This is a genomic window from Jiangella gansuensis DSM 44835, from assembly GCF_000515395.1.
GTDB lineage: Bacteria > Actinomycetota > Actinomycetes > Jiangellales > Jiangellaceae > Jiangella > Jiangella gansuensis.
Window position 1 is genome coordinate 1985927 of sequence record NZ_KI911782.1, and the last position, 113671, is coordinate 2099597.

The following is a 113671-nucleotide window of genomic DNA, read 5'->3' on the forward strand; positions in this document are numbered from 1 at the left end:
GGCTGCCGCGCGTGTCGGCGTGGCTGGTGCCGCAGCTGTCGCTGGTGCCAGCGTGATTGCCGCCGGTGCCGGTGCCGTCGCGGGGGCTTGTGCAGGTGGGGTGGCAGCAGCCGAGGTGGCCGAGGGTGAGGGCGGTCCAGCCCAGGCCGGTGAGGGTGTCGAAGCGGAGTTGGTCCAGGGTGCGCCGGTCGCCGTGTTTGCGGGCGCGGGTGCGGGCGTGGTGGGCGGCGGCGTCGATGGCGGTCCAGAGGGCGGTGAGGTCTTCGGCGGGCCCGTAGAGGTAGAGCTGGGCCATGCCGTCGTCTCCGCCCGGCGATGCGGGCTCGGGTCGCTGGACCCGGCGCCGGTCGGTGGCGTCGCGGTGGCGTTGTTCGGCGCCGGTGGGGTCGGCGGCGATGACCGCGCGGCGTAGGGCGGTGTCGAGGGCGGTGCGGGTTTTGTGTTCGGCGACGGGGAGGACGGCGGCTTCGACGCTGCGGCGGGTGTCGGGGTTGGGCAGGCAGCGGGTGCGCTCGGTGATCAGTCGCGCCTTGTCCGCGTCGATCCGTCCGGCGGTCAGCGCGTCCAGGGTGGCGGGCAGTTCCTCGGTCAGCTCGACCGCGGTGGCGACGCGGTGGGCAGCGCGTCCGGGGGACCAGGCCAGGGTGAGGGAGACCTCGCTGCCGGCGGCTTGCACGGCGCGGTGCTCGTGCGTTCCCCCGGCGGTGTCGGGGTAGGTGCAGTGCTGGTATTCGGGTTGGGCGGCCAGCGCGGCGAACACGGCGAGCTGGCGGGCCTCGGTGTGGGCTTTGAGGCGTTCCCAGGCTTGCGCGAGCAGGATCAGGTCGCGCGCGGACAGCTTGGCGGGATCGATGCCGGCCAGCGCCACGGCCAGCTCTGGCCCGGGCGACAGACACGCCAGCCGGGCCACCTCGTCGCCGTCGCCGAGGTTGCTGTCGTCGCCATGGTTGTCTTCGTGGCTCGCGGGTGTTTGGACGGACACGGCGGCTCACCCCACTCGTTGCGGATCGGTCGTGGAAGCGCTCGACGTGTGAGCGCGCCACCCGCATTGACCGACCGGCTGGGGCGGACGACCACCTCACCACCCGGTGGGTGACCGTGAAAAGACCTGACATCCCGCGAGGGACGCCCGTCTCAAACAGCTGACGCCAATATATCGAACCTCCGTTCGAAGCGCAATGCGACGGTCATCGACCTGAAACTGCTGGCGCCGGCCACCAGGCATCAGGCGGACGATGGCCATCAGTGCCGCTGGTCGGGCGGCGAAACTGGATCGATACGTCGGACGAGGGTCATCGGGCCCAACCGTCAATCGGCGCGGCCACCGTCCACCAGGTGAGCGACGGCCGTCAGCACCGCCGGCCAGGCGGCCGAGGCCGGATCGATGAGCGCGAAGTGCTCGACGCCGGGAAGCTCCACCAGCCGGGTGCGGGGCCCAGCCGCCGTGGCGTACCGGCGGCTGAACGCGTGCGGGACCTGGCGGTCGGCGGTGCCGTGCACGAGCACCGTCGGCACGCCGACCGGGGTGAGGCGCAGCGGGTCGGCGACGGCGTAGCGTTCCGGCTGGTCGACGGGCCCGCCACCGATCAGCGTGCGGGCGGCGCCGTCGTCGAGGTCGAGCTCGGCCGCTGTGGTGAGGTCGAGCACCCCGGCCAGCGACACCACCCCCGCCACCGCCGGTGCCGGCGCCGGCAGCCGCCACGGCGAGCCCGCGGGCAGCCGGTGCCGCGAGGCGGCCCACACCGCAAGGTGCCCACCCGCCGAATGCCCCACCAGCACCGCCCGCGGCGGCGCCGAACCAGCCGGGCGGCCGGAGCGCCGCGCGGCCGCACCGACCTGCCCCGGCACGGTGTCGACCGCCAGCGCCACGTCGTCGAAGGTGGCCGGCCAGCCGCCGCCCGCACCGACCCGCCGGTACTCGATGGACACCACCACGTACCCAGCCGCCGCCAGCGCGGCACACTGCGGCCGGGCATGGCGGCGGTCGTACTCCGCGCGCCAGAAGCCACCGTGCATGACGAGCAGCATCGCGGTGCGCGGCCGGGCGTCGTCGCCCACGGGAAGCCACACGTCGGCCACGTGGTCGGGCAGTGGCCCGTAGGTGACGGTGAGATCGGGCGAATGCGCCGCCCGGCTGTGGACGTCGCGACCGGACATGCCGCTGCTCATTCGCTCAGCGACCGGCGCATGATCCAGCGTGGCCGCTTGCCGCTGGTGGCGTCGGTGGGTGCGAACCGTTCGAACCCGGAGCGCTCGAACATGGCGGTGGTGCCCACATAGGCCAGCGACGTGCTGATGCGCGTGCCGCCGGACTCGACCGGGTAGCCCTCGATCGCGGGTGCGCCATGCCCGCGCGCGAAGGCCACGGTCTCGTCCAGCAGCTCCTGCGCGATGCCCCGGCCCCGGTGTCCGCTGCGCACGACGAAGCACACGACGGACCAGACCGGGACGTCGTCGACCGGGCGGATGGTGGTGGAACGCAGCAGCCGGCCCATGGAGGCACGGGGCCCGACGTTGCACCAGCCGACCGGATCGTCGTCGAGGTAGGCGAGCAGCCCCGGCGGCGGGCCGTCGGCCACCAGGGCGTGCAGCCGGGCCTCGCGCTCGGCACCCGCCGTCCGGCCGAACTCGCCGGACGGCAGCCGCCAGGCCAGGCACCAGCACGCCTCGGAGCCACCGCTGCGCGGTACCAGGATGGAGCGCAGATCCTCCCAACGTTCCGGCGTGGCGGGGTGCACGGCGAGCTGCGGCGCCGGCGTCGATGGCGAGCTCGTGACCATGCCAGCAGTCTGGCTCATGTCACCGACAATGTCGGCGCGTTACCCTTGCCATGAACCCCGAACTCCGCCGACGACCTCCGAGGACTCCTGCCGACGTGTTCGCCACCCTCACCGACCGCCTCACCGCGACGTTCAAGACCCTGCGCGGCAAGGGGCGCCTCTCCGACGCCGACATCGATGCCACCGCACGCGAGATCCGTGTTGCGCTGCTGGAGGCCGACGTCGCGCTGCCGGTGGTCAAGGACTTCATCGCGGCGGTGAAGGAACGCGCCCGCGCTGCCGAGGTCTCCCAGGCGCTCAACCCCGCGCAGCAGGTCATCAAGATCGTCAACGACGAGCTGGTACGCATCCTGGGCGGGGAGACCCGCCGGCTGCGCTTCGCCAAGCAACCGCCGACGGTCATCATGCTGGCCGGTCTGCAAGGTGCCGGTAAGACGACGCTCGCCGGCAAGCTCGCGCTCTGGCTGAAGAACCAGGGCAAGCAGCCGCTGCTGGTCGCCGCCGACCTGCAGCGCCCCAACGCCGTCACCCAGCTGCAGGTGGTGGCCGAGCGGGCTGGTGTGGGTGTCTGGGCGCCGGAGCCGGGCAACGGCGTGGGCGACCCGGTGGCCGTCGCGAAGTCCAGCATCGAGCACGCCGCCAGCAAGCTGTACGACGTCGTCGTCGTCGACACCGCCGGCCGGCTGGGCGTCGACGAGGAGATGATGCGGCAGGCCGCCGACATCCGCGACGTCGTCAAACCGGACGAGACGCTGTTCGTCGTCGACGCCATGATCGGCCAGGACGCCGTCAACACCGCCACCGCGTTCCTCGACGGGGTCGGGTTCGACGGCGTCGTACTCACCAAGCTCGACGGCGACGCCCGCGGTGGCGCCGCGCTGTCGGTCGCCTCCGTCACCGGTCGGCCGGTCATGTTCGCCTCGTCGGGGGAGAAGCTGACCGACTTCGACGTCTTCCATCCCGAGCGGATGGCCTCGCGCATCCTCGACCTCGGCGACATGCTGACCCTGATCGAGTCGGCCGAGCAGGCATTCGACGCCGAACAGGCCGAGCAGATGGCCCGCAAGCTGCAGGCCAAGGGCGGCAAGGACTTCACCTTCGACGACTTCCTGCAGCAGATGCAGGCGATCAAGAAGATGGGCTCGTTCAAGAGCCTGCTCGGCATGCTGCCCGGCGCCGGCCAGATGCGGGAGGCCCTGGACGCCTTCGACGAGCGGGAGCTCGACCGCGTCCAGGCGATCATCCACTCGATGACGCCGGCCGAGCGGGAGAACCCGAAGATCATCAACGGGTCGCGCCGGGCTCGCATCGCCCGCGGTTCGGGTCGCGAGGTCAGCGAGATCAACCAGCTCGTCGAGCGGTTCTTCATGGCCCGCGACATGATGAGCCAGGCCGCCCGGGGCAAGCTCGGCGGGCTCGGTGGCATGCCCGGAATGCCTGGCATGGCCGGCGGCGTGCCCGGGATGCCGGGGATGCCAGGTATGGGGGGCAAGAAGAGCAAGGGCCGGCAGCCCAAGCAGGGCAAGAAGGGCAAGCGTGGCGCACGCTCGGGCAACCCGGCCAAGCGCGCCGCCCAGCTCGCCGCTGCCGACGAACGCCGTGCCCAGGAGCCTCAGGCGGGTCAGTTGCCGTCCGCGTTCGGCGGCGATGCGCCGTCGCCCGACGGCAACTTCGAGTTGCCCGACGACGTCGCCGAGTTCCTGAAGAAGCGGTGACGGCGACGACGATGTCGCTGCATGTCCGTGGCGTGGTGTTGCCCGACGGGGAGTACCGCGACCTGTGGGTGCGCGACGGCGTCGTGACCTACGAGTCGGTGCCCGGCGCCGAGACCGTCGCCACCGGGTGGGTCCTGCCCGGCCTGGTCGACCTGCACTGTCACGTCGGCATCGCGGCGGGCGGCGCCGTACCCGACGACGTCGCCGAGGAACAGGCGCTCACTGACCGCGACACCGGCGTGCTGCTGCTCCGCGACGCCGGGTCGGCCGCCGACACCCGCTGGATCGACCAGCGCGACGACCTCCCGCGGATCATCCGCGCCGGCCGCCACATCGCCCGCACCAAACGCTACCTGCGCAACTACGGCTGGGAGATCGAGCCGGACGAGCTGGTTGCCTACGTGGAGCAGGAGGCCCGCCGCGGCGACGGCTGGGTGAAGCTGGTCGGCGACTGGATCGACCGTGAGACGGGTGATCTCGGCCCCTGCTGGCCGCGCGAGGCACTGGACGCCGCGATCGCCCGCGCGCACCAGCTGGGCGCCCGCGTTACCGCGCACGTGTTCGGCGAGGACGCGCTACCGGACCTCCTCGACGCCGGGATCGACGGCATCGAGCACGGCACGGGGCTGTCCCCGGACCTCATCGCGCAGATGGCAGCGCGTGGGGTGTCGCTGGTCCCGACGCTGGTCTGCATCGGGAAGTTCCCCGAGTTCGCCGACCAGGGTGCACCGAAATTCCCCGCCTACGCTGCCCACATGCGCGCCCTGCACGAGCGGCGCCACCAGAACGTCCGCGACGCCTACGACGCCGGCGTCCCGGTGTTCGCCGGCACCGACGCCGGTGGGCAACTGCCGCACGGCCTCATCGCGCACGAGGTCCTGGAGCTGGTGGCGGCCGGCATCCCGGCAGCGGACGCGGTGGCCGCCGCGTCCTGGAAGGCCCGGGCCTATCTGCTCGGCGGCAGCGGACTGCTGCGCGAGGGCGCTGCCGCCGACCTGTGCGTCTACGCCGCGGATCCCCGCGTCGAGCCGGAGACCCTGCTGGATCCGGTCCGCATCGTGCTGCGCGGCCGCGTGGTGCGCTGAGCGGCTGCGCGCGCGTTCGGGTCTCGCGGCCACGTGGCGGCTGACCGCCCGGTCGGGGCATGCGCGCAAGGAATTCGAGTACGAGCCCATCCTGCGGCTCGGGCGGTCGATTCCTGTCCGTGTGCTGGCCCGCGCCTACTCAGCCCGCTGGTCGCCGCCGGGAAAAGATCCTCAAGAACTCTTGCTAAAGACATCTTTAGCAAGATAGCTTTATCGTCATGGTGGACGGTGACCCGAGGATCAGCGACCCGCAGCGCGTGCGTGCGATGGCCCACCCCCTGCGGCTGCGGCTGCTCGACCTGCTCGGCATGGAGCCTGAGCTCACCGCGACCGAGTGCGCCGAGCGCACCGGCGAAAGTGTCGCCAGCTGCTCCTTCCACCTGCGCATGCTCGCCAAGTACAGGTACATCGAGCCGGGAGAGCCACGCGGTCGCGAGAAGCCGTGGCGGCTGCTGAGCCGGGAGCGCACCATCGTGCCCGACTTCGACGATCCGGACTCGGTCCGCGAGGTGTCGGCGTTCGCTGAGCTCGTCGTCGATCGGGAGGCCGACCGGCTGCGGCGCTGGCTTGCGGCGGGAGCGTCCGAGCCGGAGGAGTGGGCCAGCGCGGGTACCGTCAACACGTCGTCGTTCTGGCTGACCGCGGCCGAGATGAGAGAGGTGAGCGACACGCTCACCGAGCTGAACAGCCGGCTGGCCGAGCGTTTCGCCGCGCGCCGCGACCACCCCGCACGTCGCCCCGACGGCGCGCGCTTCGTCCACGTCTTCTCCGCCACCAGTGCCGAGTCCATCGACAGCGAGGAAGCATGAGCGCGCTACGGCGGCCGGCCTTCCGTCGCCTCACCGTCGCCTGGACCTTCAGCAATGCCGGCGACAGCGCGCTGTTCCTCACCGCAGCCATGTGGGCGAAGGACCTGACCGGCAGCAACGCCGCAGCTGGCATGGTGTTCCTCGCGCTCGGGCTGCCGGTGTTCCTGGCGCCGCTGGCCGGTCAGTTGGCTGACCGGATGTCTCGCCGCCGGCTGGTCGTGATCGTGAACCTGGTCGCCGCACTGGGTGTGCTGAGCCTGCTCGCCGTCGAATCCGCCGACGAGATGTGGCTGCTCTACGTCGTCATCTTCGGTTACGGGTGTGTCGGGTACGTCACCAGCGCGGCACAGTCCGGGCTGCTGCGGGACCTGCTCGACGACGGCGAGCTGGCCGGCGCGAACGGGCTGCTCAGCAGTATCGACCAAGGGCTCCGGCTACTGACGCCGCTGGCCGGGGCCGGCCTCTATGCGTGGTTCGGCGGAGGAGCGGTGGCCGTGCTGACGTCGGCGATGCTGCTGCTCGCCGCGTTGATGCTGCTGACCGTCCGGGTGCGTGAAACGCCACCGGCCGGGCGCAGCGAGCGGGACGGCTTCGTACGAGAGCTGACCGCAGGGGTGCGGCACATCCGGACCGTCCCGGCGCTCGGGCAGCTGGTCGTGGTCGTGAGCATCGCCTTCGCCCTGACCGGCCTGGCCAACTCGACGATGTTCGCCGTCGTCGACGAGGGTCTCGGCCTGGGCAGCGAGTTCTTCGGCGTGTTCGCCAGCATCCAGGGCGGTGGGTCGATCATCGCGGGACTGACCGTGGCGGTCCTCATCCGGCGGCTCGGGGAGCGCGCCACCACCGGAATCGGGCTCGGCTGCCTCGCGGCCGGCATGGCTGGTGGGCTGACCACGTCGGTCGCCGTCGTCAGCGCCGGGTCGGCCGTGGCCGGGCTGGGTGTGGTCTGGATGGTCGTCGGCCTGGTGACGCTGCGCCAGCGGCTCACCCCGGCCCGGCTGCAGGGGCGGGTCTCCGCGGCGACGAATCTCGCGCTCAACGGTCCGCAGGTGGCCGGCACCGCGGCCGGTGCCGCTCTGATCGCCGCGGTCGACTACCGCGTCCTGGTGGCCGTGATGGTCGGCACCATCCTCCTCTGCGCCGTGCTGGCGCTGCTGCGCCGCACTGCCGAACTGCCCGAACCGTCCGACCAGGCCGCGGCGGCCGACGCCGACGACCAGGCCGCCGAGACCGTCAACAGCTGAGACCGCAGGAGGTCGCATCATGCACCCGATCAACGACGCCGATCGCTTCCACCGCGAGCGCTCGGCCCGATTGCGGCACGAGTTCCTGGTCGCCCGGATGCGCCGGGCGCGCCGCTCGAAGCGGTGGGCCGAGCGCTCGGCGCGGCTGGCCTCGGTGCTGGCCCGGCGCGCTCAGACGCAGCGCGTCCGGGCGTGCTGACCGCGCGCTGGTCGCACGACTTGGGTCCGGCGGCCGCAATCTGGCACAATGGCCTGCTGAACCGGCGATCGCGTGGCCCTCTCACCCGCGAGCACCGGATCCATCGAACCGTCGTGACCGGCGCCCCACCCGGGTGACGGCGGCTCACCCGTGCGTCACCACTCCAAGGAGACTCCACCCCAGTGGCTGTCAAGATCAAGCTGAAGCGAATGGGCAAGATCCGTTCGCCGCACTATCGCATCATCGTCGCCGACGCGCGTACCAAGCGCGACGGCCGGGCCATCGAGGAGATCGGCCTGTACAACCCGAAGCTCGAGCCGAGCCTCATCCAGGTCGACTCCGAGCGGGCGCAGTACTGGCTGGGCGTCGGCGCCCAGCCGACCGAGCCGGTCCTGGCCATCCTCAAGGTCACCGGCGACTGGCAGAAGCACAAGGGCCTGCCCGGTGCCGAGGGCACGCTGAAGGTCGCCGAGCCGAAGGCCGAGAAGCGCGCCGCCTTCGACGCCGCTCTGGCAGAGGTGCACGGCGAGCCCAAGTCCGAGGCCACCACGGCGAAGAAGAAGCCGGCCAAGAAGTCCGCCGCCAAGGCTGACGACAAGAAGGCCGACGACAAGAAGGCCGACGACAAGAAGGCCGACGAGGCCGTCGAGGAGACCCCGGCGGCTGAGTCGACCGAGGCCAAGGCGGACGAGGCGGTGGAGGCCAAGGCCGACGACGCCAAGGCCGACGAGGCGAGCACGGACGCGTCCTGATGCTCGCCGAGGCACTGGAGCACCTGGTCGCTGGCGTCGTCGATCACCCCGACGACGTCAGCGTCCGCACCCGCCAGCTGCGGCGCGGCCGGCTGCTCGAGGTGCGTGTCCATCCTGACGATCTCGGCAAGGTCATCGGCCGCGGTGGTCGCACGGCCACGTCGTTCCGCACCGTTGTCTCGGCGCTGTCCGACAGCGGTGTGCGCATCGACTTCGTCGACATCGACGGACGCTGACCGCCCGATTCGCGATGATCGTCACGGTCGGGCGGATCGGGCGCGCGCACGGCGTCCGCGGCGAGGTGACCGTCGAGGTGCGTACCGACAGCCCTGACGAGCGCTTCGCCGACGGCGCCGTGCTGACCACCGAGCCGGCCGCAGCCGGTCCACTGACCGTGGTGGCGTCGCGGTGGCACAGCGGGCGGTTGTTGGTGCGCTTCGACGCCGTCACCGACCGAACCGCCGCCGAGCGGATGCGCGGCACGGTGTTACAGGCGGACGTCGCCGACGACGAACAGACCGGTGACCCCGACGAGTTCTTCGACCGTCAGCTCGTCGGGCTGACCGTGGTCACCGTCGGCGGCGACGACGTCGGCACCGTCCGCGAGGTCCTCCACGCGCCCGGCCACGACCTCCTCGCCGTCACCCGGCCCGGGGGCGGCGAGGCGCTGATCCCGTTCGTCACCGAGATCGTGCCCGAGGTCGAGCTCAGCGCGTCGCGGCTCGTGGTCGACCCACCGCCCGGCCTGCTCGAGTGAGGGGCGCGACCACATGAGGATCGACGTCGTCACGATCTTCCCGGACTACCTGACCCCGCTGGACCTCTCGCTGGTCGGCAAGGCCCGGGAAGCCGGCGTCCTCGACGTCCGAGTCCACGATCTGCGTGACTGGACCACCGACCGGCATCGCACCGTCGACGACACCCCGTACGGCGGCGGCGCCGGCATGGTCATGAAGCCCGACGTGTGGGGTGCCGCGCTGGACGCCGTCATCGGTGAAGCGGGAACGGACGCGTCCGAGCGGCCGGCGCGGCTGATCGTGCCGACGCCGTCCGGCCGGCAGTTCACCCAGGAGTTGGCCAACGAGCTGGCCGGTGAATCGCGGCTGGTGTTCGCCTGCGGCCGCTACGAGGGCATCGACGCGCGGTTCGTCGACGACGCCCGTGGCCGCATGCCGGTCACCGAGCTGTCCATCGGCGACTACGTCCTCAACGGGGGCGAGGTCGCCGTGCTCGTCGTCGTCGAGGCCGTCGCGCGGCTGCTGCCCGGCGTCGTGGGCAACCCGGAGTCACTGGTGGAGGAGTCGCACGGGGCCGATGGCCTGCTCGAATACCCCGTCTACACCAAGCCGCCGACGTGGCGCGGGCTCGACGTCCCCGAGGTGCTGCTGTCCGGGCACCACGGCAAGGTCGCCCGGTGGCGGCGCGACGAGGCGCTGCGCCGGACCGCTGAGCGGCGGCCGGACCTCCTCGACCGGCTCGACCCCGACCGGCTCGACCGGCACGACCGCGAGGTCCTCGACGCCGCCGGGTTTCGTGTCCGGCCCCCATCTGTGGCAGACTGATCAGCCGTTGCCCGGTTCGCGGACGCCCCTGCCACAGGGGGAGCGCCGACGCGAAAGCCGGGACCACACCGAAACCCCGATCGCCGTAGGCGACCTGTGGCGCCTGCGAGGAAGCGAACACGACATGCACACGCTCGATGCAGTCGACGCCGCACAGCTGCGCGACAACATCCCGGCCTTTCGCGCCGGTGACAACCTGAAGGTCCACGTCCGGGTCGTCGAGGGCAACCGCTCCCGCGTCCAGATCTTCCAGGGCGTGGTCATCCGCCGCCAGGGCTCGGGCGTGCGTGAGTCCTTCACCGTCCGCAAGGTCAGCTTCGGCGTCGGCGTCGAGCGCACCTTCCCGGTGCACACCCCTGTCATCGAGAAGATCGAGCGGGTCAGCCGCGGCGACGTCCGCCGCGCGAAGCTCTACTACCTGCGCAATCTGCGGGGCAAGGCCGCCAAGATCCGCGAGAAGCGCGAGACGGCCTGACGGTTTTTCGGCAGTACCCGGCGGCGGGCGTGAGCACCGCCGCCGGGTACCGTGCTGCTGGCACGTATTGTTCTCTACGTGCCAGCCGACGCGTTCGACTCTTCTCCGGGCCGGTCCCGGACACCCCAGGGAGATGCCGTGACCGAGGAGAGCCGACCTCGGGGAAGCGACGGCGAACGGCCGCACGGTGACGGCGCCGTACCCGGTTCGGGATCCGCTTCCGACACCGGATCCGCCGGCGCGGCGCGGCGTGGCCTGAGCGCCTTCGTCAAGGAGACCGCCATCGTGGTGGCGCTCTCCCTGATCATCGCCACTGTCGTGCGCATCTTTCTCGTGCAGGCGTTCCTCATTCCCTCCGGGTCGATGGAGGACACCCTGCTCGTCGGCGACCGCGTCCTGGTGTCCAAGATCAGCCTGCACTTCGGCGACATCCACCGCGGCGACGTCGTGGTCTTCGAGGACCCCAACCGCTGGCTGGGCGCGCAGGCGCCGGACGGCGACGGTGGCATCGGTGAAGCGGTCAAGGACGTCTTCGAGTTCGTCGGCGTGCTGCCCGACGACTCCGAGGAACACCTGATCAAGCGCGTGATCGGCCTCGGCGGCGACACCGTGACCTGTTGCGACGACGCGGGGAGCATCACCGTCAACGGGCAGGCCATCGAAGAGTCCGCCTACCTGTACCCGGGCGACTCCCCGTCGCTCAACGAGTTCGAGGTCACCGTGCCCGACGGCGAACTGTTCGTCATGGGCGATCACCGGTCCAACTCCGGCGACTCCCGCATCCACGGCTCGTTCTCCGAGGACCTCGTGGTGGGGCGCGCGTTCGCGGTCGCGTGGCCGCTGTCGCGGTGGGGAGGCGTCGGCAGTGACGGTGCGTTCGACGCTGTCCCCGAGCCCTGAGCCCCACCCCGTCCCGACCGCTCTAGGCTGAGACGTGAGATGACCATTTCCCTCACCCGTCGCCGCATCCCGGTCCGGCGCGACGCCGGGATCTACGCCTACGAGCGCACGCTCGCCCGGTCCGGGTTCACCACGGTCGCCGGCGCGGACGAAGCCGGGCGCGGCGCCTGCGCCGGCCCGCTGGTGGTGGGCGCGGCGGTGCTCAAGCCCGGCAAGCGCGGCGAGATCCCCGGGCTGGCCGATTCCAAGCTGCTGACGCCGGCGGCCCGCGAGCGCGCGTACGACGAGGTGGTCGCCCGTGCGCTCGCCTGGTCGGTCGTCATCGTCCCGCCCGACGAGGTCGACCGCGTCGGCCTGCACCGCTCCAACATCGTGGCGATGCGCCGGGCCCTCGCGCGGCTGGAGCTCACCCCCAGCTACGTGCTCACCGACGGCTTCCCGGTCAGCGGTCTGGGCGTGCCGGGCCTGGCGATGTGGAAAGGCGACCAAGTGGCCGCCTGCATCGCCGCGGCATCGGTGATCGCCAAGGTCACCCGCGACCGCATCATGTGCGAGTTGCACGAACGCTGGCCGCACTACGGCTTCGACGCCCACAAGGGCTATGTCACCGACGACCATCAGCAGGCCCTCGCCACGCACGGCCCGAGCCCGGTTCACCGTCGCTCGTACGCCAACGTCGCGCGCGTGGTATCCCTGGGAGACGAAGGCTTGAGAGGGGACCCCGACCTATGAGTGCTGAGGATCTCGAGAAGTACGAGACCGAGATGGAGCTCTCGCTGTACCGCGAGTACCGCGACGTGGTCGGCCTGTTCTCGTACGTGGTGGAGACGGAGCGACGTTTCTACCTGACCAACAACGTCGACTTCCAGGTCCGCGGCGAGGGCGGCGACGTCTACTTCGAGGTCACCATGAGCGACGCCTGGGTGTGGGACATGTACCGCCCGGCCCGCTTCGTCAAGAACGTGAAGGTCGTGACCTTCAAGGACGTCAACGTCGAAGAGCTCGCCAAGAGCGACTTGGAGATCCCCAAGCCCTGACCCGGGCACGACGGCGACACCGGCGACGAGGCGGCCGGCCCGGTCCTGACCAGGGCCGTCCACAGGCCGCACGGCATCCGGGAGTTGTCCACATTTCGCCGAACCGGCCTTGGATCGGCCCCGCGACCGCGTGAAGCTCGGTCCGGGAGGTGAGGCCGGTGCGGGTCAAGGACAGCATCGGGGCCTACGGCGAGCAGGTCGCCGCCGAGCATCTGGTGCGGGCCGGGTTCGTCGTGGTCGAGCGCAACTGGCGCTGCGACATCGGCGAGGTCGACATCGTCGCCATGGACGGCCCGACGGTCGTGGTCTGCGAGGTGAAGACGCGCAGCGGCCTGGGATTCGGGTCCGGGCTGGAGGCGGTCACCAGGCAGAAGCTGGCGCGTTTGCACCGGCTGGCGGCGCGCTGGCTGGCCGAGAACGGCGCGCGCGGCACGGCGGTGCGCGTCGACGTGGTCGCCGTTCATCGCCGCCGGGTCGGGCCGCCGGTCGTCGTCCATGTGCGGGGTGCGCAGTGACGCGGCTCGCACGGTGCCGCAGCGTGGTGTTGATCGGCGTCCAGGGCACGGTCATCGACATCGACGTGCACATCGGCGGCATGCCCGGGTTCACGTTGGTCGGGCTGCCCGACGCCTCGCTGTACGAGGCGCGGGACCGGGTCCGTGCCGCCGTCATGTCCAGCCAGGAGCCCTGGCCGTTGCAGCGCATCACGGTCAGCCTGTCACCGGCCTCGCTGCCCAAGCGGGGAAGTCACTTCGACCTCGGCGTCGCGGTGGCCATCCTGGCGGCGGCCGAGGAGGTCCCGCTCGGCGGGCTCGACGGCGTGCTGTTCCTCGGCGAGCTGGCGCTGGACGGCCGGCTGCGTGAGGTCCGCGGCGTGCTCCCGGCGGTCCTCGCGGCCGAACGGGCCGGGCTGACCCGGGCCGTCGTGCCGGAGCCGAATGCGGCCGAGGCTCGGCTCATTCCGGGCATGCGGGTGTTCGGCGCCAGGTCGTTGCGTCAGGTGCTGGCGTTCTTGCGCGGCGAGCCCGTGCCCGACGAAGAGCCCGACGACATACAACCGGACGCCTGGGAGGCCATGGACGCGGCCGGCCTCGACCTGGCCGACGTCGCGGGGCAGCACAACGCGAAGCTGGCGGTCGAGATCGCGGCTGCCGGCCACCACCATCTCATGCTCAGCGGACCACCGGGCGCGGGTAAGACCATGCTGGCGCGCCGGCTCCCGTCCCTGCTCCCCGACCTCTCGGTCGACGAGTCGTTGCAGGTCACCTCCATCCATTCGGTGGCCGGCTCGCTTCCGGCGGGGCGGCCGCTGATCGTGCGCCCGCCGTTCGCCGACCCGCACCACACGTCGTCGGCGGCGGCCGTGGTGGGAGGCGGCAGCCGGATCCCCAAACCCGGAGCGGCCAGCCTGGCCCATCGCGGGGTGCTGTTCCTGGACGAGGCACCGGAGTTCTCGCCGCGGGTGCTGGATTCCCTGCGCCAGCCGCTGGAGAGCGGTGAGATCGTGCTGGCCCGCACCGGCGCCACCGCGGTCTTCCCGGCGCGGTTCCTGCTGGTGCTGGCGCAGAACCCGTGCTCGTGCGGCAACTTCGGCAGCACCGCGCAGGAGTGCACGTGTAGTCCCGAGTCGGTGCGCCGTTACGGCCAGCGGCTCTCCGGTCCGGTGCGCGACCGCGTCGACATGCAGGTTCGTGTCGACGCGCCGAGCATCGCCGACCTCGATGCCGCGGTCGAGTCGGCCGAGCCCAGCAAAGCCGTCGCGGACCGGGTGGCCGAGGCGCGGGCACGGCAGGAACGGCGATTGCGCGACACCCCGTGGCGGTGCAACGGAGAGCTTCCTGGTCCGTATCTGCGCCGCGAGCTGAAGCTCCCGGCCGCCGCGACGGCACCGGTGTACGACGAGCTGCGCCGCGGGCGGGTCACCATTCGTGGCGCGGACCGTATCCTGCGCGTCGGCTGGACGGTCGGTGACCTGGCCGGACACGACCAACCCACCGCCGAGGACATGAAGACCGCGGTCGACCTGCGGCTGGGGCAGCTGACATGAGCGCGGAGCGGGAGGCGCGAGCGGCGTTGTCGGCCGTGGTGGAACCCGGTGACGAGCGGGTCGCCGAACGGCTCGAGAAGGCCGGTGCGGAAGCGGCCTGGCACGCCGTCAGGGGCGGTGACGACGGCGTCGACCCCACCGGGCTGTTGCGGCGGCGGTCCGAGCACGCCGACGGCGCCGAGATCCTCGAGCGGGCCGAGGGCCTCGGGGTCCGCTACCTCTGCCCGGGCGAGCCCGGCTGGCCGGAGCCCCTGCTGGCGACGGCGGCCACCATGGCGTTCGGCACCGATCGCGTACCGCCACCGTTCGGCCTGTACCTGCGCGGGGAAGCCGACCTGGCCGCGTCGGTGCGCAGCGCGGTCGCCGTGGTCGGCGCCCGCAGCGCCACCCGGTACGGCGAACGGGTCGGGTCGGATCTGGCCGCCGATCTCGCTCTCGCCGGGTGGACGGTGGTGTCCGGCGCGGCGTACGGCATCGACGCGGTCGCACACCGGGGCGCACTGGCCCTGGGCGGCATCACGATCGCGGTTCTGGCCAGCGGCGTCGACGTTCCCTATCCACGTGCGCACGCCGACCTCCTGGATCGGATCGCCGCGAACGGCCTAGTCGTGAGCGAGGTGCCGCCGGGCAGCCGGCCGATGCGCTCGTGGTTCATCGCCCGCAACCGCATCATCGCGGCGCTGACGGCGGGCACGGTGGTCGTCGAGGCTGCCGCCAGGTCCGGAGCGCTGAACACGGCCCGGTGGGCGGACAAGCTGAGCCGCGAGGTGCTGGCCGTGCCGGGGCCGGTCACGTCGTCGCAGTCGGCCGGCTGCCACACGCTGATCCGCGACCGCGGTGCCCGGCTGGTCGCCGACGCCACCGACGTGCTGGACGCGGTCGGCCGGCTCGGTGGGGACGCGGCGCCGCTCCGGCAGAGCGAGACCCGGCCGATCGATCTGCTGCGGCCGGTGCAGCGGCTGGTTCGGGAACGGATGGTGGCCGACGGTCCGTCCAGCGTGGAGATGCTCACACAGGCGACCGGCCTCGACGCCGTCTCGCTCCGGCGAGTGCTGCGGGAGCTGACCATCGCCGGTTGGGTCAGCGAAGTGCCGGGAGGATGGCGGCTCGGTTCCCCCGGCCCATGACGGCAGTCACCTCGTCCGGGCGGTGGCTGGATGACGAAAGACGCCACACGATCCGGCCAGCAGCGGTATCTATGGACGCGACGGCATCGGCCGTCGCGCTTCGGAGAAGGGAACCGCCATGGGTTCGGTGGCACGCATCACCAACATCAGCGCACGGTCGGAAACGAGCTTCGACGACGCGGTTCGGGTGGGAATCGACCGCGCCAACCAGACGCTGCGCAACGTCTCCGGTGCCTGGATCAAGGACCAGAAGATCGAGGTCCGGGACGGTGCGATCGTCGCCTACCAGGTCGCCATGGAGGTGACCTTCGTCCTCGAGGACTAGCCGACCAGCCGGCCGGACGCTCAGCCGGCCAGCGTGGCGCGCCGCGCCGGGTGGCCCGGTGGGCGATGCTGGGATGCATGGACGCGGTGGAGGAGCTGCCCGAGCCGCTCGCGGTGGCCGTGGCGGAATTCGCCCGGCACCTCGAGTCCGAGCGGGACCGGTCCGAACACACCGTGCGCGCCTACCTGGGCGACGTCAGCGGCCTGCTCACACACCTGGCGCGCCACGGCCGCACGGAGGTTCGTCAGCTCGACCTCGCCGTGTTGCGCAGCTGGCTGGCCAGTCTGAGCACCCGCGGCCGTTCCCGCGCGACGCTGGCCCGGCGCGCCTCGGCGGCCCGTACCTTCACCGCATGGGCACACCGGACCGGCCGGCTGGATCAGGACGTCGGCGCGGCACTGGCCTCGCCCAAGGCTCGCCGGGCGCTGCCGGATGTACTGCGCGAGGGGGAGGCCGCGACCCTTCTGGACGCGGCGGCGGACGACGCCGGGGCCGGTGAGCCGGTGGACCTGCGCGATCACGCGCTGTTGGAGTTGCTGTACGCCAGCGGGATCCGGGTCGGTGAGCTGGTCGGGCTCGATGTCGACGATCTCGACGCCGGACGTCGCGTCGTACGCGTCCTGGGCAAGGGCCGCAAGGAACGCACCGTCCCGTACGGCGCACCCGCGGCCGACGCCCTGGACCGGTGGCTGCGCGTCGGGCGGCCACAGCTGGTGAAGCCCGCCGCCGGGCCGGCGCTGTTCGTCGGCGTCCGCGGTGGCCGGCTCGATCAGCGCGCCGCTCGCAGCGTGGTGCACAAGCGCCTGCGAGCGGTACCGGGTGCGCCCGACGTCGGGCCGCACGGCCTGCGGCACACCGCCGCCACTCATCTCCTCGAGGGCGGGGCGGACCTGCGCAGCGTCCAGGAGCTGCTGGGGCACGCCTCGCTGGGTACGACGCAGATCTACACGCACGTGTCGGTCGACCGTCTGCGGAAGGCCTACAAGCAGGCGCACCCACGCGCCTGAGGCACGACCTAGGTGAGCGGACGCCGGCCGGCGGGCAGCCACGGCATCGGGTCGGTGACCCGGCCGCCGGCGTAGACCATGAAATGCAGGTGGCAGCCGGTGGACATGCCGGTGTCGCCGGCCCGGCCGACGGGCCGCCCCGTCGCAAGTGTCTGCCCGGGCGTCACCGACAACGCCGACAGGTGGCTGTACGACGTGCTGACCGGAGTGCCGCGGATGGTTCCGTGGTCCACCGTGACCTGCAGGCCGTACGCGCCGCGGGTGCCGGCATCGGTGACCCGGCCGGCCGCCGCGGCGCGGACAGGTGTCCCGCATGCGGTACCGAAGTCGGTGCCGTCGTGCAGCTTGTAGATGCCGGTGACGGGGTGAACGCGCATGCCGAACGGTGAGGTGACCCGCGGCGACGCCACCGGCCAGCCGAGCCCGGCCGGCGCGGGCGGCCGCGGCGGTGGCGCACCCGACAGCGTCCGATCGTCGAGCGGGAGGAGCCGAACGTCGCCCCCGGCGGCGCCGACCAGGGCGAGCGGGTCGACGTAGCGGTCGCCCTCCCGTGCGCCCCAGTGCAGGCAGATGTCCGGGGCGCAGTGGCTACCCGCTGCCGCGAGGGTCCCGACGGCCTGTCCGGCGATGACCGCATCACCGACCGTGACCGACGCCGTCACGGGCTCGTACGTGGTGCGCACCGTCCCGTGGTCGATCACGACGACGCCGCGCCCGGCGAGTGGGCCCGCGTAGGTGACCCGGCCCGGCCCGGCGGCTCTGACCTCGGCGCCGGCGGTCCCCGCCAGGTCGGTGCCGCGGTGGCCGGCGAGCCACGGACTGTCGGGCGGGTCGAAACCGTGCACGACGGGGGCCGGCCCGGCCGGCGGGCCGATCGGATAGACCCAGCCGGCGGCCGACGCCAGAGCGGTGACGGCAGCGATGAGGGATGCGACGCTGGTGGCGAGGATCGGGTTCATGCCACCGAGGCTCGCCGCCCGTGGCCTCCGGCGCAGCCGCCCGAACCGGATTTGGGGACAACCGGCCATCGCACCGAGGCCTGTGGACAACCACCCCCATCGCCGACACGCCCACGAGCTTGCTCACAGGTAGGTCACGAAATGACAACGAACCCGTGGTCGACCCCGGATCGATTGGACGCACCCACGGGTGAACCCGAAAGGCTCGATGGCGAGACTGCCTGCACAGAACTGACGTGAATCCACGGTGACCGAGGGTATGGGTGACGATATGACGCGAGGACGACGGCGAATGGCGGCCCGGGCCGGTGCGGCCGCTCTCGGTGTGGCGCTGCTGGTCGGTGCGTGTGGCGGCGGCGACGAGGTGGATGTCGACAACCCGGAGGGTGACGGCGCCACCGACGATCCCGGTACCGGCGGCGCAGAGGCCCCTGAAGGCACGCTCGTCGCGGCCATCTCCGCCCAGCCCGACCAGTTCGACCCGCACCGGACGCAGGCGTACGCCAGTTTCCAGGTGCTCGAGAACGTCTACGACACCCTCGTGGTGCCCGACGCCGAGGGCGAGTTCCAGCCCAGCCTGGCCACGGAGTGGACCACGAGCGAGGACGGTCTGACCTGGACCTTCACCCTCCGCGAGGGCGTCACCTTCCACGACGGCAGCCCCTTCGACTCCGCCGACGTCGTCTACTCGTACCGGCGCATCATCGACGAGCAGCTGGCCAACGCCTACCGGTTCGCCAGCGTGGCGGACATCCAGGCACCGGATGCGCAGACCGTCGTCATCACGCTCAGCACCCCGACGCCGGCCCTGCTGGACAACATCGGCGGCTTCAAGGGCATGTCGATCATTCCCGAGGGCGTGGCCGAGACCACCGATCTCGCCACCGCGGCCGTCGGCACCGGGCCGTTCACGCTCGAGGAGACCGGGGCCGGCGGCGTCACGCTTGCCCGTTACGACGGCTACTGGGGTGACCCTGCCACCGTCGACGGCGTCGAATTCCGCTTCGTGAGCGAGCCTGCGGCAGCCCTGACGGCGCTACGCTCCGGCGACATCCACTGGACCGACAACGTCCCGCCGCAGGAGATCGAGGGTCTGGAGGACGACGAGGACGTGGAGCTCGGCGTCACCCCGAGCGTCGACTACTGGTACCTGGCGATGAACCAGACCCGCCCGCCGTTCGACAACCGCGACTTCCGCCGCGGCGTCGCCTACGGCATCGACCGCGACGAGGTCACCGAGGCCGCCTGGTTCGGCGCGGCCACCACCAACCAGACCGCGATCCCGGAGCAGAGCGTCTGGTACCACGAGTACGCGCCGTTCGAGCACGACCCGGACCAGGCCGGCGAACTCATCGAGGCCAACGCCGCCGCCAGCCCGCAGCCGATGGGCCTCATGGTCACCGACGAGTACCCCGAGACCATCCAGGCCGCTCAGGTGATCCAGGCTCAGCTCGCCGAGGTCGGCGTCGAGATCGGCATCGAGCAGGAGGCCTTCGCGACCTGGCTGGACCGGCAGGCGGCCGGGGACTACGACGCGTTCCTGCTCGGCTGGCTGGGCAACCTGGACCCGTTCGGCTTCTACCACGCCCAGCACGTGTGCGAGGGAACGTCGAACTTCCAGGGCTACTGCAACCCGGAGGTCGACGAGCTGCTGAACCAGGCCGCGGCCGAGACCGACCAGGACGCCCGTAAGGCGCTCTACGACCAGGCGGCGGAGCTCATCGTCGACGACGTCAGCTACCTCTACCTGTACAACCCGGACGTCGTGCAGGCCTGGGCGCCGGACCTCGAGGGCTACGAGATCCGTCCGGACAAGGCGATCAACTTCGAGACGGTGAGGCTGCCGGAGTGACCCGGTACGTCCTGCGCCGGCTGCTGCAGTCCGTCGCGGTGCTGTTCGGCGTCAGCGTGCTGGTCTTCGCGATCATGCAGCTGGTGCCGGGCGACCCGATCCAGCTGGCGCTGGGGCAGCAGGCCGACCCGGAGACGTACGCGGCGCTGCGTGAGCGCGCCGGGCTGGACGACCCCGTCGTCGTGCAGTACTTCACCTGGATCGGCGGCGCCCTCACCGGCGATCTCGGGGTCAGCTTCCGCACCGGAGAGACCGTGCTGTCGCTGATCATGGAGCGGGTGCCGGCGACGTTGTCGCTGGCGGGTGCGGCCATCCTGGTCGCGCTGCTCATCGCGATCCCGCTGGGCACAATCTCCGCGCTGCGGCCGCGCAGCCCGGTGGACTGGTTCGCCAGCCTGTCCAGCCAGGCCGGGCTGAGCGTGCCGGACTTCTGGCTCGGCATCCTGCTCATCCTGCTGTTCGCCGGCACGCTGGGCTGGCTGCCGTCGGCGGGCTACACGCCGCTGACGGAGGACCCGGTGGAGTGGGCCCGGCACCTGATCCTGCCGGCCATCACCGCGGGCGTCTCCAGCGGGTCGATTCTCACGCGATTCGTCCGCTCGTCGGTACTGGAGTCGATGGGCCAGGACCACGTCCGCACCGCGCGGGCCAAAGGCATGCGCGCCCGCGACGTGTTGACGTGGCACGTGTTGCGCAACGCGCTCGTGCCGCTGGTGACGGTGGGCGGCGTGCAACTGGCGTACCTGCTGTCCGGCGTGGTGGTCGTGGAGTTCGTCTTCGCCTGGCCCGGCCTCGGCCAACTGGCGTTCCAGGCCGTGCAGTCACGCGACTACCCGGTGCTCCAGGGCGCGGTGCTGCTGTTCGCCGTCATCTTCTTGGTCGTGAACCTCGTGGTGGACCTCGCCTACGCGAGGCTGGATCCGCGCATCACCTACCGGAGCGCACGATGAGGGCCCGCGAGACGCTGTCGCTGCTGTTCCGCAGCCCGATGGCGGTGGCGGCCGGCGTGGTCCTGCTGGTGCTGATCGTCACCGCCCTGCTCGGCGACGTCCTGGCTCCGCACGACGCCCGCGCCACCGACGTGTCCGCCCGGCTGCAGAGCCCGAACGCCGAGCACTGGTTCGGCACCGACGAGCTGGGACGCGACGTGTTCTCACGTGTGCTGCTCGGCGCGGAGGTGTCGCTGCGCGTCGGCGCCGTCGCCGTCGGCATCTCGCTGCTGGCCGGTGTGCTCATCGGCCTGACCGCCGGGTACTACGGCCGCTGGGTCGACGACGTGTTGATGCGGCTGTCGGACGTGCTGTTCGCGTTCCCGGCGATGCTCATGGCCATCGCGGTGCTGGCGATCCTCGGTCCCGGCTCAACCAACGCGATGATCGCGATCGGCATCGTCTACATCCCGATCTTCGCCCGCATCACCAGGGCCAGTGTGCTCAGTGTCCGTGAGGAGGTGTACGTGCGCGCGGCCCGTTCCGCCGGCGCCGGCGACCTTCGCATCATCGGCCGGCACGTGCTGCCGAACGTGACCGCGCCGATCATCGTCCAGACGTCCATCAGCCTCGCCTTCGCGATCCTGTCCGAGGCCGCGCTGAGCTTCGTCGGTCTCGGCACCCAGCCACCGGACCCCTCGTGGGGCCGGATGCTCTCCGAGGGACGCGGCTTCATCGAACAAGCCTGGTGGATGGCCGTCTTCCCGGGGTTGGCGATTTTCCTGACGGTGCTGGCGTTCAACGTCCTCGGCGACGCCCTGCGCGACGTGCTCGACCCGCGGCAGCGATCGGCCATGAGCGGAACGGGGGTGACGCCGTGAGCGAGCCCCTGCTCAGCGTCCGCGACCTGAACGTGACGTTCCGGACCCGCCGCGGCCCGGCCCATGTCGTCAACGGCATCTCGTACGACGTGCACGCCGGCCGCACGCTCGCCGTCGTCGGCGAGTCCGGTTCGGGCAAGAGCGTCAGCTCGCTGGCCCTGCTCGGCCTGCTGCCGGCCGCCGTCGCCGACGTCCGCGGCAGCGCGGTCTTCGCCGGCCGCGAGCTGATCGGCCGCGGCGAGGAGGAGCTGCGTGGTGTGCGCGGCGCCGGCATCGGTGTCGTCTTCCAGGACCCGATGACGTCCCTCAACCCGGTCCTCACCGTGGAGCGGCAGATCGGCGAGGCACTGCGGGCGCACGAGAAGGTGTCGAACGACGGTGTCAGGTCGCGCGCCGCGGAGCTGCTCACCGAGGTGGGCATCCCGGACGCGACGGCCCGGTTGAAGGCCTACCCGCACCAGCTCTCCGGCGGCATGCGCCAGCGCGTCATGATCGCGATCGCGCTGGCCGGCAACCCGCGGGTGCTCATCGCCGACGAGGCGACCACCGCTCTCGATGTCACCGTCCAGGCGCAGATCCTCGAGCTGATCGCCCGGCTGCAGGAGGACCACGGCATGGGCGTCGTCTGGATCACCCACGACCTCGGCGTCGTCGCCGGCATCGCCGACCACGTGGTGGTCATGTACGCGGGCCGGTGCGTCGAGGAAGGCGCCGTCGACGAACTGTTCGACCGGCCCGAGCACCCGTACACGCGCGGCCTGCTCGGCGCGCTGCCGGTGGTCGACGACCCGCGGCCGGCGCGCGAACGCGACGACCTGGTGACCATGCCCGGACTGCCGCCGGACCCCGTCGACCTGCCGCCGGGTTGCGCCTTCCATCCGCGTTGCCCGGTGCGCGCGGACGCCCGATGCGCCACCGAGGTGCCGCCGCTGCTCCAGGTTGAGGGCAGCGCCGCCGCGCACCGCGCCGCGACGTTCTACGCGGGCGTCGGAGGTGACCACGCATGAGCGACGTGCTGGTGCGGGCGTCCGGCCTGCGGGTTCACTTCGGCGACGTCCGTGCCGTCGACGGCGTCGACCTCGAGGTGCGGCGCGGGGAGACCCTCGGCCTGGTGGGGGAGTCCGGGTGCGGGAAGTCCACCCTCGGCAACGCGTTGTTGCGCCTCGTCGAGCCGACCGGCGGGACGGTGGAGTTCGACGGCACCGACGTCACCGCCGCCGGACGGCGGGAGCTGCGGGCGCTGCGCCGGCGGACCGCGATGATCTTCCAGGACCCGTTCGCCTCGCTCGACCCGCGCCGAACGGTCGCGGAGTCGATCGGGGAGCCGCTGGCCATTCACAAGCTGCACCGCGGCCGGGACGCTCGGCGGGCCCGCGTCGGCGAACTGATGGAGCTGGTCGGGCTCGACCCGCGCAACGGGCACCGGTACCCGCACGAGTTCTCCGGCGGCCAGCGGCAGCGGGTGGGCATCGCCCGGGCGCTGGCCGGTGAGCCGGACTTCGTCGTCTGCGACGAGCCGATCGCGTCGCTGGATGTGTCGGTGCAGGCGCAAGTGGTCAACCTGCTGGTGCGGCTGCAACGCGAACTCGGGCTGACCTACCTCTTCGTGTCGCACGACCTCGCCGCCGTACGGCAGGTGGCCGACCGCGTGGCCGTCATGTACCTGGGCCGCGTCGTGGAGATCGGCGACGGCGCCGCCGTGGCGGAGACCCCCGGGCACCCGTACACCGAGGCGCTGGTGTCGGCCGTTCCGGTTCCGGTGCCGTCGCGGGAACGGGGCCGGCAACGCATCGTGCTGCGCGGCGACGTGCCCAGCCCGGCCGACCCGCCGTCGGGCTGCCGGTTCCGGACCCGCTGCCCGAAGGTGTTCGAGCCGTGCCCGGACCACGACCCCGTCCTCCAGCCGACCGGGCCGGCCCAGGAGGCAGCCTGCCACCTGCACGGCGTCACCGACCACTGACCTGGAAATGATCACGTAGAGCATGGGTGCTCCCGCTTCACCAGGAATGCTTGCCCGGTGAAGCGGGAGGACGCCTGGTGGGCGGCCCAGCGCCGGATCGCCGGTGTGGCCTGCACTCGGGTCTCTCCCGTACACTGATCCTTGGCCCAGGTATGCCTGGGTCAAATTCGCGTGCCCTGAGCGCGGACTTCGCCATCGGTCCCGGCGTCCCCACGGACGGCGGGTGGCGCAGTGCCCATGGGCACCAGGCGCGGCGGCCGACCACCGTCGCGATGAACCGGAACAACGCGCCGGGCGGTCACCACGACCGGCGCGAGAGGAGGAGACGAGGCCATGGCCGTCGTCACCATGCGTCAGCTGCTCGAGAGCGGCGTGCACTTCGGGCACCAGACCCGGCGCTGGAACCCGAAGATGAAGAGGTTCATCTTCACCGAGCGCAACGGCATCTACATCATCGACCTGCAGCAGTCGCTGTCCTACATCGACCGCGCCTACGAGTTCGTCAAGGAGACCGTGGCGCACGGCGGGACGGTTCTGTTCGTCGGCACGAAGAAGCAGGCTCAGGAGGCCGTGCGCGAGCAGGCCACCCGGGTGAACATGCCGTTCGTCACCGAGCGCTGGCTCGGCGGCATGCTGACCAACTTCCAGACCGTGAACAAGCGGCTGCAGCGTCTCAAGGAGCTCGAGGAGCTCGACTTCGACGACGTCGCCGGCTCCGGTCTGACGAAGAAGGAGCTTCTCATGCGCAAGCGTGAGAAGGACAAGCTGGAGCGCACCCTCGGTGGTGTGCGCAACATGGCCAAGGTGCCCAGCGCGGTGTGGATCGTCGACACCAAGAAGGAGCACCTGGCCGTCGACGAGGCGCGCAAGCTCGGCATCCCGATCGTCGCCATCCTCGACACCAACTGCGACCCGGACGAGGTCGACTTCCCGATCCCGGGCAACGACGACGCCATCCGCGCGGTCAGCCTGCTGACCCGGGTCGTGGCCGACTCCGTGGCCGACGGTCTGCTCGGCCGTCAGGGTGGGCGTGCCGACGCCGGCGCCGGTGCCGAGCTGGGCTCGGACGAGCCGCTGGCCGAGTGGGAGAAGGAGCTGCTGCAGCAGTCGCAGTCCGAGGTCGCCGAGGCTCCGGCCGAAGCGCCCGCCGCTGCTGAGGCTCCGGCCGCTGAAGCTTCCGCTACCGAGGCTCCGGCCGCTGAAGCTCCCGCTACCGAGGCTCCGGCCGCTGAAGCTCCCGCTACGGAGGCTCCGGCCGCTGAGGCCCCGGCCGAGGCCGAGGCCGACGCCGCCGTCCAGGGCGCGGACGAGCCCGCCACGCAGCAGGCCTGATCCGACGAACGACGCGGTCCCGGCTCGCCGGTGACCGCACCCGGCCGGGCGGGCGGTCCTGAGCCGCACCGCCCGGTACGTGAACGACCACGAGACCACACAGCTGATACAGAGAGAGTGTGAGGATGCCGAACGTCACTGCAGCCGACGTCAAGCGGCTGCGCGATGCCACGGGCGCGGGCATGATGGACGCGAAGAAGGCGCTGGACGAAGCCGGCGGCGACTTCGACCAGGCCATCGAGGTTCTGCGGATCAAGGGTGCGGCCAAGGCCGCCAAGCGCAGCGCCGAGCGCACCACTGCCAACGGCCTGGTGGCCGCTGAGGGCCCGGCCATGATCGTGCTGGCCTGTGAGACCGACTTCGTCGCGAAGAACGCCGACTTCCAGAAGCTCGCCGCCGACATCGTCGGTGTCGCCGCCACCGCGAAGCCGGCCGACGTCGAGGCGCTGCTGGGCGCGGCGCTGGCCGACGGACGTACGGTCGGCCAGGCCGTCGAGGCCGCGGCCGCCGTCATCGGCGAGAAGATCGAGATCACCAATGTGGCCGTCGTCGACGGCCAGGTGGCCACGTACCTGCACAGGCGGTCGGCCGACCTGCCGCCGCAGGTGGGTGTGCTCGTCGAGTACGCCGCCGACGGCTCCGAGACCGCCGCGCAGGCTGCTCGCGACGCCGCCATGCAGGTGGCCGCGCTGCGTCCGACGTACGCCGTCCGCGACGACGTGCCGGCTGACGTGGTCGAGAACGAGCGGCGCATCGCCGAGGCGACCGCCCGCGAGGAAGGCAAGCCCGAGCAGGCGCTGCCGAAGATCATCGAGGGTCGGGTCAACGGCTTCTTCAAGGAGACCGTGCTGGTCGACCAGCCGTCGGTCAAGGAGTCCAAGAAGACCGTCGGCGCGGTGCTCGAGGCAGCGGGCGTGACGGTGAAGCGGTTCGTCCGTTTCGAGGTCTGACCAGACCCGCCCAGGACGAGCGCAGACACGACCTCAGGAGGCCGGCACCGTGACGGAGACGAATGGAACCCAGACGGTGCCGGCCTCGGCTGTGCCGGGCCCGGCCGAGGGAATGCCCGCCGGAGGCCCGGTCACCCCGTCCGGCCGGCGGGTGCTGCTGAAGCTGTCCGGCGAGGTGTTCGGCGGCGGCGCGGTCGGTGTCGACCCCGAGGTCGTCAAGCGGATCGCCGGGCAGATCGCCGCTGTCGTCCAGGACGGCGTGCAGGTCGCCATCGTCGTCGGCGGGGGCAACTTCTTCCGCGGCGCCGAACTACAGCACCACGGTATGGACCGCGCCCGCGGCGACTACATGGGCATGCTGGGCACGGTCATGAACTGCCTGGCCCTGCAGGACTTCCTCGAACACCGCGGCGTCGACACCCGGGTGCAGACGGCCATCACCATGGGCCAGGTGGCCGAGCCGTACATTCCGCGGCGGGCCGCGCGGCACCTGGAGAAGGGGCGCGTCGTCATCTTCGGCGCCGGCGCAGGCATGCCGTACTTCACCACCGACACCGTCGCAGCCCAGCGGGCGCTCGAGATCAGTTGTGATCGGCTCCTGATGGGCAAGAACGGCGTCGACGGTGTCTATGACGCCGACCCGCGGACCAACCCGCAGGCGCGCAAGTACCGGAGCATCACCTACGCCGACGTGCTGCGGCAGCGGCTGAACGTCGCCGACCCGGCCGCGTTCAGCTTGTGCATGGACAATCAGCTGCCCATCGTGGTCTTCGGGTTGGGCGAGGACAATGGCATCGCCCGGGCCATCCGGGGGGAGCGGATCGGTACCTTGGTCGCCTCGAACGTCGAGACCGTCGTCGAGGCCTGAAGCCCACCCCGGGCGGACCGCCGGCAATCCGCGGCCCGGACGGGGGCACTGAGGGCTTCCGGAACCCCTAGGATCGACCGCACACGCAACGCGAAGGAGTAGTGGTGATCGACGAGACCCTCCTCGAAGCCGAGGAGAAGATGGAGAAGGCCGTGTCGGTCGGCAAGGAGGACTTCGCCTCGATCCGGACCGGGCGAGCCCATCCGTCGCTGTTCAACAAGATCGTGGTCGACTACTACGGTGCGCTGACCCCGGTCAACCAGCTCGCGTCGTTCCACGTCAGCGACGCTCGCATGATCACCGTGCAGCCGTACGACAAGGGTTCGCTCGCTGCCATCGAGCGTGCCATCCGCGACTCCGACCTCGGGGTCAACCCCACCAACGACGGCAACATCGTGCGCGTCGTGCTGCCCACCCTCACCGAGGAGCGTCGCCGCGAGTACATCAAGCTCGCGCGCGAGAAGGCCGAGGGCGCGAAGGTGTCCATCCGCAGCGTGCGCCGGCACGCCAAGGAGACGCTGGACAAGTTGGCCCGTGACGGCGAGGTGGGCGAGGACGACGTGGCCAGGGCCGAGAAGCACCTCGAGTCCGTCACGAAGTCGTACGTGGAGCAGATCGACGAGTTGCTGAAGCACAAGGAAGCCGAGCTGCTCGAGGTCTGATAAGACGTGGTGATGACTGACGGGGCCGCGGACGCTGCCGCTTCGGGTAGCCGGACTCGCCGGCATGGCCGGGCCGGTCGCGACCTGCGCGCCGCCACGCTGGTGGGTGTGGGGCTCGCGGCCGTCGTGCTCAGCACGCTGTTCCTGCTCCGGCCGGCCTTCGTCGCGCTGGTCGTGCTGGTCATGGTGGTCGCCGTCTGGGAGCTGGCCACGGCGTTGGGCACCCGGTCGGTGGCGGTGCCCATCGTCCCGGTGGTCCTGGGCGCCGTGCTCATGCTCGCCGGTGCCTACGCCGGCGGCGGATCGCCGCTCATGGTGGGGCTCGGCCTGACCGCCGCGGCGGTCTGTGCCTGGCGTCTCGGCGACCCCGCGCCCGGGTATCTGCGCGATATCTCCGCCGGCATCCTGACCAGCGTCTATGTCCCGTTCCTGGCCGGTTTCGCCGTCCTCATGGTCCGGGCCGACGACGGCGACTGGCGCGTGTTCGCGTTGCTCGCCGTCGTCGTCGCGTCCGACACCGGTGGCTACGCGGCCGGGGTGCTGTTCGGCCGCCATCCGATGGCACCGAGCGTCAGCCCCAAGAAGTCCTGGGAGGGCTTCTGCGGCTCCCTGCTGCTCGGCACCGGCGCCGGGGTGGCGGTCGCGGTCCTCGCGTTCGACGGGCCCTGGTGGAGCGGCGTCGTCCTGGGCCTGGTCGGCGTCGTCGGCGCCACCCTCGGCGATCTCGGCGAGTCGCTGATCAAACGCGACATCGGCGTGAAGGACATGAGTTCGCTGCTGCCGGGGCACGGCGGGCTGATGGACCGCCTCGACTCCCTGCTGCCGTCCGCGCCGCTGGTCTGGCTGGTGCTGGAGTACGTCGTCACCGCCTGAGCCCGCACGCTTGTGGGACAATCGGTGCCATCATGCCCAGACCCGGTGAGCTCACGCTCGTTCCCGCCCGCCGTGGCAAACCGCCGCGCCACCTTGCCGATCTCGACGTCCAGGGCCGCCGCCAGGCGGTCACTGAGCTGGGGGAGAAGCCCTTCCGGGCGGACCAGCTGTCGCGGCACTACTTCGCCCGGTTCGTGTCCGACCCGCAGCACATGACCGACGTTCCCGCCGGAGCGCGTGAGGCCCTGGCCGGACAGCTGTTGCCGACGCTGGCCACCCCGGTGCGGCACCTGGAGACCGACGCCGGCGACACCCGCAAGACGCTGTGGCGGCTGTTCGACGGCGCCTTGGTCGAGAGCGTGCTCATGCGCTACCGGGGGTCGCGCCCCCGGGTGACGCTGTGCGTGTCCAGCCAGGCCGGCTGTGGCATGAACTGTCCGTTCTGCGCGACCGGTCAACAGGGCCTCACTCGGAACATGTCGGCGGCCGAAATCGTCGAACAGGTCGTGGCGGCGGAACGGATGCTGGCGAACGGCGAGGTCGCCGGCGGCCCCGGCCGGGTGACCAACGTGGTCTTCATGGGCATGGGCGAGCCGCTGGCCAACTACAAGGCCGTGCTCACTGCGGTGCACCGGCTGGTCGAGCCGGCACCGGCGGGCCTCGGCATCGGCCGTCGCGGTGTCACCGTCTCCACCGTCGGCCTGGTGCCGGCCATCGACAAGCTGGCGGCCGAGGGCCTCGGCGTCACCCTGGCGCTGTCGCTGCACGCGCCCGACGACGAGCTGCGCGACGAGCTGGTGCCCATCAACACCCGCTGGAAGGTGGGCGAGGCCATCGACGCCGCGTACCGATATTTCCAGAAGACCGGCCGGCGCGTCTCCATCGAGTACGCTCTGATCCGCGACATCAACGACCACGCCTGGCGCGGCGACCTGCTGGGTAAGCTGCTCAATCAGCGTGGCCGGGGGTGGGTGCACGTGAACCCGATCCCGCTGAACCCCACACCCGGTTCGAAGTGGACCGCGTCGCGTCCGGAAGCGCAGGACGCGTTCGTGGCGGCACTGCAGGACCGTGGGGTTCCGGTGACGATCCGGGATACCAGAGGTAGTGACATCGACGGGGCGTGTGGTCAGTTGGCTACCGTTGGCGATTAGTATGCATTGCGCTTGGCTCGGCCGGTCTCGGGGGATATCGGCGTCCTGGCGACAGAGTTGGCTGGACTCGTCGTCGCCTGGACTCCGCCGCCCGGAGGCCGGCCGTTTGCTGTTCGGGAGGAGAGTGACACCTGGTGGCCGTCAGTCGCGAGCCTGAGTTCCGCACCACCCGTATGCGTGAGGGATATGACCTGGATGCGGTCGACGACTTCGTCGATGTGGTGATCGACGCCTTGGAGGGTCGGCCCGCTGGCCGTTCGGTGACTCCGGAGCAGATCGAAGCCGAGGAGTTCAAGGTCGTCCGCATGCGTGAGGGTTACGTCATGGACGACGTCGACGACTGGCTCGATGCCGCCGCCGCCGAGCTGCGACGGCAGCGCAAGGCCGCGCAGGCGTCGCAGCAGGTCTCGGCCCAGGCGTACAACCCGCAGACCACGACCATGGGCACCGCGCCGGTCGGTCCGCCGCCCGCCGCGCAACCACCGGTCGCGCAACCACCGGTTGCACCGCCGCCGGTCGCGCCCCCGGTGCTGCCGCCGCCGGCCGGGTACGCGGCCGCGCCGAGCGCACCGGCCGGCCCGGGCGGTCCCGGGCCGACGGCGCCGAACCCTACGTACCCCGCGTACTACGAGACGTCCCACGGGACCACGCACGGCTCCACCGCGAACTACGACACCCAGGCGTACGACCCGCTCACCGATTCCGCGGTGAACGAGCTCGACCCGGTGTTGCGGGCGCTGGACCCCTCATTCGGCGCGTCGCAGGAGCAGTACGCACACACGCCGGTGCCCCGCACGCCGGAGCCGGCCGTCGACGACGCCTCGCTGGCCCCGTCGACCACGCCGTCCACCGGGCTGCACCACGTCGAGATCTGGGTGCGCGACCTCGACTCCGCCACTCGCTCCTTCGGGTGGCTGTTCGAGCGGCTGGGGTGGACCCTGTTCCAGGCATGGGAGAACGGCCGCTCCTGGCAGGCGCCGGGCGGCGGGCCGTACGTGGTGCTGGAGTGCTCCCCGGACCTCAGCTGGGTGGCCTACGACCGCAAGGCTCCCGGCCTGAACCATCTAGCGCTGGCGGTGCCGGAGCAGTGGATGGTCGACCGCATCGTCTCCGAGGCGCCGGCCTACGGCTGGCGGCTCATGTTCGCCGACCGGCACCCGCACGCCGGCGGGCCGCATCACTACGCGGCCTACATGGAGAACGAGGACGGCTTCGAGGTCGAGGTCGTCGCGCCCTGAGCGTGAGGTGACGCCGCAGCGGCTCACCGGCCGAGGTAGGCGCCGCCGTTGACGTGCAGCACCTGGCCGGTGACGTGCCCGGCGCCCGATGAGGCCAGGTATCGCACCGCGGCCGTGACGTCGTCGGTGGTGCCTTCGCGCTTGGTCATCGTGGCGTCCACCAGCCGTTGCCGCCTGGCCTCGGTGAGCCTGCCGCGGAAGAACTCGGTGCCCGCGGTCAGTCCCGGTGCCACCACGTTGGCGGTGATGCCCCGTGGCCCGACCTCAGCCGCCAGCGACGCCGTCCACGTCTCGACGGCGGCCTTGGCGGCGCCGTAGTCGCCTGCACCCTGCCTGGCGGCGATGGACCCGATGGTGATGACGCGCCCGCCGGACGGCATCCGTGGCAGCAGGCCCGTGGTCACGAGCACCGCCGTGAGCACGTTCGCCTCGAAGTTCGCCCCCCACAGTGCCGCCAGGGCGGCAAGGTCGCCCGGCGCCGGTGTCGGCAGGTCGAAACCGGTGTTGCCGCCGGCCGCGTTGACCAGAACGTCCACGGTGGGTGGCAGCGTGTCCAGGGCCGCCGTGACCGCGGCCGGGTCGGAGGCGTCGAAGTCCACGGCGCGCACGCCGGCGGAGCCCAGCGAGGCGACGGCGTCGTCGAGCACCTCGCGGCGCCGCCCGGTGATGACGACGGTGTCGCCATCGGCCGCGAACGACGCCGCGACGGCCCGCCCGATGCCGGTGCCGCCGCCGGTGACCACGATCGTGCGTCCAGTCATCCCAAACTCCTTTAGTGCTAAAGTAATTGCCGTGACGGAGCGTAGCGCGGGATGAGCGGCCAGGCCAGCGACGACGGTGCCGACCGCATCCAGGCTGCCTGGCGGCGCGAGTTGCCCGGCGTGCCGGTCGGCTCCATTGGCGTCATCACCCGGATCTGGCGCCTCGGGCAGCTGCTGGCCGAGGACCGCCGCCGCACGCTGGAGCGGCTGGGCATCGACAACCCCACCCTCGACCTGCTCAGCACGCTGCGTCGCGGCGGCCCGCCGTACCGGCTCACCGCGGGTGAGATCGCCGCCAACAGCTTCGTCACGCCCGGCGCGGTGTCGCAGCGGGTGGCCCGGGCCGAGGCCGCCGGGCTGGTGCGGCGTGAGCGCTCCGGCCAGGGTGGACGTCACGGCCACGACGGCCGCACGGTCGTCGTCGCGCTCACCGACGCGGGACGGGAGCTGAACGAGCGCGTCGTCACCGAGCTGCTGCGGCACGAGGAGACGTTGCTGGACGGGCTCGGCGACGCCGAGCGCGAGACCTTGGCCGGGCTGCTGAAGACGATGCTGGGCCAGCTGACCGAACGGTTCGGTGCGCAGGACCGGCCGCCGCCCGCCGGCGGCAACCCGTTACGGTAGCCCGCTATGAAGGTGCTCATCTCGGCCGATATGGAAGGCGCCACCGGCGTCACCTGGCCGGCGGACGTCGAGCCGGGAACCGAGCAGTGGCAGCGCTGCCGGTCGATGTTCACGTCCGACGTCAACGGTGCCATCGCCGGGTTGTTCGACGGCGGAGCCGACGAGGTCCTCGTCAACGAGGCCCACGCCACCATGCGCAACCTGCTGCTCGAGCAGCTGGACGAGCGCGCCACCATGATCACCGGCCGGCACAAGGCGCTGACCATGGTCGAGGGCCTGCAGGCCGGCGACGTCGACGGCGTCGTCTTCCTCGGGTACCACGCCGGTGCCGGAGCCGAAGGCGTCCTCGCCCACACGTACCTGCCCAACTCCATCACCGGTGTCTGGGTTGACGGCGAACCGGCGAGCGAGGGCCGCCTCAACGCCTTCGTCGCCGCGGAGTACGGCACGCCGGTCGTCCTGGTCACCGGCGACGACAAGGCCTGCGTCGACGCCGCCACCTACGCGCCGCACGCCCGCACCGTCGCCGTCAAGGACTACGTCTCCCGCTACGCCGCCCGCTGCCGCCCACCGGCGCGGACGTTCGGCGACATCCGAGCCGAGGCGAAGGCCGCCGCGGCGCTCGCGGTCCGGTCCGCACCCCGTACCCGGACGGAGTCGTACACCGTCGAGGTTGAGGTCGACGCCACCCAGCTGGCGGACTTCGCCGGCATGGTTCCGACGGTGGAGCGGGTGGCCGAGCGCCGGGTCCGCTACGTCGTACTCACCGCGTACGAGATGATCCGCTGTTTCAAGGCCGTGACCACCCTCATCTCCAACGGCATCGAGAAGAACTATGGCTGAGCCGGACGTCGTCACCCTCACCTCCGACCTCATCCGCATCGACACCACGAACCCCGGCGACGGCACCGGCCGGGAGCTGCCGGCCGCCGAGTACGTCGCCGAGAAGCTCGCCGATGTGGGCGTCGACGCCGACGTCCTGGTGTCCGCGCCGAACCGGGCGAACGTCGTCGCCCGCATCCCCGGCACCGAGCCGGACCTTCCGGGGCTGCTGGTGCACGGCCACCTGGACGTCGTCCCGGCCGAGGCGGCCGACTGGTCGGTCCCGCCGTTCTCCGGCGAGGTCCGCGACGGCGTCGTCTGGGGCCGCGGCGCCGTGGACATGAAGGGCATGGACGCGATGATGCTCGCCGTCGTCCGGGCCTGGATGCGTGAGGGACGGCGGCCGCGCCGCGACGTCGTGCTGGCGTTCACCGCCGACGAGGAAGGCAGCGCCCGGCACGGCTCGGGCTGGCTCGCTGCCGAGCACCCGGAGCTGTTCGAGGGGTGCACCGAAGGCATCAGCGAGTCCGGCGGCTACACATTCCATGTGGGCGACCAGCGGTTGTATCCCGTCGCCGCCGGCGAACGCGGCACCGCCTGGATGAAGCTGACCGCCACCGGCCGGGCCGGGCACGGGTCGAAGGTCAACGCCGAGAACGCCGTCGCCGCCCTGGCCGGCGCCATGCACCGGCTGTACGAATACGAGTGGCCGGTCCGGCTGACCCCGACCGTCCAGGCGTCGGTCGAGGCGATCGGGGCTGCCCTCGGTGTCCCGGTCGATCTGACCGACCTGGACGGGACCGTCGCGAAGTTCGGGGAGGCCCGCGCGCTGGTCGAGGCGGTGCTGCGCAACAGCACGAACCCGACCATGCTCAACGCCGGCTACAAGGTCAACGTCATCCCGGAGACCGCCGTCGGCATGGTCGACGGCCGGATCGTGCCCGGCGCCCGCGACGAGTTCGAAGCCACCGTCGCCGAGCTCGTCGGGCCGGACGTGCGGTGGGAGTACGAGCACGCCGAGATCCCGCTGTCCGCGGACCCGGCCTCGCCGACCTTCGCGGCGATGGCGGCGGCGCTGACCGCCGAAGACCCGGGCGGGCACGTCGTCCCGATGTGCATGGCCGGCGGCACCGACGCCAAACAGTTCTCGCGGCTGGGCATCGTCGGTTACGGCTTCGCTCCGCTGCGGATGCCGCCGGATCTCGACTACGGTGCCTTGTTCCACGGTGTCGACGAGCGGGTGCCCGTCGACGCGCTGGAGTTCGGTACCCGCGTACTCGACCGTTTCCTCACCACCGTCGGCTGACGCAAGGAGTTTGTGCCGTGCCGCAGATCGCACCGTACGGAAGTTGGCCCTCGCCGGTGGCAGCGGACCTGGTCGCCGAGCACGACGGCCGGCCGGGCTGGGTCAGCCACGACGGCGAGCGCGCCTGGTGGTTGCGGCCGCAGCCGGCCGAGGGCGGCCGCATCGCGTTGCTGCGCTCGGGGGCCGACGGTGAGCCCGAGGTGGTGCTGCCGGCGCCGTGGAACGTCCGCACCCGGGTGCACGAGTACGGCGGCATGGCGTACCTGCTGGTTCCGGAGTCTTCGGGCGGCGGGCCGTCGGTGGTGTTCGCCGAGTTCTCCGACCAGCGGCTGTACCGGTACTGGCCGGACGACGCGCGGCGCGAGGCGGTGGCGCTGACACCGGAGCCGCCGCTGCCGTCGGGGCTGCGCTACGCCGAGCCGGTGCTGTCGCCGGACCGCCGCGAGGTGTGGTGCATCCGCGAGGAGCACACCGGGCCGCAGTCCACGGACGTGCGGCGGGCCATCGTCGCGGTGCCTCTGGACGGCTCGGCCGACGTCCGGGTGCTGGTCGAGGACACCCACTTCCTCGCCTGCCCGCGCACGTCGCCCGACGGCAGCCGGTTGTCCTGGATCGGCTGGGAACACCCGAGCATGCCCTGGGACGGAACGCTGCTGCGCGTCGCGCCGGTCAGCGTCGGCGCGGGCGGCGTCGCCGACGTGGGTGAGCCGGTCACCGTCGCCGGCGGTCCGGACGAGGCCATCGCGCAGGCGGAATGGGAGTCCGCGGAGTCACTGCTGGTGGCCACGGACCGCACCGGCTGGTGGAACCTGCACCGGGTGACCCTGGACGGCGGCGAGCCGGTCAACCTGTGCGAGCGGGACGAGGAGTTCGCCGGCCCGCTGTGGCAGCTCGGCATGCGCTGGTTCGCGCTCCTGCCCGACGGCCGGGTCGCCACCATCCACGGGCGCGCCGCCACCACGCTGAGCCTCCTCGACCCCGCCACCGGCCTGCTGCACGACCTCGCCGAGGACGACCGCACCGAGTGGGCGCCGACGCTCGCGGTCGCCGGTGACGCCGTGGCCGGTGTCGCGGCCTCTCCGGACACTCCGTTCGAGGTGGTCACGGCAGCGGGTGGTCAGACGCGGGTCACGGCGCCGGCGTCGTCCACGGTGCCGGCGACGGCGCTGCCCCGGCCGGAGGCGCGTACGTTCGCCGGGCCGGAGGGCCGCGACGTGCACGCCATCGTGTATCCGCCCACCGGGGACGGGTTCGCCGCGCCCGACGGTGAGCTGCCGCCGTACGTCGTGTTCGTGCACGGCGGGCCGACCAGCCGGGTGCCGATGGTGCAGGACCTGGAGATCGCGTACTTCACCAGCCGAGGGATCGGCGTCGTCGAGGTGAACTACGGCGGATCCACCGGCTTCGGCCGCGACTACCGCAACCGGCTGCGGCACAACTGGGGTGTCGTCGACGTCGAGGACGCCGTCGCGGCGGCCCGCGCGCTGGTCGCGGAAGGCGCCGCCGACCCGGACCGGCTGGCCATCCGCGGCGGCAGCGCCGGCGGCTGGACGTCGGCCGCCGCCCTGGCATTCACCGACGCCTTCGCCTGCGCGACGATCATGTACCCGGTGCTCGACCTCGTCGCCTTCCGCAGCGGTGAGACGCACGACTTCGAATCGCAGTACCTGGAGTCGCTGGTCGGTCCGTGGCCCGAGACGGCCGAGCGGTACCGGTCGCGGTCGCCGATCAACGTGCCCGAGCGGTTCACCGTCCCGTTCCTGCTGCTGCAGGGCCTCGAGGACGAGGTCTGCCCGCCGGGGCCGACGGCGCGGTTCGTCGAACGAGTGGCAGAGCTCGGCTCGCCGCACGAATACATCACGTTCGAGGGTGAGCAGCACGGCTTCCGCCGCAAGGAGACCATCGTGGCCGCGCTGGAGGCAGAGCTGGCGCTCTACGCCCGCGTCTTCGGGTTCACGGCCGCATGACGGCGCGCGCTGTGGCGGCGGGGATGCGGCCGCGCCGGCTGGTGCCGGGGGACCGGGTCGCCGTCGTCGCGCCGAGCGGCCCGGTGCCGAAGGACCGTCTCGACCGAGGCTGCGACATCTTGCGCGGCTGGGGCCTGGACGTCGTCGTCATGCCGCACGTCCTGGACACGCATGCGTCGTTCGGGTACCTGGCCGGCGCCGACGCCGACCGGGCCGCCGACCTCGAAGCCGCCTGGTGCGACCCTGACGTGGCCGCCGTGTTGTGCGCGCGGGGCGGGTACGGCGTCCAACGGCTGTCCGAGCTGCTCGACTGGTCGCGGATGGCGGCGGCGGTGCGGGACAACGGCCCGAAGGCGTTCGTCGGCTACAGCGACATCACCGCACTGCACGCCGCGTTCGCCACCAAGCTCGGGGTGGCCACGGTGCACGGCCCGATGGTCGCCACCGAGGCGTTCGTGACCGACGGGCGGACGTCGTCGTCCCTGCGGGAGCAGCTGTTCGCGCCGGAGTCGGACACCGCCCGGGTGCTGACGTCGCCGGGGGCTCGGTGCCTGGTGCCGGGGCTCGCATCCGGTGTGACCGCGGGAGGCTGTCTCGCACTGGTGGCCGCCGAGCTCGGGACGCCGACCGGCCTGCCGTCGGCGGCCGGCGCGATCGTGCTGCTGGAGGACGTGGACGAGAAGGCCTACCGGATCGACGGTTTCCTCACCCACCTGCTGCGGGCCGGCTGGTTCGACGGCGTAGCCGGGATCGCCCTGGGCTCCTGGCACGAGTGCGAACCCGTGGAGGACCTGGTCCTGGACCGCCTCGGCGGGCTCGGAGTCCCCATCGTGACGGAGCTCGGCTTCGGCCACGGCCCGTCCACCATCAGCGTCCCGCTCGGCGTTCCCGCGGTGCTCGACGCCGACGCCGCCACCCTGACGCTGGCCATCCCCGCATCGACCTGAAAATGATCACGTGCACCATGGGTGTACCCGCTCCACCAGGAATGCTTGCCCGCTGCAGCGGGAGAAACCCTGGTGACGCGGCCCGGCGCGATTTCCGGTCAGACGGCTTCGGCGACCGCTATCGTCCAATGCCGTGAGCGCGCTGCTGTGGGGCCTGCTGGCCAGTTCCTCACTGGTGATCGGCGCGCTCATCGTGCTGGTGCGCCCGCCCGGTCAGCGCACCGTGGCGCTGGTCATGGCGTTCGGTGCCGGCGTCCTGATCAGCGCCGTCGCCTATGACCTGGTCGAAGACGCCTTCGAGCATGCCGACGCGTGGACGCTGCTGCTCGGCCTCGGCGCGGGCGCCGTCACCTTCTACGCCGGCGACCTGCTCATCGACCGGCTCGGCGGTGCCGACCGGAAGCGCTCTACCGGCGCGCAGGCTGCCGGCGGGGGAGCGGCCATCGCGTTCGGCACCGTCCTGGACGGCGTGCCGGAGTCCGTCGTCCTCGGGACCACGCTGGTCGGCGGCTCGGGCGTCAGCGTCGCCATGCTCGCCGCGGTGTTCCTGTCCAACCTGCCCGAGGCGATGTCGGCGACGTCCGGGCTGGTGAAGTCGGGGACGCCGCGCCGTTCGATCATGCTCCTCTGGTTGGCGACGACGGCGGTGTCCGGCGTGGCCGCGTGGCTGGGCTGGTACGTCCTCGGCGGCGCGGACGCGGGTGCGGTCGGGTTCGTGCAGGCGTTCGCCGCCGGCGCTCTGCTGACCATGCTCGCCGACACCATGATCCCTGAGGCCTACGAGTTCGGCGGCCCGTCCACCGGCCTCATGACGGTGCTCGGCTTCAGCGTCGCGTTCGGCCTGAGCACCCTGGCGTAGACGGGGGCCAGTCACTGCATCCGTGGATCGCGGGTGGGGTCGGCATACATGGCCGGGCAGTCGTCGTCGACGGCTTGACGACGCAGTTCGTAGTGCCAGGGCTCGTTGCCGTAGATCTGGCACAGCCCGTACTCGGCGCCGTGTTCGGACAGCCACGCCGTCGCATCGGAGGGGCCGATGTCGACCGCGTCCCCCGACACGTGAAGTGACGTGTCCGCGCTGGAAACCCATCGGGCCGCTTCCTCCTCCGACCCATACTCGGAGATCGCCTCGCGAAGCAGCTGATCCTGGTACTCCGGGGAACGCCAGCCACTGTTGACGTAGAACGTGACGCCGTCGTCCGCGGCATCCGTCGCCGCTTCGCGCAGGGCTCGGAGCAGCTCGGAGTCGAGGTTGGCGACGCCGGGATACTCGTCGTCGAACACCGTCACGCCGTCGGGAACGGCGCCGTCCGCCACATCGCGATCGTCACCTGCACCGTGGGGGCCGCCCGCAGGACGAGGTGGCCTCAGGTGACGATCTGTGGCCGCCGACGGGGCGTCGGGAGTCACCGCGGGGGTGTCGGTGACCGCCGTGTCGACGGCGGGCGATGCGCCCGACGACGACGAGGATTCCTGCGGCCGGAGAACGAGGACCCCGACAAGCGTCGCGCTGACGGCCAGGGCGGCAACGAGAGCAGCGAGGACGGTCGACAGGGTACGGCGGGTTCGTGCTGGGTGGTTGTCGGACATGCATCCCAGTCAAGGCGGCGCGGTGTTGCCAGGGCGTATGCGGTTTTCGATATGCCGGCGATATGCGCCGGTCCGTAGCATCGAGGCATGCGTGTGTTGGTCGTCGAGGACGAGCCCTACATGGCAGAAGCCATCCGCGACGGGCTGCGTCTGGAAGCGATCACGGCCGACATCGCCGGTGGCGGAGACACCGCTCTGGAGCTGCTGAGCGTCAACGCCTACGACCTGGCCGTCCTCGACCGCGACATCCCTGGGCCCTCCGGCGACGAGATCGCCACACGCATCGTCGCCTCCGGCAGCGGCATGCCGATTCTCATGCTCACCGCCGCCGACCGGCTCGACGACAAGGCCTCCGGGTTCGAGCTCGGCGCCGACGACTACCTGACGAAGCCCTTCGCACTCCGAGAACTCGTACTGCGTCTCAGAGCACTCGACCGCAGGCGCGCCCACAACAGGCCACCCGTGCGAGAGCTCGCGGGCCTACAGGTGGACCCGTTCCGCCGCGAGGTCTACCGCGACGGCCGCTACGTCGCGCTCACCCGCAAGCAGTTCGCCGTGCTCGAGGTTCTCGTCGCCGCCGAAGGCGGTGTCGTCAGCGCCGAAGAGTTGCTGGCGCGGGCGTGGGACGAGAACGCCGACCCGTTCACCAACGCCGTGCGCATCACGGTCTCGGCCCTGCGCAAACGCCTCGGCGAACCCTGGGTCGTCGCCACTGTGCCCGGTGTCGGGTACCGCATCGATACCGGACCGGACGCCGGAGGCGCGGCAGGTGAGCGTGGCTAGAGCACGCGGCCTGAGCGTCCGCCTCAAGCTCACCCTCAGCTACGCCGGCTTCCTCATGCTCGCGGGCGCCCTGCTGCTCGCGACCGTGTGGAGGTTCCTCCTGCACTACGTGCCCGACCGCGTGCGCTTCAGCCCCGGCCCCTTCAGCCCTACCCGCTCCGATCTCCTGGATGCTTTCGCGCCGAGGGCGGCCCAGGCGCTGGCGTTCCTACTGGTGTTCGGCCTGGTGGGAGGGTGGATTCTCGCCGGGCGGATGCTCGCCCCACTGACGCGCATCACCGACGCCACCCGTCTGGCGGCGGACGGATCGCTCGCCCACCGGATCCAGTTGGAGGGCCGCAAGGACGAGTTCCGTGAACTCGCGGACGCCTTCGACACCATGCTCGCCCAGCTCGAGGCACACGTCGCCGAACAGCAGAGATTCGCCGCCAACGCCTCCCACGAACTGCGCACCCCACTGGCTATCACGCAGGCACTCCTCGACGTCGCCCGCAACGATCGGCAGCGCGACACCGACGAGCTCCTCGAACGCCTGCACCTCGTCAACACCCGAGCGATCGACCTCACCGAGGCACTGCTCCTGCTCAGCCGCGCCGACCAACGCTCCTTCACCCGAGAACACGTCGACCTGTCCCTCATTGCGGAAGAAGCCACGGAAGCACTCCTCCCCCTCGCGGAGAAGCGCGGCCTGACCCTCGAGACCTCCGGCGCGATGGCCCCCACCATCGGCTCGCAAGCGCTCCTGCTGCAGATGACGACGAACCTCGTGCACAACGCGATCGTCCACAACCGGCCTGAACAGGGCGCCGTGTGGGTGACGACCAGCGTGCACCCCGAGGCCGTGGCACTCACTGTCGAGAATACCGGCGAGAAGCTCGCGCCGCAGTTGGTCTCGACCCTCACCGAACCGTTCCAGCGCGGCGCCACACGCACCCGCGCCGACCACGCAGGCGTCGGCCTCGGCCTGGCGATCGTCAAGAGCATCGCCCGAGCACACGACGGAACGCTCACCATCGTTCCCCGCCCCGGCGGCGGACTCCGCGTCACGGTGCGGCTCACTTCCGCGCGCGTCCGAGGAGACGCCGCACCGGTGTGATCGTCTTCTGGGCTGCGGTTTCGACGGCGTGAAGCTCCGGCCCGGGCGGCGGGTGGGTGCGTAGGCACGCGGCCAGCCCCGGCTCGACCGCTACTCGGTGTTACCGTATAGTGGTACTCGGTACTACCGGGTACCGGAAGACCGAAAGGGTCCGCGATGGACGACCTGACGGAAATGCTGAAGGGCACGCTCGAGGGCTGCGTGCTCGAGATCATCGGCAGCGAGGAGACCTACGGGTACGCCATCACACGTCGGCTCAACGAGCTCGGCTTCGCCGACGTCATCGAGGGGACGATTTACACCATCCTGCTCCGACTGGAGAAGAACGGGCTCGTCCAGGTGACGAAACGACCGTCCGACCTGGGCCCGCCGCGCAAGTTCTATGCGCTCAACGACGCGGGACGCGAAGAACTCGCAAGATTCTGGGCGAAATGGGAGTACATCACATCTCGGATCGACAAGCTCAAGGAGGGCGGGCGATGAAGTTCTGGGAGACCATCACAGGCAGCGATCTCACCAGGGACTGGAAGGCCTTCGAAGCCCGGGCCGACGCATTGCCGGCCGACTACCGGGCGGCGTGGGACCAGATCAAAGGTCATCTCTTTCCCTACGCGGACTTCACAGGTCGCAACCTGACGCCGATTCTCGACGGTGCTCTGGGGCTGCTCGAAGAGACAGCGGCCGATGGGCAGAGCGTCGAGGAAGTGCTGGGTGACGACATCGAGGGCTTCTGCGCTGCTCTGGCCGGTGAAGAAGGCGCCCGCAGCTACCGCGACCGGTGGCGCGAGCAGTTGAACCGGAACGTCGCGAGGAAACTGGGCCAGCTAGGAGGCTGACGTGGGCATCCAGGACATCATCGAGGGAAAGAAGCAATGGCGGTCGCACCTGGCGCGGGTCAAGGCGCTCCCACCGGACTACCAGATCGTCTACAAGGAGATTCAGCGGTACTTCTTCAAGATCGGGCCGGTCGGGTTGGCTGACGGGTCCCTGCTCACGGGGATCGTGGACTTCTTCGAGGAGGGCGTCGCGGCCGGCAAGGGGGTTCTGGAGCTCATCGGCACCGACGTCGCGGCCTTCTGCGACGACCTGGTGAAAGACTCGCCTACCTATGCGGACATCTATCAGGAATCCATCAGCGCGAGGCGCCCGGTCGAGGAGTAGCGTCAACTGACTACCCCGGTTAGCCCGGACCTTTCAGGGGGCCGGCGGGTGCGACGGTTGCTGCCGGCCTCCCTTTCGTCCGTCCTCATGTGACCATCGGAACCGCTGTAGATGGGGAAGGATGAGTGTGCGCATCGGGGGCGCTTCGAGGACGCCATCGAGGAAGCCAGGCTGGCGCAAGGGGACCGCAGCCAACCGCCGTGGGCTGAGAGGCCCAGGCCGTTCACGTGCCGGGTGTCGGCTATTCGTCGCGGGGCTCCCGATCGGCCAGGATCTTGTCGATGCCTGCCGCCTGCTCGGTGTGTCCGGTGGCCAGGTAGCTCTCCTTGGCGTCGAGCAGGTCGGCGCGGGCCGAGTCGGCGTGCTCACCCTCGACCGGTCCGGAACGCCGGCCGGCCGCCGTCAGCTCGGCCAGACGCTGGCGGTAACCGGGCGGCTCCGGCCGCGAGTACTCCCGCTCTGCGCCCGGCTCCCGGTACGCGGCGAGGTCGTCAAAAGTGAGGCCACGTGCAGCGAGCCATTGCCTCGTCGCTTCCGGTACGCGTGTGGTGTCCTTGGTGGGGATGTCGCGCATGTAGGTGGTCATGCGATGCCGGCCCCAACGGTCGCGGGGGACAGGATACGGGTCACCAGGTGGCGGTTCAGCCCCGAAGACGTCGAACCACAGATCACGCAGGATCTCGTCGGTGTTCCATTGGGTCTCGGAGGGCAGCGGACCAAACGACGAGTCTCGGATGTGAGCGGCCAGTTCGTCGCGGAAGCCGCGGATATCGTGGAAATTCGTCTCCAGCCTCGCGGGGACGTTGTTGCAGGCCTCCTGGTAGAAGTCCAGCAACTCGCCGCCGCCGTCGCTGAAGGTCTGTCGCCACCACCGAAAGTTTGCACTGATCTCCATCACATCTCCACGTACTCGAACTGATGGCCGCTGTCGTCGAGGAAGTAGCTGGTGATCAGCCGCCACGACTGGTCGGGCCGCTTCGCGAACATCACCAGGCTGCCGGGGCGCTGTCCTCGGCTCACGATGTCGTACTCGCGGACAGCAGGTGCCTCGCCATGACCCTTGTTGGCGGAGGCGCGGCTGTCCAGCCACATTCTCATGCCTGGGTCGGTGTCAGTGCCCGGCGCCCGAAGCGAATAGACATCCTCGGATCTGATGCTGGCGGTCTCCGGCCGGAGGAACAGTCCGACGAATGTCTCGCCCTCCGCCTTGGCATCGAGGTAGGCGTCCAACTCGGCCTGGGTGCGGCCGGCGGCGTTGAACACAGCGATCAACGGCTTGGCGACGGCATCTGGCGAGGTGTAGTGACCGCAGGTGGTGCCGACCTGATGCGCTTGGCCGTTCCAGCGGTGCGACTCGGTCGAACCGTCCGGGTTGAGCTGCCAGTCGTCATCGCCCGCCGGGTCAAGGCGCCACTGGACGCGTGCGAGTTGGTGCTCGCGCCGCAGGTGGTGCCCGTGCCGCTGGACCGCATGCGACGACTGCCCGAACAGGAGCGTACGGGCCAGTGCTTGGAGCTTCGGTGGAAAGCGGGCCACCACCTGGTTGATCGCCCGACGTTTCGACGCGGCATCCGGTAGGCGCCGTGCAATGGCGTCGGCGTCGTGGGCGGTGCTGACAAGGTCGGGGAGGGGCGCGGGCGGTTCGGCCAGGTCGGCTGGCTCGCCGGGCCCGGTGGCGTGTGGCGGCGCCAGCGGGGCGGTGTCGCCGTCGGGCGGTCGCAGGAGCGCCTCGATCTGGCTCGCTTCGGTGGCCATGGCGTGGCCGATGGCGTCGGTGGCGTCCTCGCGGATGGCGGTCATCTGGGTGCCGAGGAGCCTGATCTCGTGCGCGGTCTCGTGCAGTACCTGTCTGAGCTCAGGCGTCGTCGGCCGTTCGATGAGCTCGACGATGGCGTCGATAGCCGTCTTGATCGAGTCGTCGACGGGTTCGGCGTCGGCGGACAGGCCGGCCCGTACCGCGCGCAGCCTCCGGGCAGCCGAAGCCACGTCGGGGTCGTCGTCCGCGCTCATACCTGCCCGCCCCTGCATCGCGCCGATCTATCGCACCACCGTAATGCACACACCAGGCGTGTTACCGCTGCACCAGGCAAGCATTCCTGGTGAAGCGGTAACACGCATGGGGGACGTGATCATTTCCGGGCGGGGGAGAGAGGGGCAGGTCAGCGGGGGCGGCCGTGGATCAGGGGGTTGGTGATCTCGAGGCGGCGGACGACCTCGTTGACGTCGTTGTCGCCGGAAGCGTCGGGGAGGCCGAAGTCGCGGGCCTCGATGACGACGCGGTCGGCATAGACGTCGAGGGTGAGGCCGCGGTTGATGTCGCGGGTGACCACTTCGGAGATGCCACTGGTGTTCTCGCCGCGGGCGTCCCATTCGACGTGCATGGCGCCGGTGTTGACGGCGGTGAACCCGTCGGGGTGGCCGCCGGGGACGCGCCGCTGGACGGCCCAGTCGCCGAGTTCGAACGGATAGTGGGTGTGCCCGGTGAGCAGGATGGCGTTGGGGTGGTCGCCCAGGATCGCGGTCAGTTCGGCGTTGCGTTCGTGGTGGTCGTGGTACCAGGGGATCCACGACGCGGAGACGGTGTCGCCGAGCGGGAAGTGCGTGATGACGACGACCTGCTTGCGCTGCCGGGTCCAGTGGTCCAGGCGCGACTCGAACCAGGCGACCTGCTCGTCGGACATCCCGACCTCCGGCGGCCGGGGGTACTCCTGGCCGAGCACCAGGACGGGGACGTCCCCGCCGGCGCCGGAAATGACGTACTCGTCCCACACCCGGTCGCGCGAAGCGAACTGGAGGAAGCGGTCGCGCAGCGTCTCCCAGGTCTCGCCGGCGTAGCTCTCGTGGTTGCCGATCGCGGCCACCACCTCGTCCGGGACGATGTCCTGCGCACCGTCCATGACGTCGTAGATCTCCTGCCACTCCCGGGTGGTGCCGGAGTTCACGATGTCGCCGACCATCAGCATGCCGGCGGCGTCGGGCCGGACGGCGGACAGGTCGCGCAAGCCGTGCGCGAGGTCGCCGGGGTGGCCCTGGATGTCGCTGACCACCCACAGCGAGGTGGCCTCGTCGACGGGCGGGGTGGGTGTCGCGGTGGTGCGGACGGAGACGCTGTCGACGGCCCAGTACCAGGAGTTGCGCGGCGCATCGAGCCGCCAGCGGAACACCGCCTGTCGCACGCCCTGGGGTACGTCCACCCGCAGCGCTTCGGTGCTGTTGGCGAGGGTGCCGTCGTAGTTGTTCACCGTGTTGGTGCTGTCGTAGCGCAGTAGTTCGGTCTGGATGCCGCTGCCGTCGAACTCGACCGTGACGGTGGCGGTCTGGCCGGTCCATGGCCGCAGGTGGGAGTCGAAGGTCAGCTCGACGGCGTCGTGGCCCCAGACCCGCACCGGTGCCGACACGAGCGTGGTGTCGTAGCGGTCGGCCGCACCCGGTGCGTCGTCGTACTCGTCGGAGTCGGCGACGGCGATGACGTCGTCGGCGCGGCCGAACCGGTGGCGCATCTGGTCCTCGGCGGCGACCCAGTGCTCGCGCGTGGTGAACGTCCAGCCGCGCCAGTCGTCGACGCCGCCGGCGCTCATCTCGGGCGCGATCTCGACCGACCAGCCCTTCGGCCCGGAGTGGGTGTAGCCGGAGGCGGCGACCTCGCCGGCCAGGCCGTTGAAGCTCTCCCGCCACAGGGTCTGGTGGCCGAGCCGCTGGGACGCGCGCTCAGCTCGCTCGTCGTCCGTTGCGGCACCGGCCGACAGCCCGGCGAACAGGCCGGCGACCACCGACGTCGCCGTCGCCGCCGCCAACAGGGCCACACTCGCGCGACCGCGCGCTCGGATCGTCATGAGCCGGACGGTAGGGGCGCAAGGTGACGAAACGTCGGGAAGCGGGCGACGCGCAGGTGACCAGCTGGGGGCGCCTGCCCTTCCCGCTGTGATGACCGACACAGTGTGCAACTTTTCAGGCATAGAAGAATTGCGCACAGCGCAAGATGTGAGTTAGTGTCAGATCACGCGAACCGTCGCGTGACCGCAGTCTCACACCGAAGTGACGCGGCGCTCACCTGGCTCTCAGCCCGTTCACAGGTTCGTCGTGGTGTCCTGACGCCGCTCTTCTCAACTTGACTTGGAGTCCTCGGTGGCGACTTTCCTCTACCGGCTCGGCCGGTTCTCGTATCGACGCCGCAGGCTGGTCGGAGCGATCTGGCTGGCCCTGCTCGCGCTGTTCGGCGTGGGTGCCGCGACGCTGTCCGGCCCCACGTCGGACACGTTCTCCATTCCCGGCACCGAGTCCCAGCAGGCCTTCGACCTGCTCGAGGAGCGGTTCCCCGGCGGCAACACCGACGGTGCGACGGCGCGCGTCGTGTTCGCCGCCCCTGACGGTGAGACGCTCACCGATCCGCAGAACCAGGCGGTCGTCTCGGACGTGCTCGCCGAGCTGACGACGGCCCCGCAGGTCGCCGACGTGCCCGACCCGTTCCAGGTCGGTACCGTCTCCGAGGATGGGCGCATCGCGTTCTCGCAGGTGACGTACTCGGTTCCGTTCTTCGACCTCACCGACGAAGCTCGTGAGGCGCTGACCGAGGCGGCCGACGTCGGGCGCGACGCCGGGCTGACGGTCGAGCTCGGTGGCGAGGCGGCCATGAGCAACGAGGAGCCGGCCGGCACGGAGATCATCGGCATCGGCGTCGCCGCGGTGGTGCTGATCATCACCTTCGGTTCGCTCATCGCGGCCGGGCTGCCGCTGCTCACGGCCATCCTCGGCATCGCCGTCGGCATGTCGGCCATCACCGCCGCCAGCGGGTTCATGGACATCGGGTCCAGCACGCCGACGCTGGCGCTGATGCTCGGTCTGGCGGTCGGCATCGACTACGCCCTGTTCATCGTCTCGCGGTACCGGCACGAGCTGGCCGAAGGCCGAGCGGGGGAGGAGGCGGCCGGCCGGGCCGTCGGAACCGCGGGTTCGGCGGTCGTGTTCGCCGGTCTGACTGTCATGATCGCGCTGGCCGGACTGTTCGTGGTCGACATCCCGATGCTGACCGAGATGGGTCTGGCGGCCGCGCTCACCGTCGGCATCGCCGTCATCATCGCGCTCAGCCTGCTGCCGGCACTGCTCGGTTTCGCCAAGCACCGCGTCCTGGGCGGGCGTATCCCCGGACTGCGGCGCACCCGCGACCCGGAGGCGAGCGACGGGCGCCGGACGCTGGGCCGCCGGTGGGCCGAGCTCATCACCCGCCGGCCAATCCCGGTGCTGGTGATCGCCGGAGCGGCCATGCTCGCGCTGGCGGCTCCGCTGACCGACCTGCGACTGGGGCTGCCGGACGAGGGCAGCTCCCCGCCGGACAGCACTCAGCGCCAGGCCTACGACCTCACTGTCGAGGGCTTCGGCGCGGGGTTCAACGGCCCGCTCACGGTCGTGGTCGACGCGGCCGGCAGCTCCGACCCGCAGGCCGCGGCCGATGAGGTCGTGACGTCGCTGCAGGGCCTGGACGGTGTCGTCAACGTCACGCCGCCGGCGTTCAACGAGGCCGGCGACACCGCGATCGTCAACGTCGTGCCGCAGTACGGGCCCGGCAGTGCCGAGACCGAGGACCTGGTCGGTGACATCCGTGACCAGGTCGGCGACGTCGGCGAGGTGACGGGGGCGGAGGTCTCCGTCACCGGCAACACCGCCATCAACATCGACTTCTCCGAGCGGATGGCCGAGGCGCTGCTGCCGTACCTGGCATTGGTGGTCGGTCTGTCGTTCGTGCTGCTGATGCTGGTGTTCCGGTCGCTGCTGGTGCCGCTGAAGGCGGCGCTGGGCTTCCTGCTCACCATGGGTGCCACGTTCGGCGCCATCGTGGCGGTGTTCCAGTGGGGTTGGTTCAACGGGCTGCTGGGTATCGAGCAGACCGGGCCGATCATCAGCATGCTGCCGATCTTCCTGATCGGTGTGGTGTTCGGCCTCGCGATGGACTACCAGGTGTTCCTGGTCACGCGGATGCGCGAGGAGCACGTGCACGGTGCGTCGCCCACGGACGCGGTGGTGGTCGGCTTCCAGCACGGCGCGCGGGTGGTGGCCGCGGCCGCGGTCATCATGATCAGCGTGTTCGCCGCCTTCATCTTCGGTGGCGAGGACGTGATCATGCAGGTGGGCCTGGCGCTGGCGGCCGCCGTGGCGTTCGACGCCTTCGTGGTCCGCATGACCATCGTCCCGGCGGTCATGACGCTGCTGGGCAGCCGGGCCTGGTTCCTGCCGAGGTGGCTGGACCGCATCCTGCCCAACGTGGACGTCGAGGGGGAGAAGCTGACCCAGTACCTCGAGGACCCGCCGGAGCGGGAGCCGCGGCTGGAGCCGGCCAAGAGCTGAGTCTCCCAGTGGCGCCTGAGCGGGCGGCCCGGACCGTGGTCCGGCCGCCCGCTCTTTCGTGCAGTGTGAGAAAGACTGCATCTCAAGAAAAGTTGCGCAAGGTGAAAAGATCCGGGGTAGAGTGAAGAACCATGGCAACGCTTCTCTACCGGCTCGGCCGGTTCTCGTACCGGCGCCGCCGCCTCGTCGCGCTGATCTGGGTGGTGCTGCTCGGCGTCTTCGGCGCCGGCGCCGCCACCCTGTCCGGGCAGACGTCCGACTCGTTCTCCATTCCGGGCACCGAATCCCAGGAAGCCCTGGACCTGCTGGCCGACCGGTTCCCCGAGGCCGCCGCCGACGGCGCCCAGGGCCGGGTGGTCTTCGCCGCCCCGGACGGTGAAACGCTCGCCGACCCGGCCAACCAGCAGATCGTGCAGAGCGTCGTCGCCGAGCTGGCCGAGGCGCCGCAGGTCGCCAGCGTCGCCGACCCGTACCAGTCGCAGGCGGTGTCCCCGGACGGCGCCATCGCGTACGCGCAGGTCAACTACGACGTCATGTTCGGTGACCTGTCCGACGAGGCGAGGGAAGGGCTGGACGATGCCGTGCAGGCGGGCCGCGACGCCGGGCTGACCGTAGAGGTCGGCGGCGACGTCGTCGAGGAGGTGCCGGCCACCGGCGCCACCGAGCTGGTGGGTGTGGCGGTCGCCGCGCTGGTCCTGATCATCACGTTCGGCTCGTTCGTTGCCGCCGGGCTACCGCTGCTGACCGCCGTCCTGGGCGTGAGCATCGGCGTCGCCGGCATCACCGCGCTCACCGGGTTCATCGACATGGGGTCCACCACGCCGATCCTGGCGATGATGCTGGGCCTCGCCGTCGCCATCGACTACGCGTTGTTCATCGTGTCCCGATACCGCCACGAGCTGGAGGTCCGCGGCGACGGCGAGGAAGCGGTCGGCCGGGCGCTCGGCACGGCCGGGTCGGCGGTGGCCTTCGCCGGCCTGACCGTCGTGATCGCGCTGTCCGGGCTCGCGGTGGTCGGCGTGCCGTTGCTGACCGAGATGGGCCTCGCGGCCGCGGCCACCGTGCTCGTCGCGGTGCTCATCGCGCTGACCCTGCTGCCGGCGCTGCTCGGCTTCGCCGGCCAGCGGGTGCTCTCCGGGCGCATCCCCGGGCTGAAGGCGCGTGACCCGGAGTCCGACGAAGGAAGGCCCGGCCTGGGTCAGCGGTGGGGCCGGATGGTCACCCGCCGTCCCATCCCGGTGCTCCTGGTGGCCGTGGCCGGCATTCTCGCGCTGGCCGTCCCCGCCCTCGACATGCGCCTCGGCCTGCCCGATCAGGGCACGGCCGGCGCCGAAACCACCCAGCGCAAGGCCTACGACATGCTCGCCGACGGGTTCGGGCCCGGCTTCAACGGTCCGCTGCTGGTGGTGGTCGACACCACCGGCGCCGCCGATCCGCAGCAGACCGCCGGACAGGTGGCGGGCGCCGTCGGCGAGCTCGACGACGTCGCGGCCGTCGTGCCGCCGATGCTCAACCAGTCCGGCGACACCGCGTTGATGACGGTGATCCCGCAGAGCTCGCCGTCCAGCGCGGCGACCGAGGACCTGGTCGGCGACATCCGTGCCGCCGCCGGCGACTTCGAGAGTGCGACGGGCGCCGCCGTCATGGTCACCGGCACCACCGCGATCACCATCGACTTCTCCGAGACGATGAACGACGCGCTGGTGCCCTACCTGGCGCTGGTTGTCGGGCTGTCCTTCGTCCTGCTGGCCATGGTGTTCCGGTCCGTGCTGGTGCCGCTGAAGGCCGCCCTGGGGTTCCTGTTGTCCATGCTGGCGACGTTCGGCGTCACCGTCGCGGTGTTCCAGGAGGGCTTCCTCGCCGACGTCATCGGCGTGGAGCAGACCGGACCGATCGTCAGCCTGCTGCCGATCCTGCTGATCGGCGTGGTGTTCGGGCTCGCCATGGACTACGAGGTCTTCCTCGTGACCCGGATGCGCGAGGAGTACGTCCACGGCGCCTCGCCGAAGCAGGCCATCGTGACCGGCTTCCAGCACGGAGGCAGGGTGGTGGGCGCTGCGGCCATCATCATGATCAGCGTCTTCGCGGGCTTCGTCTTCGCCCACGATCCGATGATCAAGCAGATCGGGTTCGCGCTGGCGGTCGCGGTGGCGCTGGACGCCTTCGTGGTCCGCATGACCATCGTGCCGGCGGTCATGTCGCTGCTGGGCCGGGCGGCCTGGTGGCTTCCGCGCTGGCTCGACCGGATCCTGCCGGACGTCGACGTCGAAGGGGAGCGGCTGACCCGGCGGCTGGAGGCCGGCGCGGAGGCTCAGCAACCTGTTCACACGACGTAGGAATATGCGACAGTGAGCCCCGCCGCGCCACGGTGGCGGGGCCCGCCCGGAGAGGAAACACCGATATGTCTGGTCCAGTGGGTCTACGCGAGCGCAAGAAGGCGGCCACCCGTGCGGCGCTGAGCGCCGCGGCCAACCGGCTGGCCATCGAGCACGGTGTCGAGAACGTGACGGTCGAGGCCATCGCCGCCGCTGCCGACGTGTCGCCGCGGACGTTCCACAACTACTTCTCCAGCCGCGAAGAGGCCATCGTCGCCTCCATCGTCGACTGGGCCGTCGCGCTCACAGACAAGCTGCGCGACCGTCCGGCCGACGAGCCGATCTGGGACTCGCTGCTGGCCGTGCTCCTGGACGGGCTGGAGGACAGCCCCGAGGCCAAGGCCCGGTGGAAGGCCCAGTCCGACATGATCATGGCCAACCCGTCGGTGGTGGCCAGCCAGCTCGCGGCCCTGGACGGCATGCGCCGCCGGGTCACCGCCGCGGTCGCCGAGCGCACCGGCACCGACCCGGCGGTCGATCTCTACCCGCACCTGGCGGGCGGCGTCGCGGCCATGGCGCTCAAGAGCGCGATGGACCTGTGGCTCACCGGCGACTCCGGCCGCGGCATCAAGGACCTCGTCACCGAGGCCTTCGCGATGCTGCGGGCCGGGTTGCCGCAGCCACCGCGGACGCCGTAGCCGGCTCAGTCGCGCTGAGCCAGCGCGTAGTGGCAGGCCACCTGCGTGTCCGTGCCGCCGTCGAGGATCGCCAGGTCGGTGCCGCGGCAGCGGTCGCCGACGCCGATCTCGTCCGGCGCGCCGGATGCCAGCACCTGGCAGCGCACGTGGAAGCGGCAGCCGCCCGGAATGCGCGTGGGGTCCGGCGGCTCGCCCTGCAGCACGACCGGTTCCCCGGGCGCCTCCGGCAGTACCGACAGCAGCGCCTGGGTGTAGGGGTGCTCCGGCGCGGTGAGGATCTTCTCCACCGGCCCGGTCTCGACGATCCGGCCCAGGTACATGACGGCGACCCGGTCGGCAATGTTCCAGGCCAGCCCGAGGTCGTGGGTGACCACCAGCGCGGCCAGCCCGAGGTCGTCGCGCAGCCGCAGCATCAGCGCCAGGATCTCGCCGCGCACGGACGCGTCCAGCGACGCCACCGGTTCGTCGGCGACGATGACCTTCGGATCGAGGACCAGCGCGCCGGCGATGACCACCCGCTGCCGCTGACCGCCGGACAGTTCGTGCGGGAAGCGCAGGAAGAACCGCTCCGGGGGCCGTAGCCCGGCCCGGGACAGCGCGTCGGCCACCCGGTCGCGCTCGTCGGCCACGTCGCCGTGGATGCGCAGCCCTTCGGCGACGGCGTCGTAGACGGTGTGCCGGGGGTTCAGGGAGCCGCTGGGGTCCTGCAGCACCAGCTGGATGTCGCGCCGGTAGGCCTTGAGCGCCCGGCTCGAGTACTCCAGGGGAGTGCCGCGGTGCAGCACGCGCCCGGCCGTCGGCCGCTCCAGCCCGAGCAGCGTGCGGGCCAGCGTCGTCTTGCCGCAGCCGGACTCGCCGACCAGGGCGACGATCTCGCCCTCGCCGACGTCGAGGTTGACGCCGTCGACGGCGCGCGCCCGGCCGCCGCCCCGGCGGGCCTCGAACTCCACGCGCACGTCCTGTGCGGCCAGGATCGGAGTCGTCACGCGTGCTCCTTCGACGCCACGGGCACGAGCGAGCGGCCCTGGTCCGGCAGGACGTGGACGCAGGCGGCGTGGGCTCCGCCGCCGGCCGGCCACAGCTGCGGGTCGATGCGGTCGCAATGCTCCAGCCGGGCCGGACAGCGCGGGTGGAACGTGCACCCCGGGGGTAGATCGGCCGGGTCGGGCGGGTCGCCGGCCAGGCCGCGCGGGTTGCGCCGCGACGACGGGTCGCCGATCGTCGGGAACGCCGCGGCCAGCGCGGCTCCGTAGGGGTGCCGCGCCGCCGCGAACACCTCCGCGGCGGGTCCCTCCTCGACGATGCGTCCCGCGTACATGATGGCCAGCCGGTCGCAGGTGTCGGCCAGCACTGACAGGTCGTGGCTGATCATGAGCAGGCTGATGCCGTTCTCGGCCACCAGCGACTCGATGAGCTTGAGGATCTGCGCCTGGATCATGACGTCCAGCGCCGTCGTCGGCTCGTCAGCGATGATCAGCGACGGGTCGCAGGCCAGCGCCATCGCGATCATGACCCGTTGGCGCTGCCCGCCGGACAGCTCGTGCGGGTAGGCGTCGGCGCGCCGGGCCGGCAGCCCGACATGTTCCAGCAACTCGCCGACCCGCCGCTTCACCTCGGCGTCGCCGGTCTTCTTCGAGTGCAGCTGGATCGGCTCGGCGATCTGGGTGCCGATGCGCTGCACGGCGTTGAGCGAGTGCATCGCGCCCTGGAAGACGATGGAGGCGCCGGCCCAGCGCACCGCGCGCAGCCGCCCCCAGGACATCGTCAGGATGTCCTCGCCGTCGAACATGACCGACCCGGTCATCCGGGCCGACTTCGGCAGCAGCCGCAGCAGCGCCAGCGCCATGGTCGACTTCCCGCAGCCGGACTCGCCGGCCAGGCCGAGCTTCTGCCCGGCGCCGAGGCTGAGGTTCACGCCCCGGACGGCGGGCACGCTGGTGCCAGCCGTCCGGTACGTGACCGTCAGGTCCGAGATCTCCAGCACGCTCACGACTGACGCTCCCTCAGCTTCGGGTTCAGCACGCCCTCGATGGCCCGTCCGCACAGTGTGAACGCCAGCACCACCAGGACGATCGCGATGCCCGGCGGCAGGATGTACCACCACATGCGAGAGCTCACGGCGCCGACGTCTCGGGCGGCCTGGATGGTCGCGCCCCAGGATGCCGTCGTCGGGTCGCCCAGGCCGAGGAAGGCGAAGGTGGACTCGGTGAGGATGGCCGAGCCGACCATGAGTGTCGTCTGGGCGAGCACGATCGGCATGACGTTCGGCAGCACATGCCGGCTCATGACATGCCAGTGCCCGCCGCCCAGGGCCTTGGCCCGTTCGATGTAGGGGCGGGCCTCGACGGCGAGTGTCTGCGCGCGTACCAGTCGCGCCGTCGTCGGCCACGACGTCACGCCGATGGCGATGATGATGGTGGTCAGGCTACGCCCGAGCACGGCGGCCAGCGCCACTCCGAGGACCAGCGACGGCATCACCAGGAACCAGTCGGTGACGCGCATCAGCACCGTGGAGCCGAAGCCGCCGAAGTGACCGGCCAGGATTCCGAACAGGGTGCCGAACGTGATGGAGATGAACGTCGCCCAGAACCCGACCGTCAGCGACACTCGCGAGCCCCAGATGAGCAGGTCGATCATCGACCGGCCGGACCGGTCGGTGCCCAGGAGGAAGTCGCTGCTCGGCCCGTCCAGCGGACTGCCGGGCGGCCGGGTGACGCTGAGCGCGTTGTCGGCGGTGATCAGCGGTGCGAGCAGCGCTGTCAGCACGAACAACGCCAGCACGATCAGGCCGAAGAGTCCGGCCCGGTTCTGCCGGTACTGCCGCCAGAACCGCGCCGCGGTGCGTCGCCGGCGCTCCCACGCCAGCCGCCGCGGACTCGCCGTGGCCACCGTCGCCGGCGCGCTCATGGGCGCACCCGCGGGTCCACGACCGGATAGATCAGGTCGGCGAGCAGGTTCATGAGGATCACCGCCGCGGAGAAGATGATGAACAACCCCTGCACCAGCGGGAGGTCGGGAACGGCCAAGCCGGAGTAGAAGAGCTGGCCCAGGCCCGGCCAGGAGAAGATCGTCTCGACCAGGACCGCGCCGAACACCACGAAGCCGAGGTTCACGAAGATCAGCGTGATGGTCGGCAGTAGTGCGTTCGGCACCGCGTGACGCCGTCGTACGACGATGTCACGCAGGCCCTTGGCCCGGGCGGTGACGATGTAGTCGCTGCCCATCTCGTCCAGCAGCGACGACCGCATGATCATCAGGTACTGCGCGTACACCACCGCCACCAGCGTCGCCAGTGGCAGCACCATGTGGTGGGCGATGTCGGGGATGCGTTCCCAGCCGGTCACCCCGGTGCTCTCCATGCCGCTGGTGGGGAACCAGCCGGCGCCGGAGGCGAAGACCACGATCAGGATCAGGCCGAGCCAGAAGCTCGGCACCGACCACAGCATCAGCGCCACCCCGGAGTTGACCCGGTCGCCGATGCTGCCGTGGTTCCAGGCACCGCGCACGCCCAGCCACAACCCGAGCGTCGCGGAGATCACCACACTGGTGCCGACCAGCAGCACCGTCGGCCAGAGCCGGTCGCCGATCAGGTCGGTGACCGGCCGGTTGTACTGGAACGAGGTGCCGAGGTCCAGGCGCAGCACGCCGGTCAGATAGTCGAGGAACTGCTCGGCCAGCGACTTGTCCAGCCCGAAGTCGCGACGCAGCTGTTCCTGCTGCTCGATGCTGACCGGGCGGCCGTGCGTCATGGTGCGCACCGGGTCGCCGGGGATGATCCGGAACAGGAAGAAGCTGGTCAGGATCACGGCGAAGAGCGAGACCAGCGAGCCGGCCACCTTCTCGCCGTAGTACCGGAGTCTGCGCCGAGCGCCGGACCGGTCCCGCACGCTCTCGGCGAGGTGCGGGACCGGCGCGGTCGGCAGAGCCGAATCAGCCATCTACTCGCGGTCGTCGGCCGCGGCCGACCGGCGGCGCAGCAGCAGGAAGACCAGGGCCAGCACGACCAGCACGGCGGCGACGATGCCGATGATCAGCCCGGTGTTCGAGTCGCCGTCGTCGGAGTCGGAGCCGCCGGCCGCGGAATCGTCGCCCTCCTCGCCGACCGGGACCGCGGACCACCAGCTCCAGTAGCCGTCCTGGCCGTAGTAGTTCCCGCCCGGGTCCGGTTGCGGCGTCATCTCGGCGATGACGTCGGACCGGTAGGCCTCGAGCGCGTCGGCGTAGCCCCACACCACGAAGATGTTGTCTTCGTAGAGCACTCGCTGCATCTCGTGGACGATCTCGGCGCGGGCGTCGACGTCCAGCTCGGACAGCTGCTGGGCGTAGAGCTGGTCGTACTCCTCGTTGCAGTAGTACGCGTCGGACAGGTACGGCCCGCCCACCTCCGTCGGCAGCCCGCTGCACAGGTTGATCGACAGCACGTAGTTCGGGTCGGGGTTGACGTTCCAGCCGGTGGTCAGGATGTCGTAGGTGCCCTCGTCGAGCAGGGAGCCCACCTCGGACACCGGCTCGACCAGCAGCTCCATGCCGGCCTCGCCGGCCCACTCGGCCATCATCTCCGCGGCCTGGACGTACTGCGGGTTGTCGCCGTGCACGTTGAACCGGAACGACAGCGGCCGGCCGTCCGGGCCGACCCGGATGCCGTCGCCGCCCGGCGCGTAGCCGGCCTCGTCGAGCAGCCGGTTGGCCTCGTCGATGTCGAAGCCGATGGCCTCGTCCTCGCTCGGCTCCCAGTGGAACGTGTCGTACCGCGACGGGATGTACCCGCCGTTCGGCTCGCCGTAGCCGCCGTAGGCGACCTCGTAGATGGCTTCCCGGTCGATGGTGTGCACCAGGGCCTGACGAACGACCGGATCCTGCAGCGCCGGATGCCCGTCGCCGAACGGGGTGCCGTCCTGCAGCCGGGCGCCGGGGTTCAGGGTGATCGCCTGGAACCGCTTGCCCTGCGCGTTGTTGACGGCGATGTTCTCCTGGCCGTCCAGGGCGTTGAACTGCGCCGGGGTCAGGTTGTAGACGAAGTCGACCTCGCCGCTGCGCAGCGCCTCGACCTGGGCGTCCGGGTCGTCGATGTAGCGCAGGATCAGCTGGTCGAACTGCGGCGCGCCGCGCCAGTAGTCCGGGTTCGCCTCCAGCGTGATCGACACGTTCGGCTGGTAGTCGGTGAGGATGAACGGCCCGTTCCCGACGATCGGGAACTCCTGGTCGTTGTTGAACGTGCCGAAGTCGTCGACCTGCGACCAGATGTGCTCCGGCAGGATCGGCACGTCCAGCGCGAGCATGGTGACCTGCGGCTCGTTGAGCACGATCTCGACGGTGAACTCGTCGGTTGCGGTCACGGAGGCGAAGTTCTCGACGAAGTTGCCGTTCGCCTCGGCGGCGGCCGGGTCGGTCATCATCGTGTTGAACGTCCACGCGACGTCCTCGGCGGTGACCTGCTCGCCGTCACTCCACATGGCGTCCTCGCGGATGTGATACGTCCAGGTCAGGCCGTCCTCGGAGGTCTCCCACTCCTCGGCCAGCGCCGGGATGGTCTCGCCGGTCTCGGGGTCGTAGTTGGTGAGGAAGTCGTACATCCACCGGTGCATGTTGGTGGTGATCAGCCGGACCGCCTGGAACGGGCTGAGGGAGTCGACCTCCTGCGCGACGGCGATGGTGATCGACGTCGGCTCGGCGTCGGCGGCGGCCGTGGGCGCACCGGCGGCCATGCCGGTGGCGGCCAGTGCCGCGGCGGCCACTCCGGCCGCGAACTTGCCCGGCCGGCCGGCGAACCTGCCCGGACGGGGCCGGATGACGGATGTCGTCATGCGGGTACCTCGCAATCGCGTCGAGGAATGAACGGTAGAGGTACGTCGTAGGCCGGGGCCTCATGCCCCCGGGCTCGCCCACAGACCTTAGACCTGTTGGCGCGTTGGTCTACCACCGGGCCGACATCACGTCAATGGTCTGGACCTGTCTCGTGTGTGAACTGCCTGAGCCGTATGCCTGATCGAGACCAAACTGCAGATCTTCCCGTGACCAGCCCTCGCCGCTGGACGATCGGCGGTGTGAGCGGCGCCACGGCGGAAACGGTGGCACCTGCCGCCAGGGGACAATGGGGCCATGCAGCCACCGCGCGAGGTCGTCATCCTCGGCTCGACCGGTTCCGTCGGCACCCAGGCGGTCGAGGTCGCCGCCAGCAACCCCGACCGGGTCCGGGTGGTGGGCCTGGCCGCCGGCGGCTCGGACCCGGCGGCGCTCGCGGCGCAGGCGCTGCGGCTCGGGGTCGGCACGGTGGCCGTGGCGCACGCCAGTGCCGCGCAGGACCTGCTGCTCGCGTTCTACGCCGAGGCGCAACGGCACGGCTACGAGACCGGGCAGTACCGCGTCCCGCGTGTCATCACCGGGCCCGACGCCGCGGCCGAGCTGGCCGCCGCCGAGTGCGACATCGTCCTCAACGGCATCACCGGCTCCATCGGGCTGGGGCCGACACTGGCGGCCCTGAAGGCCGGCCGGACGCTCGCGCTGGCCAACAAGGAGTCCCTGATCGCCGGCGGTCAGCTGGTCAAGGCCGCGGCGGCGCCCGGTCAGCTCGTGCCGGTCGACAGCGAGCACAGTGCGCTGGCGCAGTGCCTGCGCGGCGGCCGCGCCGACGAGGTGCGCAAGCTGGTGCTGACGGCCAGCGGCGGCCCGTTCCGCGGCCGCGCCCGGGGAGAGCTCACCGACGTCACCCGCGAGCAGGCGATGGCGCACCCGACGTGGAACATGGGCCCGGCCATCACCATCAACTCCGCCACCCTGGTCAACAAGGGGTTGGAGCTCATCGAGGCGCATCTGCTCTTCGACGTGCCGTTCGACGCCATCGAGGTGGTGGTGCACCCGCAGTCCGTCGTGCACTCCATGGTGGAGTTCATCGACGGGTCCACGCTGGCGCAGGCCAGCCCGCCGGACATGCGCATCCCGATTGCGCTGGCGCTGTCCTGGCCCGACCGGCTCGCCGACGCCGCACCCGCCTGCGACTGGAGCACCGCATCCACCTGGGAGTTCATGCCGCTGGACAACGACGCGTTCCCCGCGGTCGAGCTGGCGCGGGCGGCGGGCACCCGCGGCGGCCTCGCCCCGGCCGTCTACAACGCGGCCAACGAGGAGTGCCTGGCGGCGTTCGTCGGCGGGCGGCTGCCGTTCCTGGGCATCGTCGACACCATCGCCCGTATCCTTGACGAGTACGGTGGAGGTGACGCGCTGAGCGTGGACGACGTCGTGGCGGCCGAGGGCTGGGCGCGCGCCCGGGCCCGCGAGCTCGTCGGATCGGAAGAGGAACGCTGACATGGACCTGCTCGCCGTCGTCGGCATCCTGCTCTTCGCCGTCGGCCTGATGCTCTCCATCGCGCTGCACGAGATCGGTCACCTCGTGCCGGCCAAGCTGTTCGGCGTCAAGGTCACCCAGTACATGATCGGGTTCGGCCGCACCGTGTGGTCGCGGCGACGCGGCGAGACCGAGTACGGGTTCAAGGCCGTCCCGCTCGGCGGCTTCGTGCGCATGATCGGCATGTTCCCGCCCGAGCCCGGCGGCCGCAGCAGCGAGCTGCGCCAGTCCAGCACCGGCCTGTTCCAGACCATGGCCCGCGACGCCCGCACCGCCGCGAAGGAGGAGATCGGCCCCGGCGACGAGGGCCGCGTCTTCTACCGCAAGGCGTGGTGGAAGAAGCTCATCATCATGCTTGGCGGGCCCGCCATGAACATCGTGCTGGCCATCTTCCTCGCCGGTGGTGTGCTCATGACCTTCGGCAACCCGGACAAGCCGGTGTACTCGCCGGTGGTGAGCGTCGTCAGCGAGTGCGTCATCCCGGCGTCGCAGGCCGAGGCCGAAGGCGACGACTGCACCGGCTGGCCGGCCGCACCGGCCGCCGAGGCCGGAGTCCTGCCCGGCGACCGCATCCTCGCCGTCGGCGGCACCGAGGTGTCCAGCTGGCCGGAGGTGTCCGCGGCCATCGCGGCGGCCGGGCCGAACACCGTCGACATCGTCGTCGAGCGTGACGGCGCCGAGCGCACCCTGCGGGCGGAGCTCATCCTGGCCGAGCGGCCCGACCTGGACGGAGAAGCCGGCGCGGTGCAGACAACCAGCTTCTTGGGTGTCCAGCCGACCTTCGAGCGGTTCGAGCGCGAGGACGTCGTCGGCACCCTTGGCTGGACCGGCGGGTTCATCAGCAACACGGCGGAGGCGATGTCGCGCATCCCGCAGCGCATGGTCGACGTCTGGGATGCTGCGTTCGGCGGCGCCGAACGCAGCAGGGAGACCCCGGTCAGCATCGTCGGCGCCGGGCGCATTGGTGGCGAGATCGCCTCGGCCGACGAGTTCACCGGCGGGCAGCGGGTGGCCACGTTCGTCATGATGCTGGCGTCGTTCAACATGGCCATCGCGCTGTTCAACCTGGTCCCGCTGCTGCCGCTGGACGGCGGGCACGCCGCCGGCGCCATCTGGGAGGCCATCAAGCGGGCGTTCGCGCGCGTGTTCCGCCGCCCGGAGCCGCAACCCGTCGACGTCGCCAAGGCGCTGCCGCTGGCCTACGGAGTCGCGGTCGTCCTGATCGGGATGAGCGCCCTGCTGATCTACGCCGACCTGGTCAACCCGGTCCGGCTGCTGGGCTGAGAGGTATAGGAGAGGTTCTACATGAGTGTCGCCCTGGGCATGCCCCAGTCGCCCCCGCCGGTGCTGGCGCCGCGGCGCCGATCCCGCAAGATCCGCGTCGGCAAGGTCGAGGTCGGCGGTGACGCACCGATCAGCGTCCAGTCGATGACCACCACCCCCACCACCGACATCAACGCGACCCTGCAGCAGATCGCCGAGCTCACCGCGTCCGGCTGCGACATCGTGCGGGTGGCGGTCCCCAGCGCCGACGACGCCGACGCGCTGCCCGTCATCGCGAAGAAGTCGCAGATCCCGGTCATCGCCGACATCCACTTCCAGCCCAAGTACGTCTTCGCCGCCATCGACGCGGGCTGCGCGGCGGTGCGGGTCAACCCGGGCAACATCAGGAAGTTCGACGACAAGGTCGGCGAGATCGCCCGGGCCGCCAAGGACGCCGGTGTCTCGCTGCGCATCGGCGTCAACGCCGGCTCGCTCGACCCCCGGCTGCTGGCCAAGTACGGCAAGGCCACCGCGGAGGCGCTGGTCGAGTCCGCGGTGTGGGAGGCGTCGCTGTTCGAGGAGCACGACTTCCACGACTTCAAGATCTCGGTCAAGCACAACGACCCCGTCGTCATGGTCCGCGCCTACGAGCTGCTCGCCGAGCGCGGTGACTGGCCGCTGCACCTCGGCGTCACCGAGGCCGGGCCGGCGTTCCAAGGGACCATCAAGTCGGCGACCGCGTTCGGCGCGCTGTTGTCGAAGGGCATCGGCGACACCATCAGAGTCTCGCTGTCCGCGCCTCCGGTCGAGGAGGTCAAGGTCGGCAACCAGATCCTGCAGTCGCTGAACCTGCGCCCGCGCAAGCTCGAGATCGTCTCCTGTCCGTCCTGTGGCCGCGCCCAGGTCGACGTCTACACCCTCGCCGACCGCGTCACCGCCGGCCTGGAAGGCATGGAGGTGCCGCTGCGCGTGGCCGTCATGGGCTGCGTCGTCAACGGCCCGGGCGAGGCCCGCGAGGCCGACCTCGGCGTCGCGTCCGGCAACGGCAAGGGGCAGATCTTCGTCAAGGGTGAAGTGATCAAGACCGTGCCGGAATCGGAGATCGTCGAGACCCTCATCGAGGAGGCCATGCGCATCGCCGAGACCATGGAGTCAGCCGACGACGACACCGCCGGCCCCGTGGTCACGGTCGGATGACAGGGCGGCTCCCCGACCTGACAGAACGTCCGGTGCCTGCTTCACTAGCACCGTGAGGGGGACGCTTGCCCCGGGCGGTGGGGGAGGAGGGGACGCCGTGCTCGGTACGTCGACTGCGGTGCGTCCGCTGATCCAGGCCGACATCGACGACGTCGTCACCCTGCTCGACCAGGCGCCGCACGTCGACGTCTTCGTCGGCTCCCGGGTGCACGCCTCTGGCCTCGCGCCGTCGCGGCTGGCCGGCGAACTGTGGGGGTTCTTCGAGGAGGACCGGCTGCGGTCCATGTGCTACTCCGGCGCCAACCTGGTGCCGGTGGCCGCCAGCGGCCCGGCCGCCCGCACCTTCGCCGACCTCGCGTTGCGCCGCGGCCGGCGCTGCTCGTCCATCGTCGGGCCGGCCGACGCGGTGCTGACCATGTGGGACCTCCTGCGTCCCGAGTGGGGGCCGGCCCGCGAGGTGCGTGCCTGCCAGCCGGTGATGGCGCTGGCGACGGCCTCGAAGGTCGCGCCTGACCCCCTGGTGCGCCGGGTCCGCCCGGACGAGCTCGACCTGCTGCTGCCGGCGGCGGTCGCCATGTTCACCGAGGAAGTGGGCGTCTCGCCCAACGGCACCGACGGCGGCGCCTACTACCGGGCCCGGCTGTCGGAGCTGGTGCGCGCCGGCCGGGCGTTCGCCCGGTTCGACGAGCACGGCATCGTGTTCAAGGCCGAGGTGGGTGCGGTGACGCCGCACGCCTGCCAGGTCCAGGGCGTCTGGGTGCGCCCGGACCGCCGCGGCGAGCGCCTGTCGGTCGGCGGCATGGCCGCGGTGGTGGACACCGCGCTGCGCGAGATCGCGCCGGCCGTGTCGCTGTACGTGAACGACTTCAACCTGGCTGCCCGCAGCGCCTACCGGCGTGTCGGCTTCACCGAGGTCGGCCGCTTCGCCACCGTCATGTTCTGATGTCCGCCGTGCGCCGTCCCTTCCTCGTCCTTGCCGCCGTCGTCCTCGCCATCGGCGGCTGCGCCGGTGACGACGGCGGCGACGACAGCGCCGCGCCGTCCCCGACGCCGTCGGCTGCCACGCCGAGCCAGGCACCGTCGCCGACGCCAACGCCCACGCCGGAGCCGCGTGAGTTCACCCTGGTCGCCACCGGCGATGTCCTGCTGCACGAGCGGCTGTGGGCGCAGGCGCAGCGCGACGCCGGCGCGGGGGAGGAGATGGACTTCGCGCCGCAGCTGGTGAACATCGCACCGGTCGTGACCGCTGCCGACCTGGCCATCTGTCATCTCGAGGTACCGCTGGCGCCGACCGGCGGGCCGTATGAGGGCTACCCGGCGTTCTCGGGGCCGCCGCAGGTGGCCACGGCGTTGGCCGAATCCGGCTACGACGCCTGCACCACCGCCTCCAACCACACGTTCGACCAGGGCGCCGACGGTGTCGACCGCACCCTCGACACGCTCGACGCGGCCGGTCTCGCGCACGCCGGGTCCGCCCGCACTCCCGCCGAGGCCGAGCAGATCACCGTCGTCGACGTCGCCACCGACGCCGGGCCGGTCGCCGTCGCGCTGCTGTCGTACACCTTCGGGTTCAACGGCATCCCGGCGCCGGGCGGTGAGACCTGGCGGGGCAACGAGATCGACCAGGCCCGCATCCTCGCCGACGCCGGCCGGGCCCGGTCCGAGGGCGCCGAGGTCGTCGTCGTGGCCATGCACTGGGGCGACGAGTACGTCCACGAACCCAACCCGCAGCAGAGCGAGCTGGCGCCGGCGCTCATCGCCTCGCCCGACATCGACCTGCTGCTCGGCCACCACGCGCACGTCGTCCAGCCGCTGGAGAACGTCGACGGCGAATGGGTGGTCTACGGCATGGGCAACCTGATGGCCAACCACGCCGAGCCGGAGGGCCCGAAGGCGGAGGGCCTGCTGACCCGGTTCACGTTCACCGAGGACCCGGCGGCCGGCGAGTTCACCGCCGCGGCGGCGGAGTACCTGCCGCTCTATCAGACCTACCAACCGCCGGTCGAGGTGCTGGCCGTGCCGGACGCGCTCGCCAGCGGGGACGTCGGCACGGCGACGGCGGCCCGGCTGCAGGAGGCGCTGGACCGCACCACCCAGGTCGTCGAGAGCCGCGGCGCGGCCGCCGCCGGCCTGAGGTTGCTGGAATCCCCGTGACCGGCCGCCGGACCGCCGGATATCCTCGTCCTTCGTTCCCCCGATCGTCCGTTTGAGCACTGGAGTCCTTCGTGGTCCTGCGCATGTCGACGTTGTTCCTGCGAACCCTGCGCGAGGACCCGGTGGACGCCGAGGTGCCGAGTCATAAGCTGCTCGTCCGGGCCGGGTATGTCCGGCGTGCCGCGCCCGGCATCTACTCGTGGCTGCCGCTGGGCTACACGGTCCTGCGCAATGTCGAGAAGATCGTGCGCGAGGAGATGGACGCCATCGGCGCGCAGGAGGTGCACTTCCCGGCGCTGCTGCCGCGCGAGCCCTACGAGGCCACCAACCGGTGGGAGGAGTACGGCGACACCCTCTTCCGGCTCCAGGACCGCAAGGGGGCGGACTACCTGCTCGGCCCGACCCACGAGGAGATGTTCACGCTGCTGGTGAAGGACCTGTACTCCTCGTACAAGGACCTCCCGCTGTCGCTGTACCAGATCCAGACGAAGTACCGGGACGAGGCACGGCCCCGGGCCGGCATCCTGCGCGGCCGCGAGTTCGTCATGAAGGACTCCTACTCCTTCGACGTCTCCGACGAGGCGTTCATGAAGTCCTACCTCGCCCACCGCGGTGCCTACATCAAGATCTTCGACCGGCTCGGCCTCGACTACGTCATCGTCAAGGCCACGTCGGGTGCCATGGGCGGTTCGGCCAGCGAGGAGTTCCTGGCCACGGCGGTGAACGGCGAGGACACCTACGTCCGTTCGCCCGGCGGGTACGCGGCCAACGTCGAGGCGGTGACGACACCCGTGCCGCCGCCGGTGCCGTACGACGACGTGCCCGCCGCGCACGCCGAGGACACCCCGGACACGCCGACCATCGAGACCCTCGTCGACCACCTCAACGAGCACTTCCCACGTGAGGACCGGCCCTGGCAGGCCGCCGACACGCTGAAGAACGTGCTGGTGGTCCTGCGCCAGCCCGACGGCACGCGGGAGCCGCTGGCCATCGGCGTCCCCGGCGATCGGGACGTCGACGAGAAGCGGCTGCAGGCCCAGGTCGAGCCGGCCGTCGTCCAGCCGTTCACCGAGGACGACTTCACCGCGCACCCGGCGCTGGCCAAGGGCTACATCGGGCCGGGCGTGCTGGGCGAGAAGAACGCGTCGGGCATCCGGTACCTGGTCGACCCCCGCGTCGTCGAGGGCACCCGCTGGGTCACCGGCGCCGACGAGCCCGGCCGGCACGTCATCGACCTGGTGGCCGGGCGCGACTTCACGCCCGACGGCACCATCGAGGCCGCCGAGGTGCGCGCCGGCGACCCCGCGCCCGACGGTTCCGGCCCGCTCGAGACCGCGCGCGGCATCGAGATGGGGCACATCTTCCAGCTCGGCCGCAAGTACTCCGAGGCCCTGGGCCTGCAGGTGCTGGACGAGAACGGCAAGCTGGTCACCGTCACCATGGGGTCCTACGGCGTCGGCGTGTCGCGCGCCGTCGCGGCCGTCATCGAGAACTCCCACGACGACGCCGGCATCATCTGGCCGCGCGAGGTCGCGCCGGCCGACGTCCACCTCGTCGCCACCGGCAAGGACGACGCCGTGTTCGCGGCCGCCGACCAGCTGGCAACGCAGCTCGACGCCGCCGGCGTGCGGGTGCTGTACGACGACCGCCGCGGCGTCAGCCCAGGCGTGAAGTTCAAGGACTCCGAGCTGATCGGCGTGCCGACCATCGTCGTCGTCGGGCGGGGCCTGGCCGACGGTGTCGTCGAGGTCAAGGACCGCCGCAGCGGCGACCGCGAGAACGTGCCGGTCGCCGACGCGGTGTCGCATCTGTCGCGGCTCGTCGTGGCATAGGATCCCGCTCATGCATCGGCTGTTCCCGGTCACCCCGCCCCCCGCTCTCTAGCGGGGCGCGTCTCTGCGCGCCGGCCGTCCGCCTGAGGACGGCCGGCTTCCTCGTCGTGTCCCGCTCCCGCGTCATGTCGGCATTCGTCGCTGGAGCTGATCCGTGGAACACGCTCGAACCCTCCAACCGTCCGCGCCCGTGGTGGCGCGGACGCATCTGTTCGCCGTCATGGGCGCCGGTCTCCTGTGGGGGACCGGCGGACTGACCGGCGTCCTGCTCATCGACCGCACCGGCCTGTCACCGCTGGCCGTCGCCGCCTATCGGCTGGCGATCGGCGGTGCGCTCGTGGTCGGCTGGCTGGTGCTGTCCGGCCGGCTGCGCCGGTTGCGCTTCACCGGCCGCGGCGGCCGCAGGCTCGTCGTGCTCGGCCTGCTCGCCGCCTGGTACCAGAGCTGCTACTTCGCCGCGGTCTCCCTGACCTCGGTGAGCCTGGCGACGCTGATCACGCTGGGGTCGTCGCCGGTGCTGGTGGTGGCGGCCGAGAGCGTACTGGCCCGGCGCCGGCCGGACCGCCGCACCGTGCTGGCCATCGCCGCCGCCGCGGCCGGGCTGGCGCTGCTGGTGGGAACGCCGGCCACCGGTGACCCTGCCGCGGCACTCGGCGGCGCCGCCTGCGCACTGGCTTCCGCCGCCGGCTTCGCCGCCATCACGATGCTCGGCGCCCGGCCGGTCGACGACCTCGGCCCGCTGCCGACCGTCGGGCTGTCGTTCTGCGTCGGCGGCGCGGTCCTGCTGCCGGTGGCGGGACTGACCGGTGGGCTGGCCGTCGGCCTCGACACACCGACGCTGGGGCTACTGGTGTTCCTGGGGCTCGCCCCGACGGCGTTGGCGTACGGCCTGTTCTTCGCCGGCCTGAGCACGGTGGCCACCGGGTCGGCCGCGCTGATCGCCCTCCTGGAGCCGCTGACGGCGGCGGTCCTGGGTGCCGTCGTCCTGGACGAACGGCTCGGCGCGGCCGGGCTGGCCGGTGCGGTGCTGATCGGCGCGGCGGTGTTGACGACGTCGCTGCGCCGTCGGCGGTGAGCCACCACCGGCCGGCGGCGGTCACCCCACCCGGTCGTCGAGTCCTGGGAAGGCTGCCGGTTCGCCGCCCCAGGACAGCGCGGCGACCGAGGCCGTGACCACGGCGCGGGCGGCGAGCTCGCGCAGCTCGGGAGTGTCAGCGGCCGCCACCAGGTCGGCGTACAGCGCGGCCAGCCGCTGCTCCATGGTCACGGCCAGGCGCCGGGCCGCGGCGTCGTCGGCGACCGGTTCGGGCAGCGTATAGCCCGGCTCGGCGGCCACCGGTTCGGCGCCGGCGGCGCGGATCGCCGCGGCCAGGGCGTCGCGCTGATGGCGGTGGGCGCCCAGGGCGCGACGGGCCGGCTCGCCGCCGTCGGGCAGGTGTGCGCCGGCGACGCCGTAGCCGTAGACGCAGGCGTGCTCGCCGGCCAGCGCCGCCTGCGCGGCGTCGGTGCTGCTCACGGCCGCGGTCATGCCGCCGCCAGGACGACGCCGTGGCCGGCCTCGGCGGCGGCGATCGCGGCGAGCATCGCCGCCAGGCGGGGACCGGTGGCGGCCAAGCAGTCGGTCACGCGGGCCTCGCCGGCGGCCCGCTCGGCCTCGACGACGGCGGCCAGCGCGGCCGCCGGGTCGGCGGGCACGTCGGCGCCCGGCGCGGTGTCGCGGGTGCCGAACGGCAGCGGGCCGTCTTCGCGCAGCGCGGCCAGGTGCTCGTCGTGGTGGGCGGTCAACGGTGCCAGCCGCTCGGCGAGGCCCGGGTGGGCGGCGACGGTGGCGGCGTGCAGCGCCAGCAGGACCTGCTCGCCGTGTACCGCGTTCCACCGCACCTTGACGTCCGCGTCCAGCGCCTCGCGTGACCCTGGCGCGGCCTTGGGCCGGGTGTCGGCGGAGCAACCGGCCAGCGCCGTTCCGGCCAGTGCCACCGCGACCGGTGCCCCCAGGAACGTCGCGAGTAGCCGCCGTCGTGGCGCGTCCACCGTCTCGATCACGTGGGACACCGTAACCTGCCCGGCCATCGCTGTAGTGTTGGCTACTCTTGACGGCAGGACGTCAAGTAGCCGGGCCAGTACATGAGACAACTCGACATCGAGGAGGCGCACGGATGACCGCCGCTACCCGTGACCTTCTACAGCAGGTCATCGAGCCGGTCGTGGAGTCCGAGGGCCTCGACCTCGAAGCCCTCGACATCAGCCAGGCGGGCCGCCGTAGCCGGGTGCGGATCGTGGTCGACGCCGACGGCGGGGTCGATCTCGACCGGTGCGCCGAAGCCTCCCGGCTCATCTCGCGCGCGTTGGACGACTCCGACGTCATGGGCGAGCACCCGTACACCCTCGAAGTGAGTTCACCGGGCGTGTCGCGCCCGCTGACGCTGCCGCGGCACTGGCGGCGGGCGTCCGGACGGATGGTGCGGGCCGTGCTCCACGAGGGCGACGACGTCACCGGCCGGGTCGTCGCCGCGGGTGAGGAAGCCGTCGTCCTCGAGGTCGACGGCGCCGGCGAACGCGAGGTCGCGTACGGCGACATCCGCAAGGCCAAGGTCCAGGTCGAGTTCCGCCGCAGCGGGGACGACGACGCAGACATCGAAGAGGAGTGACGAGTAACCCGTGGACATCGACCTTTCGCTCCTGCGAGCACTGGAGCGAGAGAAGGACATCTCCTTCGACCTCGTCGTCGAGGCGACGGAGCGTGCCCTGCTGCTGGCCTACCAGCGCACCGGGAGCCACCAGCCGCGCGCCCGCGTCGAACTCGACCGCAAGTCCGGGCACGTCACCGTCTGGGCGCAGGAGGTCGACGAGGACGGCGCCGTCGTGCGGGAGTGGGACGACACCCCGGAGGGTTTCGGCCGGATCGCCGCCACCACCGCGAAGCAGGAGATCCTGCAGCGGCTGCGCGACGCGGAGGACGAGAACACGTTCGGCGACTTCCTCGACCGTGAGGGCGAGATCGTCTCCGGCACCATCCAGCAAGGCCGCGACCCACGCACCGTCATGGTCAACCTCGGCAAGGTCGAAGCGGTGCTGCCGCCGGCCGAGCAGGTGCCGGGGGAGCAGTACGAGCACGGCAGCCGGATCCGCTGCTACGTCGTGCAGGTGCGCAAGGGGCTGCACGGCCCTGTCGTCACCGTGTCGCGCACTCATCCCAACCTGGTGAAGAAGCTGTTCACGCTGGAGGTGCCCGAGATCGCCGACGGCACGGTGCGGATCGCGGGCATCGCGCGCGAGGCCGGACACCGTACGAAGATCGCGGTGCACGCCACGGTCGCGGGTGTGAACGCCAAGGGCGCCTGCATCGGCCCGATGGGCTCGCGGGTGCGCGCGGTCATGACGGAGCTGCACGGCGAGAAGATCGACATCGTCGACTGGTCCGACGACCCTGCCGAACTGGTCGCGCACGCGTTGTCGCCGGCGCGGGTGCAGCGGGTCGAGATCGTCGACGAGCAGGCTCGTTCGGCCCGGGTGACGGTGCCGGACTTCCAGTTGTCGCTGGCCATCGGCCGGGAGGGACAGAACGCCCGGCTGGCCGCGCGGCTGACCGGTTGGCGCATCGACATCAGGTCCGACACCGAGCCGGAGACCTCGGATCGGCCCGCCGACGCTCCCGCGTGAGCGTTTCACTCCCGATAGACGCTAAACTGTTCCGGTGAGAGACCGCGCGTCCGGCCGGTCACCTGTGCGCACCTGCATAGGTTGCCGGTCCCGTGCGGCGAAGTCCGAACTGCTTCGCGTCGTCGCGGGAGGTGTCGGCACACCTGGTGTGCTGGTTCCCGACCACGACGGCCGGCTCCCGGGCCGGGGTGCGTACCTGCATCCGAGTCCGGGGTGCCTCGAATCAGCCGAGCGACGTCGGGCGTTCTCGCGTGCTTTGCGCCGCGAGGGGCCGCTCGACGTCACAGAGCTGCGTCGGTGGCTTGCCGAGCAGGAGGATCCATCCGGACGGCCGACACGGCCGGCCGGCCAGGCAGAAGGAGACACGACGTGACGCTCACGAGCGCTCAATGAGCACGCAGCGATGAGCACGCGCACCACCTAGCCGGTCCGAGCCGACACGCCCGGGCCGAGAAGGAGAGCAGTGGCAAAGGTCCGGGTACACGAGCTCGCTAAAGAGCTCGGTGTGACGAGCAAGGACGTCCTCGGCAAGCTGGGCGACCTCGGAGAGTACGTCAAGTCGGCGTCATCGACCGTCGAGGCACCCGTCGTCCGCAAGTTGCGGGAGGCGTTCGCCAACCAATCATCCACCAGGCCCACCAAGCGTGCGCCTGGTCGTCCGGGCGTGTCCGCACGTCCGGCACCACCCGCGCAGGCCGCGCCGGGCGGTGCGGCCGCAGACGGCACGTCGCCGGCACCGGCGGCACCATCGGCACCGGCGGCACCATCGGCACCGGCCACACCGGCTGCTCCGGCCACACCGGCCGCGCCGGACCGGCCCGCCCCGCGGCCCGGTCCTGCCGACCAGCCGTCGGCGCCTGAATCCGCCCGGCCGACTCCGGCTCCGCGGCCCGGCCCGCGTCCGTCGGCGCCGGCCCCCAGCCAGCGCCCGGCCGACCAGGGCCAGCGTCCGGCCGATCAGGGTCAGCGGCCCGGCGGTCAGGGTCAGCGTCCGGGTGGGCAGGGTCAGCGCCCGGCGCAGGGTTCGCCGCGCCCGGGTTCTGCTCCGCGTCCGGGTGGCGGGGCACCGCGTCCCGGTGCGCCCAAGCCCGGCCCGGCATCGCGCCCGGGCGGTCCCCGTCCCGGGAACAACCCGTTCGGCGGCGAGAGCACCGGCATGGGCCGGCCTCGTCCCGGCGGCGGCCCGCGGCCGGGCAACAACCCGTTCTCGTCCGGTGGTTCCACCGGCATGCAGCGCCCTGGCCAGCGCCGCGACGGCGACAACCGGGGCAGTTCCGGTGACCGTCCGGCGCCCCGCCCGGGCGCCTCGGCGGGCCCCGGTGGCCCACGTCCCAACCCGGGCATGATGCCGCCTCGGCCGTCCAGCCGTCCCAGTTCCGACCGTGGCGGTCGCCCGGGTGGCGGCGGTGGCGGTGGCCGTGGCGGCCCCGGCGGTGGCGGCGGTGGCCGTCCCGGTGGTGGCGGCGGCGGTGGCCGTCCTGGCGGTGGCGGCGGCTTCGGTGGCGGCGGCGGTCGTCCCGGTGGTGGCGGCGGCTTCGGTGGCCGTCCCGGCCCCGGTGGCCGTGGTCGCGGTGGCACGGCCGGCGCGTTCGGCCGTCCCGGTGGCCGGCCGGCGAAGAGCCGCAAGAGCAAGCGGCAGAAGCGCCAGGAATACGACAACATGCAGGCGCCCAGCATCGGCGGCGTGCGGCTGCCGCGCGGCAACGGCGAGGCAGTCCGGCTGCCGCGTGGTGCGTCCCTGGCCGACTTCGCCGAGCGGATCGACGTCGACCCCGCGCAGCTGGTGCAGGTGCTCTTCGGTCTCGGTGAGATGGTCACGGCCACCCAGTCGGTGGACGAGGACACCTTCCGGGTGCTGGGCGAGGAGCTCGGCTACGACATCCAGATGGTGTCGCCGGAGGACGAGGACCGCGAGCTGCTGGAGTCGTTCGACATCGACTTCGATGCCGAGGACGACGGCAACGCCGCGCCGCGCCCGCCGGTGGTCACCGTCATGGGCCACGTCGACCACGGTAAGACGAAGCTCCTGGACGCCATCCGCAAGGAGAACATCGTCGAGTCCGAGGCCGGCGGCATCACCCAGCACATCGGTGCCTACCAGGTCTACGTCGAACACGACGGCCAGCAGCGAGCGATCACCTTCATCGACACCCCGGGTCACGAGGCGTTCACCGCCATGCGTGCCCGTGGTGCTCAGGTGACCGACATCGTCATCCTGGTCGTGGCGGCCGACGACGGCGTGATGCCGCAGACCATCGAGGCGCTGAACCACGCGCAGGCGGCCGGCGTGCCGATCGTCGTCGCGGTCAACAAGATCGACGTCGAGGGTGCCAACCCGGCGAAGATCCGCCAGCAGCTCACTGAGTACAACCTGGTGGCCGAGGAGTACGGCGGCGACACCATGTTCGTCGACGTCGCGGCCAAGCCGGGTGTCAACATCGACAAGCTGCTCGAGGCCGTCCTGCTGACCGCAGACGCGGCGCTGGACCTGCAGGCCAACCCGGACATGGCGGCACGCGGTGTCGCGATCGAGGGTCACCTCGACCGCGGCCGTGGCCCGGTGGCCACCGTCCTGGTGCAGCGGGGAACGCTGCGTCCGGGCGACGCCATCGTCACCGGCCAGTCCTACGGCCGGGTCCGGGCGATGCTCGACGAGTACGGCAAGCAGGTCGAGGAGGCAGGCCCGGCGCGTCCGGTCCTGGTGCTCGGCCTGACCGCGGTGCCCGGCGCCGGCGACAAGTTCCTCGTCGCCGACGACGACCGCACGGCGCGCCAGATCGCCGAGAAGCGAGAGGCCATGGAGCGCAACGCGGCGCTGGCCAAGGCGCGTAAGCGGGTCACGCTCGAGAGCTTCATGGCCGAGAGCAAGGTCGAGACGCTGAACCTGATCCTCAAGGGCGACGTGTCCGGCTCGGTCGAGGCACTCGAGGACGCGCTGCTCAAGATCGACGTGGGCGACGAGGTCAACCTCAACATCATCCACCGCGGCGTCGGCGCCATCACGGCCAACGACGTCAACCTCGCCTCCATCGACCAGGGAATCATCATCGGCTTCAACGTCCGGCCGCAGAGCCGGACGGTGGAGGACCTGGCCGACCGCGAGGGTGTGGAGATCCGGTACTACTCGGTCATCTACTCGGCCATCGAGGAGATCGAGGCGGCCCTCAAGGGCATGCTCAAGCCGGAGTTCGAGGAGGTCCAGCTCGGTACCGCGGAGATCCGTGAGGTCTTCCGTTCGTCCCGTGTCGGCAACATCGCCGGGTGCATGGTCACCAACGGCATCATGCGGCGCAACGCCTCGGCCCGGCTGGTCCGGGACGGCGTGGTCGTGGGGGAGGCCCTCACGGTCGTGTCGCTGCGACGGGAGAAGGACGACGTCACCGAGGTCCGCGAAGGTTTCGAGTGCGGTATCAGCCTCGGCAACTTCAACGACATCAAGATCGGCGACTCCATCGAGACGTACGAGATGAAGGAGAAGCCGCGCGGCTGACGCCCGTGGTGGCCGGCGTCGGAGTTCACCTCCGGCGCCGGCCCTTCAGCTCGGCGGTCGTGAAAGGGCCGGCCTGGACGTGTTCGTTGGAACGATCACTTTTGACGTTCTGCTGGGCGACGTGCATTCCCTGAAGCAGAAACGGGCGTACGTGCGGCCGATCGTGGCCGAGATCAGGCGGCGTTTCGACGTCGCCGTCGCCGAGGTGGGTCATCAGGACCTGCACCGGCGGGCCGAGGTCGGGGTCGCCGTCGTCGCCGGGGACTCCCGGCGGTGCATCGACGTCCTGGACGCGGTCGAGCAGCACGTCGCCGGGCGGCCGGAGGTCGAGTTGCTGTCGACACGCCGCCGCATTCATCACGACGAAGACGAGGAGTAGTCCCATGGCCGATCACACGCGGGCACGCAAGCTGGCCGACCGGATCCGCGAGATCGTGGCCGAGACGCTGGAGCGTCGTGTCAAGGACCCCCGTCTGGGCTTCGTCACGGTCACCGACGCCCGCATCACCGGCGACCTGCGTGACGCCACCGTTTTCTACACCGTGTACGGCACCGACGAGGAACGCACGGCCACCGCGGCGGCACTGGAGAGCGTCAAGGGGCTGGTGCGCTCCGAGGTGGGCCGCCGCACCGGCGTCCGGTTCACCCCGACGCTGGAGTTCGTCGCGGACGCCATCCCGGAGAACGCCGCGAACATCGACGATCTGCTGCGGGCCGCACGTGAGTCCGACGAGCAGGTCGCCCGGGCCGCCGCCGAGGCTCAGTACGCCGGTGACCCCGACCCGTACAAGAAGCCGGCCGAGGACGACGACGAGGACCTGGACGAGGACGACCTGGCCGACGAGGACCTGGCCGAGGGCGACGACCTGGCCGAGGATGGGGACGACGCTCACCGTGACTGATCCTGCCGGCCTGGTCGTCGTCGACAAGCCGGCCGAGTGGACCTCGCACGACGTCGTCGCCCGGCTGCGCCGGCTGGCCGGCACCCGCCGGGTCGGGCACGCCGGCACCCTCGACCCGATGGCCACCGGCGTCCTGGTGGTCGGCGTCGGTAAGGCGACCCGGCTGCTGGGCCACCTCGCGCTGACCGACAAGGAGTACGACGGCACCGTCCGGCTCGGCGCGAGCACCGTCACCGACGACGCCGAGGGCGAGGTCACCGGCGGCGCGGACGCGTCGGCCGTCAGCGACGCCGCCATCGCGGCCGCGGTCCGCAGCCTGACCGGGCCGATCCAGCAGGTGCCCAGCGCCGTCTCGGCCGTGAAGATCGACGGGGTGCGCTCGTACCGGAGGGTCCGCTCCGGCGAGGACGTCCAACTGCCCGCGCGCGACGTCGTCGTCAGCCGGTTCGAGGTGCTCGCGACCCGCCGGGACGGCCCGTACATCGACCTCGACGTGCGGGTGGTCTGCTCCAGCGGGACCTACGTGCGGGCGCTGGCCCGCGACGTGGGCGCCGCACTGGGGGTGGGTGGGCATCTGACGGCACTGCGGCGCACCGCCGTCGGCCCGTATCGCCTGTCGGTCGCTCGCACGCTGGACCAGCTCGCCGAGACGTTCGCGCTGATGCCACTGGCCGAGGCGGCCGCCGCGGCGTTCCCGCGGTTGGACGTCGACGCCGACACCGCCCGCAAGGTGTCGCACGGCATGCCGTTGCCGGCGACAGGGCTCGGCCCCGGTCCGGTGGCCGTCTTCGGCCCGGACGGTACGCTGCTCTCCCTGGCCGAGGATCGTGGTCCTCGTGCCAAACACGTGGCGGTGTTCGTCGGATGACGACCAGGACGAGGGCCGGGGGAGATGACCGGGGCTGATCGCCAGCAGGCGCACGAACGGCTCGAGTCCGAACTCGGAGTTCTCTGGCGACGTGTCCGGCGGTTGTCCGTCGATCTGGCCCGGCAGGTCGACGCCGGCATCGAGGTCGCGTCCTACGGCCTCCTGGGCGCCCTCGCCGACGGTGGTGACCTGCGCGCCGGCGACCTCGCCGAGCGGTTCGGCCTGGACAAGTCCACCGTCAGCCGGCAGATCACGCAGCTGGAGGCACTCGGCCTGATCCAGCGGGTGCCGGATCCGATGGACCGGCGCTCCCGGCTGATCCATGTCACGGAGGATGGCCTGGTCCGCGTGCGCGCGCTGCGGGCGGCGCGTGGCCGCTGGCTCGGTGAGGCGCTGCGGGACTGGCCGGACGCCGACATCGACACGCTGGTCGTGCTGCTGGCGAGGCTGAACTCTTCGCTGGCCCCGGAATAAAGTTGCGCGCTGCAACCATTGTTCATATAGTTGCAGCGGTCAACCATCCGAGGGGACCCATCACATGAGCACAGCTGCCGACCCGCGGGACGCGGAGCCGGTGGAGGCCGGGCCGAACATGAACCACCGGCAGGTCCTGGAGGCGATGTCGGGCCTGCTGCTCGCCATGTTCGTCGCCATGCTGTCCGGCACCATCGTGGCCAACGCGCTGCCGCGGATCATCGCCGACCTCGGCGGAAACCAGGACCAGTACACCTGGGTCGTCACCGCGACCCTGCTCGCCGCCACCGCCACCACCCCCATCTGGGGAAAGCTGGCCGACCGGATGAGCAAGAAGCTGCTGGTCCAGCTCTCCATCACGGTGTTCGTCATCGGCTCCATCCTGGCCGGGTTCTCGCAGAGCACCGAGACGCTCATCGGCTTCCGGGTGCTGCAGGGTCTCGGGCTCGGTGGCCTGCAGGCATTAGTGCAGATTGTGATGGCGTCGATGGTGAGCCCACGCGACCGCGGTCGCTACATGGGGTACTTCGGCGCCGTCATGGCCGTCGCCACCGTGGGTGGGCCGCTACTGGGCGGGTTCCTCGTCGACTCCGCGCTCGGCTGGCGGTGGTGCTTCTGGGTGGGCGCACCGGTCGCCGTCGTCGCCCTCGTACTGCTGCAGCGGACTCTGCACCTGCCGGTCGTCCGCACCGACACCACCATCGACTGGAAGGGCGCCCTGCTCATCCCCGGCGGCATCAGTGTGCTGCTCATCTGGGTGACGCTGGCGGGCAAGAACTTCGCGTGGCTCTCGTGGCAGAGCACCGCGTTCGTCGTCGGCGGCGTGCTGCTGATCGCGTTGGCGGTGCTGGTCGAGCGGCGGGTGAGCGACCCGGTCGTGCCGCCGCGGCTGATGCGGCAGCGGACCATGGTGCTGGCCATCATCGCCAGCGTGGCCATCGGTATCGCGATGTTCGGCTCCTCGGTGTTCTTCGGCCAGTACTTCCAGATCGCCCGCGGCTACTCGCCGACGGCGGCCGGCCTGCTCACGCTGCCCATGATCGTGGGCCTGCTGCTCGCCTCCACCATCACCGGCCAGCTGGTGACCCGGTACGGGCGGTGGAAGAGGTTCCTGGTGGGCGGCACCGCGCTGATCGTCATCGGGCTGGGGCTGCTGGGGACCATCGACCACTCGACCTCGCTGGTGCTCATCGGCGTGTACATGGCGCTGCTCGGCCTCGGGGTCGGCGCGAGCATGCAGAACCTCGTGCTGGCCGCGCAGAACGGACTCGACTACCGCGACCTGGGGGCCGGCACCTCGACGGTGACCTTCTTCCGCTCGCTCGGCGGCGCGGCCGGCGTCTCCGTCCTGGGCGCGATCCTGGCCACCCACGTCACCGGCCGCATCAACGACGGCCTGGCGTCCATGCCCGGTGCCGGCGCAGCCACCCAGACCGGCGGGTCGACGTCGTTGGACCTCAGCGGCCTGCCGGAGCCGGTCCGGGTGATCGTCGAGCACGCCTACGGCGACGCCACCGCGCTGGTGTTCCTCATCTCCGCCGCCATCGCCATCCTGGCCTTCGTCGCGGTGCTGTTCATGCGCGAGTCGGCGTTGCGCACGACAGTGGGTCACGCGCCGGCCGAGGTGGAGCAGGAGCCGGCCCGGGCATAATGTCGGAGGCGACAACGTCGACGACATCACCACGGGGAGCACGCGTGCAGCGCTGGACCGAGCTGGGCCAGGTCCCGCCCGGTTTCGGGCCATCGGTCGTCACCATCGGCAACTTCGACGGCGTCCACCTCGGGCACCGGCAGGTGCTGTCGCGCATGGTCGCCGACGCCCGCGCGGCCGGTATCCGCGCGATCGCCATGACGTTCGACCCGCACCCGCTGCGGCTGCACCGGCCCGACCAGGCGCCGGAACTCATCACGGGCATCCGCGACCGGCTGGAGCTGCTGGCCGAGACGGGCCTGGACGCGGTGCTGGTGCAGCAGTACACGTGGGAGTTCGCGCGGCAGTCGCCGGCCGGTTTCGTCCGCCGCTATCTGGTCGACGGGCTGCGCGCGGCCACCGTCGTCGTCGGGCACGACGTGCGGTTCGGCTGGCAGAACGCGGGCGACCTGTCCACCATGATGGACCTGGGCAAGGAACACGGCTTCACCGTCGAGGTCATCGACGACGTCAGCACCCCCGGCGAGCTGCGCCGATGGTCCTCGACCTGGGTCCGCGAACTGCTGGCCGCCGGCGACGTCGCCGGCGCCGCGGAGATCCTGGGCCGGCCGCACCGGCTGCGCGGCACCGTCGTCCGCGGCGACCAGCGCGGCCGCGACCTCGGGTTCCCGACGGCCAACCTCGCCGCCGACAGCGAGGGCCTGATCCCCGCCGACGGCGTCTACGCCGGTTGGCTGACCCGCACCGCCGGGCGGGAGCCCACGCCGTCGGAGCGGATGCCCGCCGCGGTGTCCATCGGCACGAACCCCACCTTCGACGGCGAGTCCCGCCGGGTCGAGGCCTTCGTGATCGGCCGCGACGACCTCGACCTGTACGACGACGAAGTCCTGATCGAGCTGGTCCAGCGGCTGCGCCCCACGCTGCGCTTCGACTCCGTCACCGAACTGGTCGACACCATGCACGACGACGTCGCCAAGGCCCGCGTCGTCCTCGGCAGCTGAGCGCGCGGCGCACGATTCGGCTGCGACGGGCGCACGCTGGTATCCTTGGCGCCGCCGTCAGAACGGCCGCGGTTCCAGAGTGCACCGGTGGACATGCCCGGTAGCGCCGCGCAACGAGAAGCAGAGAAGGAGTCCCGTGCCGACCGACACGAAGACCCGCAAGGACGTCATCACCGAGCACGCTCGCAGCGAGGGCGACACGGGCTCGCCCGAGGTGCAGGTGGCGCTGCTCACCCAGCGCATCAACCACCTCACCGAGCACCTGAAGGTGCACAAGCACGACCACCACAGCCGCCGCGGGCTGCTGCTGCTGGTCGGCCGCCGCCGTCGTCTGCTCAAGTACCTGCAGCGGGTCGACATCCAGCGCTACCGTGCGCTGATCGAGAAGCTCGGCCTGCGCCGATGAGCTGAGTCGAGGGGAGCGGATCCCGGCCGGGAGCCGCTCCCCTCGCACTTACACCCAGCACAACTCAACACACGACCAACCCGATCAGGGTGGCCGGCTTGGACGCAGCAAGGCCGGTCCTCGGTTGTGGCTCTCGGTCCCACGGCGGGTCGCCGCCGGCAGGGTCCGCGGGCTTCCATCGAAGACCGGTGCGTACGTGAACTCATTCGAGCGGGCCTCCCGTGATTCCCAGGAGGACGACCCATGACGGGTCCTGCTATCCACACCGCCGAAGCCGTGATCGACAACGGCAAGTACGGCACCCACACCATCCGCTTCGAGACCGGCCAGCTGGCCCAGCAGGCCGCCGGCTCCGTCGTCGTCTACCTCGACGACGAGACGATGCTGCTGTCGGCCACCACGGTCTCCAAGCAGCCCAAGGAGCACCTCGACTTCTTCCCGCTGACCGTCGACGTCGAGGAGCGCATGTACGCCGCGGGACGCATCCCCGGCTCGTTCTTCCGCCGCGAGGGCCGCCCCAGCGAGGAGGCCATCCTCACCTGCCGGCTCACAGACCGCCCGCTGCGTCCCACGTTCGCCAAGGGCCTGCGCAACGAGGTCCAGGTCGTCATGACGGTCATGTCGCTGCACCCGGACCACCTCTACGACGTCGTGGCCATCAACGCCGCCTCCGCGTCGACCCAGCTGTCCGGGCTGCCGTTCTCCGGCCCGATCGGCGCGGTGCGGGTGGCCCTGATCGACGACCAGTGGGTGGCCTTCCCGAACCACTCGCAGCTGTCCGAGGCCGTGTTCGACATGGTCGTGGCCGGCCGGGTGCTCCCCGACGGCGACGTCGCCATCATGATGGTCGAGGCCGAGTCGACCGCCGAGACCTGGGGCCTGGTGCAGGCCGGGCGCACGGCGCCGACCGAGGAGGTCGTGGCCGCCGGGCTCGAGGCGTCCAAGCCGTTCATCACCGCCCTCGCGACGGCGCAGCGCCAGCTGGCCGACGCCGCGGCCAAGGAGACGGCGGAGTTCCCGATCTTCCTGGACTACACCGACGAGATCTACGCCGCCGTCGAGGCCGCGTGCCGCGACGAGCTCGCCAAGGCGCTGACCATCGCCGCCAAGGCCGAGCGTGAGACCCGCCTCGACGAGATCAAGGCCGACGTCAAGTCGCGGCTCGCCGAGCAGTTCGAGGGCAGCGAGAAGGACATCAGCGCGGCGTTCCGGTCGCTGACCAAGGCGCTGGTCCGTGAGCGCGTGCTGCGGGACCAGGTGCGCATCGACGGCCGTGGCCTCACCGACATCCGCACCCTCTCCGCCGAGGTCGGCCCGATCCCGCGGGCGCACGGCTCGGCGCTGTTCGAGCGCGGCGAGACCCAGATCCTGGGCGTCAGCACCCTGAACATGCTCAGCATGGAGCAGAAGCTCGACACGCTCGCGGCCGAGAAGTCCAAGCGGTACATGCACAACTACAACTTCCCGCCCTACTCCACCGGTGAGACCGGCCGGGTCGGCTCGCCGAAGCGGCGCGAGATCGGTCACGGCGCGCTGGCCGAGCGGGCACTGCTGCCCGTGCTGCCGGCCCGCGAGGAGTTCCCGTACGCCATCCGGCAGGTCTCCGAGGCGCTGGGCTCCAACGGCTCCACCTCCATGGGCTCGGTGTGTGCGTCGACGATGTCGCTGCTCAACGCCGGTGTGCCGCTGCGCGCCCCGGTGGCGGGCATCGCCATGGGGCTCATCTCCGGTGAGGTCGACGGAGAGACCCGCTATGTCACGCTGACCGACATCCTCGGTGCCGAGGACGCCTTCGGCGACATGGACTTCAAGGTCGCCGGCACGCGGGAGTTCGTGACCGCGCTGCAGCTGGACACCAAGCTCGACGGCATTCCCGCGTCGGTGCTGGCGGCCGCGTTGCAGCAGGCCCGCGACGCCCGGCTGACCATCCTCGACGTCATGTCCGAGGCCATCTCCGTGCCGGACGAGATGAGCCCGTACGCGCCGCGGATCATCTCCATCAAGATTCCGGTCGACCAGATCGGCGCGGTGATCGGCCCCAAGGGCAAGATCATCAACCAGATCCAGGACGACACCGGCGCCGAGATCGCCATCGAGGACGACGGCACCATCTTCATCGGCGCCGCCGACGGCCCGTCGGCGGAGGCTGCTCGCACGCAGATCAACGCCATCGCCAATCCGACGATGCCCGAGGTCGGCGAGCGCTACCTCGGCACCGTCGTGAAGACGACCAGCTTCGGCGCGTTCGTCTCGCTGCTGCCGGGCAAGGACGGCCTGGTGCACATCTCCAAGCTGCGCGCCCTCGCCGGCGGCAAGCGGGTCGAGAGCGTCGACGACGTCGTCGCGGTCGGGCAGAAGATCCAGGTCGAGATCACCGAGATCGACGACCGCGGCAAGCTCGCGCTGACCCCCGTCGTCGAAGAGGAGTCGGCCAATGCCTCCGAGGCTGTCGACGCCTGACGGCCGCGTGACCACCCCGTCGACACGGACCCTGCTGGGGGAGGACGAAGGCGGACTCGTCCGTCGCACCGTCCTCCCCGGCGGGTTGCGCGTGGTCACCGAAGCGGTGCCGACCGTGCGGTCGGTGTCGATCGGCGTGTGGGTGGGTGTCGGCTCGGTCGAAGAGGACGTCACCGAGGCCGGCGCCACCCACTACCTGGAGCACCTGCTGTTCAAGGGCACGCCCAAGCGCACCGCCCTGGACATCTCGGCGGCTGTGGAGTCCGTCGGCGGTGAGATCAACGCCTTCACCGCCAAGGAGTTCACCTGCTACTACGCGCGGGTCCTCGACGCGGACCTGCCGCTCGCGGTGGATGTCGTCGCCGACATGGTGACCTCGTCGCTGATCGCCCCCGATGACGTCGAGAGCGAGCGCGAGGTGGTGCTCGAAGAGATCGCCATGCGCGACGACGACCCCTCTGACGCCGTCCACGACCTGCTGGCCAGCCGCATGTGGGGCGACAGCCCGCTGGGCCGGTCCATCCTGGGCAGCGTCGAGAGCATCACCGGCATGTCCCGCGAGACCGTCAACACCTACTACCGGCGCCACTACCTGGCCCGCAACATGGTCGTGGCGGCCGCGGGCAACCTCCGGCACGACGACGTCGTCGCGCTGGTCGAGAAGGCGTTCGCGTCGGCCGGGTTCCTCGACTCGTCCGACGACCCGACGCCGCCGCGGATCACCGGCGCGGCACCCGGCACCGGCCGCGGCGTCACGCTGCTGCACCGGCCCACCGAGCAGGCCAACGTCGTGCTCGCCGTCCCGGGTCTGGCCCGCAACGACGATCGGCGCTTTGCCCTCGGGGTGCTCAACGCGGCGCTCGGCGGCGGCATGTCGTCGCGCCTGTTCCAGGAGGTGCGCGAGCGGCGCGGGCTGGCGTACTCGGTGTACTCCTACGCCGCACAGCACGCCGCTGCCGGCCTGTTCGGGGTGTACGTCGGCTGCCAGCCGAAGAAGGTCGACCAGGTGCTGGACCTGTGCCGGACGGTGCTGGCGGACGTCGTGCACCGCGGCATCACCCAGGAGGAGCTGGAGCGCGGCAAGGGGCAGGCCCGCGGTGGCCTGGTGCTCGGCCTCGAGGACACCAGTGCGCGGATGAGCCGGCTGGCCAAGGCCGAACTGGTCTATGACGAGCTGCCCAGCGTCGACGAACTCATCGCCCGGGTCGACCGCGTCACCATGGACGACGTCACCGACCTGGCCCGCTCGCTGCTGCCGGCCTCTCCGACGCTTGCCGTGGTCGGCCCGTTCGACGAAGTCACCCGGTTCGAGGCCGCCCTGGGCTGACGCCCGCTCAGAACGGCGGTGGGTCGGGCGCGTTGGTGATGATCGGGCCGATGGGATCGGGTGGCCTGGTGTAGGCGTGACCGGTAGGGCTGCGCCACACCGTGGCTCCGGAGGGGAGCTGCGTCGGCTTCCAGCGGCCGTGGTGCTTGAGCAGATGGTGCGTCCGGCACAAGCAGTGGCAGTTGTCCGCCGACGTGGCGCCGCCCTGGGCGTACGCGACGACATGGTCGATGTCGCACCGAGACGCGGGGCGGTGGCAGCCGGGCATGCGGCAGGTACGGTCGCGGGCGGTGATGAAGTCTGTCAGCCGTCTCGATGGCCGGTAGCGGGTGGTGCCGTGGTCGAGCAGGCGGCCGGTGGCGGGGTCGGTGCGTAGCCAGGTCCAGACTCCCTCCGCGGCAAGCTCGCGGGCGACATGGCCGGGGATGGGCCCGTAGCCGTCGAGGTGACCTGGCTGGTCGTCGAGCCCGACGAGCGTGGTGAACGGCAATGTGACCTGCACCGCGACCGGGCGAGACCGCGTGGCGCCGCGCTGCGGGCCGGCCGTGGTGGTGAGTGTGGCCCAGGCCATGGCGGCGAGGGCGTCGGCGCGGCGCTGCTGGTGGGTTCGAGCAGGTTGGCCATGTGCGGCGTCGTCGCGCTTCTGGTTGTCGGCGGCGGCGTTCAGAGCGGTGTCGAGCGCGGCGGCGTCCGCCGCGGGGAGGAGGGCGTCGAGGTAGGCCATGCCGTCGGATGCCGGGGTGATCGAGACATAGCGATCCTGGCGCGCCAGAGCGTGCCGTTCCGCGGTCTCGGTGGGGGCGAGTTGGTGCAACAGCTCTTTGATCCGGCGCCGCAACGCTACCGAGTCCAGACCCGGCGCGATCGGCAGCACCGCGGCCTCCACCCGGCGGCGGACGGGCGGCTCCTGGCCGCCGAGCTCGCCGGTGATGACCTTCGCGCGGCGCTCGTCGATACGGCCTGCCTCGAGCTCACGCAGGGTGCTGGGGAAGTCCTCGACGAGCTGGACGGCGTGGCCGACCAGGTTCTCCGCCTGCCGGGTGGTGGTGACGGTGCGGGCGGCGACTTCGACGGCGGTGTTGGTGATCGGGTTCACCGACCGGTACCCGACATCGGCCGGCCGCAGTTCTGGGCGGGAGGCCAGCTCCGCGAGCGCGGTGGCCTGCTTCGCCGCGACCCACGCGGCCAGCCGGGCCCACCCGGCAGTGGCTTCCACCAGGGCGTAGCCGTCGGCGGCGGCGACGTCGAACCCGGCCAGCACGCCCGCCAACGCCGCCCCCGGGGGCGCGTCCAGATCGGCCGGGCCGGCGTCGTCGTCGAGCAGGCCGTCGAGCAGGCCGTCGGGGAGGACGCCGTCTGGGAGGAGGTCGCAACCGGTGACGTCGTCGGGAAGCTCCCACGGTTCGAAGCTCACCCATGCGCCGGTCCGCGGGTCGAACATGACCCATGGATCGGCAGATGAGAGAGCATCATCGAACATAAGAACTACTCTATCCGCCGCCACCGACAAGGTCGCGACGCACGCCACATCTCAGGGGGCGGGCCGCGCCGCATGCAGCGATCGGCCGTGCCGGACGACCTCGTCGACCAGCGTCTCCACGTGCTCGGCCTCGGTGCGGTAACTGATCAGGCAGGCCCGCATCGCGTACCGCCCCGCCACCACGGCGTTGGACGGGTACACGTGGCCGGCCCGCTGGACGGCGTAGAGAATCCGCTCGTTCAGGTCGTCGAGGTAGGCATCGTCGTCGAGCGCCGAAGGCGGGACGTAGCGGAAGCACACGATGGACAGCTCCGGGTCGGCCAGTGGCTCCAGCTCGTCGTGCGCCGTCACCAGGTGGTGCAGCCAGCGGGCGAGGTCGACGTCGTGGCGGATGCGCCGGGCGAAGACGTCCCAGCCGTGCGCCAGCAGCGAGACCCAGACCGGCAGTGCGTCGAACGGCCGCGTGAACTGCGGCGTCCACTGGTAGCGCAGCACGATGTCGCTCGCTACCTCGGCGTCGAGCTTGGTGTAGTCCGGCTGCAGGGTGAACGCCGCGAGGTGCCGGGCCGGGTCGCGGAACAGCACGAGGCTGGCCGAGATGGGGATGTTCATCCACTTGTGCGGGTCGCAGGTGACGGAGTCGGCCCGCTCGATGCCGGCGAACAGCGGCCGCAGCTCGTTGACCATCGCGGCCGGCCCGCCGTACGCCGCGTCGACATGGAACCAGCAGCCGTAGCGCTCGGCGACGTCGGCCAGCGCGGCGAGCGGGTCGATCGCGCCCAGCTCCGTCGTCCCGGCGGTGCCGACGACGCACAGCGGCTTCACACCGGCCGCGAGATCGCGCCGGATCGCCTCCTCGAGCACGTCCGGCCGCACGCGAAAGCGCTCGTCGGTGGCGACGCGGCGCACCGCCGCCGTGCCCAGCCCGAGCAGGTCGGCGGCGCGGTCGACGGTCTCGTGTGCGTCGTCGGAGATGTAGACGGCCAGCGGCGGCCCGGCGGCGATGCCGTCCCGGCGCACGTCCCACCCGGCCAGGGTGTCCCGGGCGACGGTGAGCGCCATCAGGTTCGCGGTCGCGCCGCCGGTGACGAACGCGCCGGACGCCTGCGCCGGCAGCCCGAGCCGCCCGGCGAACCACGCCAGCACGTGGTTCTCGATCTCGGTGGCGGCAGGGCCCAGCGGCCAGCCGCCGAGGTTCTGGTTGATGCCTGCGGCCAGCAACGACGCCGGCGCTCCCGGAACGGTGCCGGCTCCGGTGATGAAGGCCATGAAGCCGCCGTGCCCGGTCTGCGCCCCGTGATCGAACACGACGTCGCGCAGGTGGGTGAGGATCTCGTCGTCACTGACGGGCTTGTCCGGCACGCCGCGACCGAGGACGGCCGCGCGGGTCTCGGCCGGCGTGTGTGGGTGCACGACCGGCAGGTCGGGGAGCCGGCCCAGGTACTCGGTCCACAGCTCGACGGTGGCCTGGGCGAACTCCGTCGCCCGCTCGCTCGACCAGTCCAGGTCGCTCAGTGGTTCGGGCCGCTGCATGGGTGTAGAGGCTACTCTCAGGCACCGGGGTAGCCGTGCTGGCGCCAGGCCTCGTAGACGGCGACGGCCGCCGAGTTCGACAGGTTGAGCGAGCGCCGGCCCGGCAGCATCGGGATGCGTACCCGCTCGGTGACGGCGGGGTCGGCGAGCACGGTGTCCGGCAGCCCGGTGGGCTCGGTGCCGAACAGCAGCACGTCCCCGGGCCGGTAGGCGATGTCGCTGTGCCGGACCGTCCCGGCGGTGGCGAACGCGTACACCCGCGCCGGCAGCAGTGCCGCCCAGGCCGCGCCGAGGTCGTCGTGCACGGTCACGTTCGCCAGGTCGTGGTAGTCGAGGCCCGCCCGGCGCAGCTTGGCGTCGTCGAGGTCGAAACCCAGCGGCCGGATCAGGTGCAGGTGCGCGCCGGTGGCCGCGACCATCCGGATGGCGTTGCCGGTGTTGGGCGGGATGCGCGGCTCATGGAAGACGAGGTGGAACACGCCTGCGAGGGTACGGCTCAGGTCCGGAACGTGCGCCGGTAGCCCGACGGCGACACACCCAGCGCGGCGCGCAGGTGCTGGCGCATCGAGGCGGCGGTGCCGAAACCGGACCGGCGGGCGACCTCGTCGACGGCGAGGTCGCTGTCCTCCAGCAGCTGCCGGGCCCGGTCGATCCGCTGCTGGATGAGCCATTGACCGGGGCTCAGCCCGACCTCCTGGCGGAACCGGCGGGTGAACGTGCGCACGCTCATGGCCTCGCGGGAGGCCAGGTCGCGCAGCGTGAGCGGCTGATCGAGATGGGTCAGCGCCCAGTCGCGCGCGTCGGCGGTGCTGGGTGCGGCCGGCTCGGGCACCGGCCGGTCGACGAACTGGGCCTGCCCGCCGTCGCGCCACGGCGGGACGACGCAGCGCCGTGCCGCGTGGTTGGCGACGGCGGTGCCATGGTCGCTGCGCAGGATGTGCAGGCACAGGTCGATGCCTGCCGCCACCCCGGCGGACGTGAGGATGTCGCCGTCGTCGGTGAACAGAACGTCCGGGTCGAGTTTGACCTGCGGGAACAGCTCTCCGAAGCGGTCGGTGGCGCTCCAGTGGGTGGTGGCCGGGCGCCCGTCGAGCAGCCCGGCGGCCGCGAGCGCGAAGGCGCCGGTGCAGATGGAGACCATCCGGGTGCCGGGCCGGATGCGTGCGAACGCCGCGGCCAAGTCGGGCGGCAGCGTGCCGTGCCGGGAGATGCTCGTCGTCTCGTACGAGGCGGGGACGACGACGGTGTCGGCCCGCTCCACCGCTTCGGGCCCGTGCCGCACGACCACGTCGAAATCGGCGTCGGTGCGTACCGTGCCGGGTTCGACGGCCCAGGTGACGACCCGGTAGAGGCGCGCGCGGTCGGCGCCGCGAGCGATGCCGAAGATGCGTGCCGGGATGGACAACTCGAACGGGATGACGCCGGGACGCGCCAGCACGGCGACGCGGTGGACCATGGCCCGATTCTTACACAGTGTGGCAGCCGGGCCACTGGCGACGGCCGAACCGCTACCGCAGGATCAGCGGGTGACCCAGACCGTCCCGGGCCGTGCCCCACGCGACATCGAGCGCACGCCACGCATCCACCGGGCCTGGTGGGTGGCGCTGGTCGCGTTCGTCGCGCTGGTGGGAGCGGCCGCCTTCCGCGCGACACCGAGCGTGATGATCGAGCCGTTCCACCAGGAGTTCGGCTGGTCGCACGGCACCATCTCGTTCGCGATCTCGGTGAACATCATGCTCTACGGGCTGACGTCACCGTTCGCGGCCGCGCTGATGGAACGGTTCGGCATGCGGCGGGTGGTGGCGGCGGCACTGGCGCTGGTGTCCGCCGGCAGCGGGCTGACCGTGTTCATGTCGGCGAGCTGGCAGCTGGTGCTGTGCTGGGGCCTGCTGGTCGGCCTGGGAACCGGCTCGATGGCGCTGGCCTTCGTCGCGACCGTGACCGACCGGTGGTTCGTGGCGCGGCGCGGGCTGGTGTCGGGCATCCTCACCGCGGGGACGGCGGCCGGTCAGCTGGTCTTCCTGCCGCTGCTGGCGGTCGTGGTCGACGACCACGGCTGGCGGCCGGCGTCGCTGACGGTGTCGGCGGTGGCGCTGGCAGCGGTGCCGCTGGTGGTCCTGCTGCTGCGGGACCGGCCCGAGGACGTGGGGCTGACGGCGTACGGCGCCACCGGCCCGGCGCTGCATGTCGCGCCGGCGACGGGTGCGGGCCGGCGGGCGGTGACGGCGCTCACCTCCGCGGCCCGAACCGGCACGTTCTGGCTGCTCGCCGGGACGTTCGCGATCTGCGGCGCGTCGACCAACGGGCTGGTCGGCACCCACTTCGTGCCGGCGGCCCACGACCACGGCATGCCGGTGACGACGGCGGCGGGCCTGCTCGCCGTCGTCGGGATATTCGACCTGGTCGGGACCATCGCGTCGGGCTGGCTGACCGACCGGTTCGACCCGCGGCTGCTGCTGGCGGTGTACTACGCGCTGCGCGGTGTGTCGCTGACGGTGCTGCCGCTGTTGCTCGCCGACCAGGTGCATCCGCCGATGCTGTTCTTCATCGTCTTCTACGGCTTGGATTGGGTGGCGACGGTGCCGCCCACCATCGCGCTGTGCCGGGAGCATTTCGGCGCGTCCGGGCCGATCGTGTTCGGGTGGGTGCTGGCGTCGCATCAGATCGGCGCGGCCCTGGTGGCCTTCGGCGCCGGGCTGACCCGCGACCACTTCGGCAGCTACGACCTGGCATGGATCATCGCCGGAGCGCTGTGCGCCATGGCGGCGGCGATGTCGCTGGCAATCCGGCGCGGGGCGGTGCCGGCTGCCGCCCCGTCATCCGGCTGACCGTCGGCGCGGACCGCCTCGGCGATGCGGCGGGTGGCGCGGCTGGCCCGCTGCCGGGCTGCGGCCCAGCTGAGCCCGTGGCGGGCGGCCGCGGCGCTGCCACCGGCCCGGCCCGGTGCGGGCGCGTAGATGTCGACGACGAGATTGGCGTCCTCGGTGGTGATGACCCCGCCCTCGACGGCCCAGGCGAGCAGCTGGATCAGCTCGAGATCGGCCGGTGCGGCGACTGCGGCTGCGCCGTCGGCGGGGTGCAGCTCGTCCGGCGCGGACGGGATCTCGTGGCGCTGGTGCGCGAGGTCGGCGACGGTGAGGCGGAGGGTGTCCATGGCGATGTTCGCCGCCACCTTCACCGGCCGCCGCTGGACCGGATACGCCGCCACGACCGACCAGAGCGCGGTGACGGCGGCCTGCTCCAGGCTGGCGCGCGAGTCGCGGCCGGTGTGCGTCGCGGCGATCCGGACCGCCTTGCCGAGCATGAGCTGGAACACCGTTCGCAACGCGAGCGTGTCGCCGGCCTGGCCGCGACGCAGCAGCGCGAGCAGCACGGTGTCGGGACGGGTCCGGGTGGCCCGCTCGACGTCACTCAACGACGCGCAACCGGCCAGACCAGCCTCCCGCCGTCCCCACGCGGCGACGGCAGCGGGCGTGGCGGGGTCGGCGCACAGCCGGGCCCACTCGGCGTTGAGCTGCCCGACCACGCTGGTGTCGGTGCGGCGGGGTGCGGTCGTGGCGGACATCGGCGGCTACCTCCCGGGGGTGGTCGCCGTCCACGCTGGTCGAGGGCACTTGCCCGCAGACTTGCCCGGGCGGTCCGAATCCCAGGTCAGGCGCTTGCCCGCGGGCGGGCGGTCTTGCCCGGCGGCTGGTAGGAGAGACTGTGCGGCATGAGTCTGAGGGTGGCGGTGATCGGCGCGGCCGGTCGGATGGGTCAGCAGGTGTGCCGGGCGGTCGACGACGCCGAGGACCTGGAACTGGTCGGGCGGTTCGACGCCGGCGACGAACTCGGTGATCTGGCCGGCGCGGAGGTTGCGGTCGACTTCACCGTGCCCGACGCGACGCTGGGCCACGTGCTGCACTGTGTGGCGCAGGGTGTCCACGCGGTCGTCGGCACCACGGGCTGGAACGACGAGTCCCTCCACCAGGTGCGCGCCGCGCTGGCCGTGCAACCCGGAGTCGGTGTGCTCATCGCGCCCAACTTCGCCATCGGCGCCGTGCTCACCATGCGCTTCGCTGCACAGGCGGCCCGCTTCTACGAGTCGGTCGAGATCGTGGAGCTGCACCACCCGGACAAGGTCGACGCGCCCAGCGGCACCGCCGTGCGGACGGCGCAGCTGATCGCCGCGGCGAGGCAGGAGGCCGGCGTGCCGGCCGCGCCCGACGCCACGTCGGCGGCGCTGGACGGCGCCCGGGGCGCTCGGGTCGAGGGCGTGCCGGTGCATGCCGTGCGGCTGCGTGGCCTGGTCGCGCACGAGGAAGTGCTGCTGGGTACCGCGGGCGAGACACTGACCATCCGGCACGACTCCTTCGACCGGTCGTCGTTCATGCCGGGGGTGCTGGCCGGGGTCCGCGGCGTAGCGGAACACCCGGGGCTCTCGGTGGGGCTCGAGGAGTACCTCGACCTGTGAACGGGGCACGGCGAGACCGCATCTGGGCCGTCGGCATGGCCGTGCTGGTGGGCGCTCTCCTGGTCCTCGTGGTCTGGCGCGGCACGCTGCTGCTCGGCTCCGGTTCCGCGGCCGGCGTCGGGATCGGCATGGCGGTCGTGGCCATCGCGCTGGTCGGGGCGTGGGTCCTCTGGCGGTCGGTGCGGTTCGGGATGCTGATGCAGCGGCTGGCTCGCGAGCTCGAACAGGAGGGCGGCCTGCCCGTGGACGACCTGCCGCGCCGGCCGAGTGGCCGGGCCGACCGCGCCGCCGCGGATGCGCTCTTCGAGCAGCGGCGCGCCGAGGCCGAGGCCAGCCCGGACGACTGGCGCGCCTGGTTCCGGCTGGCGCTCGCGTACGACGACGCCGGCGACCGCGCTCGCGCCCGCCAGGCAGCGCGGAAGGCGATCACCCTGCACGGCTCGACCAGCTGATCGACCCCGGGCCCTTCTCACGCGGGCGGAAAACCGGCAGGGTGGGGGCAGTCATGCCGACGAGAGACGGGTGATGGTCATGCGGAGGATGCGCCGATCGGCAACTGCGATCCTGATCGGGACGCTGGCGGTCTCGGGAGCCGGGCTCGCGCAGGCCGCCGACCGCGGCCGGCCCTCCGAGCCGCCGCCCAAGACCCCCGTGGCCACGGGGTACGGCGGAGCGGTCTCGACCGTCGACGCCGACGCGACGGCGGCCGGGCTGTCGGTGCTGCGTCGCGGCGGCACCGCCGCCGACGCCGCCGTTGCGGCCGCCGCGGCACTGGGTGTCACCGAGCCGTTCTCGGCCGGCGTCGGCGGTGGCGGGTTCTTCGTCCATTACGACGCCCGCACCGGTGAGGTGCGGACCCTCGACGGCCGCGAGACGGCACCGGCGACGGCCACCGAGGAACTGTTCCTCGACCCCGCGACGGGACAGCCGCTGGCCTTCCCCGACGCCCGGGTGAGCGGCCTGTCGGTCGGAACCCCCGGCACCCTCGCCACCTGGGACGAAGCACTGGACCGGTGGGGGCGGTTCTCGCTCGCCCGCAACCTCCGCCCGGCCATCGACCTGGCCGAGGACGGGTTCGTCGTCGACGAGACGTTCCGGTCGCAGGTCGAGGCCAACGCCGCCATCTTCGCCGACTTCCCGGCCTCGGCCGAGCTGTACCTGCCCGGCGGCGAGCCTCCGGCGGTCGGCACCACGCTGCCCAACCCGGACCTCGCCGACACGTATCGCGCCATCGCCCGGCACGGCATCGACCTCTTCTACGAGGGGCCCATCGCCGCCGACATCGCGGCCACCGTGCAGGACCCGCCGGTGCGCGACGACGCCACGCGCGTCGTGCGTCCCGGCGACCTCAGCACCGACGACCTCGCCGCGTACGAGGTCGTCGAGCGCGACCCGACCCTGGTCGACTACCGCGGCCTGCAGGTCTACGGCATGGCGCCGCCGTCGTCGGGCGGTTCCACCGTCGGCGAGGCGTTGAACATCCTGGAGTCGTTCGACCTGGCGGCCATGGACGAGGCCACCGCGTTGCACCACTACCTGGAGGCCAGCGCCCTCGCCTTCGCCGATCGCAACCGCTACGTCGGCGACCCGGACGCCGTCGACGTCCCGCTGGCGCAGCTGCTGTCGCAGGAGTTCGCCGACGAGCGGGCGTGCCTCCTGGACTCCGCCACGGCGGCGCCGAAGCCGGTCCCGCCCGGTGTCCCGGACGGCGACTACGCCGAGTGCGTTCCCGCCGGCGCCGACGGGTACGCCGTCGATGACGCCGGCTCCACCACCCACCTGACCACCGCCGACCGCTGGGGCAACGTGGTGGCGTACACGCTGACCATCGAGCAGACCGGCGGCAGCGGCATGGCCGTGCCGGGTCGCGGGTTCCTGCTGAACAACGAGCTCACCGACTTCAATTTCGCGCCCACGCAGGGGAGCGCGCCGGACCCGAACCTGCCCGGCCCGAACAAGCGGCCGCGCTCGTCCATGGCGCCCACCATCGTGCTGGACGACGGCGAACCGTTCCTGGCCGTCGGCAGCCCCGGCGGCGCCACCATCATCGGAACGGTGCTACAGACACTGATCAACCGGGTCGACCGCGGCATGGACCTGCCTGACGCCATAGCGGCGGCCCGGCTGACACAGCCGAACAGCCCGAACACGTCGGCCGAGCCGGCCATCGCGGACGGACCGCTCGGCGCCGCGCTCGAAGGCTTCGGCCACACCCTGGTGTCCACGCCCGAGATCGGCGCCGCGACCGGCATCGAGTTCCTCGACCACCGGCGCATCCAGGCCGCCGCCGAACCGGTCCGCCGCGGTGGCGGCAGCGCCGGCGTGGTGGTGCCGCAGCGCTGGCCCCGGCCGTGACCGCTGATTCGGCGCAACCGTGTGGCGTCGCGCACTGATCTTTGTGACAATGGAGACCTGAGGGGAGTACTTGTCGACCTCACCCGGTCATCCCGGACCGTCCGAGCGGTCCTCGGGTAGGCCGCCCGCCTCGCCGCGGGCGTAGGAGACCTCGAACGTGATGGTTCGAGGAGGCTCCATGCCCGTACTGGCTGCCGATACCGCGTCGAGCGGGAGTTCGATCGCGTCGCCGGGTCTGTGGGCGGTCAGCATCGCCGTCCTGCTGGCCCTGCTTGTGGTCGACTTCGTGGTGACCCGCAAGCCGCACGAGGTCTCGATGCGTGAAGCGGTGGGTTGGTCGGTCTTCTACCTGGCGCTGCCATTCGTCTTCGCCGGGTACATCTGGGCGGAGTACGGCGGCCCGCAGGGCCTGGAGTTCGTCACCGGCTTCGTCGTCGAGAAGTCGCTGTCGGTGGACAACCTGTTCGTGTTCATGCTGATCCTGTCGGCCTTCGCGGTGCCTGCGGAGCTGCAGCAACGGGTGCTGCTCTACGGCATCGTCGGCGCGCTCGTGCTGCGGGCGATCTTCATCGCCGCCGGCGCCGCGATGCTCCAGGCGGGCACGTGGGCGTTCCTTGTGTTCGGTGCGGTGCTGTTCATCACCGCGGTCCGGGTGTTCCGGGACGCCGTGCGCCACCAGGAACCGATCGGCGACGTGTCGGAGATGAGGGTGGTGCGGGCCCTGCGGCGATGGATGCCGGTGACGGACTCGTACCGCGGCGCGAAGCTCACGGTCCGCGACGGTGGCCGCCGCGCCTTGACCCCGCTGGCGGTCGTGGTGGTGGCGGTGTTCGCCACCGACGTCGTCTTCGCCGTGGATTCCGTGCCTGCGGTGTACGGCATCACCGAAGACCCGTACCTGGTGTTCACCACCAACGCCTTCGCTCTGCTGGGGCTGCGGGCCCTGTACTTCGTCCTTGCGGTGGCGCTGTCCAGGCTGACCTACCTCAACCACGGGCTCGCGGTCATCCTCGCGTTCATCAGCGTGAAACTGGTTCTGCACTGGGCCCACGGCGTCTGGCCGGCCGTCCCGGAGATCCCGACGACGGCCTCGCTGATCGTCATCGTCCTGGTCCTCGCCACGGTGATCGTCGCCAGCCTGCGAAGGCGGGAGGACACCGCGGCGCTGGCCGCCCCGGCCGATCGAGGTGAATCACGATGAGCTACGTCATCGACGTCCTGGCCGCCGTCCTGATCCTGGCCGCACTGGTCATCACCTGCGCGGCTCTGTCCACCGGCCCGCCGCGGGAGCACCGCCACCGAGGCCATGGACACGGCCATGGCCATGGCCATGGCCGGAACCGTCCGGCCTAGCTGACGGCGCGCAGGATCGCCGTCGTGGCGGCCGCGACGACGATCACGACGAGGAACGACTGGCGCAGGATCAGCGCGACAACGGCGGCGGCCATGCCGGCGAGCATCCACACGTCCACGCCGAGCCGGCCGCCGTCGTCGAACAGCTCGACCGCGATCAGCCCGGCGAGCATCGCCACCGGCAGGAACGCCGCCACCCGGCGTACGTCCGGACGCTCCAGCACGGCCGGCGGCAGCGACACTCCGGCCAGCTTGAGCAGGTAGCAGCCGACGGCGGCGGTGATGACGGCAACCCAGATCATGTGTCTCCCTTCGTGGCCCGCCCCGGGAACAGGCCTGCGACGACGGCGACCGGCGCGGCCGCGAGGACCGGAATCCCGGCCGGTGCCAGCGGGATCAGCGCCGTCGCCACCAGCGCGCCCCCGGCCGCCACCCACCGGGCCTGCCGCTCGCGCAGCCTGGGCCACATCAGCGCGAGGAACGACGCGGGCACCATGGCGTCCAGCCCCAGCGTGGCCGGGTCGCCGATGGCCGAGCCGCCCACGGCCCCGGCCAGCGTCCCGGCGTTCCACAACACGAACAGCAGCGCACCGGTGATCCAGAACGCGTAGCGCTGCTCGGCCGGTTCGTCGCGGCCCACGGCCATGGCCGTCGTCTCGTCGATGACGAGGTGCGCGGCCACCAGGCGACGCGGACCGGTGAGGTCGCGCCGGCCCAGGATGCGGGTCATGGGCACCCCGTAGAACATGTTGCGCACGCCGAGCAGCAGGGCCGCGGGGACAGCGGCCAGGCCGGTGCCGCCACCGCCGATGACCCCGACGACGGCGAACTGCGACGCACCGCTGAACATCACCAGGCTGAGCACCATGGTCTGCGCCACACTCAGCCCGGACGCCACCGAGACCGCGCCGAACGAGGCACCGAAGGCCGCCGCGTACGCCGCGATGCCGGCCGCGTCACGGCGGATCGCCGACCGCGAATCCTCACTCATCGCGCAGACAGTACTCAACGCCACTGACACTGATGAGACGGTTCTGCATTCCGGACACCTCGGGCGTCTAGGCTGAGCCCGTGCTGTTCCAGAAGCGGTTCTGGCCGGGCATCGCGGACGGCTCGGTTACGCTGGCCTTCCGCAGGTGGCGCCGTCAGCAGGTGCTCCCCGGGCGGCCCTACCGCACCGCAGCCGGCATCATCGACGTCACCTCGGTCGCCGTCGTCGACCCGGCCGCCATCACCGACGACGACGCCCGCGCGGCCGGTCATCCGGACGCCGCCAGCCTGGTCGCCGACCTGCCGGGCGAGCCGCAGAACCCGACGTACCGCATCGAGTTCCGCCTGGCCACCGGCCCGGATCCGCGCGCCGAGCTCGCCGCCGGCGCGGATCTCGACGCGGCGGAGATCGAGCGCATCACCGCCCGGCTGGACCGGCTGGACCGCGCATCGTCGGCCGGTCCGTGGACACGCGAGACGCTGCGCTTGGTCGAGGAGCACCCGGAGCGCCGCGCCGGTGACCTCGCCGACCTGGCCGGCCGCGAGCGGGCGCCGTTCAAGCTGGACGTGCGCAAGCTCAAGAACCTCGGGCTTGCCGAGAGCTACCCGGTCGGCAACCGGCTCTCGCCCCGCGGCCGTGCCTATCTCGACGCGACCCGGGACTGAGCCCGTCAGCGACGCGGCTGGTCCGACGGGCCGACGTGGTCGTCCAGCCACGCCTTGAGCGGCGCCATGTCCCGCCAGGCCGCCGCCACCCGCTGGGCCGCAGAAGACGTGTGCAGCCACTCCGGCGCACCGACGTCCTGCCAGGCGACCAGCGCCTTCTGCCGCAGCAACTCGATGCGCGGATGGCCGGCGTCATAGCCGCGCGGGCGGGTCTTCAGCGCGTCGCCACCCACGACGTAACCGCGGGAGCGCACGCCCGCCACGACGGTCTCCAGCGCAGCGCCGCGGCGCTCGTCATCGACGGCCACCCGGTAGCGGCCCACCTGGTCCGCGGCCATCTGGTAGTAGCCGGTGGCGACGAACAGCCCGGCGGCGCTGACGTGCACGTAGTGGCCGCCGATGGAGACGCCCTGCTGGGTCTTGTACGGCGTCTTGTCGCGGGCGAACCGCACGTCGCGGTACGGCCGGAAGAACCGGATGTCGCCGAACTCGGTGGTCAGCTCGTCGGCCAGAGCCCGCATGGGGTCGCGGACGCAGCGCTCGTAGGTGTCCTTGTGCGCGGTCCAGAACGACTTGGTGTTGTCGTTCTCGAGGTCCTCGTAGAAGTCCAGCGCCTCGACCGGGATGCCGGCGAACGTCACGACGCCTCCGCTCCGGACGGTTCGGCAGTGATGTCCGTGTGCAGCCGCACCTGCCGCAGCGTGGCGCTGCCGTCGCCGGTCAGGTCGAGGGTGCGGTGTGCGGTGTCCGGCGCCCAGCCGGCCGGCTCGAGGAAGCCGCGCAGGGCGTCGTCGCCGACCACCAGCCAGATGCGGGCGCGGGTGAACCCGTCCGCGCGCAGGGTGTCCGCGACGGCGGACAGCAGCCGGGAGCCGTGGCCCTCGCCGAGGGCCTCGGGGTCGATGTGGAACGCGACGACCTCGCCGTCTGCCGGTTGCGCGTCGGGGTCCTCCGACGGCGCGGTGGCCGCGAACCCGACCACCCGGCCGGTCTCGAGCGCCACCAGGACACGGTGCCGGGCCGTCGGCGGCCGGACGACCGCTTCGCGCCAGGCGGCGCCGAACGCCGCGGCATCGACGTCGTCGAGCAGTGCGGCGGGCAGCAACCCGGCGTAGGAGCGGCGCCAGGCGCGGGCTTGGACCTCACCGACCGCCTCGGTGTCGGCGGCCCAGGCGAGGCGGACACTGCGATCGGCGACGGGCTGCTCGGACACCCGGACAACTGTACGTGCTCCCTACGCCCCGCTGCTGACGTGGTGGGGGCAGCCGGCCGGTTCACCCGCCGGGGGCGTCCAGCCCGCGCCGGGCAGGAAGCCGGGCAGTTCGACCGACTCGTCGTAGTACTGGTGGTAGACCGGCAGCGCCGAACCGGACATCGGCGGAACCACCCAGGACCATTCGGCGTGCGGGACGCGGCCGGCTCGCCGTTCCTTGTCGACGAACGCCATGAACATGGCCGACTCCTGATGGTGGTCGGCGATCTTGACGCCGGCCCGGTCGAACGAGTGCAGGACCGCCCGGTTGACCTCGACCAGCACCCGGTCCTTCCAGAGCGAGCGGTCGTTGTCGACGTCCAGGCCGAGCCGCCGGCCGATCTCGGGCATCTTGGCGTAGCGGTCGGGGTCGACCAGGTTGCGCGAGCCGATCTCCGTCCCCATGTACCAGCCGTTGAACGGCGCCGTCGGGTAGGTGATGCCGCCGATGCGCAGCGGCATCGAGGAGATGGCCGGCACCGCGTGCCACCGCAGCTCGAGGTCGGCGAACCACGGGAGCTCGGGGTGGGTCAGCTCGACCTCCAGGACGGCGTCGTCCGGGAGGTCGAACAACTGGACGCCTTCGTCCGGGGTTTCGACGGCCAGCGGCAGCACGTCGAAGTCGCTGCCCTTGCCGGTCCAGCCGAGGCTCTCGACCCAGCGGGTGAAGTCGGCCTGTGACGGGTCGCCGACGACGGACTCCAGGCCGAGGTAGCCGGCGTACCGGACGAGCTGGCTGTTGCGCAGCCGCGGTGCCGGCCGGCCCGGCTGGTCGGGAGCGAAGAGCGTGAGGACCGGGCGGATGCGTCCGCCGTTGGTGGCGACCCGCAGGTGCTCGACGCACTCGGCGGCCACCCCCTCGGCGTCGCGCACGTGCCGGCGATCACGGACGACGAGGCTGCGCCAGTAGAGCCGTCCGATGCAGCGGTTGGCGTTGCGCCAGGCCACCCGGGCGCCGAATTCCAGCTCCTCGGCGGTGTGGCTGAAGATGCCGCGGCGGCCGAACTCGATCAGCGCCTGGCTGAAGCGCTCGCCGGCGTCGGGAGCATGAGGGTTCTCAGCCGCGTGCAGCCGGAAGAAGTCCTCGGCTTCGCTGAGGTCGACGGAGTGGATCGGCACGTCTGGAAGGCCCGGGTGATGGTGCGTTCCTTCAGTGGCCACAGGTCAGCTCCTCCGATGTCAAAGGTGCGAGAACAGACAAATCCGGCAAAACGACCCAACCCAAGATCAGCATGCCTGGCGAATGACGCACCGTCACGGATGATCTCAGAGCGTGGACGGCGAAGTCTGTCGTTTCGGTCAATCGATGCGAACCGGCCGATACGCCCCGAGTCGCATGGGATCCGCCGCGGATCACATCGGCGCTGCTGACGGCGGACTCCGGCCACGAGGCCGGGCCGGGGTCCGAGGGTGTCATGAGAAATACGTCACGCATCGTCGCTGCGAGCGGGTGCCCGCGGCGGGGCACGGTCGTCACTCAGCGTGACCATTGGCCGGCCATGGCGATGCCGTGAACGCAAGTGTTACACCCAAGCGACAGCATTGCTGGACAAGTGTCACATGCGCGGCCTAGCCTTGACGGCATGGCGGGTAGTGACGAGCACGAGGCGGCGTTCAACGCGATCGTCGACGGCGACGGGCGCATCGAGCCGCGTGACGCGATGCCGGAGGCCTACCGGAAGACGCTGATCCGGCAGATGGCCCAGCATGCGCACTCCGAGATCATCGGGATGCAGCCGGAGGGCAACTGGATCAGCCGGGCGCCCAGCCTGCGCCGCAAAGCGATCTTGCTGGCCAAGGTGCAGGACGAGGCCGGCCACGGGCTGTACCTCTACGCCGCCGCCGAGACGCTCGGGGTGTCGCGAGACCACCTGCTCGACCTCCTGCACACCCGCAGGCAGAAGTACTCGTCGATCTTCAACTACCCGACCCTCACCTGGGCCGACGTCGGCGCCATCGGCTGGCTGGTGGACGGCGCGGCCATCACCAACCAGGTGCCGCTGACCCGCTGCTCCTACGGCCCGTACGCGCGGGCCATGGTGCGGATCTGCAAGGAGGAGTCGTTCCACCAGCGGCAGGGGTTCGAGGCTCTGCTGGCACTCACCCGCGGCTCGGCGGCCCAGAAGGCGATGGCCCAGGATGCCCTGGACCGCTGGTGGTACCCGAGCCTGGCCATGTTCGGCCCACCCGACGCCGCATCCACCCATACCGACCAGTCCCTGCGGTGGGGCATCAAGCGCTTCGGCAACGACGAGCTGCGGCAGCGGTTCGTCGACATGACCGCCCCGCAGGCCGACGTCCTGGGCCTCGCCATCCCCGACCCGAACCTTCGCTGGAACCCTGAACGCGGCCACTACGACTTCACCGAGCCCGATTACGACGAGCTCTTCCGGGTCATCAAGGGCGACGGTCCGTGCAACCGGCAGCGCATGGAGCACCGGGTGGCAGCGCACACCGAGGGCGCCTGGGTGCGCGAGGCCGCGGCGGCGTACGCGGCGAAGCAGGCCAAGCGCGCCGAGCAGGCGGGGGCAGCCGCATGAGCACCGAATCGCCCCTCTGGGAGGTCTTCGTCCGGGCCCGGCGCGGACTGTCGCACGTGCACGCCGGCAGCCTGCACGCACCGGACGCGGCGATGGCGCTGCGCAATGCCCGCGACGTCTACACCCGCCGCAATGAGGGCGTCTCCATCTGGGTGGTCCCGTCCGCACAGATCACCGCCAGCAGCCCGGAGGAGAAGGACGCGTTCTTCGACCCGGCCGCCGACAAGGTCTACCGGCACCCGACGTTCTACGAAATCCCGGCGGAGGCGAAGCATCTGTGAACGAACCGCTGGTCGACTACAGCCTGCGGCTGGGCGACGACTCCCTGGTGCTGGCCCAGAGGCTGGGGGAGTGGGTGGCCCGGGCGCCGGAGCTGGAGGAGGACGTCGCGCTGGCCAACATCGCGCTGGACCTGCTGGGGCAGGCGCGCACGCTGCTCACCTACGCCGGCCAGGTGGAGGGCGCCGGCCGCGACGAGGACGCGCTGGCCTATTGGCGCGACGACCGCGACTTCCGCAACGTTCTGCTGGCCGAGCTGCCCAACGGCGACTTCGCGGTGACGATGGCCCGGCAGCTGATGGTCTCCGCCTACCAGTACGAGCTGTACGACCGGCTGCGGGCCAGCGCGGACGAGACGCTCGCGGCCATCGCCGGCAAGGCGGTCAAAGAAGTCCACTACCACCGCGACCACGCCACCCAGTGGGTGCTCCGGCTCGGCGACGGCACCGACGAGAGCCGCCGCCGCATGGTCGCCGGCCTGGAGGCCGTCTGGCCCTATACCGACGAGCTGTTCGACACCGACGACGTCACCGACCTGCTGAGCACCGACGCCGTCGCCGTCGACCCGGCCTCCCTACGCGACCCCTGGCGTGCCTACGTCGGCGGCGTCCTGGCCGAGGCTGGACTGGAACCGCCCGACGACGTACCGGCCCGCCGCGGCGGACGCCACGGTCTGCACACCGAGCAGCTGGGCTACCTGCTGGCCGAGATGCAGCACCTGCACCGATCGCACCCGGGGGCGTCATGGTGACCGCGACGCTCACCCCCGACGCCGTCCGCGAGGTCGTCGCGGTGGTGCCCGACCCGGAACTGCCGATGGTCACCATCGAGCAGCTCGGCATCCTGCGCGGCGTCCGCGTGTCCGAGGCGGGCCACGTCACCGTCGACATCACGCCGACGTACTCCGGCTGCCCGGCCATGGACGCGATCCGGGCCGACATCGTCGCCGCACTGGCCTCGGCCGGCATCGACGACGTCGAGGTGCGGCTGGTGCTGGCGCCGGCCTGGACCACCGACTGGATCACCGAGGAGGGGCGCGAGGCGCTGCGACGACACGGCATCGCCCCGCCCGGGCCTCCCGGCCGGGTCAGCATCGCCTTCAGCGTCCGCTGCCCGCACTGCGGCTCGCCGGCCACCCGCGAACTGTCCCGCTTCGGGTCCACCGCGTGCAAGGCGCTGTGGGTCTGCACCGACTGCCAGGAACCGTTCGACCATGTGAAGGCGCTGTGACGACGGCCACCGAGACCCTGCGCCCAGCGCGCCGGCACTCCGTCGTCCACCGGCTGCGGGTGGCCGACGTGGAGCGGCTCACCGACGACGCGGTCGCGGTCACCCTCGACGTCCCGCCGGAGCTGGCCGCCGATTACGAGTTCGCCGCCGGCCAGCACCTCAACGTGTCCCTGCCCGGCGGCGACGGCGTCCGGCGCAGCTACTCGATCTGCTCGCCGGCCGGTTCCGGCGTGCTGCGGTTCGCGGTGAAACGGCTGCCCGGCGGCGCGTTCTCGGAGCACGCGCTCGCGACACTCGCCGCCGGCGACGAACTGGACGTCATGACGCCGGCCGGCCGGTTCACGCCGTCGTTCGACCCGGCGCAGGCCCGGCATTACACGGCCGTCGCGGCCGGCAGCGGAATCACCCCGGTCATGTCCATCGCGGCGACGGCGCTGGCCGTCGAGCCGCACAGCGAGGTGACGCTCCTCTACGGCAACCGCACGTCGTCCTCGGTGATGTTCCTCGACGAACTGGCCGACCTCAAGGACCGGTTCCCGGACCGGTTCCGGGTCCTGCACGCGCTGTCGCGGGAGCCCGGCACCACGCACCTGCTGTCCGGTCGCCTGGACGCCGAGCGACTCGCGCGTCTGATCGACCACCTGCTGCCGCCGGACACCGTCGACGAGTGGTACCTCTGCGGCCCCTACGACATGATCACCGCGGCCCGGTCCGTGCTGGCCGGGCACGGCGTCGACCGCGCGCACGTGCACGCCGAGCTCTACCACGTCGGCGACGCGCCCCCGGCGCCGCGCCCGCAGGCCCGGCCCGTCCCCGCACACTGCGAGGTCACCGCGGTCCTCGACGGCCGCCGCAGCGACGTCGTCCTCGACGACCCGGACGAGACCGTGCTCGAAGCGGTCCTGCGCGCCCGCAACGACGCGCCGTTCGCCTGCAAGGGCGGCGTCTGCGGCACCTGCCGGGCGAAGGTCCTGGCCGGCGAGGTCACCATGGAGCGCCACTACGCCCTGGAGGACGACGAGATCGCCGCCGGCTACGTCCTCACCTGCCAGTCGCATCCCACCACGCCCACCCTCGAGGTCGACTACGACGCCTGACCCGTCAGCCCCCACCTCGTTGATCTTGGAGTAACGGCGGAATCGATCGGGCGATCCGGACGGCAATACCGCACTTACTCCAAGATCAATGATGGACCGCGGCTGGCGCCGGCCGCCGCAGACTGATCTGACCTGCCGGGACCGTCGGTGCTGCCCGATAGGGTCCTGTCCCGTGATGGGTCATGCACGCTGGCGGCGACCGGGGGGCCGGAGGCTCCCGCGAGCGGTCGGCCCGCGACGAAGGACCAACGACGGGGCGGCTCGGCGTGGAGCCGGAGCGCTGTGTCGTCGCGTCGGCGGAACCAGCCCGCTGCTCGTGGACGTCGTAGCCCCATGACGCCCGTCCTCGCCCGCCACCAGCCGTGGAGCCGGCAACAGCGCCGCCGTGTGCTCTGGCCGGTCCTCGGTCTCGTGCTCGCCACGATCTGCGCCGTCGTCGTCATCTGGCTCGCCGTCGGTGACCTCGAACCGTCCACCGTGGCCGTCGCGACCCTGTTCGCGCTGCTGCCGGTCGTCGTGGTGGTCGGCGCCTTCCTGTGGCTCGACCGCTGGGAACCGGAACCGGGTCGCACCCTGCTGGCGGCGTTCGTGTGGGGAGCCGGGGTCGCCACGCTCGGTGCGTTGCTGGTGAACTCGCTGGTCGCCGTCACCTACGGCGAGTTCACGTCGTCGGTCGTGTCCGCGCCGTTCGCCGAGGAAGCGCTCAAGGGTGCGTTCCTGGTGGCGCTCCTGTGGCGGCACCGGCACGAGCTGGACGGCGTCGTCGACGGCATCGTCTACGCGGGGCTGGTCGCCGCCGGGTTCGCCTTCGTCGAGAACATCCTGTACCTCGGGCGGGCGTTCGACGTCGCGGCCATCGATGGTTACAGCGTCTTCGTCGTGCGCGGGCTGCTGTCGCCGTTCGCGCACCCGCTGTTCACCGTCTTCATCGGCATCGCCGTGGGCATCGCCGTGCGCCGGCGCGGCCGCGTGTCGAGGGCACTGCTGCCGATCGTCGGGTACCTGCTGGCCGTCGGGCTGCATGCGCTGTGGAACGCCTCGGCGCTGTGGGACGACGGGCAGGGGTTCCTCGCCGTCTACGTCGTCGTCATGGTGCCCATGTTCGCCACCATGATCGGCATCGCGCTGTGGCAGCGCCGCCGGGAACAGCGGATTGTCGCCGCCGTGCTGCCGCGTTTCGTCGAGGCCGGCTGGATTCCCTGGTATGAGGTGGACCTGCTGTCCACCATGCGCAGCCGGCGCCGCTGGACCAGATCCATGCGCGCCGGCTACGGCCGGGCGGCAGCCCGCGCGGTGCGGGCGTACCAGATCGCGGTGACCGAGCTGGCGTTCCTGGTCACCCGCATCGAGCACGGCCTGACCGACGAGCACGCCGGCGACTGGCAGGCCGAGCTGCTGGACGCCGTCGCCGAAACCCGCTCCCAGGCCGTCGCGCTGACCAGCGCCGGACGGTGAGGCTGGTCGGTCCGCGGCCCGGCCTCACGGTAGCCTTCATCCATGCCCGACGAGCTGTTCACCCTCGCCGCCGCCACCTCCGGCGCGCCCGCGTCCGCACCGTTCGGACGCGTCCTGACCGCGATGGTCACCCCGTTCCTCGACGACGGTGGCCTCGATGTCGAGGGGACGGCCGCGCTGGCGGAGAAGCTCGTGGACGACGGCTGCGACGGCCTGGTGCTCAGCGGGACGACGGGGGAGAGCCCCACCACGTCCGACGCCGAGAAGGACCTGATCCTGCGCACCGTCCTCGACGCGGTCGGGTCCCGAGCGAAGGTGATCGCCGGCGTCGGCACCAACGACACCCGGCACACCAGCGAGCTGGCCCAGGCCGCCCAGAAGGCCGGCGCGCACGGCCTGCTCGTCGTCACGCCGTACTACAGCAAGCCGCCGCAGGAGGCGCTGTACCAGCACTTCACCGCGGTCGCGTCGGCGTCCGACCTGCCGGTGATGCTCTACGACATCCCCGCCCGAAGCGGCGTGGCCATCGAGACCGAGACGCTGGTCCGGCTGGCCGGACACGAGCGCATCGTCGCGGTCAAGGACGCCAAAGGCGACGTCTTCGCTTCATCGGAGGTCATGGCCCGCACCGGCCTGGCCTACTATTCCGGGGACGACGCGCTCAACCTCGCGCTGCTCGCCCACGGCGCGGTCGGCGTGGTCAGCGTCGTGTCGCACGTCGCGGCCCGCGAGTACGCCCAGATGGTCCGCGCCGTCGACTCCGGAGACCTGCGGCGGGCCCTCGGCCTGCACCGCCGTCTCATCCCCGCCGTGCGCGGCATCATGACCCGAACCCAAGGAGCCATCATGGCGAAGGCCGCAGTTCAGCTGCTCGGCGTCGTCCAGAACAGGACCGTCCGCTCGCCCCTCATCCCCGCCACCGACGAGCAGGTCGCGCTACTGCGCTCCGACCTCGCCGAGGCGGGGCTCGCATGAGCCATCCGCACCCCGAACTGCCCTCGCCCCCGCCGCTGGAGCCCAACGCGCTGCGCGTCGTCCCGCTGGGCGGGCTGGGCGAAGTAGGCCGCAACATGACGGTCTTCGAGCACGGCGGGCGGCTGCTGGTCGTCGACTGCGGCGTGCTGTTCCCCGAGGACAACCAGCCCGGCGTCGACCTCATCCTCCCGGACTTCGAGTACATCCGCGATCGTCTCGACGACATCGAGGCGATCGTGCTAACGCACGGCCACGAGGACCACATCGGCGCGGTGCCGTTCCTGCTGCGCGAGAAGGCCGACATCCCCATCGTCGGGTCGCGGCTCACGCTCGCCCTGGTCGAGGCGAAGCTCAAAGAACACCGCATCAACGCCTACCAGCTGCAGGTGCGCGAGGGCCAGACCGAGCGGTTCGGCCCCTTCGAGGTCGAGTTCCTCGCCGTCAACCACTCCATCCCGGACGCGCTGGCGCTGGCCATCCGCACGCCGGCCGGCGTGGTCCTGCACACCGGCGACTTCAAGATGGACCAGCTGCCGCTCGACGGCCGGCTCACCGACCTCAACGGCTTCGCCCGCCTCGGTGACGCCGGCGTCGACCTGTTCATGGTCGACTCCACCAACGCGGAGGTGCCCGGTTTCACCCCGCACGAGCGCGACATCGCCGACGTGCTCGACGGCGTGTTCGCGCGGGCGCCGCGGCGTGTCGTCGTCGCCTCGTTCGCCAGCCACGTGCACCGGGTCCAGCAGGTGCTCGACGTCGCGGTGTCCCACGGCCGCAAGGTTGCCTTCGTCGGCCGCTCCATGGTGCGCAACATGGGCATCGCCCGCGACCTCGGCTACCTCACCGTCCCGGGCGGCACCCTCGTCGACCTCAAGAGCATCGACAACCTGCCGCCACAGGAGGTCGTGCTGATGTCCACCGGCTCGCAGGGCGAGCCGATGGCGGCGCTGTCGCGCATCGCCAACCGCGACCACCCGGCCATCCGCATCGAGGACGGCGACGTCGTCGTGCTCGCGTCGTCGCTGATCCCGGGCAACGAGAACGCCGTGTCCCGGGTCATCAACGGCCTGACCCGCGAGGGTGCCACCGTCGTCCACAAGGGCAACGCCCAGGTGCACACCTCCGGCCATGCCGCCGCCGGCGAGCTGCTCTACGCGTACAACCTCGTCAAGCCGCGCAACGTCATGCCCATCCACGGCGAGACCCGGCACCTGTACGCCAACGCGGAGGTCGCCGTCCGCGCCGGCGTGCCGCGCAAGCGCGTCGCACTGGCCGAGGACGGCGTCGTGGTCGACCTCGTCGACGGCGTCGCCCGGGTGGTCGGCTCGGTGCCGTGCGGTTACGTCTACGTCGACGGCTCCAACGTCGGCGGGGTGGCCGAGGCGTCGCTGAAGGACCGGCGCATCCTCGGCGAGGAAGGCTTCATCTCGGTCGTGGTCGTCGTCGACTCCGTGACCGGCAAGGTCACCGGTGGACCGGAAATCCATGCCCGCGGCTTCGCCGAGGACGACAGCGTGTTCGACGACATCCGGCCCGAGCTCGTGACCGCCGTCGAGAAGGCGGCCGAGGGCGGCAACGCCGACAGCTACCAGCTGCAGCAGACCATCCGCCGCACCGTCGGCCGCTGGGTCGGCGGACGGTTGCGACGGCGGCCCATGATCATCCCGGTCGTCGTGGAGTCGTGAGGCGCGAGGCGATCGCCGGCGTCACTCCGCGCGGATGTGCTCGGCCCTGAGACGGCTGCCGACCCCGATCACGGTCACGCCGGCGACGGCCGCTGAGGCCAGGACGGCGATGCCCATGAGCAGGGCACTCTGCTGCCAGGGGGCGTCGCCCATGTCCGACCCGAGCTGCAGGTAGGTGCTGCCGGCGAAGAGCCCGCTCACGATGGCGGCGACACACCCCAGGCCGGTGGGCAGCGCGGCCTCGAGCCATTGTGCGCGTCGCAGCAGGGTGGGTGGCGTGCCGATCAGGCGCAGCGACGTGAGTTCGCGGCGCCGCGCGACCGCCCGGTCGACGGCGGCCACGGCGAAGGTCAGCAGGCCGATGGAGAGGACGACCGCCGCCAGGGTCCAGATGACCGTCCGCATGCCGGCCACGAAGTCGTAGTACTCGAGGTCGACCGAGGTCGTGGCCGGCAGGCCGAGCGCGTCCAGGTGCTCGTAGAGGTCGCGTCCTGGTCCGGCAACGACGACCAGTGTCGTGTCGGCGCGGGCGGTCAGCTCGTCGACACCGGCCGTGCCGGGCGGGACCAACAGGTCGGCCCACAGCGGGCGGATGTCCCAGGTCGGCCAGTCCGACGATCCCTCGCCGGTCCCGGTGATCCGGGCGTCGGAGATCGGTACCTCGACCGGGCTGGCGGCGGGGGCGTCCGTCGTACCGGCCCACAGCGCCGCGGTGTCGGGAGCCCCGGCGCCCCCGAGTTCGCCGGGCAGCCACGTCGGCGTCAGCGCGGACACCACCCCGTCCACGCAGTCGTCGACGGCAGGCGCGAACCGCTGCAACTCGTCGCAGGTGGCGACCAGCGCCGTGATGGGCAGCTGCTCCGCCGGCTCGCCCGGAGCGCCGAGCGTGACCTCGCCGGTGAGCATGGGGAACGCGAACGTGTCGCGCACCCCGGGCAGCGCCAGCACGTCCTGGAGTGCCGCGTCCAGCCCGCCCGCGGGCACGGTCACGGCGGCCCGCTGACCGTTCTCGATGTGGTCCGCGGCGTCGGCGTACTGCGGCGTCTCCTCGAACGCCACGACGACCGAGCGGGCACCGACCAGCAGGAACAGGCCCACCATGAGGGCGGCGATCACGCGGGTCGTGGCAGCCGGCTGCGCCTGCAACCGACGCGCGGTGACCATCGCCGTCGGCCCGGTGAACGCACGCGCCAGCAGGTCGGCGAGCAGCCGGACGAAGACCGGCACGACCATGACGATGCCGACGCCCACCAGCGCGAGCCCGGCGAACACCGTCGCGATCTCGGCTCCGGTGACCATGAAGTCGTCGTTCGCCTGCCGCGCCAGCAGGCACAGCACCAGTCCGGCGCCGAGCGGCGCCGCACGCAACAGCGAGGGTCGTCGCACGTCGGACCTGCGCGCCCGGTCCAGCGCCCGCCGCAGATCCAGGCGTTGCGGCAGGACGGCGACGGCGACCGTGACCGCGGGCAGCCCCATCATGACGGCCGCGCAGGCCGCCGGCGACGGCATGAGGTCGGTGCCCGTGACGGGTACCAGAGCGACCGTCACGACCGTTCCGAGCAGCGTGCCCACAACCGCGACCAGACCGGCCTCGGAGGCCGCCACCGTGCGAGTCTGAGCGGCACTGAGACCCAGCAGCCGCAGGTTCGCCAGCTGCCGGTCGCGCAGCTGCGCCGACAGCCGTCCCACCGTGGCGGCCAGCACGACGACCGGCAACGCGATGGCGGCGACGACACCGGCGATGAGCCGGCCGACCTCGTGGTCGCTGAAGGCCCCGGTCGAGCCGACCCGGCTCGTCGCGATCGCCCAGACGGCCAGGAGGACCGAGGTGCCGACGGCGCTGGCCGCCAGGACCGCGAGCGACCGAACTCGGCGGCCCGGCGAACCCCACGCGAGCCGGACGCCGAGCGCCACTGCCGCGATCATCCGACCGCCTCGCGGGCGGAGAGGTCCAGCATGCCGTCGCGCAGCACCACCAGATCGTCGAGGTGCGACGCGACCAGGTTGTCATGCGTCACCACCACGAGGGCGGCGCCCATCCGCGTGCTCAACGCGACCATCGCGTCGAGCACGCCCTCGGCATTGACGGTGTCCAGCGACCCGGTGGGCTCGTCGGCGAGCACGACCCTGGGCTCGTGCACGAGTGCCCGAGCGACGGCCGCCCGCTGGGTCTGCCCGCCCGAGACGGCTCCGGTGCGGGAGTCGGCGACGTCGGCCACGCCGAGCTCACCCAGGAGATCCCGCGCGCTGGCGCGCGCGGCAGCCCGCTTGACGCCCAGCAGCTGCAACGGCAGCATCACGTTCTCGATCAACGTCAGCTCCGGCACCAGGTCGCCGAACTGGAAGACCACGCCCATGTGACGCAGCCGAAGCGCGCTGCGCTCCCGGTCGCTGAGCCCGGTCAGGTCCTGCCCGTCGAACACCACCCGTCCGCGGTCGGGCACCAGAACGCCGGCAAGGCAGTGCAGCAGGCTCGACTTGCCCGAGCCCGACGGACCCATGAGCGCCGTCCGCGAGCCGGCCGCGAGCGTCAGGTCGACGCGACGCAGCGCCGGAGTGGCGCCGTAGGACAGTCCGATGTCGAGCGCTTCAAGCATGTCCGTCCCCCGTACCGTCGAGCTGCCGGCGGACGGTGTCCAGCCGGGTGCCCGACTCCTCGATCCAGCGCAGGTCGGCGTCCAGGTGCGCCAGTTCGTAGGTGACCGCCAGCAGGTCCGCGCCGGCCGCCTGCCGGCGGGTGGCCTGGAGTTCGCGCATCCGCCGCAGGTGGGCGTCCCGCTGCCGGGCCAGGACGTCGGTCGCGTCGCGGCCGGAGAGCAGTGCCACGGTGATCCGCGAGTAGAGCGTGCTGGTGGCGAAGACCTCGGGCTGTTGGGGTGTGAACACCCAGTCGTCCACGACGGCCACGCCACTCGGTGTGATGCGGTACAGGCGGCGGTCGGGGCCGTGGCCGGCCTCGACCTCGATCTGGTCGGCCAGGCCGTCGCGGGTCAGGCGGGCCAGCGTGGAGTACACCTGGCCGAAGGCCAACGGCCGCCGCCGGCCGAACCATTGGTCGAAGTTGCGCTTCAGGGTGTAGCCGTGCGCCGGTCCGGGTTCGAGCAGCGCCAGCAGAGTGGTCGAGGTACTCACGAGCACGACTATACACGCGAGGTATACGCACAGCGAATAGTCGAGCCGCGTCGATCGCGATGCGACATATCGTCCGACGCGCCGGGACTTCTGTGACTGACGATACGAGTGTGGCGGTTGTAATGTGATCTCCATGGCGACCCGAACAGCTCCGTCCCGGTCGCGCAGCTCGTCGGGTACGTCCACGCGGCGTGCCCCGGCTCGCGGCCGAAAGCGTCGCGCCCCAGCCCCGCCTCCTCCGCCGCCACCGCCGGAACCGAGTCTCGTCGCCAAGTTCTTCGGCGGCATCGCCCGCATGTTCGCCGGGATCTGGATGGGTATCGCCCACCTGGTCGGCGGCGTCGCCCGCAGCGTGGGCCGCACCGCCACGAGCCTCGAGGCCGACCAGCGCCGCGACGGCGTCGGGCTGTTCCTCATCGGCACCGCGTTCATCACCGCCGCTTCCGTGTGGTGGGTGCTGGACGGCGCCGTCTACGACGTCGTGTACCGGGGACTGGCCGGCGCGGTCGGCACCGGCGCCTACGTCACCCCTGTTCTGCTGCTCATGGCCGCCCTGCGAACACTGCGCCACCCCGACCGCAACGGTCCTGGTGGACGCCAGGTCATCGGCTGGGCCTGCCTGGCGCTGGGCACGCTGGGCCTGGCGCACATCGCCGGCGGCATGCCGCGCCCGGTCGACGGGCAGGCGGCCATGGAGCGCGCCGGCGGCGCCATCGGCTACGTCTCCTCGACCATCCTGGCCGACCTGCTGACGGTGTGGGTCGCCGGTCCGCTGCTCGGCCTGCTGACGCTGTTCGGGGTGCTGGTCATCACCGGCATCCCGCTGTACGAGGTCACCGATCAGCTGCGCGCCGGTGCCCTGACAGTCGGCCGCTGGCTCGGCTTCCGCCGCCCGGACGCCGACGACGAGCGCCGCGACGGACGTGGCCGCGGCCGGGGCGGCGACCGGCTGACGCCCACCGACGACGAGCCCTACGACTCCCCGCTGCTGCGCGAGAAGCCCAAGCGCAAGCGCAAGGGCGACCCCGAGCCCGACGACGCCGACACCGCGGAGCTCGGTGGCCTCGGCGACCAGGACGAGACCCCGACCGAGCCCGCCATCGTCGCCAGGGAACTGCGCAAGAAGAAGAAAAAGGCCGACGACGGCGGCGCCGCCGAGCCGCCGCCGCACACGCCGATCCCGCAGCGGGTCGAACAGCTCGCGCTGTCCGGCGACATCACCTACACGCTGCCGTCCAGCGACCTGATGCGCCAGGGCAGCCCGCACAAGGCCAAGTCGGCCGCGTCCGATGCGGTGGTCGAGTCGCTCATGGGCGTGTTCGACCAGTTCAACATCGACGCCGTGGTCAGCGGCTACACCCGCGGCCCGACGGTCACCCGGTACGAGGTCGAGCTGGGCACGGCGGTCAAGGTCGAACGCGTCACCGCGCTGTCGAAGAACATCTCGTACGCGGTGGCCAGCGCCGATGTGCGCATCTTGTCGCCCATTCCGGGCAAGTCGGCCATCGGTATCGAGATCCCGAACACCGACAAGGAGATCGTCAGCCTCGGCGACGTGCTGCGCTCGTCGGTGGCCCGCAAGGATCACCATCCGATGGTGGCCGGGCTGGGCAAGGACGTCGAGGGCGGCTTCGTCGTCACCAACCTGGCGAAGATGCCGCACCTGCTGGTGGCCGGTGCCACCGGATCCGGTAAGTCCAGCTTCATCAACTCCATGATCACCTCGGTGCTGATGCGGGCCACGCCCGACGAGGTCCGGCTGGTCATGGTCGACCCGAAGCGCGTCGAGCTGTCCGCGTACGAGGGCATCCCGCACCTCATCACGCCGATCATCACCAACCCGAAGAAGGCGGCCGAGGCGCTGCAGTGGGTCGTGCGCGAGATGGACCTGCGCTATGACGACCTTGCCAACTTCGGCTTCCGGCACGTCGACGACTTCAACAAGGCCGTCCGGTCCGGCAAGGTCAAGGTGCCGGAGGGCAGCGAGCGCACGCTGTCGCCGTACCCGTACCTGCTGGTCATCGTCGACGAGCTGGCCGACCTCATGATGGTCGCCCCCCGCGACGTCGAGGACTCCGTCGTGCGTATCACCCAGCTGGCCCGGGCCGCCGGCATCCACCTGGTGCTGGCCACCCAGCGCCCGTCGGTCGACGTCGTCACCGGCCTGATCAAGGCCAACGTCCCGTCGCGGCTGGCGTTCGCGACGTCGTCCCTGGCCGACTCGCGGGTCATCCTCGACCAGCCGGGCGCGGAGAAACTGGTCGGGCAGGGTGACGGGCTGTTCCTGCCGATGGGCGCCAGCAAACCGATCCGGGTCCAAGGCGCATGGGTCACCGAGAGCGAGATCGCCGCCGTCGTCAACCACTGCAAGGAGCAGCTGGAGCCGACCTACCGTGAGGACGTCACCGCGCCGGCCGCCGCCCGCCGCGACGTCGACGAGGACATCGGCGACGACCTCGACCTGCTCTGCCAGGCCGCCGAACTGGTGGTCAACACCCAGTTCGGGTCGACGTCCATGCTGCAGCGCAAGTTGCGGGTCGGGTTCGCCAAGGCCGGCCGGCTCATGGACCTGATGGAGAGTCGCGGCATCGTCGGACCGTCCGAGGGGTCCAAGGCCCGCGACGTGCTGATCAAGCCCGACGACCTCGACGAGATGCTGGACTCCCTTCGTGGCGGTTGACCGGCGAACCGTGACCGAACTGGACCTGCAAGCCGACGTGCCGCGCGGACCCGTCCGCGCGGCCGTCCTGCTGTTGCACGGCGGCCGCTCGGAGAGCCTCGAACCGGTGTCGGCGCGGCAGCCGTCGGTGCTGCGGCTCATCCCGTTCGCGCGTGGGCTGCGCCGCGCCGGCGGGCCGCTCGGCCTGGCGGTGTGGCGGCTGCGCTACCGCGTGCGTGGCTGGAACGGGCCGGCGGAGTCGCCGCTGGCCGACGCGCGGGAGGCGCTGGACGTGCTGCGCGAGCGGCATCCGGGGCTGCCGGTCGCGCTGGTCGGGTACTCGATGGGCGGCCGGGCCGCGGTCCGGGTCGCGGCAGACCCAGCCGTCGTCGCCGTCGCCGGGCTGGCGCCCTGGCTGACGCCGGCGGAGTCACCCGAGACACTGGCCGGGCGGCACGTCCTGCTCGTGCACGGCGGCGACGACCGGACCACGGACCCGCGAGCCACGGCGGCCTTCGCGGAGCGGGCGCGGCTGGTGGCGGCCTCGTGCGCGTTCGTCGCGGTACCGGGCGACGGGCACGCGATGCTGCGCCGTCCCGGAACCTGGCACCGGCTGACCACCGAGTTCGTGCTGGAGCGCACCGGACTGGCCGAGCCCGGTCAGCGCCGGCGTCGGTGACCGGTGCCGCCGCGCTGGCCGGGTAGTGGGCCAGTGAGCGGGCGGTAGTTGACATCCAGGGCGTCGAGGCGATCCAGGTGGGTGCCCAGCCGGCGCACGAGCTCAGTGGGGCTGCGGCGGTCCGCGGCCGTCCATGCGACCTCGGCCAGGGCACTCAGCCGTGGAAAGGCCATGTACTCGACCGCGTCGGGCGTGGGCATGTACTCCGACCACAGCTGGCCTTGCACGCCGAGCAGCCGGCCGGGCGCCGCCGGGTCGAGCCCGGTGGTGGGCTCCCATGCCGCAACGTCGTCGAGGGTGACGGTCCACCCGTTCGCCGCAGGTTCGCCCGGGTCGTCGGACTGGTAGTAGTCGAAGTAGGTGCGCTCGCGCGGGGACATGACGACGTCGTGGCCTGCCGTCAGTGCCTCCTGCCCCTTGCCGGCGCTGCGCCAGGCCATGACGACGGTGTCAGCCGGCATGCCGCCGTCGTCGATGACCTCGTCCCAGCCCACGACGCGGCGACCGCGTGCCGTGACGTAGCGGTGCAGCTGGCGCAGGAACCAGCTCTGCAGTTCGTCGGGGGAGCCGAGGCCGAGAGCTGCGGCTCGCGCGACGGCCTCGGGGCTGGCGCGCCACTCGTCGCGTGGACATTCGTCGCCGCCGAGGTGCACCCACGGCCCCGGGAACACGTTCAGGACGGTGTCCAGCACGTCGCGAGCAAATCCGAGCGAGGAATCCGTGGGTGCCAGCACGCTCGTGGAGATGCCCCAGGACCGCCGGACCTCGGGCGATCGGCCGGTGTTCCCGAGCGCCGGGTAGGCGGCGAGGACGGACTGGACGTGGCCGGGCAGGTCGATCTCCGGCACGACTGTGATCGCCCGCTGGGCGGCATACGCGACGATCTCTCGCAGATCGTCGAGGGTGTAGAAGCCACCGTGCGGGGTGCCGTCGAAGGCGTCGGTGCCGCCGGGCACGACGGTCTCCGCTCGCCACGCGCTGACCTCGGTGAGCCGCGGCCACGACGGCACGTCCACTCGCCAGCCTTGGTCGTCGGTCAGGTGCAGATGGACGGTGTTCATGCGGTGCAGCGCGGCCAGGTCGATGAGCTTCAGGACGAACGACGTGGGCATGAAATGCCGTGCGACGTCGAGATGGATCCCGCGCCACGAGAAGCGGGGGGCATCCTCGATGTGGCAGCACTCGACGACCGCCGCCGCACCGACGGGTGCGCCGCGCAGCGCCCACGGTGGCAGCAACTGGCGGAACGTCTGCACTGCCCGGACGAGCCCGGGCACCGTGGCGCTCTCGGCGAGGACACGATCCGTCGAAACGGTCAGGCGATAGCCCTCTGGGTGGTCCGACGCGGCGGGGTCGGCGCGCAGCACGAGGGACGCGGCGGGATCATCGGCCGTCGTGACCGACGGGCGGATACCGGCGCCGGCGAGCACGTCGTGCAGGAGCCACGCCGGCTGTCGTGCATCGCCGTCGGCACCGATGAGGGCGTTGGCGGTGAGGGCGAACGTCCCTGGCTGCCGCTGGTGCACCAGCGGCAGCGGGACCAGATCGGCCCGGGCGGGGTCGTCAGGCATGGTCGGCTCCCGGGCGGCCGTTCTCGACGACGAACGAGGCGCGGGTACTGATCGGCGCGTCCGGCCGCGAGATGTACGGCAGGACGCGGAAGTCGTTGACCAGTTCGTCCGGCGTGACCGTGACCCGGCAATAGCCCCGCTGGAAATTGCAGAACTTCATGTGCGGATTGGCCAGGAGGTAGCCCTCGCCGACGGGGAGCATGTCCGCGCCGTCGCGATTGCTGCTGATCGACGTGCCCACGATCTCGGTACCGACGACCGGCGAGTCGGGGTCCGCATAGTCGGCCTTGAGGTCCATGAGGTAGTTGCTGTGCCGGTCTCCGGTGACGACGACGAGGTTCTCGACGGCGCGTTGGTAGGCGCCGGTTAGCACGAGGTCGCGCTCGACGACGTAGGCGTCCCATGAGTCCGCGAACCAGGATTCGGCCTGCTCATCGGGATCACGGTCCAGCTGGGCCATCGGCACCTGATTGCCGATGAGCTGCCAGCGCGCCCGCGAGGCCGCGAAGCCGTCGAGCAACCACTCGCGCTGCTTTCCGCCGAGCATGGTGGAGTCGGGATCCAGGCGGCCGTCGCGCTCCGAGCGGTACTGGCGGGTGTCCAGCATCGTGAAGTCGGCCAGATCGCCGTACGGGATCCGGCGATGGACGCGGATGTCGGGGCCGGCCGGCATCTGGTTGTGCCGCAGCGGAAGGTTCTCGTACATCGCCTGGAATGCGGCGGCCTTGCGCTGCCGGAACACGGCGGGGTCCTGGTCGGGTTCGGTGTCGGGCTTGGAAGCGTCAGCCATCCAGCCGTCCTCGACCTCGTGATCGTCGAACGTGGTGATCCACGCGCACGCGGCGTGGGCCGCCTGCAGATGGCGGTCGGACTTGTACAGCGAGTACTGCAGGCGGTATGCAGTGAGGTCGAAGCACTCGCCGAGCATGTAGTCGGGAATCGGGTTCCCGTCGTGGTCGGTGCTGAACCCGTACGACTCCTCGTAGATGTAGTCACCGAGGTGCAGCACCAGGTCCAGATCCTCCTCGGCCATGCGCTGGAAGGCGGTGTAGTGGCCGCCGTGGTAGCTCTGGCAGGAGGCGACGGCGAACGAGAAGGAGTCCGGCATCGTGCCGGGAGCGGGCGCGGT

Annotated in this window: 112 protein-coding genes (1 of these 112 only partly in view); 81 read left to right on the forward strand and 31 right to left on the reverse strand. The window is 71.5% G+C overall.

All coding sequences use genetic code 11. The annotated features are described in order from the left end of the window. From JIAGA_RS34945 to JIAGA_RS0109655, 3 genes are all read right to left on the reverse strand, one after another. Positions 1–982, reverse strand: a 982-nt coding sequence (locus JIAGA_RS34945; protein WP_035812332.1) for a DUF222 domain-containing protein, incomplete at its 3' end; no start/stop codon positions are given. A gap of 326 nt (positions 983–1308) precedes the next feature. Further along, positions 1309–2157 carry an alpha/beta hydrolase gene (locus tag JIAGA_RS0109650; protein ID WP_211239592.1) on the reverse strand — a complete coding sequence of 283 codons (849 nt, stop codon included), beginning with the start codon at positions 2155–2157 and terminating at the stop codon, positions 1309–1311. 8 nt (positions 2158–2165) lie between these two features. Then, positions 2166–2798 (reverse strand): GNAT family N-acetyltransferase, encoded by a 633-nt coding sequence (locus JIAGA_RS0109655; RefSeq protein ID WP_211239593.1) that lies wholly within the window; start codon positions 2796–2798, stop codon positions 2166–2168. A gap of 77 nt (positions 2799–2875) precedes the next feature. Here JIAGA_RS0109655 and ffh point away from each other — a divergent pair, with 77 nt between their 5' ends. The 18 genes from ffh (at position 2876) to JIAGA_RS0109745 (ending at position 17064) form a co-directional block, all read left to right on the forward strand. Then, positions 2876–4495, forward strand: a complete 1620-nt coding sequence (gene ffh / locus JIAGA_RS0109660; RefSeq protein ID WP_026875493.1) for a signal recognition particle protein — start codon at positions 2876–2878, stop codon at positions 4493–4495. Positions 4496–4506: 11 nt separating this feature from the next. Beyond that, positions 4507–5580, forward strand: a complete 1074-nt coding sequence (locus tag JIAGA_RS0109665) for an amidohydrolase family protein (RefSeq protein WP_026875494.1) — start codon at positions 4507–4509, stop codon at positions 5578–5580. Between the two features lie 218 nt (positions 5581–5798). Further along, a complete protein-coding gene (locus tag JIAGA_RS28780) occupies positions 5799–6389 on the forward strand; it encodes a winged helix-turn-helix domain-containing protein (RefSeq protein ID WP_051425918.1) in 591 nt (196 codons plus the stop codon). Beyond that, complete coding sequence (locus JIAGA_RS28785) at positions 6386–7633, forward strand: MFS transporter (protein WP_051425919.1); 1248 nt, start codon at positions 6386–6388, stop codon at positions 7631–7633. Before JIAGA_RS28780 ends, JIAGA_RS28785 begins: the two co-directional genes overlap by 4 nt. Before the next feature lie 19 nt (positions 7634–7652). Further along, positions 7653–7832, forward strand: a complete 180-nt coding sequence (locus JIAGA_RS0109680; protein ID WP_026875495.1) for a hypothetical protein — start codon at positions 7653–7655, stop codon at positions 7830–7832. 182 nt (positions 7833–8014) lie between these two features. Further along, the gene (gene rpsP, locus JIAGA_RS0109685) at positions 8015–8584 is read left to right on the forward strand and encodes a 30S ribosomal protein S16 (RefSeq protein WP_026875496.1); all 570 of its coding nucleotides are present in this window, start codon (positions 8015–8017) and stop codon (positions 8582–8584) included. Continuing rightward, positions 8584–8820: an RNA-binding protein gene (locus JIAGA_RS0109690; protein WP_026875497.1), complete on the forward strand. Its 237-nt coding sequence runs from the start codon at positions 8584–8586 to the stop codon at positions 8818–8820. Before rpsP ends, JIAGA_RS0109690 begins: the two co-directional genes overlap by 1 nt. Positions 8821–8834: 14 nt before the next feature. Beyond that, on the forward strand, positions 8835–9341 hold the full coding sequence (gene rimM / locus JIAGA_RS0109695) for a ribosome maturation factor RimM (RefSeq protein WP_026875498.1): 507 nt from the start codon (positions 8835–8837) through the stop codon (positions 9339–9341). 13 nt (positions 9342–9354) lie between these two features. Next, positions 9355–10146, forward strand: coding sequence for a tRNA (guanosine(37)-N1)-methyltransferase TrmD (gene trmD, locus JIAGA_RS0109700; protein ID WP_026875499.1), 792 nt, complete (start codon positions 9355–9357; stop codon positions 10144–10146). A gap of 124 nt (positions 10147–10270) precedes the next feature. Continuing rightward, positions 10271–10621: a 50S ribosomal protein L19 gene (gene rplS, locus JIAGA_RS0109705; RefSeq protein ID WP_026875500.1), complete on the forward strand. Its 351-nt coding sequence runs from the start codon at positions 10271–10273 to the stop codon at positions 10619–10621. 138 nt (positions 10622–10759) lie between these two features. After that, positions 10760–11521: a signal peptidase I gene (lepB, locus tag JIAGA_RS0109710; protein ID WP_026875501.1), complete on the forward strand. Its 762-nt coding sequence runs from the start codon at positions 10760–10762 to the stop codon at positions 11519–11521. A 39-nt stretch (positions 11522–11560) separates the two neighbouring features. Further along, on the forward strand, positions 11561–12253 hold the full coding sequence (locus JIAGA_RS0109715; RefSeq protein ID WP_035812337.1) for a ribonuclease HII: 693 nt from the start codon (positions 11561–11563) through the stop codon (positions 12251–12253). Continuing rightward, entirely contained in the window at positions 12250–12558 is a 309-nt protein-coding gene (locus tag JIAGA_RS0109720) for a DUF2469 domain-containing protein (protein ID WP_026875503.1), read from the forward strand. The genes JIAGA_RS0109715 and JIAGA_RS0109720 overlap by 4 nt, the downstream gene beginning before the upstream one ends. Positions 12559–12716: 158 nt before the next feature. Next, on the forward strand, positions 12717–13073 hold the full coding sequence (locus JIAGA_RS0109725; RefSeq protein WP_026875504.1) for a YraN family protein: 357 nt from the start codon (positions 12717–12719) through the stop codon (positions 13071–13073). Then, the gene (locus JIAGA_RS0109730) at positions 13070–14605 is read left to right on the forward strand and encodes a YifB family Mg chelatase-like AAA ATPase (protein ID WP_026875505.1); all 1536 of its coding nucleotides are present in this window, start codon (positions 13070–13072) and stop codon (positions 14603–14605) included. Before JIAGA_RS0109725 ends, JIAGA_RS0109730 begins: the two co-directional genes overlap by 4 nt. Continuing rightward, positions 14602–15732, forward strand: coding sequence for a DNA-processing protein DprA (gene dprA, locus JIAGA_RS28790; protein ID WP_051425920.1), 1131 nt, complete (start codon positions 14602–14604; stop codon positions 15730–15732). Before JIAGA_RS0109730 ends, dprA begins: the two co-directional genes overlap by 4 nt. Positions 15733–15850: 118 nt before the next feature. Continuing rightward, complete coding sequence (locus JIAGA_RS0109740) at positions 15851–16057, forward strand: dodecin family protein (RefSeq protein WP_026875506.1); 207 nt, start codon at positions 15851–15853, stop codon at positions 16055–16057. A 77-nt stretch (positions 16058–16134) separates the two neighbouring features. Next, on the forward strand, positions 16135–17064 hold the full coding sequence (locus tag JIAGA_RS0109745) for a tyrosine recombinase XerC (protein ID WP_026875507.1): 930 nt from the start codon (positions 16135–16137) through the stop codon (positions 17062–17064). Positions 17065–17072: 8 nt separating this feature from the next. On the opposite strand, the gene JIAGA_RS33770 is transcribed toward JIAGA_RS0109745, so the two are convergent. After that, the gene (locus JIAGA_RS33770) at positions 17073–18023 is read right to left on the reverse strand and encodes a peptidoglycan DD-metalloendopeptidase family protein (protein ID WP_084469600.1); all 951 of its coding nucleotides are present in this window, start codon (positions 18021–18023) and stop codon (positions 17073–17075) included. A gap of 271 nt (positions 18024–18294) precedes the next feature. Here JIAGA_RS33770 and JIAGA_RS0109755 point away from each other — a divergent pair, with 271 nt between their 5' ends. The 12 genes from JIAGA_RS0109755 (at position 18295) to JIAGA_RS33775 (ending at position 30722) form a co-directional block, all read left to right on the forward strand. Then, positions 18295–19875, forward strand: coding sequence for an ABC transporter substrate-binding protein (locus tag JIAGA_RS0109755; RefSeq protein WP_026875508.1), 1581 nt, complete (start codon positions 18295–18297; stop codon positions 19873–19875). Continuing rightward, positions 19872–20825: an ABC transporter permease gene (locus JIAGA_RS0109760; RefSeq protein WP_026875509.1), complete on the forward strand. Its 954-nt coding sequence runs from the start codon at positions 19872–19874 to the stop codon at positions 20823–20825. Before JIAGA_RS0109755 ends, JIAGA_RS0109760 begins: the two co-directional genes overlap by 4 nt. Beyond that, positions 20822–21685, forward strand: coding sequence for an ABC transporter permease (locus tag JIAGA_RS0109765; RefSeq protein WP_026875510.1), 864 nt, complete (start codon positions 20822–20824; stop codon positions 21683–21685). Before JIAGA_RS0109760 ends, JIAGA_RS0109765 begins: the two co-directional genes overlap by 4 nt. Further along, positions 21682–22692: an ABC transporter ATP-binding protein gene (locus tag JIAGA_RS0109770; RefSeq protein ID WP_026875511.1), complete on the forward strand. Its 1011-nt coding sequence runs from the start codon at positions 21682–21684 to the stop codon at positions 22690–22692. The genes JIAGA_RS0109765 and JIAGA_RS0109770 overlap by 4 nt, the downstream gene beginning before the upstream one ends. Further along, the gene (locus tag JIAGA_RS0109775; RefSeq protein ID WP_026875512.1) at positions 22689–23645 is read left to right on the forward strand and encodes an ABC transporter ATP-binding protein; all 957 of its coding nucleotides are present in this window, start codon (positions 22689–22691) and stop codon (positions 23643–23645) included. Before JIAGA_RS0109770 ends, JIAGA_RS0109775 begins: the two co-directional genes overlap by 4 nt. 333 nt (positions 23646–23978) lie before the next feature. Then, complete coding sequence (gene rpsB, locus JIAGA_RS0109780) at positions 23979–24977, forward strand: 30S ribosomal protein S2 (RefSeq protein ID WP_026875513.1); 999 nt, start codon at positions 23979–23981, stop codon at positions 24975–24977. 125 nt (positions 24978–25102) lie between these two features. Next, positions 25103–25927, forward strand: coding sequence for a translation elongation factor Ts (gene tsf, locus JIAGA_RS0109785; RefSeq protein ID WP_026875514.1), 825 nt, complete (start codon positions 25103–25105; stop codon positions 25925–25927). A gap of 112 nt (positions 25928–26039) precedes the next feature. Continuing rightward, positions 26040–26795 (forward strand): UMP kinase, encoded by a 756-nt coding sequence (pyrH, locus tag JIAGA_RS0109790; RefSeq protein WP_026875515.1) that lies wholly within the window; start codon positions 26040–26042, stop codon positions 26793–26795. Between the two features lie 104 nt (positions 26796–26899). Next, positions 26900–27457, forward strand: coding sequence for a ribosome recycling factor (gene frr, locus JIAGA_RS0109795; protein WP_026875516.1), 558 nt, complete (start codon positions 26900–26902; stop codon positions 27455–27457). Positions 27458–27469: 12 nt separating this feature from the next. Continuing rightward, positions 27470–28330 (forward strand): phosphatidate cytidylyltransferase, encoded by an 861-nt coding sequence (locus JIAGA_RS35230; RefSeq protein ID WP_026875517.1) that lies wholly within the window; start codon positions 27470–27472, stop codon positions 28328–28330. A 32-nt stretch (positions 28331–28362) separates the two neighbouring features. After that, positions 28363–29484: a dual-specificity RNA methyltransferase RlmN gene (rlmN, locus tag JIAGA_RS28805; RefSeq protein WP_035812341.1), complete on the forward strand. Its 1122-nt coding sequence runs from the start codon at positions 28363–28365 to the stop codon at positions 29482–29484. A 134-nt stretch (positions 29485–29618) separates the two neighbouring features. Continuing rightward, on the forward strand, positions 29619–30722 hold the full coding sequence (locus JIAGA_RS33775) for a DivIVA domain-containing protein (protein WP_084469601.1): 1104 nt from the start codon (positions 29619–29621) through the stop codon (positions 30720–30722). 23 nt (positions 30723–30745) lie between these two features. Here the strand turns inward: JIAGA_RS33775 and JIAGA_RS0109815 are convergent, their stop codons facing one another. Beyond that, positions 30746–31483 carry an SDR family NAD(P)-dependent oxidoreductase gene (locus tag JIAGA_RS0109815; protein ID WP_026875519.1) on the reverse strand — a complete coding sequence of 246 codons (738 nt, stop codon included), beginning with the start codon at positions 31481–31483 and terminating at the stop codon, positions 30746–30748. Between the two features lie 51 nt (positions 31484–31534). Between JIAGA_RS0109815 and JIAGA_RS0109820 the strand changes: the two genes are divergently transcribed. The 6 genes from JIAGA_RS0109820 (at position 31535) to JIAGA_RS0109845 (ending at position 38008) form a co-directional block, all read left to right on the forward strand. Next, positions 31535–32107, forward strand: a complete 573-nt coding sequence (locus tag JIAGA_RS0109820; RefSeq protein ID WP_026875520.1) for a MarR family winged helix-turn-helix transcriptional regulator — start codon at positions 31535–31537, stop codon at positions 32105–32107. Between the two features lie 6 nt (positions 32108–32113). After that, entirely contained in the window at positions 32114–32950 is an 837-nt protein-coding gene (locus tag JIAGA_RS0109825; protein WP_026875521.1) for a M55 family metallopeptidase, read from the forward strand. Continuing rightward, a complete protein-coding gene (locus tag JIAGA_RS0109830) occupies positions 32943–34235 on the forward strand; it encodes a M20/M25/M40 family metallo-hydrolase (protein ID WP_026875522.1) in 1293 nt (430 codons plus the stop codon). The genes JIAGA_RS0109825 and JIAGA_RS0109830 overlap by 8 nt, the downstream gene beginning before the upstream one ends. 17 nt (positions 34236–34252) lie before the next feature. Then, positions 34253–36202, forward strand: coding sequence for an LpqB family beta-propeller domain-containing protein (locus JIAGA_RS0109835; RefSeq protein ID WP_026875523.1), 1950 nt, complete (start codon positions 34253–34255; stop codon positions 36200–36202). Beyond that, on the forward strand, positions 36199–37149 hold the full coding sequence (locus JIAGA_RS0109840; protein ID WP_026875524.1) for a S66 peptidase family protein: 951 nt from the start codon (positions 36199–36201) through the stop codon (positions 37147–37149). Before JIAGA_RS0109835 ends, JIAGA_RS0109840 begins: the two co-directional genes overlap by 4 nt. Before the next feature lie 133 nt (positions 37150–37282). Further along, entirely contained in the window at positions 37283–38008 is a 726-nt protein-coding gene (locus tag JIAGA_RS0109845) for a ZIP family metal transporter (RefSeq protein ID WP_026875525.1), read from the forward strand. Positions 38009–38019: 11 nt separating this feature from the next. Here the strand turns inward: JIAGA_RS0109845 and JIAGA_RS35235 are convergent, their stop codons facing one another. Next, positions 38020–38739 carry a M15 family metallopeptidase gene (locus tag JIAGA_RS35235; protein WP_084469602.1) on the reverse strand — a complete coding sequence of 240 codons (720 nt, stop codon included), beginning with the start codon at positions 38737–38739 and terminating at the stop codon, positions 38020–38022. Positions 38740–38826: 87 nt separating this feature from the next. Here JIAGA_RS35235 and JIAGA_RS0109855 point away from each other — a divergent pair, with 87 nt between their 5' ends. The 5 genes from JIAGA_RS0109855 to JIAGA_RS0109875 all read left to right on the forward strand — a co-directional run bounded on the left by JIAGA_RS0109855 (position 38827) and on the right by JIAGA_RS0109875 (position 41779). Further along, positions 38827–39522 carry a response regulator transcription factor gene (locus tag JIAGA_RS0109855; protein ID WP_026875527.1) on the forward strand — a complete coding sequence of 232 codons (696 nt, stop codon included), beginning with the start codon at positions 38827–38829 and terminating at the stop codon, positions 39520–39522. Next, positions 39515–40618 (forward strand): sensor histidine kinase, encoded by a 1104-nt coding sequence (locus JIAGA_RS0109860; RefSeq protein ID WP_026875528.1) that lies wholly within the window; start codon positions 39515–39517, stop codon positions 40616–40618. The genes JIAGA_RS0109855 and JIAGA_RS0109860 overlap by 8 nt, the downstream gene beginning before the upstream one ends. 156 nt (positions 40619–40774) lie before the next feature. Beyond that, on the forward strand, positions 40775–41101 hold the full coding sequence (locus JIAGA_RS0109865) for a PadR family transcriptional regulator (RefSeq protein ID WP_026875529.1): 327 nt from the start codon (positions 40775–40777) through the stop codon (positions 41099–41101). Then, positions 41098–41454: a DUF1048 domain-containing protein gene (locus JIAGA_RS0109870; protein WP_026875530.1), complete on the forward strand. Its 357-nt coding sequence runs from the start codon at positions 41098–41100 to the stop codon at positions 41452–41454. Before JIAGA_RS0109865 ends, JIAGA_RS0109870 begins: the two co-directional genes overlap by 4 nt. A 1-nt stretch (position 41455) precedes the next feature. Beyond that, positions 41456–41779, forward strand: a complete 324-nt coding sequence (locus tag JIAGA_RS0109875) for a DUF1048 domain-containing protein (RefSeq protein WP_026875531.1) — start codon at positions 41456–41458, stop codon at positions 41777–41779. Between the two features lie 241 nt (positions 41780–42020). Here JIAGA_RS0109875 and JIAGA_RS0109880 read toward each other — a convergent pair whose 3' ends face one another. From JIAGA_RS0109880 to JIAGA_RS0109890, 3 genes are all read right to left on the reverse strand, one after another. After that, entirely contained in the window at positions 42021–42674 is a 654-nt protein-coding gene (locus JIAGA_RS0109880) for a hypothetical protein (RefSeq protein ID WP_026875532.1), read from the reverse strand. Continuing rightward, complete coding sequence (locus JIAGA_RS0109885) at positions 42674–43789, reverse strand: hypothetical protein (protein ID WP_026875533.1); 1116 nt, start codon at positions 43787–43789, stop codon at positions 42674–42676. Before JIAGA_RS0109885 ends, JIAGA_RS0109880 begins: the two co-directional genes overlap by 1 nt. Before the next feature lie 149 nt (positions 43790–43938). Then, a complete protein-coding gene (locus JIAGA_RS0109890) occupies positions 43939–45612 on the reverse strand; it encodes a metallophosphoesterase family protein (RefSeq protein ID WP_211239596.1) in 1674 nt (557 codons plus the stop codon). Positions 45613–45904: 292 nt separating this feature from the next. On the opposite strand from JIAGA_RS0109890, the gene JIAGA_RS28810 reads away from it, so the two are divergent. The 3 genes from JIAGA_RS28810 to JIAGA_RS0109905 all read left to right on the forward strand — a co-directional run bounded on the left by JIAGA_RS28810 (position 45905) and on the right by JIAGA_RS0109905 (position 51131). After that, on the forward strand, positions 45905–48118 hold the full coding sequence (locus JIAGA_RS28810) for an MMPL family transporter (protein ID WP_035812342.1): 2214 nt from the start codon (positions 45905–45907) through the stop codon (positions 48116–48118). A gap of 131 nt (positions 48119–48249) precedes the next feature. Beyond that, the gene (locus JIAGA_RS0109900) at positions 48250–50454 is read left to right on the forward strand and encodes an MMPL family transporter (RefSeq protein ID WP_026875535.1); all 2205 of its coding nucleotides are present in this window, start codon (positions 48250–48252) and stop codon (positions 50452–50454) included. 65 nt (positions 50455–50519) lie between these two features. Beyond that, entirely contained in the window at positions 50520–51131 is a 612-nt protein-coding gene (locus JIAGA_RS0109905) for a TetR/AcrR family transcriptional regulator (RefSeq protein ID WP_026875536.1), read from the forward strand. 5 nt (positions 51132–51136) lie between these two features. On the opposite strand, the gene JIAGA_RS0109910 is transcribed toward JIAGA_RS0109905, so the two are convergent. From JIAGA_RS0109910 to JIAGA_RS0109930, 5 genes are read right to left on the reverse strand one after another with little or no spacing between them, the layout of a single operon-like run. After that, complete coding sequence (locus JIAGA_RS0109910; RefSeq protein WP_026875537.1) at positions 51137–52117, reverse strand: oligopeptide/dipeptide ABC transporter ATP-binding protein; 981 nt, start codon at positions 52115–52117, stop codon at positions 51137–51139. Continuing rightward, a complete protein-coding gene (locus JIAGA_RS28815; RefSeq protein WP_051425921.1) occupies positions 52114–53121 on the reverse strand; it encodes an ABC transporter ATP-binding protein in 1008 nt (335 codons plus the stop codon). The genes JIAGA_RS0109910 and JIAGA_RS28815 overlap by 4 nt, the downstream gene beginning before the upstream one ends. Then, entirely contained in the window at positions 53118–54038 is a 921-nt protein-coding gene (locus JIAGA_RS0109920) for an ABC transporter permease (RefSeq protein ID WP_026875538.1), read from the reverse strand. Before JIAGA_RS0109920 ends, JIAGA_RS28815 begins: the two co-directional genes overlap by 4 nt. After that, the gene (locus tag JIAGA_RS0109925) at positions 54035–55069 is read right to left on the reverse strand and encodes an ABC transporter permease (RefSeq protein WP_026875539.1); all 1035 of its coding nucleotides are present in this window, start codon (positions 55067–55069) and stop codon (positions 54035–54037) included. The genes JIAGA_RS0109920 and JIAGA_RS0109925 overlap by 4 nt, the downstream gene beginning before the upstream one ends. Next, on the reverse strand, positions 55070–56935 hold the full coding sequence (locus JIAGA_RS0109930) for an ABC transporter substrate-binding protein (protein ID WP_026875540.1): 1866 nt from the start codon (positions 56933–56935) through the stop codon (positions 55070–55072). A gap of 295 nt (positions 56936–57230) precedes the next feature. Between JIAGA_RS0109930 and dxr the strand changes: the two genes are divergently transcribed. The 7 genes from dxr to JIAGA_RS0109965 all read left to right on the forward strand — a co-directional run bounded on the left by dxr (position 57231) and on the right by JIAGA_RS0109965 (position 65994). Further along, positions 57231–58433, forward strand: coding sequence for a 1-deoxy-D-xylulose-5-phosphate reductoisomerase (gene dxr, locus JIAGA_RS0109935; RefSeq protein WP_026875541.1), 1203 nt, complete (start codon positions 57231–57233; stop codon positions 58431–58433). Position 58434: 1 nt separating this feature from the next. Continuing rightward, on the forward strand, positions 58435–59757 hold the full coding sequence (locus JIAGA_RS0109940; RefSeq protein ID WP_026875542.1) for a M50 family metallopeptidase: 1323 nt from the start codon (positions 58435–58437) through the stop codon (positions 59755–59757). A gap of 21 nt (positions 59758–59778) precedes the next feature. Further along, on the forward strand, positions 59779–60933 hold the full coding sequence (gene ispG, locus JIAGA_RS0109945) for a flavodoxin-dependent (E)-4-hydroxy-3-methylbut-2-enyl-diphosphate synthase (protein WP_026875543.1): 1155 nt from the start codon (positions 59779–59781) through the stop codon (positions 60931–60933). A 97-nt stretch (positions 60934–61030) separates the two neighbouring features. Next, positions 61031–61876: a GNAT family N-acetyltransferase gene (locus JIAGA_RS0109950; RefSeq protein WP_051425922.1), complete on the forward strand. Its 846-nt coding sequence runs from the start codon at positions 61031–61033 to the stop codon at positions 61874–61876. After that, the gene (locus tag JIAGA_RS28820) at positions 61876–63087 is read left to right on the forward strand and encodes a CapA family protein (RefSeq protein WP_035812343.1); all 1212 of its coding nucleotides are present in this window, start codon (positions 61876–61878) and stop codon (positions 63085–63087) included. Before JIAGA_RS0109950 ends, JIAGA_RS28820 begins: the two co-directional genes overlap by 1 nt. Before the next feature lie 83 nt (positions 63088–63170). Next, positions 63171–64919: a proline--tRNA ligase gene (locus JIAGA_RS0109960; RefSeq protein ID WP_245597149.1), complete on the forward strand. Its 1749-nt coding sequence runs from the start codon at positions 63171–63173 to the stop codon at positions 64917–64919. A 154-nt stretch (positions 64920–65073) separates the two neighbouring features. Next, positions 65074–65994, forward strand: a complete 921-nt coding sequence (locus tag JIAGA_RS0109965; protein ID WP_035812344.1) for a DMT family transporter — start codon at positions 65074–65076, stop codon at positions 65992–65994. 21 nt (positions 65995–66015) lie between these two features. Here the strand turns inward: JIAGA_RS0109965 and JIAGA_RS0109970 are convergent, their stop codons facing one another. Together JIAGA_RS0109970 and JIAGA_RS33000 are read right to left on the reverse strand one after the other, a co-directional pair. Next, a complete protein-coding gene (locus JIAGA_RS0109970) occupies positions 66016–66435 on the reverse strand; it encodes a ferritin-like domain-containing protein (protein ID WP_026875547.1) in 420 nt (139 codons plus the stop codon). Between the two features lie 8 nt (positions 66436–66443). Next, positions 66444–66962: a hypothetical protein gene (locus JIAGA_RS33000; RefSeq protein WP_157552952.1), complete on the reverse strand. Its 519-nt coding sequence runs from the start codon at positions 66960–66962 to the stop codon at positions 66444–66446. A gap of 113 nt (positions 66963–67075) precedes the next feature. On the opposite strand from JIAGA_RS33000, the gene rimP reads away from it, so the two are divergent. From rimP to JIAGA_RS0110040, 13 genes are all read left to right on the forward strand, one after another. Further along, positions 67076–67567, forward strand: a complete 492-nt coding sequence (rimP, locus tag JIAGA_RS0109980) for a ribosome maturation factor RimP (protein ID WP_026875548.1) — start codon at positions 67076–67078, stop codon at positions 67565–67567. Between the two features lie 10 nt (positions 67568–67577). After that, positions 67578–68579 carry a transcription termination factor NusA gene (gene nusA, locus JIAGA_RS0109985; RefSeq protein WP_026875549.1) on the forward strand — a complete coding sequence of 334 codons (1002 nt, stop codon included), beginning with the start codon at positions 67578–67580 and terminating at the stop codon, positions 68577–68579. 34 nt (positions 68580–68613) lie between these two features. Further along, positions 68614–68952 (forward strand): DUF448 domain-containing protein, encoded by a 339-nt coding sequence (locus tag JIAGA_RS33780; protein ID WP_157552955.1) that lies wholly within the window; start codon positions 68614–68616, stop codon positions 68950–68952. Positions 68953–69042: 90 nt separating this feature from the next. Continuing rightward, complete coding sequence (gene infB / locus JIAGA_RS35620) at positions 69043–72069, forward strand: translation initiation factor IF-2 (protein WP_051425924.1); 3027 nt, start codon at positions 69043–69045, stop codon at positions 72067–72069. A 79-nt stretch (positions 72070–72148) separates the two neighbouring features. Beyond that, a complete protein-coding gene (locus JIAGA_RS0110000; RefSeq protein ID WP_026875551.1) occupies positions 72149–72448 on the forward strand; it encodes a DUF503 domain-containing protein in 300 nt (99 codons plus the stop codon). Positions 72449–72452: 4 nt separating this feature from the next. Continuing rightward, a complete protein-coding gene (gene rbfA, locus JIAGA_RS0110005; RefSeq protein ID WP_026875552.1) occupies positions 72453–72971 on the forward strand; it encodes a 30S ribosome-binding factor RbfA in 519 nt (172 codons plus the stop codon). After that, positions 72946–73839: a tRNA pseudouridine(55) synthase TruB gene (truB, locus tag JIAGA_RS0110010; protein WP_035812353.1), complete on the forward strand. Its 894-nt coding sequence runs from the start codon at positions 72946–72948 to the stop codon at positions 73837–73839. The genes rbfA and truB overlap by 26 nt, the downstream gene beginning before the upstream one ends. Positions 73840–73863: 24 nt before the next feature. Then, the gene (locus JIAGA_RS28840; RefSeq protein WP_035812355.1) at positions 73864–74313 is read left to right on the forward strand and encodes a MarR family winged helix-turn-helix transcriptional regulator; all 450 of its coding nucleotides are present in this window, start codon (positions 73864–73866) and stop codon (positions 74311–74313) included. A 64-nt stretch (positions 74314–74377) separates the two neighbouring features. After that, positions 74378–75964, forward strand: a complete 1587-nt coding sequence (locus JIAGA_RS28845; protein ID WP_157552958.1) for an MFS transporter — start codon at positions 74378–74380, stop codon at positions 75962–75964. 44 nt (positions 75965–76008) lie between these two features. Further along, complete coding sequence (locus tag JIAGA_RS0110025; RefSeq protein ID WP_026875554.1) at positions 76009–76965, forward strand: bifunctional riboflavin kinase/FAD synthetase; 957 nt, start codon at positions 76009–76011, stop codon at positions 76963–76965. Between the two features lie 136 nt (positions 76966–77101). Continuing rightward, positions 77102–77371, forward strand: coding sequence for a 30S ribosomal protein S15 (rpsO, locus tag JIAGA_RS0110030; RefSeq protein WP_026875555.1), 270 nt, complete (start codon positions 77102–77104; stop codon positions 77369–77371). 243 nt (positions 77372–77614) lie between these two features. Further along, positions 77615–79831: a polyribonucleotide nucleotidyltransferase gene (locus JIAGA_RS0110035; RefSeq protein WP_026875556.1), complete on the forward strand. Its 2217-nt coding sequence runs from the start codon at positions 77615–77617 to the stop codon at positions 79829–79831. Continuing rightward, positions 79806–81158, forward strand: coding sequence for a M16 family metallopeptidase (locus JIAGA_RS0110040; RefSeq protein ID WP_051425925.1), 1353 nt, complete (start codon positions 79806–79808; stop codon positions 81156–81158). The genes JIAGA_RS0110035 and JIAGA_RS0110040 overlap by 26 nt, the downstream gene beginning before the upstream one ends. Positions 81159–81165: 7 nt before the next feature. Here JIAGA_RS0110040 and JIAGA_RS0110045 read toward each other — a convergent pair whose 3' ends face one another. The 4 genes from JIAGA_RS0110045 to JIAGA_RS0110060 form a co-directional block, all read right to left on the reverse strand. Continuing rightward, complete coding sequence (locus JIAGA_RS0110045) at positions 81166–82599, reverse strand: HNH endonuclease signature motif containing protein (protein ID WP_026875558.1); 1434 nt, start codon at positions 82597–82599, stop codon at positions 81166–81168. A gap of 90 nt (positions 82600–82689) precedes the next feature. Next, complete coding sequence (locus tag JIAGA_RS28850) at positions 82690–84171, reverse strand: pyridoxal phosphate-dependent decarboxylase family protein (RefSeq protein WP_051425926.1); 1482 nt, start codon at positions 84169–84171, stop codon at positions 82690–82692. A gap of 17 nt (positions 84172–84188) precedes the next feature. Continuing rightward, positions 84189–84650 (reverse strand): tRNA (cytidine(34)-2'-O)-methyltransferase, encoded by a 462-nt coding sequence (locus tag JIAGA_RS0110055; protein WP_026875559.1) that lies wholly within the window; start codon positions 84648–84650, stop codon positions 84189–84191. Between the two features lie 17 nt (positions 84651–84667). Beyond that, the gene (locus JIAGA_RS0110060) at positions 84668–85627 is read right to left on the reverse strand and encodes a GlxA family transcriptional regulator (RefSeq protein WP_026875560.1); all 960 of its coding nucleotides are present in this window, start codon (positions 85625–85627) and stop codon (positions 84668–84670) included. Between JIAGA_RS0110060 and JIAGA_RS28855 the strand changes: the two genes are divergently transcribed. Continuing rightward, a complete protein-coding gene (locus JIAGA_RS28855; protein WP_084470263.1) occupies positions 85626–86999 on the forward strand; it encodes an MFS transporter in 1374 nt (457 codons plus the stop codon). The genes JIAGA_RS0110060 and JIAGA_RS28855 overlap by 2 nt on opposite strands. Here JIAGA_RS28855 and JIAGA_RS0110070 read toward each other — a convergent pair. Beyond that, positions 86891–87736, reverse strand: a complete 846-nt coding sequence (locus JIAGA_RS0110070; RefSeq protein ID WP_026875561.1) for a hypothetical protein — start codon at positions 87734–87736, stop codon at positions 86891–86893. The two genes, JIAGA_RS28855 and JIAGA_RS0110070, sit on opposite strands and share 109 nt — an antisense overlap. Before the next feature lie 147 nt (positions 87737–87883). Between JIAGA_RS0110070 and dapB the strand changes: the two genes are divergently transcribed. The 5 genes from dapB (at position 87884) to JIAGA_RS34480 (ending at position 92332) form a co-directional block, all read left to right on the forward strand. Next, a complete protein-coding gene (gene dapB / locus JIAGA_RS0110075) occupies positions 87884–88624 on the forward strand; it encodes a 4-hydroxy-tetrahydrodipicolinate reductase (protein ID WP_026875562.1) in 741 nt (246 codons plus the stop codon). Next, on the forward strand, positions 88621–89076 hold the full coding sequence (locus JIAGA_RS0110080) for a hypothetical protein (RefSeq protein WP_026875563.1): 456 nt from the start codon (positions 88621–88623) through the stop codon (positions 89074–89076). The genes dapB and JIAGA_RS0110080 overlap by 4 nt, the downstream gene beginning before the upstream one ends. An 88-nt stretch (positions 89077–89164) precedes the next feature. Further along, positions 89165–90979 carry a gamma-glutamyltransferase gene (gene ggt / locus JIAGA_RS0110085; protein WP_026875564.1) on the forward strand — a complete coding sequence of 605 codons (1815 nt, stop codon included), beginning with the start codon at positions 89165–89167 and terminating at the stop codon, positions 90977–90979. Positions 90980–91157: 178 nt separating this feature from the next. Beyond that, positions 91158–92180: a TerC/Alx family metal homeostasis membrane protein gene (locus tag JIAGA_RS0110090; RefSeq protein WP_035812359.1), complete on the forward strand. Its 1023-nt coding sequence runs from the start codon at positions 91158–91160 to the stop codon at positions 92178–92180. Further along, on the forward strand, positions 92177–92332 hold the full coding sequence (locus tag JIAGA_RS34480) for a hypothetical protein (RefSeq protein ID WP_157552961.1): 156 nt from the start codon (positions 92177–92179) through the stop codon (positions 92330–92332). Before JIAGA_RS0110090 ends, JIAGA_RS34480 begins: the two co-directional genes overlap by 4 nt. Here the strand turns inward: JIAGA_RS34480 and JIAGA_RS0110100 are convergent. Together JIAGA_RS0110100 and JIAGA_RS0110105 are read right to left on the reverse strand one after the other, a co-directional pair. After that, a complete protein-coding gene (locus tag JIAGA_RS0110100; RefSeq protein WP_026875566.1) occupies positions 92329–92634 on the reverse strand; it encodes an AzlD domain-containing protein in 306 nt (101 codons plus the stop codon). The genes JIAGA_RS34480 and JIAGA_RS0110100 overlap by 4 nt on opposite strands. After that, the gene (locus tag JIAGA_RS0110105) at positions 92631–93323 is read right to left on the reverse strand and encodes an AzlC family ABC transporter permease (protein ID WP_026875567.1); all 693 of its coding nucleotides are present in this window, start codon (positions 93321–93323) and stop codon (positions 92631–92633) included. The genes JIAGA_RS0110100 and JIAGA_RS0110105 overlap by 4 nt, the downstream gene beginning before the upstream one ends. Before the next feature lie 80 nt (positions 93324–93403). Here JIAGA_RS0110105 and JIAGA_RS0110110 point away from each other — a divergent pair, with 80 nt between their 5' ends. Further along, positions 93404–93988, forward strand: a complete 585-nt coding sequence (locus JIAGA_RS0110110) for an ASCH domain-containing protein (RefSeq protein WP_026875568.1) — start codon at positions 93404–93406, stop codon at positions 93986–93988. 5 nt (positions 93989–93993) lie between these two features. Here JIAGA_RS0110110 and JIAGA_RS0110115 read toward each other — a convergent pair whose 3' ends face one another. Genes JIAGA_RS0110115 through JIAGA_RS28860 form a run of 3 tightly spaced genes read right to left on the reverse strand, consistent with a single transcriptional unit; the run spans position 93994 to position 96401 of the window. Beyond that, entirely contained in the window at positions 93994–94629 is a 636-nt protein-coding gene (locus tag JIAGA_RS0110115; RefSeq protein ID WP_026875569.1) for a DUF2461 domain-containing protein, read from the reverse strand. Continuing rightward, positions 94626–95201 carry a GNAT family N-acetyltransferase gene (locus JIAGA_RS0110120; RefSeq protein WP_026875570.1) on the reverse strand — a complete coding sequence of 192 codons (576 nt, stop codon included), beginning with the start codon at positions 95199–95201 and terminating at the stop codon, positions 94626–94628. The genes JIAGA_RS0110115 and JIAGA_RS0110120 overlap by 4 nt, the downstream gene beginning before the upstream one ends. Before the next feature lie 21 nt (positions 95202–95222). After that, positions 95223–96401, reverse strand: coding sequence for a nitric oxide synthase oxygenase (locus JIAGA_RS28860; protein WP_084469603.1), 1179 nt, complete (start codon positions 96399–96401; stop codon positions 95223–95225). 422 nt (positions 96402–96823) lie between these two features. Here JIAGA_RS28860 and paaA point away from each other — a divergent pair, with 422 nt between their 5' ends. The 8 genes from paaA (at position 96824) to JIAGA_RS0110165 (ending at position 104501) form a co-directional block, all read left to right on the forward strand. Beyond that, positions 96824–97780: a 1,2-phenylacetyl-CoA epoxidase subunit PaaA gene (paaA, locus tag JIAGA_RS0110130; protein ID WP_035812361.1), complete on the forward strand. Its 957-nt coding sequence runs from the start codon at positions 96824–96826 to the stop codon at positions 97778–97780. Next, complete coding sequence (gene paaB / locus JIAGA_RS0110135; RefSeq protein WP_026875572.1) at positions 97777–98061, forward strand: 1,2-phenylacetyl-CoA epoxidase subunit PaaB; 285 nt, start codon at positions 97777–97779, stop codon at positions 98059–98061. The genes paaA and paaB overlap by 4 nt, the downstream gene beginning before the upstream one ends. Beyond that, positions 98058–98810 carry a 1,2-phenylacetyl-CoA epoxidase subunit PaaC gene (gene paaC / locus JIAGA_RS0110140; protein ID WP_026875573.1) on the forward strand — a complete coding sequence of 251 codons (753 nt, stop codon included), beginning with the start codon at positions 98058–98060 and terminating at the stop codon, positions 98808–98810. The genes paaB and paaC overlap by 4 nt, the downstream gene beginning before the upstream one ends. Continuing rightward, a complete protein-coding gene (paaD, locus tag JIAGA_RS0110145; RefSeq protein WP_026875574.1) occupies positions 98804–99289 on the forward strand; it encodes a 1,2-phenylacetyl-CoA epoxidase subunit PaaD in 486 nt (161 codons plus the stop codon). The genes paaC and paaD overlap by 7 nt, the downstream gene beginning before the upstream one ends. Next, a complete protein-coding gene (gene paaE / locus JIAGA_RS0110150; RefSeq protein WP_035812362.1) occupies positions 99286–100386 on the forward strand; it encodes a 1,2-phenylacetyl-CoA epoxidase subunit PaaE in 1101 nt (366 codons plus the stop codon). Before paaD ends, paaE begins: the two co-directional genes overlap by 4 nt. Before the next feature lie 333 nt (positions 100387–100719). After that, a complete protein-coding gene (locus JIAGA_RS28865; RefSeq protein ID WP_084469604.1) occupies positions 100720–101841 on the forward strand; it encodes a PrsW family intramembrane metalloprotease in 1122 nt (373 codons plus the stop codon). Positions 101842–101883: 42 nt separating this feature from the next. After that, positions 101884–102816: a 4-hydroxy-tetrahydrodipicolinate synthase gene (dapA, locus tag JIAGA_RS0110160; RefSeq protein WP_035812363.1), complete on the forward strand. Its 933-nt coding sequence runs from the start codon at positions 101884–101886 to the stop codon at positions 102814–102816. Continuing rightward, positions 102813–104501, forward strand: a complete 1689-nt coding sequence (locus JIAGA_RS0110165) for a ribonuclease J (RefSeq protein WP_026875577.1) — start codon at positions 102813–102815, stop codon at positions 104499–104501. The genes dapA and JIAGA_RS0110165 overlap by 4 nt, the downstream gene beginning before the upstream one ends. A 21-nt stretch (positions 104502–104522) precedes the next feature. Here the strand turns inward: JIAGA_RS0110165 and JIAGA_RS0110170 are convergent, their stop codons facing one another. From JIAGA_RS0110170 to JIAGA_RS0110180, 3 genes are read right to left on the reverse strand one after another with little or no spacing between them, the layout of a single operon-like run. Continuing rightward, positions 104523–106427 (reverse strand): FtsX-like permease family protein, encoded by a 1905-nt coding sequence (locus tag JIAGA_RS0110170; RefSeq protein ID WP_157552964.1) that lies wholly within the window; start codon positions 106425–106427, stop codon positions 104523–104525. Beyond that, complete coding sequence (locus JIAGA_RS0110175) at positions 106424–107098, reverse strand: ABC transporter ATP-binding protein (protein ID WP_026875579.1); 675 nt, start codon at positions 107096–107098, stop codon at positions 106424–106426. Before JIAGA_RS0110175 ends, JIAGA_RS0110170 begins: the two co-directional genes overlap by 4 nt. Next, complete coding sequence (locus JIAGA_RS0110180; RefSeq protein ID WP_026875580.1) at positions 107091–107633, reverse strand: PadR family transcriptional regulator; 543 nt, start codon at positions 107631–107633, stop codon at positions 107091–107093. The genes JIAGA_RS0110175 and JIAGA_RS0110180 overlap by 8 nt, the downstream gene beginning before the upstream one ends. Before the next feature lie 133 nt (positions 107634–107766). Here JIAGA_RS0110180 and JIAGA_RS0110185 point away from each other — a divergent pair, with 133 nt between their 5' ends. Together JIAGA_RS0110185 and JIAGA_RS28870 are read left to right on the forward strand one after the other, a co-directional pair. Continuing rightward, positions 107767–110313, forward strand: a complete 2547-nt coding sequence (locus JIAGA_RS0110185) for an FtsK/SpoIIIE family DNA translocase (protein WP_084470265.1) — start codon at positions 107767–107769, stop codon at positions 110311–110313. Positions 110314–110323: 10 nt separating this feature from the next. Continuing rightward, complete coding sequence (locus JIAGA_RS28870; RefSeq protein ID WP_051426635.1) at positions 110324–110971, forward strand: alpha/beta hydrolase; 648 nt, start codon at positions 110324–110326, stop codon at positions 110969–110971. Here JIAGA_RS28870 and JIAGA_RS0110195 read toward each other — a convergent pair. Continuing rightward, positions 110953–112542, reverse strand: coding sequence for a beta-N-acetylhexosaminidase (locus JIAGA_RS0110195; protein ID WP_026875582.1), 1590 nt, complete (start codon positions 112540–112542; stop codon positions 110953–110955). The genes JIAGA_RS28870 and JIAGA_RS0110195 overlap by 19 nt on opposite strands. After that, positions 112535–113671, reverse strand: partial view of an alkaline phosphatase D family protein gene (locus JIAGA_RS0110200; protein WP_026875583.1) — the 3' portion only. The gene runs 441 nt beyond the window's last position; only the last 1137 of its 1578 coding nucleotides appear in the window; the start codon falls outside the window, past its right edge; its stop codon occupies positions 112535–112537. The genes JIAGA_RS0110195 and JIAGA_RS0110200 overlap by 8 nt, the downstream gene beginning before the upstream one ends.

Coding starts and splice junctions, on each gene's coding strand:
- JIAGA_RS0109650 (WP_211239592.1), bottom strand. CDS start 2,157: ATGTCCGGTCGCGACGTCCACAGCCGGGCGGCGCATTCGCCCGATCTC.
- JIAGA_RS0109655 (WP_211239593.1), bottom strand. CDS start 2,798: ATGAGCCAGACTGCTGGCATGGTCACGAGCTCGCCATCGACGCCGGCG.
- JIAGA_RS0109665 (WP_026875494.1), top strand. CDS start 4,507: ATGTCGCTGCATGTCCGTGGCGTGGTGTTGCCCGACGGGGAGTACCGC.
- JIAGA_RS28780 (WP_051425918.1), top strand. CDS start 5,799: ATGGTGGACGGTGACCCGAGGATCAGCGACCCGCAGCGCGTGCGTGCG.
- JIAGA_RS28785 (WP_051425919.1), top strand. CDS start 6,386: ATGAGCGCGCTACGGCGGCCGGCCTTCCGTCGCCTCACCGTCGCCTGG.
- JIAGA_RS0109680 (WP_026875495.1), top strand. CDS start 7,653: ATGCACCCGATCAACGACGCCGATCGCTTCCACCGCGAGCGCTCGGCC.
- JIAGA_RS0109690 (WP_026875497.1), top strand. CDS start 8,584: ATGCTCGCCGAGGCACTGGAGCACCTGGTCGCTGGCGTCGTCGATCAC.
- rimM (WP_026875498.1), top strand. CDS start 8,835: ATGATCGTCACGGTCGGGCGGATCGGGCGCGCGCACGGCGTCCGCGGC.
- trmD (WP_026875499.1), top strand. CDS start 9,355: ATGAGGATCGACGTCGTCACGATCTTCCCGGACTACCTGACCCCGCTG.
- rplS (WP_026875500.1), top strand. CDS start 10,271: ATGCACACGCTCGATGCAGTCGACGCCGCACAGCTGCGCGACAACATC.
- JIAGA_RS0109715 (WP_035812337.1), top strand. CDS start 11,561: ATGACCATTTCCCTCACCCGTCGCCGCATCCCGGTCCGGCGCGACGCC.
- JIAGA_RS0109720 (WP_026875503.1), top strand. CDS start 12,250: ATGAGTGCTGAGGATCTCGAGAAGTACGAGACCGAGATGGAGCTCTCG.
- dprA (WP_051425920.1), top strand. CDS start 14,602: ATGAGCGCGGAGCGGGAGGCGCGAGCGGCGTTGTCGGCCGTGGTGGAA.
- JIAGA_RS0109740 (WP_026875506.1), top strand. CDS start 15,851: ATGGGTTCGGTGGCACGCATCACCAACATCAGCGCACGGTCGGAAACG.
- JIAGA_RS0109745 (WP_026875507.1), top strand. CDS start 16,135: ATGGACGCGGTGGAGGAGCTGCCCGAGCCGCTCGCGGTGGCCGTGGCG.
- JIAGA_RS33770 (WP_084469600.1), bottom strand. CDS start 18,023: ATGAACCCGATCCTCGCCACCAGCGTCGCATCCCTCATCGCTGCCGTC.
- JIAGA_RS0109755 (WP_026875508.1), top strand. CDS start 18,295: ATGACGCGAGGACGACGGCGAATGGCGGCCCGGGCCGGTGCGGCCGCT.
- JIAGA_RS0109765 (WP_026875510.1), top strand. CDS start 20,822: ATGAGGGCCCGCGAGACGCTGTCGCTGCTGTTCCGCAGCCCGATGGCG.
- JIAGA_RS0109775 (WP_026875512.1), top strand. CDS start 22,689: ATGAGCGACGTGCTGGTGCGGGCGTCCGGCCTGCGGGTTCACTTCGGC.
- rpsB (WP_026875513.1), top strand. CDS start 23,979: ATGGCCGTCGTCACCATGCGTCAGCTGCTCGAGAGCGGCGTGCACTTC.
- tsf (WP_026875514.1), top strand. CDS start 25,103: ATGCCGAACGTCACTGCAGCCGACGTCAAGCGGCTGCGCGATGCCACG.
- pyrH (WP_026875515.1), top strand. CDS start 26,040: ATGCCCGCCGGAGGCCCGGTCACCCCGTCCGGCCGGCGGGTGCTGCTG.
- JIAGA_RS35230 (WP_026875517.1), top strand. CDS start 27,470: ATGACTGACGGGGCCGCGGACGCTGCCGCTTCGGGTAGCCGGACTCGC.
- rlmN (WP_035812341.1), top strand. CDS start 28,363: ATGCCCAGACCCGGTGAGCTCACGCTCGTTCCCGCCCGCCGTGGCAAA.
- JIAGA_RS0109815 (WP_026875519.1), bottom strand. CDS start 31,483: ATGACTGGACGCACGATCGTGGTCACCGGCGGCGGCACCGGCATCGGG.
- JIAGA_RS0109820 (WP_026875520.1), top strand. CDS start 31,535: ATGAGCGGCCAGGCCAGCGACGACGGTGCCGACCGCATCCAGGCTGCC.
- JIAGA_RS0109825 (WP_026875521.1), top strand. CDS start 32,114: ATGAAGGTGCTCATCTCGGCCGATATGGAAGGCGCCACCGGCGTCACC.
- JIAGA_RS0109830 (WP_026875522.1), top strand. CDS start 32,943: ATGGCTGAGCCGGACGTCGTCACCCTCACCTCCGACCTCATCCGCATC.
- JIAGA_RS0109840 (WP_026875524.1), top strand. CDS start 36,199: ATGACGGCGCGCGCTGTGGCGGCGGGGATGCGGCCGCGCCGGCTGGTG.
- JIAGA_RS35235 (WP_084469602.1), bottom strand. CDS start 38,739: ATGTCCGACAACCACCCAGCACGAACCCGCCGTACCCTGTCGACCGTC.
- JIAGA_RS0109855 (WP_026875527.1), top strand. CDS start 38,827: ATGCGTGTGTTGGTCGTCGAGGACGAGCCCTACATGGCAGAAGCCATC.
- JIAGA_RS0109865 (WP_026875529.1), top strand. CDS start 40,775: ATGGACGACCTGACGGAAATGCTGAAGGGCACGCTCGAGGGCTGCGTG.
- JIAGA_RS0109870 (WP_026875530.1), top strand. CDS start 41,098: ATGAAGTTCTGGGAGACCATCACAGGCAGCGATCTCACCAGGGACTGG.
- JIAGA_RS0109880 (WP_026875532.1), bottom strand. CDS start 42,674: ATGGAGATCAGTGCAAACTTTCGGTGGTGGCGACAGACCTTCAGCGAC.
- JIAGA_RS0109885 (WP_026875533.1), bottom strand. CDS start 43,789: ATGAGCGCGGACGACGACCCCGACGTGGCTTCGGCTGCCCGGAGGCTG.
- JIAGA_RS0109890 (WP_211239596.1), bottom strand. CDS start 45,612: ATGACGATCCGAGCGCGCGGTCGCGCGAGTGTGGCCCTGTTGGCGGCG.
- JIAGA_RS0109900 (WP_026875535.1), top strand. CDS start 48,250: ATGGCAACGCTTCTCTACCGGCTCGGCCGGTTCTCGTACCGGCGCCGC.
- JIAGA_RS0109905 (WP_026875536.1), top strand. CDS start 50,520: ATGTCTGGTCCAGTGGGTCTACGCGAGCGCAAGAAGGCGGCCACCCGT.
- JIAGA_RS0109920 (WP_026875538.1), bottom strand. CDS start 54,038: ATGAGCGCGCCGGCGACGGTGGCCACGGCGAGTCCGCGGCGGCTGGCG.
- JIAGA_RS0109925 (WP_026875539.1), bottom strand. CDS start 55,069: ATGGCTGATTCGGCTCTGCCGACCGCGCCGGTCCCGCACCTCGCCGAG.
- JIAGA_RS0109930 (WP_026875540.1), bottom strand. CDS start 56,935: ATGACGACATCCGTCATCCGGCCCCGTCCGGGCAGGTTCGCCGGCCGG.
- dxr (WP_026875541.1), top strand. CDS start 57,231: ATGCAGCCACCGCGCGAGGTCGTCATCCTCGGCTCGACCGGTTCCGTC.
- JIAGA_RS0109940 (WP_026875542.1), top strand. CDS start 58,435: ATGGACCTGCTCGCCGTCGTCGGCATCCTGCTCTTCGCCGTCGGCCTG.
- ispG (WP_026875543.1), top strand. CDS start 59,779: ATGAGTGTCGCCCTGGGCATGCCCCAGTCGCCCCCGCCGGTGCTGGCG.
- JIAGA_RS28820 (WP_035812343.1), top strand. CDS start 61,876: ATGTCCGCCGTGCGCCGTCCCTTCCTCGTCCTTGCCGCCGTCGTCCTC.
- JIAGA_RS0109960 (WP_245597149.1), top strand. CDS start 63,171: ATGTCGACGTTGTTCCTGCGAACCCTGCGCGAGGACCCGGTGGACGCC.
- rimP (WP_026875548.1), top strand. CDS start 67,076: ATGACCGCCGCTACCCGTGACCTTCTACAGCAGGTCATCGAGCCGGTC.
- rbfA (WP_026875552.1), top strand. CDS start 72,453: ATGGCCGATCACACGCGGGCACGCAAGCTGGCCGACCGGATCCGCGAG.
- truB (WP_035812353.1), top strand. CDS start 72,946: ATGGGGACGACGCTCACCGTGACTGATCCTGCCGGCCTGGTCGTCGTC.
- JIAGA_RS28840 (WP_035812355.1), top strand. CDS start 73,864: ATGACCGGGGCTGATCGCCAGCAGGCGCACGAACGGCTCGAGTCCGAA.
- JIAGA_RS28845 (WP_157552958.1), top strand. CDS start 74,378: ATGAGCACAGCTGCCGACCCGCGGGACGCGGAGCCGGTGGAGGCCGGG.
- JIAGA_RS0110035 (WP_026875556.1), top strand. CDS start 77,615: ATGACGGGTCCTGCTATCCACACCGCCGAAGCCGTGATCGACAACGGC.
- JIAGA_RS0110040 (WP_051425925.1), top strand. CDS start 79,806: ATGCCTCCGAGGCTGTCGACGCCTGACGGCCGCGTGACCACCCCGTCG.
- JIAGA_RS0110045 (WP_026875558.1), bottom strand. CDS start 82,599: ATGTTCGACCCGCGGACCGGCGCATGGGTGAGCTTCGAACCGTGGGAG.
- JIAGA_RS28850 (WP_051425926.1), bottom strand. CDS start 84,171: ATGCAGCGGCCCGAACCACTGAGCGACCTGGACTGGTCGAGCGAGCGG.
- JIAGA_RS28855 (WP_084470263.1), top strand. CDS start 85,626: ATGGCCCGATTCTTACACAGTGTGGCAGCCGGGCCACTGGCGACGGCC.
- JIAGA_RS0110060 (WP_026875560.1), bottom strand. CDS start 85,627: ATGGTCCACCGCGTCGCCGTGCTGGCGCGTCCCGGCGTCATCCCGTTC.
- JIAGA_RS0110070 (WP_026875561.1), bottom strand. CDS start 87,736: ATGTCCGCCACGACCGCACCCCGCCGCACCGACACCAGCGTGGTCGGG.
- dapB (WP_026875562.1), top strand. CDS start 87,884: ATGAGTCTGAGGGTGGCGGTGATCGGCGCGGCCGGTCGGATGGGTCAG.
- ggt (WP_026875564.1), top strand. CDS start 89,165: ATGCGCCGATCGGCAACTGCGATCCTGATCGGGACGCTGGCGGTCTCG.
- JIAGA_RS0110090 (WP_035812359.1), top strand. CDS start 91,158: ATGCCCGTACTGGCTGCCGATACCGCGTCGAGCGGGAGTTCGATCGCG.
- JIAGA_RS34480 (WP_157552961.1), top strand. CDS start 92,177: ATGAGCTACGTCATCGACGTCCTGGCCGCCGTCCTGATCCTGGCCGCA.
- JIAGA_RS0110100 (WP_026875566.1), bottom strand. CDS start 92,634: ATGATCTGGGTTGCCGTCATCACCGCCGCCGTCGGCTGCTACCTGCTC.
- JIAGA_RS0110105 (WP_026875567.1), bottom strand. CDS start 93,323: ATGAGTGAGGATTCGCGGTCGGCGATCCGCCGTGACGCGGCCGGCATC.
- paaA (WP_035812361.1), top strand. CDS start 96,824: ATGGCGGGTAGTGACGAGCACGAGGCGGCGTTCAACGCGATCGTCGAC.
- paaB (WP_026875572.1), top strand. CDS start 97,777: ATGAGCACCGAATCGCCCCTCTGGGAGGTCTTCGTCCGGGCCCGGCGC.
- paaD (WP_026875574.1), top strand. CDS start 98,804: ATGGTGACCGCGACGCTCACCCCCGACGCCGTCCGCGAGGTCGTCGCG.
- JIAGA_RS28865 (WP_084469604.1), top strand. CDS start 100,720: ATGACGCCCGTCCTCGCCCGCCACCAGCCGTGGAGCCGGCAACAGCGC.
- dapA (WP_035812363.1), top strand. CDS start 101,884: ATGCCCGACGAGCTGTTCACCCTCGCCGCCGCCACCTCCGGCGCGCCC.
- JIAGA_RS0110165 (WP_026875577.1), top strand. CDS start 102,813: ATGAGCCATCCGCACCCCGAACTGCCCTCGCCCCCGCCGCTGGAGCCC.
- JIAGA_RS0110170 (WP_157552964.1), bottom strand. CDS start 106,427: ATGATCGCGGCAGTGGCGCTCGGCGTCCGGCTCGCGTGGGGTTCGCCG.
- JIAGA_RS0110175 (WP_026875579.1), bottom strand. CDS start 107,098: ATGCTTGAAGCGCTCGACATCGGACTGTCCTACGGCGCCACTCCGGCG.
- JIAGA_RS0110185 (WP_084470265.1), top strand. CDS start 107,767: ATGGCGACCCGAACAGCTCCGTCCCGGTCGCGCAGCTCGTCGGGTACG.
- JIAGA_RS0110195 (WP_026875582.1), bottom strand. CDS start 112,542: ATGCCTGACGACCCCGCCCGGGCCGATCTGGTCCCGCTGCCGCTGGTG.